General features: G+C 39.0%; 116 protein-coding genes and 3 riboswitches (1 of these 119 cut by a window edge). Of the genes, 84 read left to right on the plus strand and 32 right to left on the minus strand.

Features of this window, described 5'->3' with window-relative positions; translation table 11 throughout:
* Positions 1-702 precede the first annotated feature (702 nt).
* On the minus strand, positions 703-1,608 hold the full coding sequence (locus GH754_RS02020) for a LysR family transcriptional regulator (RefSeq protein WP_153727052.1): 906 nt from the start codon (positions 1,606-1,608) through the stop codon (positions 703-705).
* Between the two features lie 212 nt (positions 1,609-1,820).
* Between GH754_RS02020 and gltB the strand changes: the two genes are divergently transcribed.
* The 4 genes from gltB to GH754_RS02040 all read left to right on the plus strand — a co-directional run bounded on the left by gltB (position 1,821) and on the right by GH754_RS02040 (position 10,556).
* Entirely contained in the window at positions 1,821-6,335 is a 4,515-nt protein-coding gene (gltB, locus tag GH754_RS02025) for a glutamate synthase large subunit (RefSeq protein WP_153727053.1), read from the plus strand.
* 25 nt (positions 6,336-6,360) lie between these two features.
* Entirely contained in the window at positions 6,361-7,848 is a 1,488-nt protein-coding gene (locus GH754_RS02030; RefSeq protein ID WP_153727054.1) for a glutamate synthase subunit beta, read from the plus strand.
* Between the two features lie 133 nt (positions 7,849-7,981).
* The gene (locus GH754_RS02035) at positions 7,982-8,806 is read left to right on the plus strand and encodes an aldo/keto reductase (RefSeq protein WP_153727055.1); all 825 of its coding nucleotides are present in this window, start codon (positions 7,982-7,984) and stop codon (positions 8,804-8,806) included.
* 412 nt (positions 8,807-9,218) lie between these two features.
* Complete coding sequence (locus GH754_RS02040; RefSeq protein WP_153727056.1) at positions 9,219-10,556, plus strand: alkaline phosphatase; 1,338 nt, start codon at positions 9,219-9,221, stop codon at positions 10,554-10,556.
* Positions 10,557-10,637: 81 nt separating this feature from the next.
* Here GH754_RS02040 and GH754_RS02045 read toward each other — a convergent pair whose 3' ends face one another.
* Together GH754_RS02045 and GH754_RS02050 are read right to left on the minus strand one after the other, a co-directional pair.
* Positions 10,638-11,090: a YndM family protein gene (locus GH754_RS02045; protein ID WP_153727057.1), complete on the minus strand. Its 453-nt coding sequence runs from the start codon at positions 11,088-11,090 to the stop codon at positions 10,638-10,640.
* A 71-nt stretch (positions 11,091-11,161) separates the two neighbouring features.
* On the minus strand, positions 11,162-12,820 hold the full coding sequence (locus GH754_RS02050) for an FAD-binding dehydrogenase (RefSeq protein WP_153727058.1): 1,659 nt from the start codon (positions 12,818-12,820) through the stop codon (positions 11,162-11,164).
* A 198-nt stretch (positions 12,821-13,018) separates the two neighbouring features.
* Here GH754_RS02050 and GH754_RS02055 point away from each other — a divergent pair, with 198 nt between their 5' ends.
* Positions 13,019-14,026: an NADP-dependent oxidoreductase gene (locus tag GH754_RS02055; RefSeq protein ID WP_153727059.1), complete on the plus strand. Its 1,008-nt coding sequence runs from the start codon at positions 13,019-13,021 to the stop codon at positions 14,024-14,026.
* Positions 14,027-14,064: 38 nt separating this feature from the next.
* Here the strand turns inward: GH754_RS02055 and trhA are convergent, their stop codons facing one another.
* Positions 14,065-14,712 carry a PAQR family membrane homeostasis protein TrhA gene (gene trhA / locus GH754_RS02060; RefSeq protein WP_323741804.1) on the minus strand — a complete coding sequence of 216 codons (648 nt, stop codon included), beginning with the start codon at positions 14,710-14,712 and terminating at the stop codon, positions 14,065-14,067.
* Positions 14,713-14,853: 141 nt separating this feature from the next.
* On the opposite strand from trhA, the gene GH754_RS02065 reads away from it, so the two are divergent.
* From GH754_RS02065 to GH754_RS02085, 5 genes are all read left to right on the plus strand, one after another.
* Positions 14,854-15,435, plus strand: coding sequence for a DUF1836 domain-containing protein (locus tag GH754_RS02065; protein ID WP_153727060.1), 582 nt, complete (start codon positions 14,854-14,856; stop codon positions 15,433-15,435).
* 22 nt (positions 15,436-15,457) lie between these two features.
* Positions 15,458-16,411 carry an alpha/beta hydrolase gene (locus GH754_RS02070; protein WP_153727061.1) on the plus strand — a complete coding sequence of 318 codons (954 nt, stop codon included), beginning with the start codon at positions 15,458-15,460 and terminating at the stop codon, positions 16,409-16,411.
* A gap of 153 nt (positions 16,412-16,564) precedes the next feature.
* Positions 16,565-18,184: a long-chain fatty acid--CoA ligase gene (locus GH754_RS02075; protein WP_153727062.1), complete on the plus strand. Its 1,620-nt coding sequence runs from the start codon at positions 16,565-16,567 to the stop codon at positions 18,182-18,184.
* Positions 18,185-18,300: 116 nt separating this feature from the next.
* Positions 18,301-18,612 carry an iron-sulfur cluster assembly accessory protein gene (locus tag GH754_RS02080; protein WP_153727063.1) on the plus strand — a complete coding sequence of 104 codons (312 nt, stop codon included), beginning with the start codon at positions 18,301-18,303 and terminating at the stop codon, positions 18,610-18,612.
* A gap of 82 nt (positions 18,613-18,694) precedes the next feature.
* Positions 18,695-18,949: an alpha/beta-type small acid-soluble spore protein gene (locus tag GH754_RS02085; RefSeq protein WP_153727064.1), complete on the plus strand. Its 255-nt coding sequence runs from the start codon at positions 18,695-18,697 to the stop codon at positions 18,947-18,949.
* 91 nt (positions 18,950-19,040) lie between these two features.
* On the opposite strand, the gene GH754_RS02090 is transcribed toward GH754_RS02085, so the two are convergent.
* Entirely contained in the window at positions 19,041-20,180 is a 1,140-nt protein-coding gene (locus GH754_RS02090) for a conserved virulence factor C family protein (protein ID WP_153727065.1), read from the minus strand.
* A 276-nt stretch (positions 20,181-20,456) separates the two neighbouring features.
* Here GH754_RS02090 and GH754_RS02095 point away from each other — a divergent pair, with 276 nt between their 5' ends.
* From GH754_RS02095 to GH754_RS02120, 6 genes are all read left to right on the plus strand, one after another.
* Positions 20,457-21,410, plus strand: a complete 954-nt coding sequence (locus GH754_RS02095) for an ABC transporter permease (protein ID WP_153727066.1) — start codon at positions 20,457-20,459, stop codon at positions 21,408-21,410.
* Positions 21,400-22,350 (plus strand): iron chelate uptake ABC transporter family permease subunit, encoded by a 951-nt coding sequence (locus GH754_RS02100; RefSeq protein WP_153727067.1) that lies wholly within the window; start codon positions 21,400-21,402, stop codon positions 22,348-22,350. The genes GH754_RS02095 and GH754_RS02100 overlap by 11 nt, the downstream gene beginning before the upstream one ends.
* The gene (locus GH754_RS02105; protein WP_153727068.1) at positions 22,344-23,102 is read left to right on the plus strand and encodes an iron ABC transporter ATP-binding protein; all 759 of its coding nucleotides are present in this window, start codon (positions 22,344-22,346) and stop codon (positions 23,100-23,102) included. The genes GH754_RS02100 and GH754_RS02105 overlap by 7 nt, the downstream gene beginning before the upstream one ends.
* A gap of 21 nt (positions 23,103-23,123) precedes the next feature.
* Entirely contained in the window at positions 23,124-24,059 is a 936-nt protein-coding gene (locus GH754_RS02110; RefSeq protein ID WP_153727069.1) for a siderophore ABC transporter substrate-binding protein, read from the plus strand.
* A gap of 201 nt (positions 24,060-24,260) precedes the next feature.
* Positions 24,261-24,983 carry a SurA N-terminal domain-containing protein gene (locus GH754_RS02115; RefSeq protein ID WP_194841256.1) on the plus strand — a complete coding sequence of 241 codons (723 nt, stop codon included), beginning with the start codon at positions 24,261-24,263 and terminating at the stop codon, positions 24,981-24,983.
* 200 nt (positions 24,984-25,183) lie between these two features.
* Complete coding sequence (locus GH754_RS02120; RefSeq protein WP_194841257.1) at positions 25,184-26,167, plus strand: acyltransferase family protein; 984 nt, start codon at positions 25,184-25,186, stop codon at positions 26,165-26,167.
* Between the two features lie 35 nt (positions 26,168-26,202).
* Here GH754_RS02120 and GH754_RS02125 read toward each other — a convergent pair whose 3' ends face one another.
* A complete protein-coding gene (locus tag GH754_RS02125) occupies positions 26,203-27,093 on the minus strand; it encodes an SDR family oxidoreductase (protein ID WP_153727072.1) in 891 nt (296 codons plus the stop codon).
* 155 nt (positions 27,094-27,248) lie between these two features.
* On the opposite strand from GH754_RS02125, the gene GH754_RS02130 reads away from it, so the two are divergent.
* Together GH754_RS02130 and GH754_RS02135 are read left to right on the plus strand one after the other, a co-directional pair.
* On the plus strand, positions 27,249-28,331 hold the full coding sequence (locus GH754_RS02130) for a PQQ-dependent sugar dehydrogenase (protein WP_323741805.1): 1,083 nt from the start codon (positions 27,249-27,251) through the stop codon (positions 28,329-28,331).
* Between the two features lie 213 nt (positions 28,332-28,544).
* The gene (locus GH754_RS02135; RefSeq protein WP_153727073.1) at positions 28,545-29,699 is read left to right on the plus strand and encodes an acyl-CoA dehydrogenase family protein; all 1,155 of its coding nucleotides are present in this window, start codon (positions 28,545-28,547) and stop codon (positions 29,697-29,699) included.
* Positions 29,700-30,134: 435 nt separating this feature from the next.
* Here GH754_RS02135 and GH754_RS02140 read toward each other — a convergent pair whose 3' ends face one another.
* The 5 genes from GH754_RS02140 to GH754_RS02160 form a co-directional block, all read right to left on the minus strand.
* Entirely contained in the window at positions 30,135-31,343 is a 1,209-nt protein-coding gene (locus tag GH754_RS02140) for a M24 family metallopeptidase (RefSeq protein ID WP_153727074.1), read from the minus strand.
* A 72-nt stretch (positions 31,344-31,415) separates the two neighbouring features.
* A complete protein-coding gene (locus GH754_RS02145; RefSeq protein ID WP_153727075.1) occupies positions 31,416-32,852 on the minus strand; it encodes an aldehyde dehydrogenase family protein in 1,437 nt (478 codons plus the stop codon).
* 51 nt (positions 32,853-32,903) lie between these two features.
* Positions 32,904-33,947, minus strand: coding sequence for a homoserine dehydrogenase (locus tag GH754_RS02150; protein ID WP_153727076.1), 1,044 nt, complete (start codon positions 33,945-33,947; stop codon positions 32,904-32,906).
* Positions 33,948-34,044: 97 nt separating this feature from the next.
* On the minus strand, positions 34,045-35,253 hold the full coding sequence (locus GH754_RS02155; RefSeq protein WP_153727077.1) for a M20 metallopeptidase family protein: 1,209 nt from the start codon (positions 35,251-35,253) through the stop codon (positions 34,045-34,047).
* A gap of 36 nt (positions 35,254-35,289) precedes the next feature.
* Entirely contained in the window at positions 35,290-36,486 is a 1,197-nt protein-coding gene (locus tag GH754_RS02160) for a cystathionine gamma-synthase family protein (protein ID WP_153727078.1), read from the minus strand.
* A 208-nt stretch (positions 36,487-36,694) separates the two neighbouring features.
* On the opposite strand from GH754_RS02160, the gene GH754_RS02165 reads away from it, so the two are divergent.
* From GH754_RS02165 to GH754_RS20060, 5 genes are all read left to right on the plus strand, one after another.
* Positions 36,695-38,380 (plus strand): PucR family transcriptional regulator, encoded by a 1,686-nt coding sequence (locus tag GH754_RS02165; RefSeq protein WP_194841258.1) that lies wholly within the window; start codon positions 36,695-36,697, stop codon positions 38,378-38,380.
* A 40-nt stretch (positions 38,381-38,420) separates the two neighbouring features.
* A complete protein-coding gene (locus tag GH754_RS02170; protein ID WP_153727080.1) occupies positions 38,421-39,377 on the plus strand; it encodes an AAA family ATPase in 957 nt (318 codons plus the stop codon).
* Positions 39,377-40,561, plus strand: a complete 1,185-nt coding sequence (locus tag GH754_RS02175) for a DUF58 domain-containing protein (RefSeq protein WP_153727081.1) — start codon at positions 39,377-39,379, stop codon at positions 40,559-40,561. Before GH754_RS02170 ends, GH754_RS02175 begins: the two co-directional genes overlap by 1 nt.
* Before the next feature lie 143 nt (positions 40,562-40,704).
* Entirely contained in the window at positions 40,705-41,778 is a 1,074-nt protein-coding gene (locus tag GH754_RS02180; RefSeq protein WP_153727082.1) for a hypothetical protein, read from the plus strand.
* Between the two features lie 73 nt (positions 41,779-41,851).
* Entirely contained in the window at positions 41,852-42,052 is a 201-nt protein-coding gene (locus GH754_RS20060; RefSeq protein WP_407690645.1) for a DUF2197 domain-containing protein, read from the plus strand.
* Here GH754_RS20060 and crcB (GH754_RS02190) read toward each other — a convergent pair.
* The 4 genes from crcB (GH754_RS02190) to GH754_RS02205 are packed head-to-tail and all read right to left on the minus strand — an operon-like array spanning position 42,025 to position 44,396.
* Complete coding sequence (crcB, locus tag GH754_RS02190) at positions 42,025-42,372, minus strand: fluoride efflux transporter CrcB (RefSeq protein WP_153727084.1); 348 nt, start codon at positions 42,370-42,372, stop codon at positions 42,025-42,027. The genes GH754_RS20060 and crcB (GH754_RS02190) overlap by 28 nt on opposite strands.
* Entirely contained in the window at positions 42,369-42,746 is a 378-nt protein-coding gene (gene crcB / locus GH754_RS02195; RefSeq protein ID WP_153727085.1) for a fluoride efflux transporter CrcB, read from the minus strand. The genes crcB (GH754_RS02190) and crcB (GH754_RS02195) overlap by 4 nt, the downstream gene beginning before the upstream one ends.
* A 52-nt stretch (positions 42,747-42,798) precedes the next feature.
* Positions 42,799-43,620, minus strand: a complete 822-nt coding sequence (locus tag GH754_RS02200) for a metal ABC transporter permease (protein ID WP_153727086.1) — start codon at positions 43,618-43,620, stop codon at positions 42,799-42,801.
* Positions 43,621-43,634: 14 nt separating this feature from the next.
* Complete coding sequence (locus GH754_RS02205) at positions 43,635-44,396, minus strand: metal ABC transporter ATP-binding protein (protein WP_228550098.1); 762 nt, start codon at positions 44,394-44,396, stop codon at positions 43,635-43,637.
* Between the two features lie 349 nt (positions 44,397-44,745).
* On the opposite strand from GH754_RS02205, the gene GH754_RS02210 reads away from it, so the two are divergent.
* Both GH754_RS02210 and copZ read left to right on the plus strand, forming a co-directional pair.
* Positions 44,746-45,264 (plus strand): PCYCGC motif-containing (lipo)protein, encoded by a 519-nt coding sequence (locus tag GH754_RS02210; protein WP_323741806.1) that lies wholly within the window; start codon positions 44,746-44,748, stop codon positions 45,262-45,264.
* Positions 45,265-45,500: 236 nt separating this feature from the next.
* Positions 45,501-45,704, plus strand: coding sequence for a copper chaperone CopZ (copZ, locus tag GH754_RS02220; RefSeq protein WP_153727090.1), 204 nt, complete (start codon positions 45,501-45,503; stop codon positions 45,702-45,704).
* A gap of 558 nt (positions 45,705-46,262) precedes the next feature.
* On the opposite strand, the gene GH754_RS02225 is transcribed toward copZ, so the two are convergent.
* Together GH754_RS02225 and GH754_RS02230 are read right to left on the minus strand one after the other, a co-directional pair.
* Positions 46,263-46,598: a spore coat protein gene (locus GH754_RS02225; protein WP_228550114.1), complete on the minus strand. Its 336-nt coding sequence runs from the start codon at positions 46,596-46,598 to the stop codon at positions 46,263-46,265.
* Between the two features lie 130 nt (positions 46,599-46,728).
* Complete coding sequence (locus tag GH754_RS02230; RefSeq protein ID WP_153727092.1) at positions 46,729-46,998, minus strand: hypothetical protein; 270 nt, start codon at positions 46,996-46,998, stop codon at positions 46,729-46,731.
* Between the two features lie 178 nt (positions 46,999-47,176).
* Between GH754_RS02230 and GH754_RS02235 the strand changes: the two genes are divergently transcribed.
* From GH754_RS02235 to GH754_RS02345, 24 genes are all read left to right on the plus strand, one after another.
* Positions 47,177-49,576: a 3-hydroxyacyl-CoA dehydrogenase/enoyl-CoA hydratase family protein gene (locus GH754_RS02235; RefSeq protein WP_153727093.1), complete on the plus strand. Its 2,400-nt coding sequence runs from the start codon at positions 47,177-47,179 to the stop codon at positions 49,574-49,576.
* A gap of 39 nt (positions 49,577-49,615) precedes the next feature.
* Positions 49,616-50,791: an acetyl-CoA C-acetyltransferase gene (locus GH754_RS02240; protein WP_323741807.1), complete on the plus strand. Its 1,176-nt coding sequence runs from the start codon at positions 49,616-49,618 to the stop codon at positions 50,789-50,791.
* Between the two features lie 22 nt (positions 50,792-50,813).
* On the plus strand, positions 50,814-52,598 hold the full coding sequence (locus tag GH754_RS02245; protein ID WP_153727094.1) for an acyl-CoA dehydrogenase family protein: 1,785 nt from the start codon (positions 50,814-50,816) through the stop codon (positions 52,596-52,598).
* A 135-nt stretch (positions 52,599-52,733) separates the two neighbouring features.
* Complete coding sequence (locus GH754_RS02250) at positions 52,734-53,090, plus strand: arsenate reductase family protein (protein WP_323741808.1); 357 nt, start codon at positions 52,734-52,736, stop codon at positions 53,088-53,090.
* Between the two features lie 47 nt (positions 53,091-53,137).
* Complete coding sequence (gcvH, locus tag GH754_RS02255) at positions 53,138-53,521, plus strand: glycine cleavage system protein GcvH (protein WP_153727095.1); 384 nt, start codon at positions 53,138-53,140, stop codon at positions 53,519-53,521.
* 169 nt (positions 53,522-53,690) lie between these two features.
* Positions 53,691-54,062, plus strand: a complete 372-nt coding sequence (locus GH754_RS02260; protein WP_153727096.1) for a toprim domain-containing protein — start codon at positions 53,691-53,693, stop codon at positions 54,060-54,062.
* Positions 54,049-54,363, plus strand: coding sequence for a thioredoxin family protein (locus tag GH754_RS02265; protein WP_153727097.1), 315 nt, complete (start codon positions 54,049-54,051; stop codon positions 54,361-54,363). The genes GH754_RS02260 and GH754_RS02265 overlap by 14 nt, the downstream gene beginning before the upstream one ends.
* Positions 54,364-54,483: 120 nt before the next feature.
* Positions 54,484-54,598: riboswitch (SAM riboswitch) on the plus strand.
* 74 nt (positions 54,599-54,672) lie between these two features.
* Positions 54,673-54,781, plus strand: a riboswitch (SAM riboswitch).
* A gap of 119 nt (positions 54,782-54,900) precedes the next feature.
* Entirely contained in the window at positions 54,901-55,926 is a 1,026-nt protein-coding gene (locus GH754_RS02270) for a methionine ABC transporter ATP-binding protein (RefSeq protein WP_153727098.1), read from the plus strand.
* Positions 55,919-56,584, plus strand: coding sequence for a methionine ABC transporter permease (locus GH754_RS02275; protein ID WP_153727099.1), 666 nt, complete (start codon positions 55,919-55,921; stop codon positions 56,582-56,584). Before GH754_RS02270 ends, GH754_RS02275 begins: the two co-directional genes overlap by 8 nt.
* Positions 56,585-56,599: 15 nt before the next feature.
* Positions 56,600-57,478, plus strand: a complete 879-nt coding sequence (locus tag GH754_RS02280) for a MetQ/NlpA family ABC transporter substrate-binding protein (protein WP_153727100.1) — start codon at positions 56,600-56,602, stop codon at positions 57,476-57,478.
* A 244-nt stretch (positions 57,479-57,722) separates the two neighbouring features.
* Positions 57,723-57,863 (plus strand): hypothetical protein, encoded by a 141-nt coding sequence (locus GH754_RS19400; RefSeq protein WP_194841264.1) that lies wholly within the window; start codon positions 57,723-57,725, stop codon positions 57,861-57,863.
* A gap of 264 nt (positions 57,864-58,127) precedes the next feature.
* Entirely contained in the window at positions 58,128-58,913 is a 786-nt protein-coding gene (sufC, locus tag GH754_RS02285; RefSeq protein ID WP_153727101.1) for a Fe-S cluster assembly ATPase SufC, read from the plus strand.
* Positions 58,914-58,931: 18 nt separating this feature from the next.
* Positions 58,932-60,236, plus strand: a complete 1,305-nt coding sequence (gene sufD, locus GH754_RS02290) for a Fe-S cluster assembly protein SufD (protein WP_153727102.1) — start codon at positions 58,932-58,934, stop codon at positions 60,234-60,236.
* Positions 60,236-61,456 carry a cysteine desulfurase gene (locus tag GH754_RS02295; RefSeq protein WP_153727103.1) on the plus strand — a complete coding sequence of 407 codons (1,221 nt, stop codon included), beginning with the start codon at positions 60,236-60,238 and terminating at the stop codon, positions 61,454-61,456. Before sufD ends, GH754_RS02295 begins: the two co-directional genes overlap by 1 nt.
* Complete coding sequence (gene sufU / locus GH754_RS02300) at positions 61,446-61,889, plus strand: Fe-S cluster assembly sulfur transfer protein SufU (RefSeq protein WP_153727104.1); 444 nt, start codon at positions 61,446-61,448, stop codon at positions 61,887-61,889. Before GH754_RS02295 ends, sufU begins: the two co-directional genes overlap by 11 nt.
* A 51-nt stretch (positions 61,890-61,940) precedes the next feature.
* Positions 61,941-63,338 carry a Fe-S cluster assembly protein SufB gene (gene sufB / locus GH754_RS02305; protein ID WP_153727105.1) on the plus strand — a complete coding sequence of 466 codons (1,398 nt, stop codon included), beginning with the start codon at positions 61,941-61,943 and terminating at the stop codon, positions 63,336-63,338.
* 134 nt (positions 63,339-63,472) lie between these two features.
* On the plus strand, positions 63,473-64,303 hold the full coding sequence (locus GH754_RS02310; RefSeq protein WP_153727106.1) for a sulfite exporter TauE/SafE family protein: 831 nt from the start codon (positions 63,473-63,475) through the stop codon (positions 64,301-64,303).
* Positions 64,304-64,331: 28 nt separating this feature from the next.
* Positions 64,332-65,723 carry a bifunctional metallophosphatase/5'-nucleotidase gene (locus GH754_RS02315; RefSeq protein WP_153727107.1) on the plus strand — a complete coding sequence of 464 codons (1,392 nt, stop codon included), beginning with the start codon at positions 64,332-64,334 and terminating at the stop codon, positions 65,721-65,723.
* Between the two features lie 60 nt (positions 65,724-65,783).
* A complete protein-coding gene (locus tag GH754_RS02320; protein ID WP_153727108.1) occupies positions 65,784-66,086 on the plus strand; it encodes a YunC family protein in 303 nt (100 codons plus the stop codon).
* 129 nt (positions 66,087-66,215) lie between these two features.
* Positions 66,216-67,280, plus strand: a complete 1,065-nt coding sequence (locus tag GH754_RS02325; RefSeq protein WP_153727109.1) for an HD-GYP domain-containing protein — start codon at positions 66,216-66,218, stop codon at positions 67,278-67,280.
* Between the two features lie 68 nt (positions 67,281-67,348).
* Positions 67,349-68,134, plus strand: a complete 786-nt coding sequence (yunB, locus tag GH754_RS02330; RefSeq protein WP_323741809.1) for a sporulation protein YunB — start codon at positions 67,349-67,351, stop codon at positions 68,132-68,134.
* Positions 68,135-68,192: 58 nt separating this feature from the next.
* Positions 68,193-68,377: riboswitch (Lysine riboswitch) on the plus strand.
* A gap of 161 nt (positions 68,378-68,538) precedes the next feature.
* A complete protein-coding gene (locus GH754_RS02335) occupies positions 68,539-70,083 on the plus strand; it encodes a Na+/H+ antiporter NhaC family protein (RefSeq protein ID WP_153727110.1) in 1,545 nt (514 codons plus the stop codon).
* 213 nt (positions 70,084-70,296) lie between these two features.
* Positions 70,297-71,835, plus strand: a complete 1,539-nt coding sequence (locus GH754_RS02340; protein ID WP_153727111.1) for a sodium-dependent transporter — start codon at positions 70,297-70,299, stop codon at positions 71,833-71,835.
* Positions 71,835-71,945 carry a MetS family NSS transporter small subunit gene (locus GH754_RS02345; protein ID WP_153727112.1) on the plus strand — a complete coding sequence of 37 codons (111 nt, stop codon included), beginning with the start codon at positions 71,835-71,837 and terminating at the stop codon, positions 71,943-71,945. Before GH754_RS02340 ends, GH754_RS02345 begins: the two co-directional genes overlap by 1 nt.
* Before the next feature lie 60 nt (positions 71,946-72,005).
* Here GH754_RS02345 and GH754_RS02350 read toward each other — a convergent pair whose 3' ends face one another.
* Both GH754_RS02350 and GH754_RS02355 read right to left on the minus strand, forming a co-directional pair.
* Positions 72,006-72,986: a M23 family metallopeptidase gene (locus GH754_RS02350; protein WP_153727113.1), complete on the minus strand. Its 981-nt coding sequence runs from the start codon at positions 72,984-72,986 to the stop codon at positions 72,006-72,008.
* Between the two features lie 139 nt (positions 72,987-73,125).
* Positions 73,126-73,710, minus strand: a complete 585-nt coding sequence (locus GH754_RS02355) for a YhcN/YlaJ family sporulation lipoprotein (RefSeq protein WP_153727114.1) — start codon at positions 73,708-73,710, stop codon at positions 73,126-73,128.
* A 169-nt stretch (positions 73,711-73,879) separates the two neighbouring features.
* Between GH754_RS02355 and GH754_RS02360 the strand changes: the two genes are divergently transcribed.
* A complete protein-coding gene (locus GH754_RS02360) occupies positions 73,880-74,152 on the plus strand; it encodes a YutD family protein (RefSeq protein ID WP_153727115.1) in 273 nt (90 codons plus the stop codon).
* A gap of 76 nt (positions 74,153-74,228) precedes the next feature.
* Here the strand turns inward: GH754_RS02360 and GH754_RS02365 are convergent, their stop codons facing one another.
* Entirely contained in the window at positions 74,229-74,525 is a 297-nt protein-coding gene (locus GH754_RS02365; RefSeq protein ID WP_153727116.1) for a cytosolic protein, read from the minus strand.
* Between the two features lie 81 nt (positions 74,526-74,606).
* Complete coding sequence (locus tag GH754_RS02370; RefSeq protein ID WP_153727117.1) at positions 74,607-74,876, minus strand: DUF3055 domain-containing protein; 270 nt, start codon at positions 74,874-74,876, stop codon at positions 74,607-74,609.
* A gap of 394 nt (positions 74,877-75,270) precedes the next feature.
* On the opposite strand from GH754_RS02370, the gene hepT reads away from it, so the two are divergent.
* Both hepT and GH754_RS02380 read left to right on the plus strand, forming a co-directional pair.
* Positions 75,271-75,717, plus strand: a complete 447-nt coding sequence (hepT, locus tag GH754_RS02375; RefSeq protein ID WP_153727118.1) for a type VII toxin-antitoxin system HepT family RNase toxin — start codon at positions 75,271-75,273, stop codon at positions 75,715-75,717.
* Between the two features lie 26 nt (positions 75,718-75,743).
* Complete coding sequence (locus GH754_RS02380) at positions 75,744-76,517, plus strand: TIGR01457 family HAD-type hydrolase (RefSeq protein ID WP_153727119.1); 774 nt, start codon at positions 75,744-75,746, stop codon at positions 76,515-76,517.
* Positions 76,518-76,567: 50 nt separating this feature from the next.
* On the opposite strand, the gene GH754_RS02385 is transcribed toward GH754_RS02380, so the two are convergent.
* Positions 76,568-77,077, minus strand: a complete 510-nt coding sequence (locus GH754_RS02385; RefSeq protein WP_153727120.1) for a phosphatidylglycerophosphatase A family protein — start codon at positions 77,075-77,077, stop codon at positions 76,568-76,570.
* Positions 77,078-77,189: 112 nt separating this feature from the next.
* Here GH754_RS02385 and GH754_RS02390 point away from each other — a divergent pair, with 112 nt between their 5' ends.
* The 4 genes from GH754_RS02390 (at position 77,190) to thrB (ending at position 81,293) form a co-directional block, all read left to right on the plus strand.
* Positions 77,190-78,182, plus strand: coding sequence for a protein kinase family protein (locus GH754_RS02390; protein ID WP_153727121.1), 993 nt, complete (start codon positions 77,190-77,192; stop codon positions 78,180-78,182).
* Between the two features lie 35 nt (positions 78,183-78,217).
* Positions 78,218-79,180, plus strand: a complete 963-nt coding sequence (locus tag GH754_RS02395; protein ID WP_323741810.1) for a 2-hydroxyacid dehydrogenase — start codon at positions 78,218-78,220, stop codon at positions 79,178-79,180.
* Between the two features lie 146 nt (positions 79,181-79,326).
* Positions 79,327-80,391, plus strand: a complete 1,065-nt coding sequence (gene thrC, locus GH754_RS02400; RefSeq protein ID WP_153727122.1) for a threonine synthase — start codon at positions 79,327-79,329, stop codon at positions 80,389-80,391.
* Complete coding sequence (gene thrB / locus GH754_RS02405) at positions 80,388-81,293, plus strand: homoserine kinase (protein WP_153727123.1); 906 nt, start codon at positions 80,388-80,390, stop codon at positions 81,291-81,293. Before thrC ends, thrB begins: the two co-directional genes overlap by 4 nt.
* A 298-nt stretch (positions 81,294-81,591) precedes the next feature.
* Here the strand turns inward: thrB and GH754_RS02410 are convergent, their stop codons facing one another.
* Positions 81,592-81,813: a NifU family protein gene (locus GH754_RS02410; protein ID WP_153727124.1), complete on the minus strand. Its 222-nt coding sequence runs from the start codon at positions 81,811-81,813 to the stop codon at positions 81,592-81,594.
* A gap of 173 nt (positions 81,814-81,986) precedes the next feature.
* On the opposite strand from GH754_RS02410, the gene GH754_RS02415 reads away from it, so the two are divergent.
* The 4 genes from GH754_RS02415 to GH754_RS02430 all read left to right on the plus strand — a co-directional run bounded on the left by GH754_RS02415 (position 81,987) and on the right by GH754_RS02430 (position 83,963).
* Entirely contained in the window at positions 81,987-82,313 is a 327-nt protein-coding gene (locus tag GH754_RS02415) for a YuzD family protein (protein WP_153727125.1), read from the plus strand.
* Between the two features lie 52 nt (positions 82,314-82,365).
* Positions 82,366-82,647, plus strand: a complete 282-nt coding sequence (locus GH754_RS02420) for a YuzB family protein (protein ID WP_153727195.1) — start codon at positions 82,366-82,368, stop codon at positions 82,645-82,647.
* 59 nt (positions 82,648-82,706) lie between these two features.
* Entirely contained in the window at positions 82,707-83,537 is an 831-nt protein-coding gene (dapF, locus tag GH754_RS02425; protein WP_153727196.1) for a diaminopimelate epimerase, read from the plus strand.
* 69 nt (positions 83,538-83,606) lie between these two features.
* Entirely contained in the window at positions 83,607-83,963 is a 357-nt protein-coding gene (locus tag GH754_RS02430; RefSeq protein ID WP_153727126.1) for a HesB/IscA family protein, read from the plus strand.
* A 120-nt stretch (positions 83,964-84,083) separates the two neighbouring features.
* On the opposite strand, the gene GH754_RS02435 is transcribed toward GH754_RS02430, so the two are convergent.
* Positions 84,084-85,073 carry an NAD(P)/FAD-dependent oxidoreductase gene (locus GH754_RS02435; RefSeq protein ID WP_153727127.1) on the minus strand — a complete coding sequence of 330 codons (990 nt, stop codon included), beginning with the start codon at positions 85,071-85,073 and terminating at the stop codon, positions 84,084-84,086.
* Between the two features lie 387 nt (positions 85,074-85,460).
* On the opposite strand from GH754_RS02435, the gene GH754_RS02440 reads away from it, so the two are divergent.
* The 4 genes from GH754_RS02440 (at position 85,461) to GH754_RS02455 (ending at position 89,881) form a co-directional block, all read left to right on the plus strand.
* Positions 85,461-86,681, plus strand: coding sequence for an NAD(P)/FAD-dependent oxidoreductase (locus tag GH754_RS02440; RefSeq protein WP_194841261.1), 1,221 nt, complete (start codon positions 85,461-85,463; stop codon positions 86,679-86,681).
* Between the two features lie 112 nt (positions 86,682-86,793).
* Entirely contained in the window at positions 86,794-87,111 is a 318-nt protein-coding gene (locus GH754_RS02445; protein WP_153727129.1) for a YuiB family protein, read from the plus strand.
* Positions 87,112-87,595: 484 nt separating this feature from the next.
* Positions 87,596-88,288: a 3D domain-containing protein gene (locus tag GH754_RS02450; RefSeq protein WP_153727130.1), complete on the plus strand. Its 693-nt coding sequence runs from the start codon at positions 87,596-87,598 to the stop codon at positions 88,286-88,288.
* Positions 88,289-88,402: 114 nt separating this feature from the next.
* Positions 88,403-89,881 carry a leucyl aminopeptidase gene (locus tag GH754_RS02455; RefSeq protein ID WP_153727131.1) on the plus strand — a complete coding sequence of 493 codons (1,479 nt, stop codon included), beginning with the start codon at positions 88,403-88,405 and terminating at the stop codon, positions 89,879-89,881.
* Positions 89,882-89,927: 46 nt separating this feature from the next.
* Here the strand turns inward: GH754_RS02455 and GH754_RS02460 are convergent, their stop codons facing one another.
* The 3 genes from GH754_RS02460 to deoD form a co-directional block, all read right to left on the minus strand.
* Positions 89,928-90,533, minus strand: coding sequence for a biotin transporter BioY (locus GH754_RS02460; protein ID WP_228550099.1), 606 nt, complete (start codon positions 90,531-90,533; stop codon positions 89,928-89,930).
* A gap of 85 nt (positions 90,534-90,618) precedes the next feature.
* On the minus strand, positions 90,619-90,990 hold the full coding sequence (locus GH754_RS02465; protein WP_153727132.1) for a hypothetical protein: 372 nt from the start codon (positions 90,988-90,990) through the stop codon (positions 90,619-90,621).
* A gap of 116 nt (positions 90,991-91,106) precedes the next feature.
* Positions 91,107-91,814 carry a purine-nucleoside phosphorylase gene (deoD, locus tag GH754_RS02470; RefSeq protein ID WP_153727133.1) on the minus strand — a complete coding sequence of 236 codons (708 nt, stop codon included), beginning with the start codon at positions 91,812-91,814 and terminating at the stop codon, positions 91,107-91,109.
* Between the two features lie 198 nt (positions 91,815-92,012).
* On the opposite strand from deoD, the gene GH754_RS02475 reads away from it, so the two are divergent.
* The 5 genes from GH754_RS02475 (at position 92,013) to GH754_RS02495 (ending at position 95,178) form a co-directional block, all read left to right on the plus strand.
* Positions 92,013-92,501, plus strand: coding sequence for a cation:proton antiporter regulatory subunit (locus GH754_RS02475; protein ID WP_153727134.1), 489 nt, complete (start codon positions 92,013-92,015; stop codon positions 92,499-92,501).
* A gap of 5 nt (positions 92,502-92,506) precedes the next feature.
* On the plus strand, positions 92,507-93,682 hold the full coding sequence (locus GH754_RS02480; protein WP_323741812.1) for a cation:proton antiporter: 1,176 nt from the start codon (positions 92,507-92,509) through the stop codon (positions 93,680-93,682).
* Positions 93,683-93,709: 27 nt separating this feature from the next.
* On the plus strand, positions 93,710-93,916 hold the full coding sequence (locus GH754_RS02485) for a hypothetical protein (protein ID WP_323741813.1): 207 nt from the start codon (positions 93,710-93,712) through the stop codon (positions 93,914-93,916).
* A gap of 159 nt (positions 93,917-94,075) precedes the next feature.
* A complete protein-coding gene (locus GH754_RS02490; RefSeq protein ID WP_153727136.1) occupies positions 94,076-94,657 on the plus strand; it encodes a superoxide dismutase family protein in 582 nt (193 codons plus the stop codon).
* A gap of 347 nt (positions 94,658-95,004) precedes the next feature.
* Positions 95,005-95,178 (plus strand): hypothetical protein, encoded by a 174-nt coding sequence (locus GH754_RS02495; RefSeq protein WP_153727137.1) that lies wholly within the window; start codon positions 95,005-95,007, stop codon positions 95,176-95,178.
* Between the two features lie 27 nt (positions 95,179-95,205).
* Here the strand turns inward: GH754_RS02495 and GH754_RS02500 are convergent, their stop codons facing one another.
* A complete protein-coding gene (locus GH754_RS02500; protein ID WP_153727138.1) occupies positions 95,206-96,375 on the minus strand; it encodes a MalY/PatB family protein in 1,170 nt (389 codons plus the stop codon).
* Positions 96,376-96,751: 376 nt separating this feature from the next.
* Between GH754_RS02500 and yugI the strand changes: the two genes are divergently transcribed.
* The 4 genes from yugI to GH754_RS02520 all read left to right on the plus strand — a co-directional run bounded on the left by yugI (position 96,752) and on the right by GH754_RS02520 (position 100,659).
* A complete protein-coding gene (yugI, locus tag GH754_RS02505; RefSeq protein ID WP_153727139.1) occupies positions 96,752-97,147 on the plus strand; it encodes a S1 domain-containing post-transcriptional regulator GSP13 in 396 nt (131 codons plus the stop codon).
* 335 nt (positions 97,148-97,482) lie between these two features.
* The gene (locus GH754_RS02510; protein ID WP_153727140.1) at positions 97,483-98,646 is read left to right on the plus strand and encodes an iron-containing alcohol dehydrogenase; all 1,164 of its coding nucleotides are present in this window, start codon (positions 97,483-97,485) and stop codon (positions 98,644-98,646) included.
* Between the two features lie 106 nt (positions 98,647-98,752).
* Positions 98,753-100,102 carry a glucose-6-phosphate isomerase gene (locus GH754_RS02515; RefSeq protein ID WP_323741814.1) on the plus strand — a complete coding sequence of 450 codons (1,350 nt, stop codon included), beginning with the start codon at positions 98,753-98,755 and terminating at the stop codon, positions 100,100-100,102.
* A gap of 152 nt (positions 100,103-100,254) precedes the next feature.
* Positions 100,255-100,659, plus strand: coding sequence for a YugN-like family protein (locus tag GH754_RS02520; protein ID WP_153727141.1), 405 nt, complete (start codon positions 100,255-100,257; stop codon positions 100,657-100,659).
* Here the strand turns inward: GH754_RS02520 and GH754_RS02525 are convergent.
* On the minus strand, positions 100,648-101,646 hold the full coding sequence (locus GH754_RS02525) for a potassium channel family protein (RefSeq protein ID WP_153727142.1): 999 nt from the start codon (positions 101,644-101,646) through the stop codon (positions 100,648-100,650). The two genes, GH754_RS02520 and GH754_RS02525, sit on opposite strands and share 12 nt — an antisense overlap.
* 131 nt (positions 101,647-101,777) lie before the next feature.
* Here GH754_RS02525 and GH754_RS02530 point away from each other — a divergent pair, with 131 nt between their 5' ends.
* Complete coding sequence (locus tag GH754_RS02530; RefSeq protein WP_153727143.1) at positions 101,778-102,836, plus strand: M20/M25/M40 family metallo-hydrolase; 1,059 nt, start codon at positions 101,778-101,780, stop codon at positions 102,834-102,836.
* A 69-nt stretch (positions 102,837-102,905) separates the two neighbouring features.
* Here the strand turns inward: GH754_RS02530 and GH754_RS02535 are convergent, their stop codons facing one another.
* Complete coding sequence (locus GH754_RS02535) at positions 102,906-103,289, minus strand: hotdog fold thioesterase (protein ID WP_153727199.1); 384 nt, start codon at positions 103,287-103,289, stop codon at positions 102,906-102,908.
* 284 nt (positions 103,290-103,573) lie between these two features.
* On the opposite strand from GH754_RS02535, the gene GH754_RS02540 reads away from it, so the two are divergent.
* The 8 genes from GH754_RS02540 (at position 103,574) to GH754_RS02575 (ending at position 112,633) form a co-directional block, all read left to right on the plus strand.
* A complete protein-coding gene (locus GH754_RS02540) occupies positions 103,574-104,977 on the plus strand; it encodes an isochorismate synthase (protein WP_153727144.1) in 1,404 nt (467 codons plus the stop codon).
* Positions 104,974-106,722: a 2-succinyl-5-enolpyruvyl-6-hydroxy-3-cyclohexene-1-carboxylic-acid synthase gene (menD, locus tag GH754_RS02545; protein WP_153727145.1), complete on the plus strand. Its 1,749-nt coding sequence runs from the start codon at positions 104,974-104,976 to the stop codon at positions 106,720-106,722. The genes GH754_RS02540 and menD overlap by 4 nt, the downstream gene beginning before the upstream one ends.
* The gene (gene menH, locus GH754_RS02550; RefSeq protein WP_153727146.1) at positions 106,719-107,522 is read left to right on the plus strand and encodes a 2-succinyl-6-hydroxy-2,4-cyclohexadiene-1-carboxylate synthase; all 804 of its coding nucleotides are present in this window, start codon (positions 106,719-106,721) and stop codon (positions 107,520-107,522) included. Before menD ends, menH begins: the two co-directional genes overlap by 4 nt.
* A 28-nt stretch (positions 107,523-107,550) precedes the next feature.
* Positions 107,551-108,369, plus strand: coding sequence for a 1,4-dihydroxy-2-naphthoyl-CoA synthase (menB, locus tag GH754_RS02555; protein ID WP_153727147.1), 819 nt, complete (start codon positions 107,551-107,553; stop codon positions 108,367-108,369).
* 78 nt (positions 108,370-108,447) lie between these two features.
* Positions 108,448-109,944: an o-succinylbenzoate--CoA ligase gene (locus GH754_RS02560; protein WP_153727148.1), complete on the plus strand. Its 1,497-nt coding sequence runs from the start codon at positions 108,448-108,450 to the stop codon at positions 109,942-109,944.
* A 672-nt stretch (positions 109,945-110,616) separates the two neighbouring features.
* Positions 110,617-111,435: an ABC transporter ATP-binding protein gene (locus GH754_RS02565; RefSeq protein WP_153727149.1), complete on the plus strand. Its 819-nt coding sequence runs from the start codon at positions 110,617-110,619 to the stop codon at positions 111,433-111,435.
* Positions 111,436-111,454: 19 nt separating this feature from the next.
* On the plus strand, positions 111,455-112,219 hold the full coding sequence (locus GH754_RS02570; RefSeq protein ID WP_153727150.1) for an IucA/IucC family C-terminal-domain containing protein: 765 nt from the start codon (positions 111,455-111,457) through the stop codon (positions 112,217-112,219).
* A 93-nt stretch (positions 112,220-112,312) separates the two neighbouring features.
* Entirely contained in the window at positions 112,313-112,633 is a 321-nt protein-coding gene (locus GH754_RS02575; RefSeq protein ID WP_153727151.1) for a hydrolase, read from the plus strand.
* Positions 112,634-112,674: 41 nt separating this feature from the next.
* On the opposite strand, the gene GH754_RS02580 is transcribed toward GH754_RS02575, so the two are convergent.
* Positions 112,675-113,460: a DUF6612 family protein gene (locus tag GH754_RS02580; RefSeq protein ID WP_153727152.1), complete on the minus strand. Its 786-nt coding sequence runs from the start codon at positions 113,458-113,460 to the stop codon at positions 112,675-112,677.
* Positions 113,461-113,597: 137 nt separating this feature from the next.
* Here GH754_RS02580 and GH754_RS02585 point away from each other — a divergent pair, with 137 nt between their 5' ends.
* Positions 113,598-114,125: a hypothetical protein gene (locus GH754_RS02585; RefSeq protein ID WP_153727153.1), complete on the plus strand. Its 528-nt coding sequence runs from the start codon at positions 113,598-113,600 to the stop codon at positions 114,123-114,125.
* 36 nt (positions 114,126-114,161) lie between these two features.
* Positions 114,162-114,644 carry an RNA deprotection pyrophosphohydrolase gene (gene ytkD, locus GH754_RS02590; RefSeq protein WP_153727154.1) on the plus strand — a complete coding sequence of 161 codons (483 nt, stop codon included), beginning with the start codon at positions 114,162-114,164 and terminating at the stop codon, positions 114,642-114,644.
* A gap of 25 nt (positions 114,645-114,669) precedes the next feature.
* Here ytkD and GH754_RS02595 read toward each other — a convergent pair whose 3' ends face one another.
* Positions 114,670-115,343, minus strand: partial view of an ABC transporter permease gene (locus GH754_RS02595; protein WP_228550100.1) — the 3' portion only. Its footprint extends 133 nt past the window's final position; 674 of the gene's 807 nt are visible here — the last part of the coding sequence; its start codon lies off the right edge, out of view; it ends in the stop codon at positions 114,670-114,672.

The raw sequence follows: 115,343 nt of genomic DNA on the forward strand, positions 1-115,343 counted from the left end.
GAATTTTCTTTTTTTTTGTATTTTCAAGGTGAATCTAAAACATTAAATGGTTTAGCCCTTTAGTAACAACGGTTGGAAAGAATATGCTTTATTCTGTGGAAATTATATGGTTTACGTCACATTTTTTAACCTAAAATAGAAAAAATTGCTTCTCGAACTCTAATTTCTTATTTAGTAATGAGGATGAGTATTTGCCGTTCCTAGGTGTTACTATGTTATAGTTTTTTAAAATCCACTCTGCACGTTTCCTCTTCTGTTCAACTCTCAGGTATTTATAAACATGTTCCAAAGTTAAGAAAACGTCTTTTTTCTTTTTTATATTTAAAGTAAAGGAGTTATTGTGATTTTGAGGGTTATAATTCTTCTTTTCATAAATATTTCCATTAGTTAAACTTTGCATATAAATTAGAAGTTCTACATCCGTAGATGCAACTGTTATACTTGGCCTTCTATGTTTTTTTCATGCATCCTTGTTAAAGTGATACTTCCTTCTCCATCAACTGATACCCGCAAGATATACAGATTCCCAATCTTTCATATTATAAACCTCCCACTAATTTAATAATTTTATTATATAAAAATTCAGCCTAAAAGGGAACATTTGTTTTGGTTGGGTAGGTTTTAATTGTTGCGCCTAATACAAAAAAACTATAGAGGGTCATCTGCCAAAAATGACCTCTCTATAGGAGTGCCTAATCGTTCTCAATACCCAAAATTATTCAACCTCTCATAATAAGACTGTAAAAATTCAAAAAAGATCTGTTCTGAAGGAGCAACTTCTCGGTTCGATGGCAAGATAATTCCCACTGTACGGGAGACGTTTGGCTCTATGATTTTGATTGGTTTCGCATCTCGTATTGGAAGGTCAGTTAATGTAATTTCAGGAAGTAAACTAACCCCGAGGTTTGCTGAAACAAGTCCTTTGATGGTTTCAACATCTTCTCCTTCAAAGGCAATTCGTGGCTGGAATCCAACCTGTGAGCAAGCCTTCATAATGATATCGCGTATATTATAGCCTTGCCTAAAAATGACAAAAGGTTCATTTTTTAATTGTCCTAAACGTAGATGAGATTCATTAGCAAGTTCATGATTATTTGGTAATAGGGCCATCATTTTTTCAGTAAAGAAGATATGGCCTTCAACATCCTCATGGTTTGACGGCACAGGGGAGACAAAAGCTATATCGATTTGCCCTGTAATTACCGCATCTGTTAGCTCGCTGACGGTTCCTTGATGCAACTGAAATCCGATTTGTGGATGCTCTTTTCGAAATGCGGAGATCACATTCGGCAGTGTTTTAGCGGCTAGACTGGTTGGAAAACCGAGTCGAATGGTGCCACTCTCAGGATTTAAGAATTCATAAATCGCTCTTTCTGCTTTATTAAATTCAAGCATGGCCCTTTTTACATGTTCAAGGAATATTTCTCCAACCGGTGTTAGACTAATTTTCCGGCCCCCACGTAAAAATAGCTTGACTCCAAGTTCAATCTCTAGATTGGCAATTTGTCTACTTACAGCTGACTGGGCGACGTGTAATTCAGCAGCTGCCTCACTCACATGCTCTAATTCGGCCACTTTTATAAAATATTTAATTTGTCTAAGTTCCATCATATCACCCTTTATATACCCATTATATCATTTTGCGATTAGTAGTATCGAATATATATATTGAAAGCATAACAGAAAAATTATAAGATTAATATATCTCATTGTCGAACTTTTAACATTTTTTAAACAAATTGAAGTTGGTAAAGGAAAAGGGGGAACTCTGGCATTTAGCGAGTTTCTTTTTTCTTCTATAGAAAGGATGGGGTGAAACAATGATTCAAACAGGACTCCCAGTGAAGCAAGGATTGTATGATCCCAAGTTTGAAAGTGATGCGTGTGGCATTGGCGTTATTGCCAGTATCGATGGTGAACAATCCCATCAAATGATTCAAGATGCAATCACGATCCTCTGTCGACTTGAGCATCGTGGTGGTCGTGGGTCAGATAACCATACAGGTGACGGTGCAGGTATTATGATGCAAATCCCAGATGAGTTGTATCGTGAACAGTGGAATCAAAAGCTACCACAGCAAGGAGAATATGCAGTTGGTATGCTGTTTTTACCACAGGAGGAGCATGTAAGAAAAAAGGCTGAATCCGTGGTAGAACAGGTGATTAATGAGGAGGAGCACGAATTAATCGGCTGGCGAACGGTTCCGGTTGTTAAGTCCATTCTGTCCGAGACGGCCAAATCAACATTGCCCTACATTCGTCAGGTTTTTATTAAAAAGCCTCAAGAAGCGAATTCTGTTGAAAAATTTAAGCAATCTCTTTACTTAATTCGTCGTATTATTGAAAAGCGTATTCAAAAAATGGAAGAGCTTAAAAAGGGTCCATTTTATTTTGCAAGTCTTTCCCCAGAGACCATTGTGTATAAGGGAATGCTGACGCCTGAACAAATGGATCAATTTTATTTAGATTTAAATGATACAAGAGCTAAAACAGCATTTGGTATGGTGCACTCACGTTATAGTACCAATACGTTTCCATCGTGGGAGCGAGCACATCCAAACCGTATGTTAATGCATAATGGTGAGATTAATACGATTACAGGAAATGTCAACTGGATGAAGGCACGTGAAACAGCGGCGATTTCTCACATTTATGAGGATCGTCACAAGGAGCTACTACCTATTATTGATGAAGACTCCAGTGACTCGGGTATGCTTGATCAGGCATTTGAGTACTTAGTAACCAATGGCCGTTCCATGTCACAAACAGCGATGATGATGGTGCCAGAGGCTTGGGATTTAAATGAACAAATGAAGGATCCTGAGCGTGCATGCTTTGAATACTTAAGCACCATTATGGAGCCGTGGGATGGTCCAACAGCGATTGCTTATACTAATGGGAAGCAAATCGGAGCTTCACTTGATCGTAATGGGCTACGTCCAGCACGTTATTACATTACAGAGGACAATCGTATTGTGTTGTCTTCTGAGGTAGGCGTTGTGGATATCGAACAGGAGCAAGTGGTTCAAAAGGGACGACTTGCTCCGGGCGAGATGATTCTAGTTGATTTGGAAAAGCATAAGGTATTGTTTAATAAGGACATTAAACATGAAATCGCAACCCAATTTCCTTATCGTGAGTGGTTAAAGGATTCACAAGTTCAATTAAAAGGCTTTAAGGAAAAAGATTATTCCGAGGAATTAACAAAAAATGAGCTTCTTCAATTTCAACTAGCCAATGGGTATACGAAGGAAGAAGTCATGAAAAATATTTTGCCAATGGTCACCGAAAAAAAAGACCCAATCGGATCTATGGGAAATGACACACCACTGGCCGTTTTATCGGAACAACCTCAATTGTTGTTTAACTACTTTAAGCAATTGTTTGCCCAGGTGACGAACCCGCCGATTGATGCTATTCGTGAAAAAGGGGTGACCTCTACTACTTCCTATCTTGGTCCACGTCATAATTTCTTAGAGGATGGTCCAGAGCATTGTAAACGAATCCGGCTTTATACACCGATTTTGACAAAGCATGAATTTGATGCGGTGATTCATAATAGTCGAAGTGATTTCCGGTTTGAGAATTTTTCAACGACTTATCCGACCTCGCGTGGGGCTGCTGGCATGGAGTCCGCGTTAGAGTCTTTATTCCAACTGGTTGAGGCAGCGATTGAACAAGGTGTTTCCATGATCGTGCTAACGGACCGTGATACGTCAAGTGAACGTGTAGCGATGCCTTCATTATTAGTCGTAAGTGGCTTACACCATTATTTGGTTCGTAAAGGTCTTAGGACGAAAGCGAGTTTAATTTTAGAAACAGCTGAAGCTCGTGATGTTCATCAATTTTCCGTTTTAATTGGCTTTGGCGTTGATATGATTTATCCTTACCTAGCTTATCGGACGATTGAAAAGCTAGTGGAAGACCAATATGTAGAGGAATATCATTATGAACAAGCGATTAATCGCTACCGTGATGCAGCAACATCCGGAATTGTCAAAGTGATGTCGAAAATGGGAATTTCAACCATTCAAAGTTATCGTGGTGCGCAGACGTTTGAAGCGATTGGACTGAATCGGGATGTGGTGAACCGATATTTCTATGGTACGTCATCAAAGTTAGGTGGCATAGGTTTAGAAACCATTGCGGAAGAGTCATTAACTCGTCATCGTCTTGCTTATGATGAAAGTCGTTCGACATTACCATCTGGTGGCGATATGCAATGGCGTCATGATGGGGAGTATCACTCATTTAATCCGAGAACGATTCATACGCTTCAGCATGCTGCACGCATGAATAGTAAAACCATGTATCAAAAGTTTTCGGAGCTTGTCGAAGGTGAAAAAGTGACATTCTTACGCGACTTGTTAGATGTTAAGGCTGATGAATCTAAATCAATTCCTATTGAAGAGGTTGAGCCAGTAGAAAATATATGGAAGAGATTTAAAACAGGTGCGATGTCATATGGGGCACTCAGCCAAGAGGCACATGAGGTTTTGGCGATAGCGATGAATCGTATTGGTGGTAAAAGTAATAGCGGTGAGGGTGGGGAAGATCCAAATCGCTTTACACCGGATGAGAATGGTGACTTTAGAAGAAGTGCGATTAAACAGGTTGCCTCTGGTCGCTTTGGTGTTACGAGCTATTATTTAACGAATGCCGATGAAATTCAAATCAAAATGGCACAGGGGGCTAAGCCAGGTGAAGGTGGTCATCTTCCAGGCAAAAAAGTGCACCCTTGGATTGCTAAAGTTCGGAAATCGACACCGGGTGTTGGGTTAATCTCACCACCACCGCACCACGATATCTACTCGATTGAAGATTTAGCACAATTAATTTATGACTTAAAGCATGCGAACCCAGATGCTCGCTTAAATGTGAAGCTTGTTGCGAAATCAGGTGTTGGAACGATTGCAGCTGGTGTTGCGAAGGGGAAGGCTGATGTCATTTTAATCAGTGGTTATGAAGGCGGTACAGGTGCTTCACCAAAAACGAGTATACGTCATGCGGGTCTACCATGGGAGCTAGGTCTAGCTGAGGCCCACCAGACGTTAGTTTTAAATGGTTTACGTGAGCGTGTCCGGTTGGAGACAGATGGGAAACTCATGACAGGACGTGACGTGATTAAGGCAGCCTTACTTGGGGCAGAAGAATACGGTTTTTCAACCGCACCAATGGTTGTTCTAGGATGTATTCTAATGCGGGCCTGCCACTTAGACACGTGCCCTGTTGGCATTGCGACTCAAAATCCAGAGCTACGTGACAAGTTTGCAGGTCAGGCCGATCACGTTGTGAATTACATGCGTTTTGTCGCAGAGGAAATGCGTGAGATTATGGCACAACTAGGTGTGCGAACATTGGCTGAATTGATTGGGCGTACGGACTTATTAAAGGTGAGTCATAAGAAGGCAGACCATCCAAAGGCCAAACTGCTAGATTTAGAGCCGCTGTTGCATTCAACAGATGCAAGTTGGCTAGGAAATGAACGTCCAGAAATTAACGCTTTTGATGAACGCCATATGGATGAAGCTGAGCTAATTCCACAATTGGATCAGGCATTAGAAAATGGTAAAGCGATTCAGCTAGATTTACCGATTGAAAACACGAATCGAACCGTTGGAACAACACTTGGGTATGAGGTGTCTAAACGTTATGGTGAGGAAGGATTACCTGAGGATACAATTGACCTACGATTTACTGGTGCAGCCGGTCAAAGCTTCGGTGCCTTCGTTCCACGTGGTGTAACGATGCGTGTGAAAGGCGATGGAAACGACTATGTCGGAAAAGGATTATCCGGCGGAAAAATCATATTTCAACCTAATTTACCTGCCGCTTTACATCGTATGGAAGAGGTTATTATCGGTAACGTTGCTTTATTTGGAGCTACAGGCGGTGAAGCCTATATTAATGGTGGTGCAGGTGAACGTTTTGCTGTTCGGAACAGTGGCGCACGTGCTGTTGTTGAAGGTGTTGGCGACAATGGTTGTGAATATATGACAGGCGGTCGTGTTGTCGTACTCGGTGGTATTGGTAAAAATTTTGCCGCTGGAATGTCAGGTGGAATTGCCTACATTTGGGCTAACGATATCAAAGAAGTGAAAAAGAAATGTAATAAAGAGCTTGTTTTATTTGAAAAGCTTGATAACCAAGATGAACAAAATGAGGTTAAAGATCTGTTACTCAAGCATGTACAATATACAGGAAGTAAGCGTGCAGAATTTATCCTAAATCAATGGGAAACAGCGGTAGATCAGTTTGTGAAAATCATTCCTGAGGAGTATAAAGCGATTTCGACAAGTGACGAAAGCTCCAAACAGGAAAAAGTGGTGCAATAACAATGACAAAAGGAGGGGAACATCAATGGGTTATTTAACAGGGTTCATGGAATTTAACCGAAAAGACCAAGAAGTTCGTGACCCCATAGAGCGTATCAAGAACTTTCAAGAATATGTTCTTCGTTTTGACGACGATGAGCTGAAACGTCAAAGCTCACGCTGTATGGACTGCGGCACACCCTTTTGTCATACAGGTGCAGAGTGGGATGGTGCTTATGTCGGATGTCCGGTCAATAATTTTATCCCAGAATGGAATGAATTGGTGAGTGAAGAAAACTGGCAGGAGGCACTTGCGCGTTTGGAGGAAACCAATAACTTTCCGGAATTTACTGGGCGAGTATGTCCTGCTCCATGTGAGGGTTCTTGTACATTAGCGATTAATGATGATCCAGTTACGATAAAATCAATAGAAAACGAGATTATCGAACGAGGATTTGATCATGGTTGGGTTCAAGCCAAAGTTCCGGAACGTCGGACAGGAAAGCGTGTGGCTATTGTCGGCTCAGGTCCTGCGGGCTTAGCGGCTGCTGAGCAGCTTAATGTAATGGGGCATCACGTGACCGTTTTTGAACGTGACGACAGACCTGGTGGATTGTTGATGTACGGGATTCCAAATATGAAATTAGAAAAGGATACCGTCGATCGCCGGATACATGTAATGAAGGAAGCTGGGATTGCGTTTACGTGTAACACAGAGGTTGGCGTTGATATTACCCGCGAGGAATTGAATCATGAGTACGATGCGGTAATCATGTGTACCGGAGCTCAAGACCCACGAGATATTCCTTTGGAGAACCGTGATAGTAGCGGAATCCATTTTGCCATGGAATATTTAACAGCTGCTACAAAGGCGCTTAAAACTGATCCGAAAAATACACCTATTTCAGCTGAGGGTAAAAATGTGATTGTGATCGGTGGCGGTGACACAGGGGCTGACTGTGTAGCCACAGCTCTTCGTCAAAATTGTAAGCGTGTTGTTCAGTTTGGTAAGCATCCAGAAAGCCCAGGGGAACGGACAGACGACAATCCTTGGCCAGAGTATCCAATGACGTTTAAATTGGATTATGGGTATAAAGAGGGTTACGAAAGCCAAGGGGAAGACCCGCGAAAGTATGAGGTATTAACCCAACGCTTTGAACAAAATGAACAGGGTCATGTGAAAGCTTTGCATACGTTAAATGTGGAAAAAGTTTATGAAGATGGGAAGCTAGTGACAAAAGAAATACCAGGAACAGAACAAGTTTGGGAAGCTGATCTTGTTTTAGTTGCAATTGGGTTCTTAGGCCCGGAGCAAGAAGTATTAGAACACTTTGGTTTAAAAACCGATGAACGTGGTCGCATCTGGACTGTAGACGGAATGAAAGACTACCGTACAAGCGAAGAAGGTGTTTATGCGGCAGGTGATGCCCGCCGCGGCCAAAGTCTTGTGGTTTGGGCCATCCGCGAGGGACGTGAAGTGGCAGATCAGGTTCATGAATTTTTAACAGAAGGTGCGACGAAGAAGGTTGTATAGAAGAAAAATTCCGCCAATAGGGCGGAATTTTTTTGCGCTCCAACTGAGTTCATGAAAAATGACATTCCTACTTTTTTTATGGTATTTTTGTTAATGTTCTAGAAAAAATAGAATATGAAAGGAGAAATGTAGGATGAACTATATAACGCTAAACAATGGAGTGAAAATGCCTCAGCTGGGATTTGGGGTTTGGCAGGTTGAAAATGACCAAGCTACGACTGCCGTTTCAAAAGCGCTTGAAGTAGGCTATCGTTCGATCGATACGGCTATGATTTATCAAAATGAAAAAGGCGTTGGAAAAGCCATTCATGACGCATCTGTTCCACGTGAGGATTTGTTTATTACAACGAAGGTTTGGAACAGTGATCAAGGGTATGAAAATACTTTACGTGCTTTTGATGAAAGCTTGGAGCGCTTAGGGCTTGATTATGTTGATTTATATTTGATCCACTGGCCAACTCCAGAGTTTGATGACTACGTGGATACATATAAAGCCATGGAAAAACTGTATCACGATGGAAGGGTTAAAGCGATTGGGGTTTGCAACTTTGAAATCGAGCATTTAGAGCGCCTACTAAATGAATGTGAAGTAAAACCAGTACTCAACCAAATTGAATGCCATCCATTCTTAGCCCAAAATGAGATTAAAGAGTTTTGTGCAAAGCACGATATTTTCGTGGAAGCATGGAGTCCTCTTGATCAAGGAGGCGAAGCGTTACGTGATGAAGTGGTGAACAAGATTGCTGAGTCCCATCAAAAAACACCTGCTCAGGTAGTATTACGCTGGCATCTGCAAAATAATACGATCGTAATTCCGAAGTCTGTAACACCATCTAGAATAGAAGAGAACTTCAACGTATTTGATTTCGAGCTTACAGCAGAGGAAATGGAACAGATTAATCAACTCAATCGAGATAGACGAAATGGCCCCCATCCAAATGAGATGAATAAACGATAATAAATTTGGAGGTAGGTCGTACAATATAGAGACGTTTGGATTGGATTTTATTCCTTTCCAAACGTTTTTTCTGCTTTAACTGAAAAGCGGTGTCACGGACGGGACGCTCTCAATATAGGTAGCAGACGTCCTTGAGATTCAGTATCACGGACAAAACCGTCGCAAAAAATGAAGTAAATGTCCTTGGAAATCGGTATCACGGACAAGCCTCCCCTCAAAATACGAAGTAAACGTCCTTAAAACAGCATGAAAAACCATGAACCCATTAGTAAGCAATCCCAACCCCTTTAACGAAAAAAGTCATAGTTCTATCTAATTACATTTTTTTACAAACTTTCACCCTGACTTAACTCATTATTAATATCAATCTACTAAACTACCAGTGTAGTTATATTTTGAAAGGAGAGGTTGGATGTTTAAGAAATTTGGGGCTGTTGCACTAAGTACAGGACTCGTTTTTTCAGGAATTGGATTGAGTTCAGTAGATGCCGCTAAACCTGACCATTCAGGGAAAGGGAAGGGAAAGCTAGAAAATGGAAAAGTAGAAAATGTGATTTATATGATTCCAGATGGTTTTAGTTCAAATTATGCAGCAAACTACCGCGCTTACAAAGGAAATGATGCAGTTTGGGATGAGCATCTAAAAGGGATGTTTACAACAAATTCCGCGAATTCTGACATAACTGATTCTGCAGCCGCTGGTACAGCAATGGCAACAGGTCAAAAAACGAACAACGGTGTAATTGGACTAGATCCAGAAGGAAATAAACTAAAAACCATTCTTGAGGCATCGGAAGAAAAGGGTAAATCTTCTGGTCTTGTGGCAACATCGACTATTACCCATGCGACTCCAGCTTCATTCGCTACACATGTCAGCGACCGAAATAATGAAACCGAAATCGCAAGACAGCTAATAGATAGTGACGTGGATGTCATTTTAGGTGGAGGGAAAAATAATTTTCTTCCAAAGTCCCAAAATGGAAATCAAGAAGAATTGAATTTAATTAAAAAAGCAAAGGATAAAAATTTTGAATTTGTTGAAACTCGTGACCAATTGTTAAATTCTGAAGTGGAGAAAGGAGAAAAATTATTAGGTCTATTCGCTGGTGGAGCTCTTTCTCCTGAGTTACACCGTGGAGAAACGGATGAACCAAGTTTAGCAGAAATGACAGATCAAGCGATTGACGTTTTAGAAGAGGATAAAGATGGATTTTTCTTAGTGGTCGAAGGTAGCCAAATTGACTGGGCTGGACATGCTAATGACGCTGCATGGGCGATGTCAGACGTTGAAGCGTTTGAAGCAGCTGTTCAAGAAGCCATCCAATTTGCAGAACAAGATGGCAAAACTTTAGTGGTTGTGGCTGGGGATCATGACACGGGCGGAATCACAACGGGAGCGAATGATTTTCTTGAGGTAAATGCAGATTTACTGCACAATGTTACAGCTACTGGTGACTACATGGCTGCGCAACTAAATAAGGAGCGTTCAAACGTTAATGAAATAGTAGAAACATATACTGGATTAACTTTATCTGATGAAGAAATCGAAACGATTAAAGTTGCTGATGATGCAGCTCTAGCTATTAATACTGTGGTTAGCAATCATGCTCTTGTTGGTTGGACAAGCACAAACCATACTGGAGCAGATATTCCCGTTTATGCTTTTGGTCCACAATCCAACAATTTTGTTGGTTTTCATGATAATACGGATTTACCAAAGTTGATTGCAGATGCTTTAAAACTTAAATAAAACTTCGGCTCAGGAGATACCAACCCTAAATAAGTAACAAAGCCCCAGTAAAAATAAACTGGGGTTTTGTCCATCTTATGGTTATTTTTCATTTTCCTCTTCCGCTTTTCTCATCACATCTGTTAACTCATCAGAACTCTCTGTTTGATATCGTAGGTTACCTGCTGGTGAGTGGCTTCTTTTCTCGTCTTCATGAAGTACATGGTTTGCAATGTATTTGTGGTAAAAGTATTCAAATATGGTTACACCAATAGCTGACACTAGTGCAGGTGTGAACAAATTATCCTGAGGTGTCATGTTATCACTCATAATCCAAATTAACCCTAGAGCTAAACCAAAGTCAGCTAAGGATGCGATGAGATTATTCGTAAGTGGCAAAATAATCATGTCGCCAATAAAATAAGAGGCCACTCCTAAAACAAGTGAAATCATAAAAATATCGCCAAAATCGATACCATATATACCGCCAAGTATAAGCCACAATAGACCTAAACAAGCGATAAATTTTATGGCAATCGCTTTTACATGCTTCATCTTATTCATCTCCTTTTGGGGTATATTTTTACCCCCAAAAAAAGGATTTATTCAAAAATGTTATACCAATGTTACTGACTCAAATCTGTTACAATTCCTTGACCTGCTTGGCGACCTGAGAATAAGCATCCACCTAAAAATGTACCCTCCAATGAGCGATAACCATGGACACCACCACCGCCAAATCCAGATACTTCACCTGCTGCGTATAAACCTGGAACACGTTCACCGTTATCTTTCAATACTCTTCCAGATAGATCGGTTTGTAGTCCGCCTAATGTTTTTCGACTGAGAATATGTAAACGGACAGCAACGAGTGGACCATTCTTCTTATCTAAGATTTTATGTGGCTTTGCAACTCGAATTAAACGGTCGCCCCGATATTGTCGTGCACCTCTTAAAGCAGTAACTTGTACATCCTTCGTAAATTTATTTTCGAGTGCTCTGTCTCGTGCCTGTATTTGTCGTTCGATGTGGGAAGCATGAAGCAAGTTCTCCTCGGTTAAATCATTCATGCCCTTTACAAGGTCCTCCAAGTTGTTAGCTACAACAAAATCTTCTCCTTTATCCATAAAGGCTTGAACAGGCCCTGGGGCTCCAGGTAGAACACGGGACAGTATTTTCTTTATACTTTTTCCAGTTAAATCAGGATTTTGCTCCGATCCAGATAAAGCAAATTCTCGCTCAATAATTTTTTGAGTCAAAATAAACCAGGAATAATCATATCCTGTCGACATAATTGCTTTTAATGTACTTAATGTATCAAAGCCAGGGAGATTTGGAGCCTTAAAGCGATTGCCGCGGGCATCCAACCAGATTGACGATGGACCAGGAAGAATCCGGATCCCGTGTCTTGCCCATACGGAATTATAATTTTTGATGCCCTCTGTATAGTGCCACATACGATCGCGGTTTACTATTCGTCCGCCAACTTTTTCACTAATGGCTAACATTCGTCCATCCACGTGATCAGGCACACCAGATATCATATGTTTAGGTGGATTACCTAATCTCGATGGCCAATTTTTACGGATTAAATCGAAGTTAGCCCCAATTCCACCACTCGAAACAAGTACAGTTTCAGCCTGAAATTCAAACTGATCTACTACTTTACGTGAGCTCGCCTCTCCACGATCAACAGAGCTTTCCTCAAGTATAGAACCCTTTACTCCAATAACCGTACCATTATTAGTTAATAACTCATCAACTTGATGGCGCGGAAGATAATCAACTAGATCCTTTTGAATGGCCGCGCGTAGCTTTTTTTCAAATGGGGCAACAAGTCCAGGTCCAGTTCCCCATACAATATGGAATCGTGGAACAGAATTCCCATGTCCTTCTGCAAGCTGACCACCTCGCTCTGCCCATCCCACCACAGGAAAAAAGCGAACACCTAAGGAACGGAGCCATTCTCGTTTTTCACCTGCAGCAAAATCAACATAGGCCTCGGCCCACTTTATTGCCCAATAATCTTCATCCGCATCCCGATCAAAACCAGCTGTGCCAAGCCAGTCCTGCCATGCTAAATCCGTTGTATCTTTAATCCCCATTCGTCGCTGCTCAGGCGAATCAACAAGGAATAATCCTCCAAATGACCACCAGGCTTGTCCGCCAAGTGAGGATTCAGGCTCTTGATCTAACAACAATACTCTTTTACCCTGATCCGTTAATTCGGCTGTAGCGACAAGACCAGCAAGACCTGCACCTACAACAATGACATCAAATTTCATCATTTTTCCTCCTAAAATTATTTTGATATAAAACTGAAGTTTCTGATAATATCAGTATTCAACGCTATGACTTGATTAACCTGCTTTGTAAATCGGTTTAATTTTCTAAAGGACAAAGGAACATTTTGGAGAAGTAATAATAATGGAACCCTCAGAAATAGACATAGGTAATATATTAAGAAAGGATGGCGAGTTACGATGGAAAATGAACAAATTTTACTTAAGTCACGACCAACAGGAATGCCAACTGAAACTAATTTTGAATATAGGCAGGTGCCAATTAAAGAACCGAAACAAGGTGAGGTTGTGATTCGTACCCTGTATTTATCAGTTGACCCTTATATGAGAGGGAGAATGAGTACAGCTAAATCTTATGTGGCTCCCTTTGAAGTCAATGAAGTTATTTCTGGAGGAATTGTTGGAGAAGTGGTTCAATCCAAAAGTGATTCTTTACAGGTTGGAGATAAGGTGACAGGAATGCTTGGCTGGCAAAAATTCAACACAGTCGATGCATCCACGGTTCGAAAAGTCGATGACTCTCTTGCCCCTCTTTCTGCTTATTTAGGGATCCTTGGAACTACAGGGTTAACGGCCTACTTTGGCTTATTAGATATTGGCCAGCCTAAAGCAGGGGAAACCGTAGTTGTGTCTGGTGCAGCTGGGGCAGTTGGGATGGTCGTGGGCCAAATCGCTAAAATCAAAGGAGCTCGTGTCGTCGGAATTGCCGGTTCAGAGGAAAAGATTGCTTATCTCAAAAATGAACTCGGCTTTGATGAAGCGGTTAACTATAAAACGGATCACCTAAGGAAGTCCCTAATAGAGGCATGTCCTGATGGGGTCGATGTCTATTTTGATAATGTAGGAGGGCTTGTTTCAGATGCTGTATTGAGCCTCCTGAACGATTTTGCCCGAGTACCGGTCTGTGGAGCCATCTCGGCTTATAACATTACCAGTCTGAAAGAAGACATGGGACCTAGAGTTCAACCTATGCTCATCAAGTCACGCGCCTTAATGAAAGGCTTTATCGTTACAGATTATGCTAAGCAATTTAGAGAAGGGGCACAGGACTTAGCAAAATGGCTATCTGAAGGGAAATTGAAATATGAAGAAACAATTGTGGATGGATTTGAAAATGTGCCACAAGCCTTTTTAGATTTATTTAAAGGTAAAAATCTAGGGAAACAGCTTGTGAAAGTAAGTGATTGAATCTAAAAAACGAACCTCCATAACGAGGTTCGTTTTCTTTATAATACAAACAAATATACTGATAGAAAGTGAGCCAAACTTCCAAAAAGAATGAAAATGTGGAAAATCTCATGAAAGCCCATATGCTTAAACTCTAAAAACTTAGGCTTCGTTCCGTAGATGATTCCTCCAATGGTGTAGAAAATACCACCTAGGATAAGTAAAAACATTCCACCAGTTCCGACAACATCTGCTAGAGGAGAGCTGAAAAACACAACAAGCCACCCCATGGCAATGTATAGACTTGTTGATAACCAACGTGGACTATGGAACCATATTAATTTATAGCATACACCTAAAACAGCTAAGCCTTGGATAACAATAAACAGAACCCATCCCATAACACCTTCTAAACTGATTAAACAAAAAGGTGTGTAGGTTCCCGCAATCAACACAAAAATCATCGAGTGATCAATACGTCTTAAAAAGGCAATCACTCGGTCCTTAGCTACAACCATATGGTAAGTAGCAGAAGCTGAGTATAATAAAATCATACTCACGCCAAAAATAATGACGGCCATAATATCAACAGCTGAAAAAGAATTCATGGCTGCTTTAATCACTAACGCCAACAATCCTACAAACGACATAACAGCACCAAATAAATGGGTATACCCATTGATAGGTTCTCGTACATATACGCCCACTAAAAATTCCTCCTGAACAGTAAGTAGTTTTCAATACTACATGTAATCATATACCCATTATAACATATAGTCAAGCTTTACTATCTTTCGTCTTTCCCATATAATTTAGATAAATAAAACGACGGAAAACGAGGTCAAGATATGGAAGATATATATAAACTCATGGATGAATTACAATTAAATAATCATTTAACCTTAGAGGAAATACCTGATTTGGATTTATACATGGATCAGGTTATCCAATTATTTGAACGAAAATATGCTGGTGCAAAGAGAAACGAAAAAGAAAAAGTATTAACGAAGACAATGATCAATAATTATGCAAAAGGTAAATTATTTTTTCCTATCACGAATAAGAAATACTCACGCGATCATTTATTGTTAATCAGTTTGATCTATCAACTAAAGGGAGCTCTTTCGATTGGAGACATTAAAACGATGTTAGACGAATTAAATCGAAAAATTGTTGAGGAAGAGTTTGATTTAGATGCTTTTTATGAACGATATCTACATGTAACAGAAAAAAACGTGGAGAGAGTTCAGGATCATATACAGGAAAACACACGAGAAGTAAGGGAAGAGATTGAAAAGCTAGATGACCAGGATGATAAATATCTGGAGCAAGTGTTAGACATTGCTTCTTTTGTCCACATGAGTAATATGTACCGTCGTATGGCTGAAAGACTGGTCGACCAAATGTCTGCTGAAGATCAGGAGAAATAGAATTGGATGAGGGGATAGGGGAATGAAGAAAAAGCTTTTCGTTACACTGGGAGTTTTGTTGGGGATTGTACTCATTGGACTGGGTTTTGCCGGGAATTATTTTTATGGAGAGGCCGTGAAACGGGGTGTGCACGTTGAACTATATAAAGGTTCAGAGTCTGCCACAGCTAAAGTTGAGGCTGAAAATAACATTATCCAAACAGCTAAGAAATGGTATCAAGAACAAACCTTTGAAACAGTAACAATGGTCTCTTATGATGGCTTAACCTTAAAAGCAGATTATTTAGACCATGACTTCTCAGCAGGGAAAACGGTTATTTTGGCACATGGGTATAGAGGTCATAAAGAGCAAATGGATGATTATGTGAAGTTTTATTATGATCAAGGCTTCGATGTGCTCATGCCCGATGCACGTGGTCACGGTGAAAGTGAAGGCGATTATATTGGCTATGGCTGGCATGATCGAAAAGATTACCAAGGTTGGATTGACTTATTAATAGAGGACTATAACGCAAAGCAAATTTTCCTGCACGGAAATTCCATGGGTGCTGCCACTGTCCTGATGACAAGTGGAGAAATATTACCTGAAGAAGTAAAGGGACTTATCGCGGATAGTGGATATACGACAGTTGAAGAAGAATTGACCCATCAATTAAATCATTTGTATGGGTTACCTGCATTTCCTTTACTAGACATCACAAGCTTGATGACAAAAATACGGGCAGGCTATTCGTTCGAAGAAGCTTCCGCCATTGATCAAGTTCGTAAAAACACAAAACCTCTACTGATGATTCATGGTGATCAGGATGAACTAGTTCCTACTGAAATGGCTTATAAAATTTATGAAGCAGCCGGTGGAGAGAAGGATTTATGGATTGTAGCTGGTGCAGGTCATACAAAGGCCTATACGGTTGCGACTAAGGATTTCCAACAAACCGTCCAGTCCTTTTTAAATCGAACTTTGTCTAATGAGTAAGGAAGATGTTGAGTAAGAAATACTATATAGCTATTGTGTTTTTGGTTGAAAGCGCATACAATTAAACTTAGATAATAACTCGATGGATTATATTTTTTTACTCAAAATTTACTGAATATTAAGTTTATTCTATGGATGGAGGGAAAAACAGTAATGATGGACACACCTTTAACACTAGTACAAAAAATTGAACGCGCAGAAAAGTTTTTTTCTAAAAAACAAGTGGTCTCTAGAACAAGTTCAAAGATTCATCGTTTAACGTATAAGGATGTTGGAGAGCGTGCAAGGGCATTATCAAGCTCATTAGAGAAGCTCGGGGTTAAAAAGGGAGATTGTATTGCTACATTAGCATGGAATCATCATCGACATTTAGAGGCGTATTTTGCTGTGCCATGTATGGGAGCAGTTTTGCACATGGCCAATTTTCGATTGTCAGAGGAGCATTTAAGTTACATTCTGAACCATGCAGAGGATCAAGTCATTTTGGTTGATGAAGACATTGTTCCCATTGTGGAAAAGGTTCAAGACCAATTAAAAACAGTTAAAGCGTTTGTCATCATGACTGATAAAGATTCCCTACCGTCTACGACTCTGTCCCCTGCTTATTCCTATGAGGATTTAATTGCTGACGGTGACCCAACTTTTGAATATACCGTGGACATAGATGAAAATGACCCAGCAGCGATGTGCTATACATCCGCAACCACAGGAAAGCCAAAAGGGGTTGTGTACTCACACCGCGGCCTTGTACTCCACAGTATGGCCTTAGGCTTAAGTGATACGTTAGGGTTGTCTGAGTCTGATGTTCTAATGCCTGTAGTTCCGATGTTTCATGTAAATGCGTGGGGATTACCATTTGCCTCCACATGGTTTGGTACGACACAGGTTTTACCTGGCCCAATGTTCACACCAAAATTGTTAGCTGAACTGATTGAATCTGAACAAGTGACATTAACAGCCGGGGTCCCTACTGTCTGGCTTGGATTGTTAAATGAATTAGAAATAAATGATTATGATATGAGTAGCTTACGCGCGGTTGTTTGTGGAGGGTCTGCTGCTCCAAGAGGAATCATCCGTGCCTTCGAGTCCAAGCATGGCATTCCATTCTTACACGCTTATGGCTTAACCGAGACCACGCCGGTTGTAACGGCTGCACGACTAAAAAGCTATCAGCAGGATTTACCAGAAGAGGAGAAGCTTGATATTCGTTCCAAACAAGGGCTTATTGTGCCTGGTTTGGAAGCAAAGGTTGTCAATGACCGTGGTGAGGTGAAAAGAGACGGAAAAGAAATGGGAGAGCTGCTAGTTCGCGGACCATGGATTGCCAACGAATATTATAAAGATGACCGAAGTGAGGAGGCATTCCGTGATGGCTGGCTACACACAGGCGACATTGCCACCATTGATGAAGAAGGAAATATTAAATTAGTGGACCGGACGAAGGATTTAATCAAAAGTGGTGGAGAATGGATCTCATCGGTAGATTTAGAAAATACTTTAATGGCCCATGAGAGTGTATTTGAGGCAGCGGTAGTTGCTGTTCCACATCCTAAGTGGATAGAAAGACCAATTGCCTGCGTGGTGCTCAAGGACCAATATAAAGAAAGTGTTACAAAGGAAGTATTATTTGAGCATTTAAAAGCACAATTTGCCAAATGGTGGATTCCAGATGATATTGTCTTTATAGAACAAATTCCCAAAACATCGGTCGGGAAATTTTTGAAACGTACATTACGGGAGCAGTTAAAGGATCATTTAGTGGAAAAGGCGTAGTTAGCATTGCGGATACTGTCCTTACTCAGTAACTAGACAAAACGAAGTCGTTACGATTTTAAAATTATCGTAAAAAAGGCATAATAGAGCTAGATGCTGAAGTAGGAGGATATGACATGAAAGTTAAAATGAATAAAAATGCTGGTAAAGAACTGAAAAGAATGCTAGCCACTGATGAGGCGAAAGGAAAAATGATTCGGGTATCGGTTACCCATATTCATGGAGATCACGCTCATTATGAGATTGATTATGATACACCAACAGAACACGACGAAATCGTCAAAACCGATAAAGATGTAGATGTATTATTGGACACTAGAGAGGCAGAGTGGCTTGACGGTATTTGGGTACAGTTTTTCCATGTACCTAAACCGGAATTTGTAGTGACCAATCCGACCATTGATAAAGGACATCATCACCATCATTAATTCATAACATTCCTATCTCTTGTTAATCCTAAGCACGGGGAGAGTATCCCCTGAGGTCATCAAGGAGAAAGAGGGATGTAATATGGCCAGAAACAACAAAATTCTCGTGCCAGAAGCACGTCAAGGATTAGACCAGTTGAAAGCAAAGGTCACCAATTCAAATAATTCTGGTTCTGCTAAATATGAAATTGCCCAAGAACAGGGTATACCTTTAAATAAAGGGTATAACGGCAATATTAAAGCCAAGGATGCCGGGAAAATCGGCGGACAGATTGGTGGGAATATGGTACGAGAAATGATTAAGATGGCAGAGGAACAGTATAGTAAAAAGGTTTAAGGTAAATAAAGCTGTCTCATCTAGTGATGAGGCAGCTTTTTGTGTGGGACACGAGGCCCAGCCCAATTCGTGACATAGGGGTTCAACCTTATTATTCCTTCTTCGTTGCCTGTGTCATCTGATGCCAAACAGAACCTTTTGCTTCTTCTCCACCTTCAATTCGCTCAATCGCCATTTTCACCTGCATTCGAACTTCAAATTCAGGGTCATTCATAGCCTCACGTAAGGCTGGTAGGGCCGATTCATCACCAACCTCATACAAAAACATCGCCGTTCTCCAACGCACAAGCTTACTAGAATCCGACAAGGACTTAATCATCTCTGGTATGGCTTCCTTGAAACCAAGGTCAGAAAGACAATCCCCAGCAGTGCGGCGAACGGTAACCACTTTATCGTGTAAAGCTTTGTATAGGTATGGAAGCACTTCCGGTTCCTCTATCATCCCTAAATAAGCAGTGGCTAGTCTACGAATGGACATTTTTTCATCATCTAATGCTTTGTCGAGGATTGGTAAATCTTCAAACGTAGGATCATCCATGCGGTCTAGAGCTGCATAGCGCACCTTCCAATCCGGATAATCAAGTGTTTCTAAGGTCACTTTATTTTTCGCTTTTGACTCTGTTACTGGATCTGGTGGTCCATCAGCTAAAGCCGCCTGAACTAAACTCTCCAGCCTTTCTTCATCATAGCTCGCTGTTAATTCCTCTACAATATCCTGTCCAATCTCATCAGTGGAGCCATAGCGTGGATTTTGCTCTACCCATTTTCTTTCCATCACAAAGCTAGGTGTCTCAGCTGAAGCCTTCATAACGGCATTCATAAAGTGTTCTGGTAAACCGAAACGTTTTTCATCTTCTCCATCCTCGAGTTTAACTTGCATCGGAATATCTTTGAACTTTTGAATAAATACTTTTACTTCACCAAATGATTCTTGATTGCCTTCAACAGAAGTTCCCATATCTTCAACACTTACCTCACCAAAAACTTTACGTACAGGAGGCAAAATGTCTTCCCAGGCAAATTTAGGATTCCGATCGAGAGCAATAAAATCGGCTACATGGTAAATATTTTTCACACCCTCAATTTTAAATAATTGTTTGATAAAGTCTGGGGCGTTATCAAAAGTGTCCTCGGGTTTGTAATTATGGGTTTCTCCATCAGGTAGTGCTTCATTTAAAATGATTTTCATAGAATTTGGACTTGGAGTCGGTTCAATGGATACAATCTTCATGCTAATACCACCTTCTTATCTTACTTATTTGTGATTTTATCAAACTCCTCATCGTTAATCCATTTAAACAGATTACTAGAACAGGTAAACCGAACTATTTTCAAAATTAACCAGAAAATGATATTGACAATCATTCTCAACGATATATAATATAAGTGACCGAAATTAAATGATAATGAATCTCATTATCATTATTAAGAATTATTCTAAATTAGGTTTTACATATTGGCTCTAGACTAGAATTATTATAATCAGCTTGCAAAAGAGGAATGGCCTATGAAAAAAAGATATTTGCTGCTCATTCTCATTGTTTTATCCATAGCTTCTTTATTTATCGGGGTAACCAATATTACCCCAATGGATTTACTCAACTTAAAGAGTGAAGAGGTTCAAATTTTATATCTTAGTCGAGTACCACGATTAATTAGTATTTTAATAGCGGGAATGAGCTTGAGTATTGCTGGTCTGATTATGATGCAGCTGACGCGAAATCGGTTTGTCTCTCCAACGACAGCAGGTACGATGGATTCTGCCCGTTTTGGTATTTTGGTAGCTCTTATGCTGTTTACATCAGCTACTCCCATCCAGAAAATGCTCGTAGCCTTTGTGTTCGCTCTACTTGGAACCTTTATTTTTATGAAAATATTGGAAAAAGTAAAGTTTAAGGATACGATTTTTATTCCATTGGTTGGGTTAATGTTTGGGAACATTGTAAACTCTATATCTACTTTTTTTGCTTACAAATATGATCTCATTCAAAACATGTCGTCATGGCTGCAAGGAAATTTTTCGTTGATGATCAAAGGGCGATATGAATTGCTCTACCTAAGTATCCCGTTACTGATCATAGCGTATTTGTTTGCGAATCGATTTACGATTGCCGGGATGGGGGAGGAATTTTCCAAGAATCTTGGTTTGAATTATCGACAGGTTGTAAATATTGGGCTGGCAATTGTCGCTATGATTACAGCTGTCGTTGTGTTAACGGTAGGAATGATTCCATTTCTAGGTCTTGTGATTCCGAATATTGTAACGATTTATCGGGGAGATCACCTGAAAAATAATCTGCCACATACCGCATTATTAGGGGCCGTATTTGTGCTCGCATGTGATATTTTAAGTCGAGTCATAATTTATCCGTATGAAATTGCAATTAGTCTTACTGTCGGTGTGATTGGTAGCACCATCTTTGTGTATTTGCTGTTAAGGAGAAAAGCGTATGGGCTATAAAACAAAACTCTCCATTTTAACCATTATTTCAGTCATATTAATCGGGATTTTTCTCTTTATGGATATCGGGAGTAACTGGGATTACATTCTGCCTAGAAGAGCAACGAAGCTACTGGCTATGCTGTTAACTGGTGCGGCCATCGCGTTTTCAACTGTGGTGTTTCAAACAATCACCAATAACCGAATTTTAACGCCAAGTATTCTAGGACTTGATTCTCTGTATATGTTGATTCAGACCTTCTTAATTTTTGCTTTTGGATCTATGAATCTCACATTACTCAACAAAAATGTGAATTTCTTGCTATCAGTTGGACTTATGGTGGTATTTGCTGGTTTACTTTATAAGCTACTTTTCAAGCGTGAACAACAAAACATATATTTTCTATTATTAATCGGACTAGTGATTGGGACCTTATTCGAAAGCATGTCGACCTTTATGCAGGTGTTACTTGATCCTAACGAGTTCTTAGTGGTACAGGATCGTATGTTTGCAAGCTTTAACAACGTAAACACAGATATTCTAGTCATAGCTCTAGTAGGTTTGATGACCATTTCACTTTATGCATTCAAATTTTTGAAATACTTAGATGTGCTCTCATTAGGCAGAGAGCAAGCCATTAATCTAGGTGTTGACTATGATTATGTCATCAAGCGGCTACTTGTCGTTATTGCCATTATGGTTTCCATATCGACAGCCTTAGTTGGGCCAATTACCTTCCTAGGCCTGTTAGTAGCAAATGTGGCCCATGAATTCGTCCGCACCTATCGTCATCACTATTTAATTTTAGGGGCCATTTTGATTAGCTTTATTGCCTTAGTGGGTGGACAAATGATTGTGGAACGGGTGTTTACCTTTTCCACAACCTTAAGTGTTATTGTCAATTTTATTGGTGGCGTTTACTTTATTTATCTTTTATTAAAGGAGAGTAAAGCATGGTAGAGATTAAAAATGTGCTTAAGGAATACGGAGATAAGCAGGTCGTGGATCATGTCTCATTAACGATTGAAAAAGGAAAAATAACCTCCTTTATTGGACCAAATGGGGCTGGAAAAAGTACCTTAGTATCTATGGTTGCTCGCTTACTTGCTAAGGACGCAGGAGAGGTGTTTATAGATGGCATTGAAATCAGTCGGTGTAAAAGTAATGATTTAGCCAAAAAAATTGCCATTTTAAAGCAATCCAATCATATTAATATTCGTTTATCTGTTGAGGAGCTGGTTTGCTTTGGACGCTTTCCTTACTCACAAGGAAGATTGACTAAAGAAGATTGGAAGTATGTGAACGAGGCTATTTCCTACATGGGGCTTGAAGAGATAAAAGATAAATATTTAGATCAGCTTAGTGGAGGACAACGGCAAAGAGCCTACATCGCGATGGTGATTGCCCAAGATACCGAGTACATTATTCTCGATGAGCCGTTAAACAACCTAGACATGAAGCATTCTGTCTCTATCATGAAAACGTTACGTAAATTAGTGGACGATTTAGGGAAAACGATTGTCATCGTCATTCATGATATTAACTTTGCGTCAGTGTATTCGGATTATATTGTTGCGCTGAAAGATGGCCAACTAGTCAAGCAAGGAAAAACGGAGGAAATCATTGACCCTGGTGTGTTAAAGGATGTATACGGCATGGATTTTAACATTGAAAATATTGATGGGAATAAAATTTGTATATATTTTTCATGAAAAAAAATGAGGTGAAAAAACATGAATAAAAAACTTTTGACACTTGTGATGGTTGGATTAATGGCTATGTTTATGGCCGCATGTGGAACAGATGAGTCGAAGGAAACATCAGCATCAAGCAGTGAAACGATTTCAATCGAACATAAACTAGATACCACAGATGTTCCGAAAAATCCTGAAAAAGTGGTCGTCTTTGATTTTGGGATTTTAGATTCCCTAGATAAAATGGGAATTGAAGTAGCAGGTGTTCCACAGGCAACGATCCCTTCTTATCTATCAAAATATGAAAGCTCAGATTATGAAAATGTTGGTAGCTTAAAGGAACCTGATTTTGAAAAGATTGCAGAAATTGACCCTGACTTAATCATCATTTCTAGTCGACAACAGGAGCTATATGAAGAGTTCACTAAAATCTCACCGACCATATTCTTAGGAGTAGATACCACAAGATACATGGAGTCGTTTAAAGAGAACATGCACGTACTAGGGAAAATTTTTGAGCAGGATGAATTTATTGAAGAAGAATTGAATTCCATAGATAAATCAATAGAAAGCATTAAGGATTCAGCTGAAAATGTTGAGAATTCACTTGTAGTGTTAGCAAATGAAGGAAGCTTAAGTGCCTATGGACCTAAATCACGCTTTGGACTAATACATGACGTCTTTGGTCTTACACCAGTTGCCAAAGATATAGAGGTGTCTACACATGGGCAAGGAATTAGCTTTGAATACTTAGTTGAAAAGGATCCTGAATACCTATATGTTATCGATCGAACAGCAGCAATTGGTGGAGATGTAACAGCTGATGAAGCCCTTAAAAATGAACTCGTGCAAAAGACGAGAGCATATCAAAACGATAAGGTGATTTACCTAAATCCAGATTACTGGTACTTATCTGGTGGTGGGTTAATATCGGTTAATGAAATGATTAGTGAAATTGAAAATAGTATAAAATAATAAAAAGCGATCTTGATTAGGCTTTCCACTATCAAGATCGCTTTACCATTATTTGATAACAAAATGTAAATTATTTGTAAAATACGTTTGCAAAGCTGTTATGACACCACTTAGGCCATTTACGATTTTTCTTAGCGCTTGAATCAAAGCCGAAAAAATGATTGAATGGGATAAGCATATTTTTTGAGGAGTGAATGTATTTTGCTAAAGAAATTAATCACACTAAGCTTGTTATCTCTTCTTTTATTCTCTCTAGCTGCATGTTCAGATGACAAAAAAGAAGAAACTCAAGAATCAGAAACTGAAAAGACAGAAGAACAAGGTCAACAAGAAGAAGCGAAAAAACAGCAGGTTGAACCTGACAAAACTGTTGCAAAGGTGAATGGTGAGGAATTAAAGGGTTCCGAATATAATATGTGGTATCAACAGGTTCAAATGACTTTCATGCAGCAGGGAATGGACCCTTCAAGTGAAGAGTCAGCTAAAAAATTGAAACAAGCTACATTAGATCAGTTGGTTGGCCAAGAACTTCTTGTACAAGAAGCAAAAGAAAAGGGCTATGAAGCTGATGAAGAGAAAGTTAATGAGCAATTGAAAAAGCAAAAAGAGCAGTTTGATAGTGAAGAGAAGTTTAAAGAAGCATTAAAGAAACAAGGATTAACAGTGGAAAAACTTAAGGCTGATTTTGCTGATCAGATGGCAACAGATGAGTATATTAAAAAAGAAGTTGAAATAGAAGAGCCAACGGATAAAGAAATTCAAGACTTCTTTGATCAATATAAGGAAATGTCAAAAAAAGAAGTAAAGCTTGCAGATGTGAAAGAACAAATTGTCTCCACACTGAAAAGACAAAAACGTAATGAAGCGCTAGGCAAACTAATTGAGCAGCTTAAAAAAGATAATGAAGTTGAGATTTTAATATAAAAAAGTACAAAAGCATGGGAATTGTCCCATGCTTTTGTTGTATCATAAGGGCTTTTTTCTCATTTTTAATGAATTAGGTTTGTTTAGAAAAGGAACCGGGTAATTCCTACATACATTTGGTCATCTCAAGACCCCTTCATCATCCAAGGTCTTATCGAATAGATGTGATGTGGAAACTCTTTGATTTTGAGGTGAAGCTTATGGCTACAAACGAAAAACGTGACCAGTATTTTGACAATGCACGTTTTATGCTTATTTTATTAGTTGTGGTAGGGCATATGATTAGCCCCTATCGCCATGACCAAGAGATACTAAATGCAGCCTATAAATTTATATACACGTTTCATATGCCTGCATTTATTTTAATATCTGGATTTTTTGCAAAAGGGATATTTAAACCAGGCTACCTGACCAAATTAACGAAAAAGCTGCTGTTACCTTATTTTATTTTTCAAATCATCTTTTCTATTTTCTTTTCCGTAACGAATAATGAAATTCAATTTTCCATCTTTGATCCACATTGGACATTGTGGTTTTTACTAAGTTTAATTGGGTGGAATTTACTTTTGTTTGTTTTCTCAAAAATTCCTTACTCTTTCACAATAGCTGTAGCAATCGGGGTTTTAATTGGGCTTGTGCCTGTTATTGGTACTTATTTAAGTTTATCGCGTACCTTCGTGTTTTTCCCATTGTTTCTACTAGGCTATAAATTAGATAAAACTCACTTTCAGCTATTAACGAAGAAGAAATATAAGGTTTCAGGTGCAGCATTCTTGGTTTTACTGTTTAGCGGGTATTATTTTCTTTTAAATGACATGACGAGAGACTGGCTGTTAGCATCATCCTCCTATGCTGAATTAGGGGTGGATGAAAGCTATGGGGTTATGATTCGCTTGATTTTATATGGAGTTGTCTTTTGGGCAACCTTTAGTGTTTTAGCGCTCATTCCACGTAGACAATTTGTATTTACTAAAATTGGTGAACGAACCCTTTATGTTTATTTATTACATGGCTTAACCATTAAATCGTTGGAAATGACGCCATTTTATCAAACCATTGTTGATTCAGGGTACTATTTCTTACTTGTTGGATTGGCCCTGATGTTAACCTTTGTTTTGGCATCTCGACCAGTCATTCGAATAGCGAAGCCTTTAATTGAACCGCAAAAGGTCATCGCAAAATAAAGTGTGGGCAGACAACTTGTGTCTGCCCACATTTATTAGGAGCTTACCATTTTTCCGCCATTCACATGAATGACTTGCCCAGATACATAGGATGAATCATCCGATGCTAAATATACATAGGCTGGTGCAAGTTCATATGGCTGACCTGCACGGCTCATGGGAACGTTTTGTCCAAAGGTTGTAACATCCTGAGCGCTAAAACTAGCTGGTATAAGTGGTGTCCATATTGGTCCAGGGGCGACAGCGTTGACGCGGATGCCTATGCTTGCAACGTTTTGAGATAGAGCCCTTGTAAATCCAACAATGGCACCTTTTGTTGAGGAATAGTCGATAAGCTTCTCATTTCCCTCATAAGCTACGACTGATGCCGTGTTAATGATTTTGCTGCCCTTTTGTAGATGGGGAAGAGCTGCTTTTGATAAATAGAAAAACGGATAGATATTCGTTTTAAAGGTTAAATCCCACTGCTCTGAGCTTATATTTAATAAACTTTGCTGCGGAAATTGAACAGCGTGGTTATTAACTAAAATATCTATTTTTCCAAATTGGTTCATGGTTTGATTGATAACGTTTTGACAATGAAGCTCATCCTTCAAATCTCCTGTTATGAGAAGACATTTCCTTCCGAGCTCTTCAATTCTAGTCTTCGTACGATAAGCATCCTGATTTTCATAATCAGAATAATAAGGAATCATAAGGTCGGCTCCTTCTTTCGCAAAGGCTATGGCCGCAGCTGCCCCAATACCACTATCTCCTCCGGTAATGATGGCCACTTTATTTTGTAGCTTTCCAGACCCCTGATAATCAAAGTCCTCTACAACTGGCATGGGCTTCATTAGGGACTCAATTCCTGGCTGTTGTGGCTGGTGTTGGGGTGGAAAAGAAGGCTGTTTGTTTTGTCCTTGTGAAGATGAATTTGAATTCATAATGACTCCAATCCTTTCTGAAATGAGTGATGTCGTAATTAATTTATTTCCGATGGGCAATCATGTTACTAATATACGAAAAATAGTCCTCTTAAAGGATTTTTTGGATTTATCCATAAAGATATACATATATGTGGATGGAAAGGAAGGATACCGTGAAAAGTAAAGTACTGTTATTGCTTATCATTGTACTAGTCGGTTGTAAAGAAGCTAACGAGCAAAATAAGGAGGAGGCTACGGTAGATAAAGACAAGCCAGTTATTCAAACTAATGGAAATCTAAGCATCAATGTCGTAGCCCAAAACCTATCCATTCCTTGGACCATTAATAAGCATGAAAAAATATTTTACCTCAGTCAGCGTGGAGGGACGGTGATTCGTATTGACAAAGAGACCGAATCTATTGAGATACAAGAGGTTGATGTCGATAAGCCAATAGCACACGTTGGGGAAGGCGGGTTGTTAGGGTTTATATTAGCACCTAATTTTGAAACATCGAATCTAGCATTTGCCTATCACACGTATGAGGAGAATGAACGCTTGTTTAATCGTGTCATCGTGTTAGAAATGGAAGGGAATCGCTGGGTTGAAAAGGATGTGCTATTAGAAGGAATTCCTGGCGGTCGAATCCATAATGGAGGTAGAATTAAAATTGGCCCTGACCAAAAGCTCTATGTAACAGCTGGTGATGCCGGACAGGCTGATCTTGCACAGAATGAAGATAGTTTAGCTGGGAAAATATTGCGAATGGAACTAGATGGAGGTATACCAACAGACAACCCATTCACAGACTCCTATGTTTACTCATTTGGGCATCGAAATCCACAGGGTCTTGCCTGGGATTCAAATGGCACTCTATATAGTACTGAGCATGGGCAGAGTGCACATGATGAAATCAATCGAGTGGAACCAGGTCAAAATTATGGATGGCCGATAATCGAGGGAGATCAGGAGGCGCCTAATATGGAAACACCACTTTATCATACTGGGGAGGAAACGTGGGCACCTTCTGGAATAGCTATTCATGATGGAAAGCTTTATATTGCGACATTAAGAGGGAACAAACTGATTGAATTTGATTTAGCAACACAGGAACAGTCCTTGCTATATGATGAAGGGGGAAGACTTCGGGATGTAATGGTGGAGAACAGTACGTTATACACCATCACCAACAACCGAGATGGCCGCGGCACACCTCAAGAAGGGGATGACAAGCTAATTGTGATTCCATTAGAGTAGATACGGTACAAAAGTCGTTGCATTACATTCTGTTATACATATCATTAGCATTGTAAGTTTTTTTCTGATACTTCAACCTTTGAATTTTTCCATATCAAAATATTATTACTTTGCTAAAAAACTATGATATCCTATTGTATAAATTAGATATAGCTTATTAAACGTATAAGATTGGTAGGATAAAGTGAAGAAAAACCTGTTGGAGGGAACATAATGACCGATCTATTTAGCCCATTTATTCAAAACGAACGGCAAAAAGCATTATATGATAAAGTTGCAGAATTATCTTTGAAGGTAAAAGAGCGTGCTAAGGAGATGGATGAGCAAGCCACATTTTCAAAGGATAATTTACTGGACTTAAAGGAATCTGATTATGTAACCTTGACTTTACCTGAAGAATATGGTGGAAAAGGCCTTTCTTTATATGAATTCGTCCTCATTCAAGAAAAGCTAGCTGAGGGAGACGGTGCTACTGCTTTATCCATTGGCTGGCACCTAGGTGTTGTCAAGGAGCTTAGTGAGGAGCAGCCTTGGTCATATGAAGCTTTTGACCAGTTTGCAAAAGAGGTTGCTGAAAAGAAAAAAGTGGTGAATCGTATTGCATCAGAGCCGGCAACAGGAAGCCCTTCACGCGGTGGCATTCCGGAAACGCGAGCCGTTCGTGACGGGGATTATTATATTGTAAATGGTAGGAAAAACTTTGCTACCATGGCTAGTGTCCTAGACTATCTTTTAGTGACAGCCTACGTTGAAGACAAGGAAGCAATTGGTGTCTTTCTCATCGATAAAGATACGCCCGGGTTAGAAGTAGAGCACACATGGAATACACTTGGCATGCGCGGAACTGGAAGTGATGACCTTGTCTTAAAGAATGTTAGACTTCACGAGGACCAGCTTGTCGAAATGGCTAGTAAAAAGAAAATGCCAAAGGGGTGGCTTTTACACATACCAGCTTGCTATCTAGGGGTTGCGTTAGCAGCTCGTAATGACGCGATTGAATTTGCTAAGAACTATCAACCTAACAGCTTAAAAACACCAATATCTGAAGTACCACATATTCAACAAAAAATTGGGGAAATGGATTTTGAGCTGCTAAGAGCTAGGAACTTTATGTATACCATTGCCAATCAATGGGATCAGCATCCAGAACGTCGTGCTCAATTAGGTCCAGAGCTTGCAGCAGTTAAAGTAGATGCGACAAATACAGCAAGCAAAGTTGTGGATCTGGCTATGCGTATTGTGGGTGGCAGAGGTTTATCAAAGGACTACTCATTTGAGCGTTATTACCGTGATGTGAGAGCAGGGCTCCATAACCCGCCGATGGAGGATGCTGTGATTCAGATGCTAGCTGGGCGTGCTTTAGAATAGCGTGGATACATACGAAGGGTTTAGCATTTGTAAGAGGCACTTTAGCGATTATTCTTGAATGTTTAGCTAGATTCAATGGGGGTTAGTTAATGGATAGCAATCTTTAGTTTAGTGAAGGAACTTTAACTTTGTCGAAGGGGACTTCAGCAAATTGGTATGGTACTTTAGCTAAGTTGGAGGCTTTAGCATTTAACTGTGCATCTATAGCATAGTCAACTAAATCTTTAGCAACAGAGGGGCGACGTTTAGGATGACGCCTCTCATCTTCAGCATTTAACCACTACTTCAGCAAAATCAAAGAAATCTTTAGCAAATTCACCATTAACTTTAGCCTCAACGCCGCACCGCACCAACGGCCAGCCACCCTCATTCAGTCGCCCTACATCAACCACAAAATAGCCAGCCCCAAAAACTGAGGCTGGCCCTTAAATAAACCTACTTCGGCAATGTAGTACCATTAATATAAAGAGGTGGAGTTGGATTTTTAATATATAAGTCCCGAGGAAAATCAGCTAACGTTTCACAGCCTTGATCCGTTATTCGAATGGCCTCGCTAATCTCCACCCCGTAATTTTTAAACCATAAGCCTGGAATTAGATGTAGTGTCATATTTGGCTGGATGACAGTTTTGTCTCCTGGCCGGATACTGATGGTATGTTCACCCCAATCAGGTGGATAGCTTAGGCCGACTGAATAGCCGAGGCGGGATGATTTATGGTAACCATATTTGGCGATTTCACGTTGCCAAACGTCTTCGATTTCTTCGCTCGTTACACCTGGCTTAATAAAATCTAATGTTTTATTTAAACCCTCCACGACAATCTTTGAGGTATCTGCCATCTCCTCCGTTGGCTCGCCAATGACCATTGTTCGAGCTAAAGGAGAATGGTAACGATTATAGCAGCCTGCAAGTTCAATGATGACAGGATCATTCACATCATAACATTCATCTGTCCATGTGAAATGAGGAGCTGATGTTTTTCTTCCTGATGGAATCATAGGAACAATTGCAGGATAATCACCGCCAAATTCGGCCGTACCGCTAACCTGTGCATGATAAATATTTGCCGCTACATCACATTCACGTACCCCCTGATTAATCGTTTCATATGCTCGCTGCATAGCGGACTCAGCAATTTTACCTGCTTTTTTCATATAGGCAATTTCCTGAGGTGATTTAATAATTCTTACCCAGTTCACAAGCTGGCCTGCATCTTTAAATTTGGCATTCGGTAGGCTACTGACCAATTTTCGGTACGAAAGAGCACTAAAATAGTGCGTTTCCATTTCAAGGCCAATGACCCGGTTTGCCTGCCCAATTTCTTTTAGAATATCAGCAGCAAACTCCATAGGATGCTTTTCATCTGATTGTATATAGTCGTCTGGGTATGAAATGATATAGTCATTGTTCATCCATGTGGATATCCGTGCACTATTGGCATCCATTTCCCTTCCGATCCAAATCGGCTGTTCTTCATCGACCATCACGATAATCATTTGATGGACGTAAAATGACCAGGCGTTATAGCCACTTAAATAATTCATGTTGGAAGGATTAACGAGTATTAAGACTTCAATTCCTTCTTCGTTCATCTTCTGTTTCGTTTTTTTCATTCGTTCTTTATATTCTCCTAACGCAAACATCCCTTTCACTCCTTTCTTGGTGCTAAGCACTCGAATTTGCTGCCGCATTGGCGAGCACAGTCCCAACCTTAGTTAGGCTAAGTTAAAGCAGACAACTTTTGGTTCGGTCATTTCATTGATCGCATATTCGATACCCTCACGACCAATTCCGGATTTTTTCACCCCACCAAATGGCATGGCATCAATTCGATAATCACTGCTGTCGTTAATCATAATTCCTCCTACCTTTATCTTATGAATCGCCTTAAATGCGTGTTCTAGATTTTGCGTAAAAATACCAGCCTGTAAGCCATAATCTACATCGTTGGATTTTTGAATGGCTTCATCAAAATCATCGACAGCATAAAGAATGACGACAGGGCCAAATACTTCTTCAGATGCTAAAATGGAATGTTCAGGGAGTTGCTCAATTACGGTTGGCGCATAAAACGCCCCCTTACGCTTTCCGCCACATAGGAGATGTGCACCTTTATCAAGGGCATCGTCTACCCAGTTTTCTACTCGAATGGCTTCTTTTTCTGTAATTAAAGGTCCCATATCGGTAACAGGAGAAAGCTTATCACCTGTCACATATTGTTCTGTACGTTTGATGAATTCGGTTTTAAATTCATCGTAAACTTCTCGCTCTACATAGATTCTTTGAACCCCAATACAGTTTTGGCCAGCAGCGGCAAATGCTCCGGATACTGTAGAGCTGACTGCCTTTTCAAGATTCGCGTCCTTTAAAATAATGGCCGGTGAATTAGAGCCTAATTCCATGCCTAGTTTCTTCACTCCAGTTTTGGTGCTAATTTCATGTCCGGTTTCATAGCCGCCTGTAAAGGAAATCATTTGAATATCCTCATGTTCAATTAAAAGGTCACCAATTTCACTGCCACGCCCAGTAATAACACTGAGCACTTTCTTTGGAAGTCCTGCTTCCTCCATCAAACCAGCAAGCTTTAATGCACTTAGTGGTGTTACGGAGGCTGGTTTGACAATTAAAGCATTTCCACTTGCAACAGCTGGACCGACTTTATGAGCGACTAAATTAAGTGGATCATTAAAAGGAGTTATGGCTGCGATTAGGCCAATTGGAAAGCGATAATAATAGCCAACTCGATTTTCACTTCCAAGTCTTTGGTCGAAGGAGATGGTTTCCCCTTTAATTCTTCTCGCTTCCTCAGCGCTGATGCGAAGCGTTTCAATAGCTCGTGTGACTTCACCAGCTGCTTCACGAATAGTTTTACTTCCTTCCTGAGCAATTGTTTGGGCAAATTCTTCCTTTCGTTCCGCTAATAAATTGGCAGCTCGATTTAAAATGGATATACGTTCGTGAACAGGCATTTCGGCTGCAATTTCAACGCCTTCCTTTGCTTCTTCAATAGCCCTCAGCATATCCTCTTTGCTTGCGGCAGGTACACTTGCAATCAGCTCATTATTTTGGGGATTGTAGACATCAATTTTATTCTTACGATTGACCCATTCTCCTCCTACACACATTTTTACTTGCTCTACTTGGGCTTTCATCATCTAACACTCCTTTCGAATTAAATCCAGACTTAAGAACCAAGCTATGATTTACTCTACGATGTTGCGATCGATATTGATTAGGTCAATTAAAAGAGAATAACCGGTTTCTGTAATTCCTGCCCCCGCGCCCATTAACGTTATAGGGCCAGAGAGATCACACTCATAGGTAATGGCATTGGTTGCTCCTTGCACACCAGCAAGTGGGTCGGTCACGTCAATTTTTTCAGGTTTGACAGAAGCGTAAACTTGATTTCCTTCCTTATAAATTTTTCCGAGCATTTTCCACCGTTTGTTCTCAGCCTTTGCTTCCTGAATGTCAGCAGGTGTGAGACTTGAGATTCCTTCACAGGCCACATCCTTTTTTGTTAGTGGAAGGCCCATGACCACATTCGCTAAGATGACTACTTTATAAAGGGCATCATAGCCTTCTACATCACTAGTTGGATCTGCTTCGGCGTAGCCCAACTCCTGTGCTTGTGCTAGGGCATCCTCATAAGCCATGCCGGTTTCCATTTGGGTCAAAATGTAGTTTGTTGTGCCATTAAGAATGCCGCGTATTTCAGTGATTTCATTTCCAGTTAGGGATACAAGCGGCATACGTAAAGCAGGAGTTCCACTCATCACAGTTCCTTCAAATCCCCAGCGTACGCCATTTTCCTTTGCAAGCTCTGATAATTCTTCATAGGCAACCGCAATCGGCCCTTTATTGCTCATGACAACATTTTTTCCATTATCAAAGGCTGCTTTACAATGGTCGATAGCGGGCTGACCCGTGTTGACGTCTGTGAATGTAATTTCAACAATAGTATCGGCATTCGTTTTTTCGATTGTCGTTAAACTATCCCAGCCTCGAACTAACCCTTCATCGTCAGGATAATCTGCTAGATTGCCAGAATTGTTCATTACATTTGCTACTTGATCCAAATCAAGCCCGTTAGGATTGTGAATCGATCCTTTCATTAAGTCAGAGATGGAGACGACTTCAATGTCTAAGCTGAGATCATCTGCAAGGTGATGTCCCTTTCTTCGTAATATATCCATCAGTCCCTGACCGACACCACCGAACCCAATAAATGCAATTTTGTGTGTCATACTCATTTCCCTCCTTTGTAGAATCAACTAACCTATCTTGATAGGTCAATGTATGGAATCAACTGACCTATCTAGTAAGGTCAATTTATGGAATCAATCAACCTATCTTATATATTCCTTTTAAAAAGCGGCTTGCGGTTTCTGCAAAGATAGTAATTCCGTAAATGATTGCATCCTCGTTAATATCAAATTCAGGCATGTGCAACCCCCTATTCGGCTGCTGATCCTTTTGGGCTCCGAGAAAAAACATGGCTCCAGGTACTCGCTCTGTCATATGGCTAAAATCCTCTCCGCCGAGACCAAATGGTTTGTGCTCAATTGTAAATTCTGGGAGGATGTCCTGAACGGTTTGTTCATACCACCTTGTTACAGATGGATTATTATAAAGAACAGGTTCTCCGTGATTCACCGATAATGTGTAATCACCACCCATAAACCGAGTAAGCTCTAATGCCTTATTTAATTCTTCCTCTAATTGAAATCTTGTGCTCGGATGGTAGCTGCGAATGGTACCTTGGAGTTTTACTTCATTAGGTATGACGTTATAGGATGGAGTGGTTTCGATATGGGTGACACTGATGACAGAAGGCTCTAAGGGAGAAACTTTTCGAGCAACAATGCCCTGAATATGCTGCAATATAGTACCCAACATCCAAATGGGGTCTGAGGCGTGATGTGGATAGGCGGCATGCCCACCTGAGCCATGGAGCGTAGCCTCAAAGGTATCGACACTAGCCATGCTGTATCCTTCATTAATCAGGACATTTCCTACCGGTTCTTCTGGATTTACATGAAGGGCCATGACCGCATCCACTTTTTCTAACACTCCACCCTTAATCAGGTGTGGTGCACCGGTTAGCCCATTTTCATCGGTATCCTCTTCAGCAGGCTGAAAAATAAAGACTAGTTTACCCGTTAATTTTCCTTTATTCATTTCAGTGGCAAGTAATTGAGCTGTTCCAAGTCCGATGGTAGTGTGAGCATCATGGCCACATGCGTGCATCACACCTTTGTGCTGTGATTTATAATTATGTTTATTTTCTTCAGCTATAGGGAGGGCATCAATGTCTGCTCGAATGGCGATCGTCGGACCCTCTCCATTAGAGAGGATCCCGACAACACCAGTATCTAACCCAATATTTTCTTTCCCTGTTAGAACCACCATGTTATCAATGCTATTCAAATAATTTTTTATTTTTTTGGTCGTTTTATATTCCAAAAAGCTCAACTCAGGAAACTGATGTAGTTGCCGCCGAATGGCCCGAAGTTCCGCTTTCATAGAGAGCGCTTTTTTTAGGAAAGTCATTGGTTTTTAACACCCCCAGTTACCCTTCATGAACGCTTAATTCTTAACTGGAACATAGGATAAAGCATGCTCTAAATCCGTAATTAAATCGTTTACATCTTCAATGCCAACCGAGTAACGGACTAAACCTTCAGGAATACCAAGGGCTTTTCGTTCCTCAGGTGTACATTCCACATGACTTGTCGTTCTTGCAGGACCAACAACTGTTTCTACTGATCCTAAGTTAGCGGCCCGGTTTGCATATTGTAATCTTGGTAAAAATTCACGAACCCCATCAAGGCCCTCTTTTAACGAAAAGCTTAGCATTCCACCAAAGTTCTTCATTTGTTTCTTGGCAATTTCATGGTTTGGGTGGGTTTCTAGGCCTGGATAAAATACATCTTCAACCGCTTCATGCTGCTTCAAATAGTTCGCTATTTTCATAGCACTTGCACATTGACGTTCGTTCCGTAAATCTAATGTTTTCATGCCACGAAGCAGTAGGTAAGCTGCCATTGGATCAAGTGTAGCACCGTTAATTTCACGGTAATGGTAGATTTTTTCGACTAAATCTTCCTTTCCACATACGACTCCCCCAAGAGCATCAGCGTGACCGCCTAAGAATTTTGTTGCACTGTGAATCACTAGGTCTGCTCCTAAGGAAAGTGGATTTTGGTTCATTGGAGTAGCAAATGTATTATCAACAAAAACGAGAGCGCCTACTTTTTTGGCTGCGGTTGCCATTCGTTTAATGTCGGTAATTTTCACGGTTGGATTTGTTGGGCTTTCCAAATATAAAATGTCACAACCCTTGGCGACTTCTTTTTCCATTTCCTCATGATTGGCCGTTTCACATAAAACAACATCAATATTTAACCGTGGCAAAAACTCGGAGAATATTTTGTTTGTACCGCCATAAGTATCTTTAATGGTAACAACACGATCACCTGGTTTTAGAAAGGTAGCTAATGAGTTACTTATGGCCGCCATTCCAGTTGAAAAACTTGTTGCACTCTCAGCACCTTCTAAAATCTTCACTTTGTCCTCAAAGGATTGTACGGTTGGGTTTGTGTTTCGTCCGTAGATATGACCTTCTTTGTTCCCAATGGCAACTTCGAACCACTCATCAATGTCGTCATACCCAAAAGAAACACTGTGTACAACAGGGACCTGCGTAGCACCATGTACAAGATAGTCTTTTTCACCAGCCCAAACGGTTTTAGTTGCGTTTGTTACTTCGTTAAACTTAGTCATGACAATCATTCCCCTTTCATAATTGTGAAATAGTAAGACCAATCATTCCCCAAACATCTACCCTATTCCACTTCAGCTCACAATTTTATTGTGATTTTGTTCTAATTCTATGGTATGCTACAAACAATAAATTGAATATTCGCAAAGTTGTATGAAATTATATGGTTATCTTTTAGTCAATTTGGATAGCGGCGGGGAGGGAGTAGGCATGCGGCTTACGATGGATGAAGTGCTAGAGCTTAATTTGCTTAATCAAGGCAGGTTAGCAACGCATCCGGATACGGTGAGTGAATCCATTGTCGAATGGGTTTCTGTCATTGAGATGCCTGTGGAGAACTTTGTGCGTAAAAATGAATTTGTGTTAACGACTGGGTTAGGATGTGGGGAAGACGAAAAGCTGTTGTTCCAGTTTGTTAAAGAAGTTATAGAATCTGAAGCGTCTGGACTGGCGATTGCCATCGGTCGATATATTGATCAACTTCCTTCAAGGATTATTGAATTTGCGAATCAGCATCATTTTCCAATTGTCTTACTGCCCTGGAACATACGCTTTGCAGAAGTGATACAGGTGATATTGAATGCCTTAAAACAGGAAGAGGAGCGTCTAGTTGAGCGGAATAAACTTATTCAGCAAGAGTTGTTAAATTTGATTTTAAACAATGGTGGTCTAGCGGATGTTGCCAATTACATTGAAAAAAAGCTTAACAAAGGCGTGATGATAACTGACAAAAGAGGGCGAATCAAAGGAAAAAGTAAGGGAGCTAAAAAAATTGAAAAGACCTGGAAGGAATATCTACGGTTGGAAGAGTACAGCTATATGGTGACCTCCTTTGAATCCAACCAATATAGCACATCTCCCAATGCAAGGGTTATTTCGATGGAAGAGCAAAACGTCCTGCAGTTTTTAGTTCAGTCAGCAAGTGAACTACAGGGCTTTGTCATTGTTGAAGGACTAAGTGATCATGAAGTTGATGATCTGCTTGATCAACAAACAGTTCACCTGTTAGAGCATGCTGTTACCGCAATTGCTCTTTGTTTTTTAAAGGAAAACACAATCATTGAAACAGAAATGAAACTAAGAGATGATTTCGTATGGAGTCTTGCTAAGGAAAAGATTACCTCGTGGGACCATGTCCTATCAAGAGCAAAATCGTTAAAATATAACGTGAATTTACCTTATGTTTGCTTAATTGGCTTTCCTGAAAACTTCCAGGATGTGTTCCAGAAAAACCTGGACCACTCCACCTATGAGCATTGGGAGCAAACCATCACGCGTCGAATAGAGGATGAAATCTATTACTCTGGTAAGTCAATTGCATGCCAAACGATGATTACCTATCAGCGTGATCATTTTATTATTTTCCTCGAGGTGAAAAATCAACACATCAATGAAACGGTTCATGAGTTTTTTCAGTACCTAGATAAACGCCTACAGCAAGTGATGCCTGAGCTCGTTCTATCATGGGGAATTAGTAAAACAGCAGGACTTCGTTGCTTTTATGAAAGCTATCAGGAAGCACAAAAGGCATTAGAAATTGGTCGCCGGCAACGAGGACCAGGTCACCAAAATCGATACTCTGATACGAGAGTAGACCGGGCACTTATGAGTCTTGTATATCATGATGAGCTGAAAATTATAACTGATCAGACGATTGGCTCGCTATTAAAATATGATCAAGAGCGAGGCATTGACCTTGTTAATACATTTGTGGTCTATAGTCGAAATCGAGGGAATGTCAGCCAAACCGCTAGAGAATTAAACCTGCACCGCCAGTCCCTTGTCTATCGACTACGAAAAATTGAAACATTAACCGATTGCTCCCTAGATAATCCAGATGAAGTTTTCCTAATAGACTTATGCATCCGTTTATGGACCCTAGGAAACTTAGAATAAACTGGGTCGGGGGGACAGGTCCCAGCTAGGAGGAAAGACGATGGAATCGAAATATAGCAAAATTACTCAAGGAGTTGAAGCTATTCAAAAAGTGATTATGGGGCAGAGGCCTGTAATTGAAAAGTTATTTATTGCGCTTCTTGCTGAGGGGCATGTCCTTTTAGAAAGCGTCCCAGGTTCAGGGAAGACACAGCTTGCTAAAAGCTTTGCTAAGGTAGTGGATGGCCAATTTAGGCGAGTTCAGTTTACACCTGATGTACTGCCAAGTGATGTAACGGGAATTCAATTTTTCAACCCCAAAACCGAGGATTTTCAACTAAGAATGGGCCCTGTGATGAGTAATATTTTATTAGCCGATGAAATTAATCGTGCCACACCGAAAACACAGTCTAGCTTGCTCGAGGTAATGGAAGAGAAACAAACGACCATAGATGGGGATACAATTCCAATTGAAAAACCGTTTATCGTCATTGCTACCCAAAATTCAATTGAATCTAATCAGGGTACATTTCCACTACCAGAGGCTCAATTAGATCGCTTTTTAATGAAAATAACGATGGACTATCCAACCCTTCAGGTAGAAAAGGAGATTTTACGAAATTATCGTGTGAATGAACCTCTAGAGGAACTCTCTTCCGCCATTTTATTTAAGGAGGACATCCTATCGTTGCAAGCAGAGGTGAAGCATGTACAGGTGGGGGAGGTTGTCACCGATTATTTACTTCAGGTTGTAAGGAAAACGCGAGAACACCCGGATGTAGAGCTTGGTATCAGTACAAGAGGAGCCCTTGCCTTAATGAGAGCAAGTCAAGCTAAAGCACTAATTCATGGGAGAAATTATGTATCTCCGAGTGACATTAAGGATCTTGTCCCATATATTTTCTCACATCGTATTCAATTAACGATGGAGGCTTCTATTCAAAAAACAGCAACTAGCGTCATTGAAAACATTTTACAGCACGTAGAGGTGCCTGTTGAAGTAGGAGAACGAGATTGATGCAATGGAAGAAAAGGGTAGCGGGAAATCGTAAATATGAATGGATGGCTATCTTCGGAACGTTCATTTTACTCATCGGTGCCACTTTTAACCGACCTATTTTGTTTCTGTTAGTAGGGATTTTACTCGTATATATCGTCCTAGGTATTTTTTATGATCGAAAGGCAGGAGAAAAACTAACGTTAGAGAATCCAAAACAAAAGATTCGATTATTTCCTGATCAACAGGAAGAGATTGAGTTGTCTCTTGTAAATAAATCCAACTTACCAATTATAAATGGTAAATTGGCATTCCAGGTCAAGGAAGTGCTAGCAGTAAAACATTATGCTAAGGGTCAGCATATAAATATGATTCAAAGTGAAGTTCCTTTATCCATTATGTCTCGTGGGAAAACGAAATTAAGTCTAGCTGTAGAGGCCAAAAAAAGAGGAACCACAAGAATCTCACACATAAACTATAGATTTCCTCACTTAACAAGCTTTCGCTGGATATTTATGAGGTTTCAACCTGTTTTCCAGACTGAGGTAATCATTTTTCCGAAGTCATTACCTGTTTACGGCTTGGAGGAAAAATTCTACCAAGTAAATGGGGATCAGCGGACAAATTTTTCCCCTTTTGAGGATGTGATGAGTCCAATTGGAACGAGAGACTATGTGCCTTCAGATCCCTTTCATCGTGTGCACTGGAAGGCTTCAGCACGGAAGCAAGCACTTCAAACCAAGGTGCTAGAGAAAAACAATGACCAAACCTGGCACCTAGTTATAAATGTATCTTCCCGTAGTCCATTAGGAAATCCTTACTGGTCAGATGAGGTTGAAAATCTATTATCCTATGTGACATATGTCTGTCAGGTTCTAACGAAAAGAAGGCTTCCATTTGCTTTACATTTGAATACGATAAGAGGTGGAAAACTAGATAAGGGTGAAGGAAAAGAACAGCTTCGTCACGCCTTGGATCTGCTCGCTTATGTCAATGAAGGCAATGGACTATTGAATACTACTCGTTTCCTACACCAGATTGAACACTCTCAGCCCCAAAACATTCTTTATTTTGGTGATGTAGTGGAGGATGATATTCCGATTTTGTTGAAATGGAAACAGTTAGGGATGACAGTGTATCACGTGGTAGGAAATGATGGTGGGGCTACGTTAAGGTCAAGGGTACAAGTTGGTGACGTTAAATGAATAGTAGTAAGACTATGTTTGCCTTTCTAAATGAATCGATCCTGATTTATTTATGCCTGTTCCCAATTCTGATTTGGTCTAATTATACTTTTGTTTTCTGGCCATATCTACTGGTTGTATTGATAATGGGGGCATTCTACTTATTGGCTCGAAAATGGACAAGGACGTATGCTCCATTTATCATCTTCACACCTATAATTGGAATAGCATTTTATACAATGCTACATTATCCATTTACACTATCTATTCTTTTGGCCATTTTCCTGTCATTACGATTTATCCATTTAGTAAAAGAAGGACCCAAAGAAAATGAAAAAACTTTAATTCTAATTACGTTTTATATTGCCATAATAGAGGCACTCATTTTTTCAACGAATTCAGTCATATGGATCGCCATGCTTCAATTCTTTCTTGTCCTGATTAGCTATTATGCAAAGCATTACTCTTCTCTCAAGCAACAATCATCTGAAAATCATTTTTCTTATATTGGTGTCCCTGTCCCTGTTATTGTGACTAGTATATTTTTGTTTTTAAGCGGAGCAATGTATATGTTTTTTGAGGAAATTCAAAGTCTGCTTCATGGATTATGGGGAATTATGGTCATTGTATTATCGGCTGTATTTAAAGTAATAGGGGTAGGTGTTGAATTAACGGGTATTACAGAGTTTAAACTCGATTCATCTCAGTCCTCAACCGAAAAATTACAGATTAAAAACGTCCCTAAGGGTGATTACAACTTTTTAGGCGATAGTACAGTTTCAGCCATTAATAATTCAATGAATGTATTAGCCTGGGTTGGTTATGGGTTTATTGCTTTAGTTATGATATGGATTGTCGTTAAATACTTCAAAAAAAATATTCATGAGGTGGATCAAAAGCAAGCATCAAAACATATAACCTTTCAAAAAATACACAACAATGATGTTGAACGAAAAAAATCCATCACTCAGTGGTTCTCTCGTCACCCTAAACATGTAGCTCGTAAATTAATCTTTCAATTTGAGGAATTTTCCATAAAAAAGGGACATGGCAGAAAATATTATGAGACTATTGAAGAATGGTTTAATCGTTTGAATTTAGAGTTAGGTGACATTACCCTATACCAAAAAGTTAGGTATGGTGAAGAAGAGATAACAAAGGAAGAATTGGCTAGATTAAGGCTTGAGTTATCACAATTACGTAAGGAGATACAAAATAGGCAAAAAAATGAAGGCTAAATGGCCTTCATTTTCCATATTAAAATGCTTTCATGGTAAAATAAAAGTATCAAAACGAGAAAGGGGTTTTGTTATGGAAGTTACCTGTATGACATGTCAAAAGGACTTTGAGATTGACGCAAAGGATCCCCAGTATTCCAAGCTAAAGCGCGGAATATCCAAGATGTACGTTTGTAAAAACTGTAATCAAAGCATCCAAGGCCAGGCAACCAACCTCACGAACATTCACCTAGATGATCTTGACCCTCACAACAAAGCGTTAAAGTATAAATAAGTGATATAAACCACCAGGAAGCTTATGCTTAGTGATGTAAGGATATAAATAAATGCAACCTTCCATGCCCTTTGCTCTAGCAATTTTACAATCTCGAGGCTAAAGGTAGAAAAGGTTGTAAAAGCTCCACAAAACCCAATGCCCAGAAGATGTTGCCATTCATCACCTATGCGGTTTGCGATGAGTAAACCAAGCAAAAAAGAGCCGAGGATGTTTGCTATCCATGTGCCCCACGTATATTGTTTGGTATTCAATACATGACTTAAATAGGCACGAGATAAGGCACCTAAGCTTCCTCCTAGAAAAACATAGAAAATCATCCTTGAACACCTCGGTTTCTCATGACCATCCATCTATAGCTTAAAGCACTCAAACCTATACCACCTAAAAGACTAATCATGAAATAAGTGAAAAAGAAAAAGATTTGGCCACTCTGTAAGAGTTCAATACTTTCAACTGAAAAGGTAGAAAAGGTTGTAAAAGAACCAATCACTCCAGTTCCAATCATTTTTTTTACATCTGGATCTACGTTAGGTAAGAGAAGAATATAGGGTAATAGAAAACATCCAATCAGATTAGCGGTAAGAGATGCAAATGGGAAACCTTCGCTAACAATCAAAACGATGATTATGTAACGCAAACTAGCTCCTATACCACCGCCGACTGCGATCCCAATCCATAATTTTGCAGGCATAAGTAACCCACCTTTTAAAAGAAATAAGACATCCTGTTCAGGGATGTCTTTTCTAGCGTGATTTTCTAAACAAGGTGATCCCTAGTATGAGGGCTAATGACACCACTATAGTACCCCCTGGAGGAATTTCAAAGTAATAGCCACTGACAAGACCAGCAAGTACTGCTAACTCCCCAAAAACAATACTTAAAAAGATTGCTTTTTTAAAGCTTTTGGCAATTCGGATACTAGCTGCTACCGGTAAAGTCATTAACGCAGATACGAGTAATACCCCGACAATGCGGATGGATGCAGATATTGCAAGTGCAGTTAGAATGATGAATAGTAGGTGAATAGCTTTCGCATGAATACCTGATACCTTTGCATACTCATCATCAAAGGAAATAGCAAATAGCTCTTTATAAAAGAAAATAACGGCGAGTACTATAAAAATAGAAATCATGAAGATGAAATAGAAATCACCACGTCCAACTGCAGCAACAGAACCGAATAAATACGCATATAAATCAGTATTAAATCCATCTGCTAAGGAAATAAAAATGACGCTGAGCCCTACACCTACAGAAAGAATAATTGGAATAGCAATTTCCTGAAATGATTGATATACACTACGTAGGTACTCAATAATAATGGCACCGATGATCGAAAAGCCAATTCCCATGTAGTAAGGTGAAATGGCGATTAGAGCTATCTTTTTTTCTAAAAAAAGTCCGAAAGCTATGCCAGATAACGTCACATGAGACAAGCCATCTGCAATCAATGAAAGGCGTCTAACGACAATAAATGTCCCTAAAAGAGGAGCAATCAGACCAACCAACAAGCCGGTATATAAGGTGTTTCGTAAAAACTCAAATTCTAAAAAAGTCTCAATCATGTTCGTGCCTCCTGTTAATGATCATGCGAAATGGAATGCATTGGATGTCCGTAAAATGTGGAAAGCTCTTGGTCTGATTTTTGATAGAAGTCTCCCGGGTTGCCATGATAATGTAACGTTTTGTTTAAACATAACAAATCAGTGACATAAGAAGTAATGGTTCCTATATCATGGGAAACGAGTAAAAGAGTTATGCCTTTTTCTTGGTTCAGATCAGAAAGCATATGGTAAAAGCGCTCCACATTTTCCGTATCCACTCCCACTGTTGGCTCATCAAGGATTAATAACTCTGGCTCGCTAACAAGTGATCGAGCAATAAAAACGCGTTGCTGCTGCCCACCGGATAAATCCCCTATATTTCGATTTGCATAATCCTCCATGCCTACACTCTGAAGTGCTTCATGAATTTTGTTTTTATGCTGCTTATTTAAAAAGCGCAGGTAACCAATTTTACCAGTTAACCCCATGGAAACGACCTCAAATACAGTAGCAGGAAATCCACGATTAAAGGTATTGGCTTTTTGGGATACAAAGCTAATTTGGTTCCACGCCTTAAATTTCTGTATGGGTTTACCAAACAGGTGAATATCACCTGCTTGGGGGCGAAGGAGTCCTAAAATCAGCTTAATCAAGGTGGTTTTACCTGAGCCATTCGGACCTACTAACCCGACAAATGCCCCTTTTTGTATATCAAAATGGACATCTTCAAGCACATATTGCTGTTCATATTTATAATGTAAATCTTTAACTGACAAAATAGGGGATAAGTTGTTCAAATCGATCCCTCCATAAAAAGTTGAGTCTATCTCTATCATAATCGTGATGACGGTATATCATTCAATGAAAAACTGAATTTATAAGTCAAGTCGGTAGATATTATAACCTGGAAGTTGCCGACGTCTTACGGCTTGCACTAAAGCATAAGGGGTTCTAGGAAAATAAAAAACATTTTCTAATAATCCCTTTAACGCTAGCCAAGTATTTTTTATTTTAACGGAATCCGTTTTGTTTGTAAATCATAATGATTACGATTTAGCGGTGTGGCTTTCACAAAATCGCCACACTATCACTCCTTTTCTTGTGTTAAGCTTGGTTTACGAACAATACGAAGGCAGAGGTGTAGTTATGATTAAGAGGTATTTTCTAATACTAGCCCTTTTGCTTATTGCACTGGCCGCTTGCTCTGAGGAGGAATCCAAACCGAATCACGATGATTCAGCCAACCTTAGTTCAAACGGAGATGTTCAAATAAACGATGAACTAGAAGAACTTCAATATGATAGGGCACAGCAGGCTTGGTCATCTGAAGTAGGTGCTATATTCGCAAAAGAGGAAGCAAAAGAAATAAAGGAAGCGTATGAAATCGCTATTCATCACCCAGAGGTAATAGAGCATATGCCTTGTTATTGTGGGTGTGGAGAAGACGGCCATACAAGTAACCGTGACTGTTTTGTCGATCACGTCGACGGTGCCACGGTACAGTTAGATACCATGGGCTTTGGCTGAGGTATTTGTGTAAATATAGCCCGTGAGGCTATGCAAATGTATGAACAAGGCAAAGACCTATTAACAATCAGAAACACAATTGATTCGAAATATGAAAGTCTTGGAGTAGAACCAACACCAACTCCAATGCCGCAATAAGCAGGTAAGCAGCCGTCATTGGGATGGCTGCTTTTTTACATATTTGATAATTGTTAGCATTTCATTTGACTGGTGATACGATAGGGGGGTATAGTGAAAGTGGAATCTATTTTGGGCATTAGCTTACCACGCTGAAGGAATCCCAAGAGTAGAAGAAGGCATACTATTATTAAGCTTTTCCAGTGCGGTTATAGCTTAAAAATATAAAACTTAATTTAAGAAAGGAAGTTTTAGATATGAGTATTACATTAAATGTACAAGGAATGTCATGTGGACATTGTGAAAGTGCAGTTAAAGGAGCCCTAGGTGAACTAGAAGGCGTTAACGGTGTTGACGTTGATTTAGGCAGTGGGAAAGTAGAAGTTCAATATGAAGAAGGCAAAGTAACAGAAGCTCAAATGAAGGAAGCGATTGAAGAGCAAGGTTATGATGTAGCTTAAATATGTGGGTGCCAGCAGGGGTTGCTGGCACTTTTTCTTTGGGATTTTGTTCAGTTAGTGGTAGCTGTAGTGTGAACAAAGCGATTTTATTAGAGGCTCTGAGATTGTGGGTGCGTTCGGCTTTAGTATATAAAGTGCTATATTCAGCAAAACCAACCTGAACTTCAGCAACTAGGGTCCGAGAATGTGGCTACAGCATATTGAGAGGCAACATCAGCATATTCCCCCTGGACTTTAGCACAACTGAAGTCAACTTTAGTTAACAGCGCTCATACTTCAGCATAAAAGCCCATGTTTAGCAAAATCCGCTCCATGTTCAGTAAACCAGAGAAGAACTTCAGCATCTAGGGCCCGTGAATGTGGCTTCAGCATATCGAGAGCCAACACCAGCGAATCAACCCTGGTCATCAGCATAACAGAAGTGAACTCTAGCCAAACTCGCTCATACTTCAGCATAAAAGCCATCTTCAGCAAAATCAGCTCCATGTTTATCAAAACAAAGAAGAAGAACTTCAGCACCCAGGGCCGTAATTGTACTCGCTCAACTTAGCAAACCACCTACTGCAAAAACGGCAGCTGATTCGAATATCCCGCAAACTGCTGATACGATTGCTGCATTTTCTGCTGATCAGCAACCTCTAATGAATACCAGCCTTTTTTAAACATCATATCAAATAGATTACGCTGGCAGTCTTGTGTTTCCTTGAAAATTGTGGCTAAATCAGAGTAGAGTGTCTGATTGCTAACCTCGTTCATTGCTGTACTGTAGGCAGCTGTCATATATTTTTCAGTAGTCAGGATATCATTGATAAAATCACGTTCATTCATCTGTGGTGTTTTCGGAACCTGTGTTTCTTGATTCGATATCTTTTGACTTTGTTGAAGGTTTTGCATTTGCATATTTCGTTCTGCCTGCTGTTGCAATTGATCTTGATTTGTCATAAATGATTCTCCTTTCCTGACGTCAAGTCATTCCATAAGTATTAGCAATGTATCTCGCACTGCATGGCAAACTGCTCCCACCTTAATTACTTACCTGTGGGCTAGGATTCTTATTAAGATGCTGTAAAATTTTTTGATAATGATTTTGATGCATTTGCCCTGCACCCTCAAGTGCCGCCTTTACCTCCTGATCACTACACTGCTGGGCAAAAAAATAAGCTTTTTTACTAGCATTTAAATTCCAGGAGAGCATGTCGGTTAAGTATAAGTGATCCTTAGTACTAATCATATTTGGTGGAGCGGGCATAGGATTTGATTGTTGAAACTGGTTATTTTGTTGTTGTTGTGCCATTCATAAATCCTCCTTATATAACTTTAGTTTTAGCATGCCTCAAATTTCGTCAAAAAAACGTTGCGAAAAGTCAGAATATATTTTATAGTAAAGATATAGATTAGATAGGGGACTATCTAAATTTTTTTCGTAGCAAAAATGAATGAGTATTCATTCAAAGGAGATAGGGGGAACTAGAATGGAGCGAAAAATCAAGCGCGCAGCCGTGTTGGGCTCTGGTGTAATGGGCTCTGGAATCGCTGCACACTTGGCGAATGTAGGAATTCCAACATTGATGCTTGACATTGTACCTCGAGAATTAACAGATGCGGAAAAGAAGAAGGGATTAACTTTAGATGATTCTGTAGTTCGAAACAGAATTAGTGAATTAAGTAAAAAACAATTGCTAAAACAAAAGCCATCGCCAATTACGAGCAAAAAGAGTCTCGATTTAATTGAAGTCGGTAATATGGAAGATGACATGGAAAAGCTTAAGGATGTTGACTGGATTATTGAGGTAGTTGTAGAGAGGCTAGATATTAAACAAAAGGTTTTTACTCAGGTCGATCAATATCGTAAGGAAGGATCGATTGTGAGTTCTAATACATCAGGAATTTCCATTGAAGCGATGGCAGAAGGGCGCTCTGAGGATTTCAGAAAGCATTTCCTCGGAACCCATTTCTTTAACCCACCTCGCTACTTAAAACTGTTAGAAGTGATTCCAACAAAGGATACTGATGATGAAGTTTTGTCCTTTATGAAAACCTTTAGTGAAGATGTTTTAGGTAAGGGTGTTGTGGAAGCAAAGGATACGCCAAACTTTATCGCTAACCGTATTGGAACATATGGATTGCTGGTCACCGTTCGTGAAATGTTGAATGGTGGGTACAGTGTTGGAGAAGTGGATTCGGTTACAGGTCCATTAATTGGCCGACCGAAGAGTGCTACTTTCCGGACACTGGATGTTGTTGGTTTGGATACATTCGCTCATGTAGCTAAAAACGTTTATGACCAAGTTGATGGGGAAGAAAAGAAGGTCTTTGAAGTTCCTGACTTTATGAAGAAAATGCTTGATAAAGGCTGGTTAGGAGCAAAGTCAGGTCAAGGCTTTTTCGTAAAGAAAAAAGGCGAAAAGGGTAGCGTCATTTATGAATTAGACCCTGAAACCTTAGAATATGGCGAGCGCAAAAAGCTTAAGACAGGAGCTGTGCAGGCAGCTAAGCAGGAAAAAGGCCCTAAGCGAAAATTGAAAGCGCTTGTATCAACTAAAGGCGATCGAGCTAGTGATTTAATTTGGTCGATTTCCAAGCCTACATTGGTATATTCAGCCGAATTATTAGGTGAAATTGCTGATGATATCACAGCTATTGATGATGCCATGAAATGGGGATTCGGTTGGGAGCTAGGTCCATTTGAAATGTGGGATGCGATTGGCTTGAAAAAGTCAGTTGATCGAATGAAGGAAGAAGGAACTCAAGTCCCTGCATGGATTGAAGACATGCTAGCCAATGGACATGAAACCTTCTACAAAAAACAAAATGGAAAGGTCTATTACTATGACCAAGGGGAATATAAGGAAAAGTCCTTTAACCCTAAAGAAATTCACTTAAAGCTACACAAGGAATCAGCTGGTGTCATTAAAAAGAATAGTGGTGCTAGTTTAATAGATATTGGGGATGATGTAGCTTTACTAGAATTTCATTCTCAAAGTAATGCGATCGGGCTAGACATCATCCAAATGGTAAACAAGTCCCTTGAGGAAGTGAATAAAAATTACAAAGGACTTGTCATCGGTAACCAAGGTAAAAACTTCTGTGTCGGTGCTAACCTTGGCATGATGCTTATGGAAGCACAGGATTTTAACTTTATGGAACTAGGCATGATTGTGAATCAGTTCCAACAAGCAATGATGAATATTAAATACAATGAAAAACCAGTTGTAGCAGCGCCATTTGGCATGACGCTTGGTGGAGGAACAGAAATTTGCCTACCAGCAAGCTCTATCCAACCTTCACAAGAATCCTATATGGGACTTGTTGAATTCGGTGTAGGCCTAATCCCTGGTGGAGGCGGAAACAAAGAATACTATATTAAGCGTTTGAAGGGTCTTCCTGAAGGTGTGGATCTTGACCTGCAAAAGATTTCAAATGATGTGTTTGAAAAAATTGCTATGGCAAAGGTATCTACCTCAGCTGCCGAGGCCCGTGAAAATGGTATTTTAGATCAAAATGACTCCATTAGCGTGAACCAAGACCATTTAATTCATGACGCGAAACAAAAAGTGTTATCTCTTGATCAAGCAGGCTATCAAGCACCTAAGCGTGAAAAGGTGCCTGTTGTTGGAGAAGCGGGCTATGCCACTATGCTACTTGGTGCGAAACAGCTTAATATAGGTGGTTACGCATCCGAGCATGACTTAAAAATTGCGGAAAAGCTTGCCTTTGTTTTAGCAGGCGGCAAATTAAAAGAAGGAACATTAGTCGATGAAGATTATTTACTAGATTTAGAGCGTGAAGCATTCCTAAGCCTTATCGGAGAACCAAAAACTCAAGCAAGAATGCAGCACATGCTCGTAAAAGGCAAGCCATTACGTAACTAATGGACTTTAAATACTCCAATTAGAATAGGGGGAAAAAATGTGAAGGAAGCGGTTATCGTCTCAGGTGCACGTACACCTGTAGGAAAAGCAAAAAAAGGGACACTCGCCAATACACGTCCTGATGATTTAGCTGCAATTACGGTAAAAGAAACGTTAAAACGCGCCAATAATTATGATGGCAATATTGATGACGTTATTTTCGGTTGTGCAATGCCAGAAGCAGAACAAGGAATGAACATGGCAAGAAATATCGCTGGTTTAGCTGGCCTTTCGATTGATACGCCAGGAATTACCATCAATCGTTATTGTTCATCAGGACTACAAAGTATTGCTTATGCGGCAGAAAGAATTATGTTAGGTCATAGTGACACCATCATCGCCGGTGGTGCTGAATCTATGAGTCTTATTCCAATGGGAGGCCATGTAATCAAGCCGAATTTAGAATTAGTAGAAAATGCTCCAGGCTATTACATGTCGATGGGTCACACAGCAGAAGAGGTAGCGAAACGCTTTGAAATATCTCGTGAGGACCAAGATGCCTTCGCGGCTAGAAGTCATGAAAGAGCAGCTAAAGCACTTCAAGAAGGAAAGTTTAAAGATGAAACGGTCCCTGTTGAGGTGACCGTGAGAGAGCTTGGGGACGATCGAAAGGTTCAAGAAAAGACTATTACCCTTACACAGGATGAAGGGGTACGCGAGGGTACAACACCCGATATTCTTGGAAAATTAAAGCCAGCTTTTTCCGTAAATGGTTCTGTTACGGCCGGTAATTCGTCACAGATGAGTGATGGAGCTGCGTCTGTATTGGTCATGGAACATGAAAAGGCCAAATCACAAGGTTTACAGCCACTGGCTAAATTCCGCTCCTTTGCGGTAGCTGGTGTAGAGCCAGAAATCATGGGAGTAGGTCCAGTGAAAGCTGTTCCAAAGGCATTGGAAATTGCCGGACTAAGTCTCTCAGATATCGGCTTATTTGAACTAAATGAAGCCTTTGCTTCACAATCCCTACGAGTGATTCGTGAGCTAGGCTTGGATGAAGATAAAGTCAATGTAAATGGTGGAGCCATTGCTTTAGGTCACCCATTAGGCTGCACAGGGTCCAAGTTAACTTTATCGTTAATCCATGAAATGAAACGCAGAAATGAGCAATTTGGAGTTGTTACGATGTGTATCGGTGGCGGCATGGGAGCTGCTGGTGTATTCGAACTTCTATAACTCTTAAAAGGGGGAAATCGGAATGAGTGAAACTAAGGAAAAGTTATTTAAAGGTGGGGCATTTTTAGTTGAAGATCTTCAGGGAGAAGACATTATTACACCTGAGGATTTTACCGAAGAACATAAAATGATTGCTAAGACTACAGAGGATTTCGTGGAAGGGGAAGTTGTTCCAAACATTGATCGCCTAGAAAATCATGAATTTGATGTTTCTGTTAAGCTTTTAAAACAAGCTGGTGAGCTAGGACTACTTGGGGCGGATGTTCCTGAAGAATATGGAGGGCTGGGCTTAGATAAAATTAGCTCTTCTTTAATTACCGAAAAAATGTCTCGTGCAGGTGGATTTTCCATCTCACATGGTGGACACGTTGGAATCGGTTCCTTGCCAATTGTTTTCTTCGGGAATGAAGAGCAAAAGAAAAAGTATTTGCCTAAGCTTGCAACTGGTGAATTATTAGCTGCCTATGCCTTAACAGAGCCGGGATCTGGTTCAGATGCGTTAGGAGCGAAAACAACAGCGAAGTTAAATGAAGCGGGTACTCATTATGTGTTAAATGGCGAAAAACAATGGATTACAAACTCTGCATTTGCTGATGTCTTTGTTGTGTATGCTAAGGTAGATGGAGAAAAGTTTACAGCCTTTATAGTAGAAAGAGAATTCCCAGGTGTTTCAACAGGTCCTGAGGAAAAGAAAATGGGTATCAAATCTTCTTCTACTCGTACATTAATTTTAGAGGATGCTGAAGTACCCGTTGAAAATGTTTTAGGTGAAATTGGTCGTGGTCATGTGATTGCCTTTAACATCCTGAATGTAGGTCGTTATAAGCTTGCAATTGGAGGCGTTGGTGGTTCAAAGCGTGCCCTTCAAGTTGCTGTTTCCTATGCGAATGAACGTAAGCAGTTCAAAACGCCAATTTCAAGTTTTACCTTAACACAAGAAAAAATCGGAAAAATGGCTGCAGATATTTATGCGAATGAAAGCTCGGTTTATCGTACTGTTGGGCTTTTTGAACAACGCTTAGGAAACCTCAGCCAAGAGGAATTAAATAATGGAAGTGAAGTGGCAAAAGGAATCGCAGAATATGCTATTGAGTGTTCCATGAACAAATACAGCGCAACAGAACTGTTAGATTATGTAGTGGATGAAGCAGTACAAATTCATGGTGGTTACGGATTTATGCAGGAATATGAGGTTGAGCGTGCCTATCGTGATTCCCGTATTAACCGTATTTTTGAAGGAACGAACGAAATTAACCGTTTAATTGTTCCAGGTACATTACTGAAGAAGGCCATGAAAGGTGAACTACCACTTTTACAAAAGGCGATGGAGCTTCAAGAGGAAATCATGATGATGATGCCGGAACAAGTTGGTGATGAAACTCTTGAGCAAGAAAAATATTTATTGAAAAATGCGAAGAAAATTGGCCTGCTAGCAGCTGGCTTGGCTGCACAGAAATACGGAGAAAAGCTAGAAAATGAACAAGAAATTTTAGCCAACATTGCTGATATGGCATCTGAGATTTATAACATGGAATCAGCCGTTCTTCGTACAGAAAAAGCCATTAACAAAGATGGTGAAGAGAACAGTAAACAAAAGCTTCTTTATACTCAAGTATTCTGTCAAGAAGCATTCAACCGTATCGAAGCACATGCCAAGGAGACATTAGTGGCTAGTGAGACTGGTGATTCTCTACGCATGATGATGTCAGCATTACGTAAGCTTACTCGTCACGACCCAACGAACGTGATTGCTAAAAAGCGTGAAATTGCTGCAGCGATTATTAAAGAAGAAAAATATGTAGTTTAATAAAAATAAATAAACTAAACTGGCCTTCGCTAACAGTAGTGAAGGCCAGATTTATGTTCCTAAGTCGTTATTAGTGATATGTCGATAAATGTTGTGTTAAAATACCATTGAAACTCGTACAGAGGAGGATTAATTGTGCCATTAAAAGTCTACCAATATCCGAAATGCGGAACATGTAAAAAGGCTCTAAAATGGTTAGATGAACATAATATTGCGTATGAATCGATACATATTGTCGAGAACCCACCATCTAAACAGGAGCTTGCTTCATTAATTGAAAAAAGTGGGTTACCTACGAAAAAATTCTTTAATACGAGTGGGAAAAAGTACCGGGAACTTGGCTTAAAGGATAAAATTAAAGAGGCCACAGATAACGAAATGGTCGAATGGTTAGCTTCAGATGGTATGTTAATCAAAAGACCAATTGTTACCGATGGTGAACAAGTGACCGTAGGGTTTAGGGAAGAATTATTTGGACAAACATGGAAATAATGAGTTAGTATATCAATGTGGATAGAAAATCTTTGGAGGGATTATATATGAGTTTACCAAAAGAACTAAAGTACTCAGAGGAGCATGAATGGGTCAAAGAGGAAGGCGAAAAGATTCGCATCGGAATTACTGACTTTGCTCAATCCGAACTAGGGGATATCGTATTTGTTGAGCTTCCTGAGGTTGGTGATGAAGTAGAGGCAGACGAACCGTTTGGAAGTGTTGAATCTGTTAAAACAGTTTCAGAATTATATGCTCCACTTAGCGGTAAGGTTGTCGAAATTAATGAAGAATTAGACGATAGTCCAGAATTCGTAAATGAATCTCCATATGAGAAGGCGTGGATGATTGTCATCGAACCTTCAGATAAATCGCAATTAGATGATCTTATGAGTGCTGAAGAGTATGAAGAAATGATTAACGAAGAATAATAAATTGTTTTTAGAGTAAATTGGTAAAGAAGCGTTTTACTCTACATAAGATAGAAAATGGCAGTGAAAATCGCTGCCATTTTTGATTATACTGTTACAAGGATTTTTGAATGCCAAATACGCATGACTTCATACGTTTTATAACATCTATACAAAGGTGATGGCGATAATGGATACAGAAAAAGTGATTATTGTCGAAGGGCGTACAGATTTAAAGAAAGTACAGCCAATTTTGGATGATGATGTCTTAATTATTTGTACAAACGGAACGATTGGAATCGACAAAGTAGAGGAAATCGTTGATAATTATCTTCTTGATGAAAAGGATGTTTATATACTTGTCGATGAGGATGACTCTGGTCATAAACTACGTAAGCAGCTAAATAAGGAGCTACCACATGCAATAAATTTATATGTAGACCGATCTTATCGTGAGGTAGCTACAACCCCAGATCGGGAAAATGCCTCTATTTTGGTAAATGCCAACATCAATATACACCCTCAATATTTGAAAGGATTCAATGAAGATGGAAGAAATTAAAAAAGAGGACTTATCGATTATATTAAATAGTCATTATCAACAATTTATTTTTATTTATACTCCGTTTTGTGGTACGTGTAAGCTTGCAAGAAGGATGCTTGAAACCATTGAAAACATCGAAGGGTTTCCTACTTTTCACACATTAAATGCATCGTTATTCCCTGAGTTCATGCAGGATTACCAGGTTGAAAGTGTACCTTGTTTAGTAATGATGAAGAAAAATCAAATACAGGAAAAAGTTTATGCATTTCAATCGGTGCCAGATATGTACCGAAAAATAGAATCATATTTAAATAGATGAATCTTGCTTTGTAACATATTTCCTGGGAAATATGAATAAATCGACAAAATTCTGTTTCGTTCTAAACTTTTGTTGACTTTATTAAAATCACTATGGTATGATTTCAATTAGTCAAATTAAATCTTATCTAGAGAGGTGGAGGGAATGGCCCTGTGAAGCCCGGCAACCATCTGACCACAAGTCTGAACGGTGCCAATTCCTACAAAGCTATGAATATAGCCTTGTAAGATAAGAAGAGTGGAATTTAAATTTTATCCCTCTTCGTTAATGAAGTGGGATTTTTCGATTTTATAAAAAGAATAATAGAATCTCTTATCATGAGAGGTGGAGGGACTGGCCCGATGAAACCCGGCAACCATCAAACAATCGTTTGACCTGGTGCCAATTCCTGCAAAGCGAATGCTTTGACAGATGAGAGAGCAGAATAAAAGAAAAGCCTTTCTGTTCTCTTGTTGACAGAAAGGCTTTTCTTTTACTCTGGCTGTAAGCTAAACAAAACAGCCTTTAACTATTTTAAATAAAAGGTGGTCAGCAACATTGATTTCGATTAAAAACCTTTCCAAAATATATCAAAGTAAGCAAAACGAAGTCACAGCCGTTGATAATATGAACTTAACTATAAATAAGGGTGAAATTTATGGTGTGATTGGTTTCAGCGGTGCAGGGAAAAGTACCTTTGTTCGTCTACTAAATAGACTCGAAGAACCAACTGAAGGTCAAATTGTGATGAATGAAAAGGACATCACAAAATTGAAGTCTCGTTCTTTACGCCAAGAAAGACAAAAGATTGGAATGATATTCCAACACTTTAATCTTCTTTGGTCAAGAACTGTATTTGAAAATATTGCATTTCCACTTGAAATTGCTGGAGTTCCAAAGGATGAACGTAAAGCTAAAGTATCAGAATTAATCGAACTAGTTGGATTGGCAGGTAGAGAAAATTATTATCCCTCACAGTTAAGTGGAGGACAAAAACAACGTGTTGGCATTGCTAGAGCGCTGGCTAATGATCCGAAAGTCTTACTATGTGATGAAGCAACATCTGCACTCGACCCTCAAACAACGGATGATATTTTAGACCTGCTTGTCAGTATCAATGAAAGATTAGGCTTGACCATAATCCTAATTACCCACGAAATGCACGTCATTAAAAAGGTGTGTCACCGTGTGGCAGTTATGGAAGGTGGAAAGGTGATTGAACAGGGCGAAGTGTTGGATGTATTTATGCGTCCCAAGGAAAAAACAACACGCCGATTTGTTCAACAGGTTATGGGAACAGAGCAGGAGGAAGATCCAATAAGTACGTATGTGAAAGCCTATAAAACTGGAAAAGTTGCTAAGCTTCACTTTGTAGGTGATACAGCAAATCAGCCAATTATTAGTCAAATAGCCAAAAAGTTTAATTTAGATATCAACATTCTTCAGGGGAATATAACACAAACAAAAGATGGAACTTATGGTTCATTATATGTTCATATTGATGGCGATGAGGAACAAATTAACCAAGCCATTCAATTCGTTTCCGAAACCTCTGTTGAAGTGGAGGTGAATGGTGATGCTTAGGGAATTATTTCCTAATGTAGTTATAGAGGATTTGGTTACTGCTACAAAAGAGACCTTTTATATGACGGGAATCTCTGTTTTGGGGACATTAATTTTAGGAATTATTTTAGGGTTATTACTGTTTTTAACGGATCAAAAAGGAAAAACGTACAAAACGATGAACTTTATCGTCGCCACTGTTGTTAACGTATTCCGTGCGATTCCGTTTATCATACTAATACTTCTTTTATTCCCATTTACGGATTGGTTAATGGGGACAATTCGAGGTCCAAAAGCAGCTTTACCAGCCTTAATTATCGGGGCTGCGCCATTCTATGCTCGAATGGTCGAAATAGCTTTAAAGGAGGTGGACAAGGGGGTCATAGAGGCAGCAAAAGCTATGGGGGCCAAAACCTCACATGTTGTTTACAAGGTCCTGCTTCCTGAATCAATGCCAGCTCTGATCTCTGGAATTACGGTAACAGCCATTTCGTTAATTAGTTATACCGCAATGGCTGGTGCAATCGGTGCTGGAGGATTAGGTGACTTGGCCTATCGAAAAGGATTCCAAAAGTGGGATTTTGATGTCGTATTAGCTTGTACAATTCTTATTGTTATTATTGTATTTATTTTTCAATTTATTGGTGATTTCTTATCGAAAAAAATAGATAAAAGATAAAGGAGCGAACAAAACATGAAAAAACTATTTACATTATTTATTTCTATTTTATTTGTTGTTACATTAACTGCATGTGGCACAGGTGATGAACCAGACGAGAGTGATGGTTCCAATGGAGAGAGTCAAACTGATGATAGTACTGAAGAAACGAATGAAACGACTTCTATTACTGTAGGAGCTACGGCAGTTCCTCATGCTGAAGTTTTAGAGCAAGCTAAACCAATCCTTGCTGAACAAGGTATTGACTTGAAGATTGAGACTTATGATGATTATGTACTTCCAAACAGAGACTTATATGAAGGTCGACTTGATGCAAACTATTATCAACATACACCATACCTAAACCAACAGCTAAAAGAGTTTGAGGAGTATGATTTCGTTAGTTTAGGTGGTATCCATATTGAACCTATTGGAATTTACTCCTCTAATATTTCTAGTGTGGATGAGATTCCTGAGAATACTCCTGTACTATTAAGTAGTTCTGTTGCAGATCACGGACGTATCTTAGCGTTGTTTGAACGTGAAGGACTCATCACCTTTAAGGATGGAGTAGATCCGCAAAGTGCTAGCATTGATGACATTGATGAAAATCCAAAAAACTTAGAATTTGATGCAACCTATGACCCTGCACTCCTTCCTCAATTTTATGAGCGCGAAGAAGATGCACTTGTTGCCATTAACACCAACTATGCGATTGAAGCAGATTTACACCCGGCAGAAGATGCTCTTATCCTAGAGGGATCTGAATCACCATATGCAAACCTTGTGGTGACAAACAGTGAAAATGAAAATGACGAAGCACTTCAAACACTAGTTGAAGTTTTACGATCCGAAGAAATTCAAAACTTTATGGAAGAGGAATATAAAGGTGCGATTGTACCTGTTAGTGAATAAAACTTTCTGACAATTCAAAGCATCTATAAGCTACTGAAAGTATGTAACGCAATTTATAAAGATGAGGGATGTATTAACCGCTGAGGACTATACATCCCTCATTTTATGTTCATACATATTTATTTGGATTTTGTGTAAGATAATCTTCCAGTGCTATAATCGTTGGTGTACAAAATAAGAAAGGGATGATTTAGTTATTTCTGATCATTTAGATTTAACGTACACAGGTGAAATGGAGAAGGCTATGCAACAATCTCATGGTATTGGGTTTAAGGAGTATAGCCGCAAATTAGATAATCGATTGGAAGTTGAAAAACGAAGAGAAGAAGATTATAAAAAAGGTCGACAAGTATACGCAGAGGTTGATCGACAGTTATTTAGATAAAAGAATATATACGTAATTAAGAAGGGACTGCTCAAATTTTGAGTAGTCCCTTTGTCTTGTGTAATGTTTAAAATTTGGTGTTTCGTATATTAAGGCTTATAATGGAGGAATAGTGATGAAATTTATACTTATTTTAATTCATATCTGAGCAATGGTGCTCCCTCTTTTATTCTTGAATATAATTTCGAAATGTTATAAGATTGTAATGAGAATAGATTGAGAATGAGACCAAAAATTTATAAATACAATATTGGAGGTATCTTTATGGCAGCTTCAACTTTAGAAATTAAAGATCTTCATGTCGAAATTGAAGGAAAAGAGATCTTAAAAGGGGTAAACCTTACGATAAATGGTGGGGAATTCCACGCAGTAATGGGACCAAATGGAACAGGTAAATCTACTCTTGCTTCTGCAATTATGGGTCATCCCAAATATGAAGTTACTCAAGGTAAGGTCCTATTAGATGGTGAAGACGTATTAGAGATGGAAGTAGACGAACGTGCAAAAGCTGGTCTTTTCCTAGCTATGCAATATCCAAGTGAAATTAGTGGGGTAACAAACTCTGATTTCTTGCGTTCTTCTATTAATGCTCTACGTGGAGAAGGAAACGAAATCCCGCTAATGAAGTTCATTAAGGAAATGGACGAGGCGATGGACTACTTAGAGATTGATAAAAATATGGCACAACGTTACTTAAATGAAGGATTTTCTGGCGGTGAAAAGAAACGTAACGAAATCCTCCAGCTAATGCTTCTTAAACCTGCTATTGCAGTCTTGGATGAAATTGACTCTGGGTTAGATATTGACGCATTAAAGGTTGTTTCCAAAGGAATTAACAAGCTAAGAGGCGAGGATTTTGGTTGCTTGATCATCACTCACTATCAGCGTTTACTTGATTACATCACACCTGACAAAGTACATGTAATGATGCAAGGTCGTGTTGTGAAATCAGGTGGTCCTGAGCTTGCGAAACGTCTTGAAGAAGAAGGCTATGACTGGATTAAAGAAGAACTAGGAATCGAAGACGAAACTGTTGAGCAAGAAGCGTAATACGTTAGGAGGGATATCATGGCCGTAGAAACTAAATTACCATACGATAAGCAGTATGTGACCCAATTTTCTGAAGGACGTGGAGAGCCGGACTGGATGAAAAATTTCAGACTTGAGGCCTTAGAACAAGCTGAAAATCTTCCAATGCCAAAGCCTGAGAAAACTAAAATTGATAAATGGAATTTCACAAACTTTACTCACCATGTTTCTGGAGATAAAGTAGACTCAATTGATGAATTACCAGATGAGATTAAAGCTTTCTTCAATGAAGATAAAAGTAAAAATGTCATTATTCAACGTAACCATAGTGTTGCTTTTTCATCCGTATCAGAAACCTTAACAGATAAAGGTGTTATTTTCACGGATATTCAAACTGCATTACATGAACATCCAGATCTTGTTAAAAAATACTACATGAGAGATGCTATTAAAGTTGACGACAACCGTTTAACAGCTCTACACGCTGCTTTATTAAATGGCGGAGTATTTGTTTATGTACCGAAAAATGTCGTGATTGAAGATCCATTACAAGTCGTTTTCTGGCAAGAGGACGATGAAGCCGCATTGTATAACCATGTATTACTTGTAGCTGACCAAGGTAGTGAAGTCACTTACGTTGAGAATTATATTTCTCAAAATACGGAAAAACAATCAGTAGCAAATATTGTTACCGAAGTAGTAGCACTTGATCAAGCTCGAGTTTCTTATGGAGCAGTAGATAACTTTGCTACAGGAACTACAACCTATGTTAACCGTCGTGGAGTTGCGTATCGCGACGCAAAAATCGAATGGGCAATTGGCCAAATGAATGATGGAAATACCATTTCAGAAAACGTAACGAACCTAATGGGTGACAACTCATACGCTGAAGCAAAGGCTGTATCAGTTGGACGTGGAGACCAAAAGCAAAACTTCGTTGCCAACATCACACACTTCGGAAAGTTTTCTGAAGGTTATATCCTACAGCATGGGGTAATGAAAGATGATGCAAATTCCATCTTTAGTGGAATCGGCAAAATTGAACATGGTGCTATGAAATCAGATGCACAACAGGAATCTAGAGTTCTCATGCTTAGCCAAGGGGCTCGTGGTGATGCAAACCCAATCCTTCTAATCGATGAAGATGATGTAACGGCAGGGCACGCTGCTTCTGTTGGCCGTGTAGACCCAGTCCAACTTTACTACTTAATGAGTCGGGGAATCTCAAAAGCAGAGGCTGAGAGATTAATTATCCACGGATTCTTAAATCCAGTAGTTGAACAAATTCCAATCGAAGCGGTAAGAAAACAGCTTACACAAGTAATTGAAAGGAAAGTAAACTAATGGACATCCAAGCGATTCGCAAAGATTTTCCCATTCTGAATCAGGAAGTCAATGGTCATCCTTTAGTTTATTTAGATAGTGCGGCAACATCCCAAAAGCCGTTACCTGTAATTGAAAAGGTTAATGAATACTATTCTATGCACAACTCCAATGTGCATAGAGGTGTTCATACATTGGGAAACAGAGCGACTGAAGGATACGAAGGTGCCCGGGAGAAGGTTCGTAATTTTATTAATGCGAAAAGCACGAAGGAAATTATTTTCACAAGAGGAACCACTACATCCATTAATAAAATCGCTTATAGCTATGCTAGGACTAATTTAAAGGAAGGGGACGAAATTGTCCTCACACCTATGGAGCATCATAGTAACATTATTCCATGGCAACAAGCTGCAAAAGCTGTTGGTGCGAAACTTCAGTATCTTCCACTACAGCCTGATGGAACGATTCTATTAGAAGATGTAGAGAAGGCGGTTAATGAACGGACGAAAATTGTTGCAATGGTACACGTGTCCAATGTTTTGGGTACAATTAATCCGATTAAAGAAGTTACAGAAATTGCCCATAAAAATGGAGCAATTATGGTAGTAGATGGAGCGCAAAGTACTCCACATATGAGAATTGATGTTCAAGACTTAGATTGCGATTTCTTCGCATTTTCAGGGCACAAAATGTGTGGACCAAGTGGTGTTGGTGTGCTTTATGGGAAGAAAAAATTATTAGAAAACATGGAGCCCGTTGAATTTGGTGGAGAAATGATTGATTTTGTAGATTTACATGAATCCACATGGAAGGAACTACCTTGGAAGTTTGAGGGAGGTACTCCAATCATAGCAGGTGCTGTTGGCTTAGGAGCTGCCATTGACTACCTCGAAGAAATAGGGCTTGAGAACATCAATCAACATGAGAAAGAGTTAGCGGCCTATGCTTTAGAACAACTGCGAACTTTAGCTGGCATTGACATTTATGGCCCAGAAAAACGAGCTGGACTTGTTACCTTTAATTTAGATGATGTTCATCCTCATGATGTTGCAACCGTATTGGATTCCTTAGGGATCGCTGTGCGTGCGGGACACCATTGTGCACAACCGTTAATGAAGTGGTTAGATGTCACAGCTACAGCAAGAGCAAGTTTTTACCTTTACAACACCAAGGAAGAAATTGATATACTAGTATCAGGACTTCAGAAATCAAAGGAGTTTTTTGGGGATGTCTTTTGATAACCTAGACACATTATACCGACAAGTGATCATGGATCATTACAAGAATCCTCGAAACAGGGGCACTCTATCTGGTGAAGACCATTTGAGTGTGGATATGAATAATCCAACTTGTGGTGACCGGATTCAACTGCAAATGCAGGTGGAAGATGGTAAGGTCACAGATGCGAAGTTTGAAGGAGAAGGCTGTTCAATAAGTATGTCATCAGCTTCCATGATGACACAAGTAATCAAAGAGAAAACAGTAGATGAAGCCTTAAAGCTTTCGAAAATCTTTTCAGAAATGATTCAAGGAAAAGATGTAGATACAGACGAATTAGATTTAGGAGATGCTCAGGCGCTACAAGGAGTATCAAAATTTCCTGCACGTGTAAAATGTGCGACATTAGCATGGAAAGCTATGGAGAAAGGTGTAGGCGTAGAGGAAGAGTAATGTGATCCTCATGATGTCAATCACTTTTCTATTCTTAAAGGAGGTATTAACATGGCAAAGAAAGCACCTGAAGTTGGTGAGTACAAATATGGGTTTTCTGACCGTGATGTTTCCATTTTCCGTACTGAACGTGGTTTGACGGAGAATGTAGTTCGTGAAATATCTAAAATGAAAGAAGAACCTGAGTGGATGCTTGAGTACCGTCTAAAAGCATTAAAATTCTTTTATAGCAAACCAATGCCTCAATGGGGTGGAGATTTAGCTGAGCTTGATTTTGATGAAATTACCTATTATGTAAAACCATCCGAAAAATCAGAGCGTTCTTGGGATGAAGTACCTGATGAAATTAAACAGACGTTTGACAAATTAGGTATTCCAGAAGCAGAACAAAAGTATTTAGCTGGTGTTTCTGCACAGTACGAATCTGAAGTGGTTTATCACAATATGAAAGAAGACCTAGAAAAGTTAGGTATTGTCTTTAAAGATACAGATACAGCCTTAAAAGAGAATGAGGACTTATTTAAAGAATACTTTGGAAAAATTATTCCTTACTCAGATAACAAGTTTGCTGCATTAAACTCAGCTGTTTGGTCTGGTGGTTCATTCATCTATGTTCCAAAAGGCGTAAAGACTGATACACCATTACAGGCTTATTTCCGTATTAACTCAGAAAACATGGGTCAATTCGAACGTACCTTGATTATTGTAGATGAGGGAGCCTCTGTACACTATGTTGAAGGCTGTACAGCTCCGGTTTATACAACCAACTCTCTTCACAGTGCCGTTGTAGAGATCTACGTGAAAAAAGATGCGTATTGCCGTTACACAACCATTCAAAACTGGGCAAACAACGTTTATAACTTAGTTACAAAGCGTGCTGAAGCTCATGAAAATGCGACAATGGAATGGGTTGATGGTAACATTGGCTCTAAGCTAACTATGAAATATCCAGCAGTTTTCCTAAAAGGTGAAGGTGCTCGCGGTATGACACTTTCTATCGCATTAGCTGGTAAAGGTCAGCATCAAGATGCGGGTGCGAAAATGATGCACTTAGCACCAAATACTTCATCAACAATCGTATCGAAGTCTATTTCTAAGCACGGCGGTAAAGTAACCTATCGTGGTATTGTTCACTTCGGTAAGAAGGCAGATGGTGCACGTTCTAATGTTGAATGTGATACGTTGATTATGGACAATAAATCAACCTCAGACACCATTCCTTACAACGAGATTATGAATGAAAATATCTCACTTGAGCACGAAGCGAAGGTCTCTAAAGTATCAGAGGAGCAACTCTTCTACTTGATGAGCCGCGGTATTTCCGAAGAAGAAGCTACTGAAATGATTGTAATGGGCTTCATTGAACCATTTACAAAAGAGCTACCAATGGAATATGCAGTAGAAATGAACCGTCTCATTAAGTTCGAAATGGAAGGTTCTATTGGTTAATTTCCACAAATAATAATGAAATGAAGAACCCGTTTCTGGTTTAAAATAATCAAAACGGGTTCTTTTTTCATTTTGCTTTTTAAGCAATATGTGGAATAATAAGAAGAAACTACAAACAGAAGTAGGGATTATGTTTGGTATACATCATATTTATTTTAATCGGTTTTTTATCAGCCTTTGTGGGGAGTATTGCTGGTCTTGGTGGCGGAGTAATATTTGTACCAAGTATCCTATTGTTAGCTCAGTTTTTTCCTGAGTTCTTTGATTGGGTTTCTCCACAGGCTCTGGTCGGAATGTCATTATTAGTTATGATCTTTACGGGGCTATCCTCTACCTATACATACTTAAAATATAAACGAGTCGATTTGAAAAGTGGATCGATCTTTTTATTAGCAAGTGTACCGGGCTCTCTATTTGGTGTATGGTTAAATCGTTATGTGGAGGGCGATTCGTTTCAATTATATTTTGGTTTATTAATGCTATTCATAACGGTGATGTTTTTTCTCCGTAAAAAAGAAGCTACTAAGCCGCTCATTCAAACTCAGAGAGGTGTTAAACGTACGTTTGAAATAAAGGATAAAACCTTTACCTATTCATATCCGATAACATTAGCACTTCTTATCGCTTTTGTAGTTGGTTTATGCTCAGGATTATTTGGTATTGGTGGAGGATCTCTCATGGTTCCGACTATGATTTTATTATTTGGATTCCCTCCCCAAATCGCAGCTCCAACATCCATGTTTATGATATTTATCTCGAGCTCTGTTAGCTCTATTGCGCACATCAGTCTAGGTCATATTATTTGGGAATATGTGATATTCTTTATTCCTGGTTCTTGGATTGGAGGTATCGTAGGGGCTAAAGTAAGCCAGCGTATGAAAGGAAATACCATAGAGTGGATTTTGCGGATATTGATTGTTCTCATCGGTATTAGACTTATTTGGAAAGGTCTAGCAGGCATGTAGATCTAGTATTAAGTTAGGAGAATGTTGGATGAGAGAGCCTATCTATCTTTATTTTACAAGTGACTTGCATAGTCATTTTGAAAACTGGCCTAAAATAATGGATTATTTACATAGACGTATTGAACAGCATCAAAAAAAAGGAGAAGCGTATTTTTTATTGGACAATGGAGACCATTTAGATCGGGTACATCCTATTACAGAAGCTTTTTTAGGGAAGAAAAATGTGGAACTATTAAATGTAGCTAACTATGATGTAGCTACCATTGGAAATAATGAGGGAATTACACTACCAGAGGAGAACGTGTACACCCTATATGACCACGCTCAGTTTGAAGTAGTGTGCGCAAATATACGACCTACCAACCAAGCAAAGCCTTCTTGGTTAAAGCCTTATACAATTTTAACAACAGAAGCGGGAACGCGTATCGGTGTGATAGGCTTAACTGCACCGTTCAACTTATTTTATGAGGGAATAAATTGGTATGCTGACTCCCCATATGAAATTCTCAATGAACGATTACCAGAGGTGAAAAGCCAAAGTGACATAGTCATTCTGCTTTCACATTTGGGTGTTAACGAGGATGAGCAAATTAGTAAAAAATATCATGACATTGATGTCATCATTGGCGGTCACACCCACCATTTATTTAAAAATGGTGAACAGATTGATAATACTTTACTAGGAGCGGTCGGTAAGTTTGGGCGATATGTTGGACAAAATTATTTGCTATGGGATCAAGAACAAAATGCTATAGTAAAAAAAGAAAGCCATGCCATTGATGTTAATCCCTTTGACTGCCACCTTGAGACAGAAAAGCTTATACAGGATTTACAACTGCAGGCCTATAAGCAGCTTAATGATCCGGTTGCAAAGATGAATAAAACGTATAAGATCGACTGGTTTTGTGAATCAGAGCTTATGAAAGAGTTAGTCAGTACTTTAAAGACGTGGACAAAGGCGGATTGTGCCATGCTAAATGCTGGGATTTTGTTAGAGGGGATTGCTGAAGGGGTTGTCACACGAGGTGATATTCATCGCATATGTCCTCATCCAATCAATCCGTGTAAAGTGCGAATAACTGGTGAGCTAATGCTAGAAATGATTCGTATGGTTCGATCCCAAAGGTTTGTAGAATTTCCCTTAAAGGGATTTGGATTTCGTGGAGAGGTTATTGGTCACATGGTGTTTTCAGGTGTGGACATCATTTCAAATACAGATCATGAAGAAAGCCCGTATATTACAAATGTATTGATTAACGGAAATCCAATCGAAAAGAAGAAGGTATATGAATTAGCTACGGCCGACACGTTTACCTTTGGTAAGCTTTTGCCTGAAGTAGCTGCTTCAAAGGATAAGGAGTATTACATACCTGAATTTATGAGAGACCTTTTGTTAGAAACCGTTAAAAAAATTCACTAATTTAGGTTCACGTTTGCTTACCTCCCTCATACATTGTAGCAGAAGGGAGCGTGAGGTAAGTTGGTAACGGTTGAACCATTATGGATTAAGGATAAACCTTTTACTGCTGTTCAAGTGAAATTACCTAAAACCAATCTTATGGTCATCTCAAATGAGGTTGGATACATTATGTGCGGTGCTTTAGATGTCGACTTATTAAGTGATAAGCTGTATGAAAGACAAATTGTAGCCGGAAGAGCAGTAGGGGTCAAAACCATTAGTGAACTACTTGAAGCGCCTCTTGATAAGGTAACATTAGCTTCAAAGGAGCAATATGGTTGGGAAGAGGGCATGAATTGCAAGGAAGCCCTTCTACGATTATAAGTACAAAGAGATCAAAACTAAGGCTTAGAAATAGCCTTAGTTTTTTTATTTCATTAATAAATATTTTGAAAATTAAATACATTTAATGTAAAATTACAAGTAATCCATAACAAAATAAAGGTGAAAAGAATGAAACCAAAACAAATAGAGCAGTTAAAGCCAGGAAACAAACTAGCTAAGCCCCTGTTTGATCAAAAAGGAAATCTCCTGCTTCACCAACAAACCGTACTAAATGAACACCTAATTGAACGTCTAAAAAAGTATGAAATTGATCAAGTGTATGTCACATCACCGACGATAGACAGCCCCTTAAACTTAATTACTAAAAGTAAAAAGGAAAAATGGGGTAAGGAACTAAAAAAGTCTTTTTATATATTAGATGATACCAACTTTGTAGAACAAACTTATGTTATAGAAGCAGCTGCTCAGGATTTGAAGAAAATTGTCTGTGAAATCCATAAACTGGTTTATAGTAATTCTGATATCGTTTCGTTAATTTCAGATGTAGTAGAGTTTGACGACTATCTCTACCATCATTCGTTAAATGTGGCTACCTATTCTTTAGCCATTGCAAGAGAACTGAATTTTTCTCAGGCTAGCCTAGAGGATTTAGGGTTAGCAGCTCTTTTGCATGATATCGGAAAAATGAAGGTGCCTGAAGATATAGTATTTAAATCTGGAAGGTTAACAGAACAAGAGTTTCAAGAAATTCAAAAGCATACATATTTGGGTTATGAAATTGTGAAGCAAATACCTAATATACCACAATCTGTGCTAAGAACGATTTACGAACACCATGAACGTTTAGATGGTTCCGGTTATCCGCAAAAACTAGCAGGAAATCAAATTCATCCATTTGCAAAAATTATAGCAGTTGCAGATGTCTTTGATGCGATTACGACTGAAAGAGTATATAAGGATAAGCAATTACCACATGAAGCCTTAGAGGTTCTTTATGCAGGAAGTGGTACACTCTTTGAACCAAAATTCATTGAGCTATTTCGAAATAATGTTGCGGTATATCCCAATGGAATGCGCGTTACATTAAGCGATGGGCGAAAAGGCGTGATTAAAAGGCAAAATAAAGATTTATCAGATCGCCCTGTAGTGGAAATATCCTCAAACAAGCATGAGTCATATGAATTAAATTTAGCCAAACATTTCAATATCGTGGTTACAGCGATACAATCATAAAAAAATTTATAGATTGGTCAACCCTCCTCGAAAATGTGCATATACATTCTTCTGAGGGGGTTATTTTTGTGAGAAGAAGATTTCGATTACAGCGTAAGATGGGACCGCCTCGTGTGGGTCAGGTATTTATTTTAACCTTAATTATTTTTTTTGCTACCATTATTTTTAGTTTATGGATTATTGATGAGGGAATCGAACCAACATTAATGGATATTGCCGAAACGAAAACGAGACAGGTAGCGAGATGGGCAATTAATGAAGCTGTTAACAAAAAGACAGCAGAAGAAATGGAAGAAAATGAGAGTGCATTGAATTTCGAATCAGATGAGGCGGGAAATGTTGTGAGTGGGGATTGGAATGAAGAATTAATCAATGAAGTCCATCGCAACACTACCTTTAGGGTTCAGAATTTCTTGAAGAAGGTTGAGAATGGTGAAATCTTACCCGAATCGTCATTAGATATAGAGTCAAATGCAGAAAATAATGGCGTTGCTTCAGATAATGTGGATCAACTCCCTACCATTGCAGAAATTCCATTAGGTCAAGCGACAAGAAATACATTACTGGCGAACTTAGGACCAAAAATACCTGTTCATTTCTCTATCCTGGGTGATGTACAGGGGGACCTCGTTGATGTAGTGGAACCTTATGGTATTAATGCAGCCCTATTTAATTTATATGTTGAACTGAAAGTAACGGTACGCATTGTAGTTCCTTTTTCAACGGATACTGCTGTGGTCAAGCAAAGAGTTTTAGTGGATCGAAAAGTTATACATGGTGAAGTTCCGAATTTCTATGGTGGCCAAGGCGGTAGTATGCCAGATGTTACCATTCCGGATGAATCCTTGCAATAGCCTCGTAACCATGCTAAAATTCTTAAGGATAACTTAATAGAGTTCGACCTTATCAGTACGATGAGGTAGAGGTGCAACTTTCATGAGTAGCCAATTGTGAGAATGAAAACGATGACCGTTGGTGAAAGGGGAAGCTGCCGAAGTATAAAATGGGGTCACCTGTTTTATGCTGGTATATAGGCTGAATAAGCCATATACTGTCATGCAAAATGAGTGTGATTTGCATGAAGAGCTACTGATCGTGATTAGGATAACATATTATTACTAGGTAATGATGGTTTCTAATCATTGCCTAGTTTTTTTGTTTAATAACTAAGTATACCTCTTAGTCATTTCTAATCTAACTTCCTCAAGTAGCTTCCTTCATGTGTTTCAGCTTGAATATTGAAGGGAGAGTATATATTATGACGGGAACCATTTATTCTTTAATTCCCCCACTTATTATGATCATCTTGGTATTACTTACGCGCAAGGTTACATTATCTCTAGGCGTTGGGATTATTATTGGCGCTTTATTTATTCACGAGTTTAATGTAATGGACTCTATTCAACAGATTTGGAGCGCGTTCTACGGCATTTTTGTCGCAGAGGGTGGCCCTAACATGGGAACCTTTTATCTATTATTCTTTTTGATTTTCTTGGGTATGCTGACAGCCTTCATGTCAGCATCTGGAGGAACGAGGGCTTTTGGCGAGTGGGCCATTACGAAGATTCAAACGAAAAAAGGTGCCCAGCTATTACCCTTCTTTTTAGGAATTATTATCTTTATTGATGACTACTTTAATAGTCTTGCAATTGGACAAGTGGCAAGACCGCTAACGGACCGACATAAAATATCTCGTGCGAAGCTTGCTTATTTAATTGATTCCACGTCTGCACCAGTAGCTGTGCTTTCCCCTATTTCAAGTTGGGGAGCGTTTATTATCGGTACTATCGGGGCAATTATTGCAGAGCATAATTTAAGCAACTTTCAACCATTGGAATCCTTTGTCAGAATGATTCCTATGAATATTTATGCTATTATTGCAATTTTCCTTGTTTTCTTAGTCGTTATCTTTAAGCTTAATCTTGGTGCAATGAGGAAACATGAACAACGTGCTGAGGAAACTGGAGAACTAGTTGATCCGAATCGAAATGACATTCCTGGTGAGTTGAAGGAAGAGTTTGTTCAGACAAATTCTGGTCGCATTTATCATTTAACTATTCCAATTGTTGTCTTAATTATAAGTACGATAGCAGCAATGGTCATAACCGGCAGAAATAATGTAGAAGAAAATGCAACATTACTAACCATTTTTGAAAATACAAATGTTAACTTATCTCTTTTTATTGGCGGACTTATTGCTGTATATCATTCTGCTATCTTTTACTTGATTCAAATGCAGCCAAAAACATCCACTTTCCTTGTTTTGAGGGAAGGGATAAAATCCATGCTACCTGCAATCTATATTTTAATATTAGCTTGGGTAATTGGTACGATTATCGAAAACCTTGGGACAGGTGATTATTTAGCCCTAGTTGTTGAGCGATCACAGCTTAGTCCATCCTATTTACCAGTTATTGTGTTTATTGTTTGTGGAATCATGGCTTTTGCTACAGGTACTTCATGGGGAACTTTTGGCATCATGCTTCCAATTGTTGGTCAAATAGCAGTTAACTCAGATGTTAACATGCTTCTTGCTTCTTTAGCAGCAGTTTTAGCAGGATCTGTCTTTGGGGACCATTGTTCACCGATATCAGATACTTCTATCCTGTCATCCACAGGAGCAGGCTCAAACCATATCGATCACGTTCTGACTCAAATCCCATATGCAGTAATCGCAGCGATCATTACGATTATTGGATATGTTGTATTGGGAATAACAGGAATGGTTTGGATAACATTAATTCTTTCTTTAGTCCTATTATTTGCTACAGCCTTAATTCTTAATAAATTGACACAATCCTAATTTTTAAGAGCAAAGTCATTGATATTGGCTTTGCTCTTTTTATTTTAAAATAAATTTTGACATTTTTCACAATAAGCCTTTGACACTAGGACAATATATTGTATAATACAAACAAGTTTAAATTATCTGAAAAAATATTACTTTAGAAACATTCTTTTTGTAGCATCTTAGTAATATACTTGTACAAAGGGAAGAAAAAAGGAGGAAAATTTCATGGAAAATCGTTCACAGTGGGGAACACGCTTAGGATTTTTACTTGCAGCTATGGGTTCAGCGATTGGACTAGGAAACATTTGGCGTTTTCCTGCAACTGCCTATGAAAATGGTGGTGGAGCATTCTTTATTCCGTACTTATTTGCACTATTAACCGCTGGTATCCCATTCCTTATTATGGAATACACTATAGGCCATAAGTATCGCAGTTCTGCACCAAGGTCTTTGGGACGAATCAGTAAAGGATTTGAATGGGTTGGTTGGTGGCAAGTACTTGTATCATTTGTTATTTCCACTTACTACGCTGTTATTATTGCTTGGGCAATTATGTATGCTTATTTTTCTTTTGGGCAACAGTGGGGAGACGATACAACTGGATTCTACGTAGGGGAGTTCCTACAAGTAGCAGATGCAGGGGTCCTAGGTGGATTAGTACCAATGATTGCAATCCCATTAGTTGTGGTTTGGTTAGTTGTTCTTGGAATTCTATTTAAAGGTGTTAAGAAAGGGATTGAAGTTGCCAATAAAATTTTCATCCCATTACTTGCGGTCTTATTTGTTATTATTGTTATTCGCGCACTTACACTACCAGGTGCAGTAGATGGATTAAATGCATTTTTTGAGCCTAACTGGGATCAAATTTGGAACGGTTCCGTTTGGGTAGCGGCATATGGACAGATATTCTTCAGTTTATCCATTGCCTTTGCGATTATGATCACGTACTCATCTTATTTACCAAAGAAATCGGATATTACGAATAATGCCTTTATTACTGGTTTTGCTAACTCTTCATTTGAGTTATTAGCTGGTATTGGAGTATTCGCCGCATTAGGTTTTATGGCACAAGCTAGTGGTCAGGGTGTTACAGATGTTGTACAAGGCGGAGTTATGTTGGCCTTCTCAGTATTCCCTGAGATTGTAAACCAAATGCCTTTCATGTCTGACATATTTGGTTTTCTATTCTTTGCGTCATTAACTTTGGCTGGTTTGTCATCACTAATTTCAATTTCCGAGACATATGTTGCTGGTGTTTCTGAGAAATTTAATATCTCAAGAACGAAATCTGTGTTACTAGGTGGCGGACTTGCTGCAATTATTTCATTCTTGTATGCAACAAAAGGTGGCTTGAATTATCTAGATACTGTAGACTACTTCATTAATAATTACGGGGTTGCCTTAGCTGGGCTATTTGAAGTTGTTGCTATTGCATGGTTCGCTCGAGAGCTTAAAGGCCTTCAAAGCCACGCTAATTCAGTTTCAGATATTAAACTTGGAACATGGTGGAGAATATGCTTAGGGTTTATTACACCAGTAGTTCTCGGATATATGATGCTACAAAATCTCAAAAATGAAATTGTTGGAGAGGCATATGGTGGCTATCCAAAAGAATTCCTATTCAATTTCGGTTGGTTAGTAGCTATTGGAGCTATGCTGCTTGGTGCTGTATTCGCCATGAAGAAATGGCCGAACAAAAATGACTTAGACTATAAATATGATGCGTCAACTGATTCATCAGACAACAAGGAGGTGGCGCAATAATGACAGGGAGCGCCATAGCAATGTTCGTTATCGGTGGAGTAATCATTTGGGGCGGCTTAATTGCAAGTATTGTTTATGCAAGAAAGGTTGCCAAGTCAAAAACACAATAATATCAAAAATACCGAAGAGATGCTTTCTCTTCGGTATTTTTATGAATTCACTAAAAAGAACTATTTTGAACGTGATACTTTTTCCCATTTTCTTAAATAAGGATAGGGGTCAAAGGACCATTCTTTCTCACCATTGTCCTTATACATGCCATAATGTAAGTGTGGGGGGAATTTTCCTGATGTGCCCTTTGGTCCATAGCCTGATGCTCCAACATAACCTACTGTATCTCCAGGCTTTACTACTTGTCCTACCTTCAAATTATCTTCAAATCCATTAAGGTGTGCGTAATAATGGTAAATGTTATGGGTATCTCGAATACCGATTCGCCAGCCACCAAACCGATTCCAGCCTTTCATTTCAATAACCCCATAAGTAGTGGAGCGTACGGGTACACCATAATTTGCGAAAATATCGGTTCCTTCGTGAATTCTTCTACCTCCAAAACCTCGAGGATCTCCCCACGTATTTCGATAGCTATAGTTAGAGGTAGTAGGAACCGGGAAGACATTTGCCTCCAAGTCCAATGTTTGATACTTTTGGAATACTTTAGCCATATTCATAATACTGTGTACAGTTAATTCTCGATGATAATATTTCCAAAGAGCAATTTTAATATCTTGCTTTGTTTTCCCTTCCTTTAAGATCATGTTAGCCATGGTATATAATATATCTTCATCATTTGTTCGGTCAGCAATTTTGTCTCCGTCGCCGTCGTCACCTATCCCATTGAAGATTTCGATAATCCCAGTATGTTGTTGATCCTTTTCAATAGGGTTTGCGTTCCCATTCCACATTTCTTTCGGAAAGGTAATGCCTATAAGACCAGAGCTAGAAGCAGTTTCTTTATGAATATTATGCTCGTATTGGTCGATGGCAGCAAAATAGTACCATGGTATTTGCGAAAGACCTTCTGTTTTTTCATATAACGCCAAACGCATTTTTAGCTTATTCTCTTCGCTATCTTCTTCTGCAACTGATGTTAAGGGTAAACAGAGAAATAGGCATACTGCGACAGCTATTCCCTTCGTAATGGCTTTCATAATTTCACCCCCGAATCGAAACTTGATAACACTATTGTTTGAAAACTGACCTAAATCATAAATGGAAATATTTTCGGAATCATATACATTTGAAAAAATCCCCCGTCTAAAACAAGACAAGGGGAACTGAATGGGAAATCTACATGTTATTCATTCTGTCGTTTTCTGATTCATACACTCCTCCTTGTGGGGCTTCCTCTTTAAATTGTTTGATTAATCGTTGGATTGCAGGGTCATCTTCCTGCTCAGTAGTCGAATTATTACTTAAGCTTTGCAGTTCATCAAAGGATCTAGATTGGTCTGTTACATAAACATCATACCAGCGAGGTAGAAACGATAGTGTCGTCTGCTTAACGGTGTCCGCGGTTCTTGCTCGGTCTGCATCATCTTTTTTGGTATAGGCTACAAAGGTTTGGCTGTCTGTTACCAATGTCGCTGCTTCTTCAATATTTTCTAGCTTTAAAATGGTCTTTGTTATCATATCAGCCATTTTTTCGCGATCGATTTTTGGTGTGAAGTTAGCCTCTTTTTCCATATCCAATTGTTTTTCGTTGTATCGTACATAGCCAAATTGTGTATCTTGTTTTTCCTGTGACATGCGAGTGTTCATATTGTCGGGAGTTTTTCCTCTAAGGGTATCTTCTCCCATACCTTCCTGTTGTGTACATGCTGAAAGAAGCGTTAACATTATACTTAATCCGATTACCCCGAATATATTTTTCATGTCTAATCCCTCCTGCTGTTCCTTTTGGATATTTGAACAAATCTATAAACCCGATTCTATGCCCTTAGACATCCTACTTATAGCATGTATCAAAAATAGGAGTTCATGCTAAAAAAATATGGTCTACTGTAAAATGTAAAATATGGTACACTATAATAAGGTGATGAAGATGATTGAGATATACGGAAAGAATTACGAAATATTAGATAATTATCGGGACGGGTTTCAAGAGGAATCGGTCAAAGAACGTTTTAGTGATATCTTAACGAAATATGATTTTATTGTAGGAGATTGGGGCTATGGTCAATTAAGGATGAAGGGATTTTATGATGATCAAAATCCAAAGGCCTCTTTTGATACAAAAGTTTCGACAGTAGATGATTATTTGTATGAATACTGCAACTTTGGCTGTGCGTATTTTGTTATGAAAAAAATTGATTAAAAATGAAAGTTTATATTGCAAAAGAACCCCGAGGGAATCGTTGTCCCTCGGGGTTGATGTATTTCAGCAAGTCTATTCACTGATTGTCTTCTGGTGGTTTTATATCTTTATCTGGTTCGTCATGAGGAGGATGAGCGCCAGGATATTGTCGTGGTAAGTCTTCATGTAACCCCTTATTCTCATAATTAAAGGGTGTGTAATGTCTTTGGCCTTCAACTGCCTCTTTGTTTTGTACAATTTCATCAGAGGCGATGGGGGAACCATAAGGACCATCCGGCATCTCTTCAGGAAAGGCGTATTTTTGTTGAACCTCTACTGTTGCAAAATCATCGTAATTTGCTTTTACGTGTTCTCGTTTATTGTTTTTTGCCAAGGATAAACCCTCCTTTATTCGGTTAGTATGACCGCAGGAGGGGTTTTTCATTATGGTCTTTAGTTAGATACCCAATGATACTTAAATAACCTCTGTTAAAAAATCACGCAATTCTTCTGCTTCGATTTCTGAAAGGCTAAAGACGTGTTCTAAGTAGCCTTCTTCCTGTAAATCATCGTCTCCAATGATCGCAAATCGACTGCCTTGAAGGTCCATGACGATTTTTTTGCCGTAATAACGATTGGTCGTAATAATTCCTAAGTCATATCTTGTGTCCCTGCCCATGAAGCTTACATAACGAATATCGGTTTGTTCTTTTTCATCGTATAAAAAGAATCTTTCCTCCGCCATTCTGTTCCTCCTTATTCAATACATAGTAGTTTTATCATAGCAAACTTTGGTAATATTTAAAATATGGTTATTTCCGCATTCATTTGTTTACCGTTGATTATATAAACTGCCATATAGCTCACCGCTCGCCCGCGGCAAAGAAGACACTACGAAAACAACCAAAGGGAGTTTGAGTAGATGTCGCACTTGTCCCCTTGGGTGAAAGCGAAGTGTATTTCTGGAGCGATGGGTTTGCAATCATCATATTGCAAACGAATTAAGCTAAAGTTATGTCGCATTTTATATCTATTTAGAAAACACCCTAAAATATAAGACAAGATTCTACATGATTAGCGGAATTATGATAAGATGAAATCGAAATGAACTTCAACAAACAGATGTGGAGGATTGAGTCATGTACTTTGTTGATCGAAATAAAATTGAAAGAACGTTATTATATGCAGAGGCATTACTACAGCAGTTTCAGCAACATACATATGAGTCATTTTTTGAGAAAATGGCGTTAGAACGAATGGTGCAATCGTTAATTGAATCAATGATTGATGTGGGCAATATGATGATTGATGGATTTATTATGCGTGACCCTGGAAGCTACGAGGATATTATTGATATTTTAGTCGATGAAAAAGTACTTCCAAAAGAAGAAAGCGACCAATATAAAAAGGTTTTTGGGTTAAGAAAGATGCTTGTTCGAGATTATTTAAATGTTGACCATGATGAATTACAACAAACGATTACAGATAGCCTGACATCCCTTAATGCGTTTAGTCAGCGAGTAAGGGTTTACCTGGACCAAGAATTAGGCCCTGTATCTGCTTTTTCAAATTCATCTAATGATTAAATTAACCTTAAAAGAAGGAGATATGAATGGAACAGTATAAAGGATATTTAATTGACCTCGATGGAACAATGTATTTAGGTAGTGAACAAATACAATATGCGAAAGAATTTATTGATGTGTTGAATGACAAACGGATTCCTCACCTATTTGTAACGAATAACTCATCAAAGAGACCAGAGCAGGTAGCGGAAAAATTACAACAGATGGGAATTCAAGCCGAAACCGATCAAGTGTTTACGACTAGTATGGCAACCGCTGCTTTTATTGCAAATAAGAAAAAGGACGTAACAGCATATGCGATAGGCGAAATCGGCTTAATTGATGCCTTGAGCGATGAGGAAGTGGAGTTAGTGGATGAAAATGCTGATTTTGTTGTAATTGGCATTGACCGAGATATCACATACGAAAAATTAGCGAAAGGCTGTCTAAATATCCGCGATGGTGCTGAGTTTGTTTCCACTAATGCCGATGTGGCGCTCCCAACAGAGAGAGGCTTTTTACCTGGAAATGGTTCTCTTACATCTGTTCTTGAGGTTTCAACAGGTCAAAGCCCTACGTATATTGGAAAGCCGGAACCAATCATTATGGAACAGGCTTTAAATAAACTTGGTTTACCCAAAGAGGAAACCTTAATGGTAGGAGATAATTACCATACAGATATTTTGGCCGGTATGAGAGCTGGAATGGATACTTTGCTTGTCTTTACGGGAGTTACGAGTAAAGAGGAATTAAAACAGTATGATCAACAGCCAACCTATGTAGTTGATACATTAAATGATTGGATTAATCCAATAAAATAAACAACGTGCCAGCATCCCAAAAAAGGATTGCTGGCACGTTGACGTTAAGGCTAATCTTCCTCAATATATTCATCTTCATAGCTATGTGCGAGTCGACTTGATGCGGCTGCTGCAATAGCCCCCACTATGTCATCTAAGAAGGTATGACATTCCCCGGATGATTTATCATTTAATTTTTTCAGTATACCCGGTTTTTGTTTATCGATATAGCCATAGTTTGTAAACCCAATCGAACCATACACATTAATAATAGAAAAAGCAATAATTTCATCCACACCATATAAACCTTCATCACGGGCAATAATGTCCTGTAATGGTTCTTCTAGCTGCTTTTTTTCAGCTAGGATATCTAATTGAATACCAGTCAATATGGCGTTTTGTATTTCTCGTTTTTGTAGTACGCGATTAATGTGATGTTCACACGCTTCTAAGGTCAATTCGTCATGGTATGGTGATTGAAGATAGTAAACTAATTCCCCAATATCCTTGATGGTTACGCCACGTTCTTCTAGCCATTCTCTTGCTTTTTGTTCTAAAGGTTTAACTGATTTTTTCTTCATTATTTTTTACCCACCTTACACATTGATAAAAATCTTCCCGCATATAGTTAGTATAGTCCTGTACATGAAAAAACTTGTTATTTTTTATAGATTTTCTTAAAGGAGAATGCAAATGAAGGACATATTAAAACGGAATTATTCCTTTCATTGTCAATATGAAACGACTATTGCGGGGTTAGAGGCATTCCGTGGAACAGATGGATATGCCATGGTATTCCCTGCCGATTATATTGACGAACACCTGATTACCGAGCAATATGTCATTGCGGATTATTTGAACCAAAATGGTTTTCATCACGTTGCCAAACCCCTTTATTCAAATGAGGGCCACTTTATTGTACCTTTAAATGAGGAATCTTCAGTTTATGCCTGTCATGTCTCTTCTATTCCAGAGAGACGTGATGTTCTTGATCTTGCTGAGTTCTTGCCGTCCTTTCATCAAGCGGGTCATGGCTTTCCCTATACTCCATTACATCTAAACCGTTATGGACAATGGAAAACAAATTGGGAGCAAATTGTTGACCAGCTTGAGGTGATTCGAAGCTCATTAATCGAAAAAAGATTTATTTCAGATTGGGAGCGACTTTGGATTGAAAGCTGTTTTTATTTTATCGGACTTGGAGAAAATGCTATTCAATTTTTACAGGAGAGTGAAAGGGAGAATTTGTATAACCAATTTGATCAGCCTGTCTTCACTCTAGAAAGAATTAATCCTTTTCCTCATGAGGAGATTATACTACCAAATCGAATTGTCCACGACCATCCATCTCGAGATTTAGCCGAACTGATTCGACATTTAATCGTAACGAAGGGTCGAAACGCATTTGAAGTCATTCCAAGAATTTTAGAAAGGTACCAAAATCAGCGCCCATTAAGTCTTTTTGGCTGGAGATTATTATTCTCTAGACTCGTCTTTCCCATACATTTTATTGATTATACGGAAGACATTTTAAGTAAGGAACGAATAACAGAAGATGATTACCATATCTTTAACAAAATGCTATCAGACCAAGCTGAGTATGAGTATGGACTACAGCTTTTTTCAAAGGAAATGGAAAGACATTTTGACATGAATCTTGAGGTTATTGGTTGGATATATGATTAAAGCCTGTGCTACTATTGGTAGCGGGAGGTGTTTCTGTGAAACCAAAAATATTTATTACAAGAAAAATAGCAGAGGAATTTGTTAAACCTTATCGAGAGCATTGGGACGTAGAAATGTGGCACGAGGAAGGAACGACAGTAGATCGTCAAGTCCTCCTGGAAAAGGCTAGTCAAGCAGATGCATTGATTACCATGCTATCGGATGCAATTGATCAGGAAGTCATTGATGCTGGGGTAAATCTTAATGTGATATCAAACTTGGCGGTGGGTTATGACAATATTGATGTTGACTATGCCAAGGAAAAAGGAATTACAGTTACGAACACACCAGATGTTTTAACAGAAACGACTGCAGACTTAACCTTTTCCTTATTAATGGCAACGGCTAGAAGAATTATTGAAGCAAACCAGTACGTTAAAGAAGGAAAATGGACAAACTGGGCACCTTTCCTAATGGCTGGAACCGATATCCATCACAAAACAATTGGAATTGTGGGAATGGGACGAATTGGCGAGGCAATTGCTGAAAGGGCACGTGGCTTTAACATGAATATTCTTTATCACAACCGTAGCCGTAAAGAGCGAGCAGAAAAGGAAATCGGCGCTACATACACCTCATTCGATGAATTAATTGAAACTTCTGATTACGTAGTTTGTATGACTCCTTTGACAGAGGATACAGTTGATATGTTTAATGAATCTGTTTTTAAACGTATGAAGAATTCAGCAATCTTCATCAACACTTCCAGAGGTGGTGTCGTAAATGAAAACGATTTATACACTGCATTAGAGACAAAGGAAATCCGGGCAGCTGGATTAGATGTATTTCAGAATGAACCAATTGGCCAAGACCATCCTTTATTGCAATTAGAAAATGTAACGGCACTACCACATATTGGTTCTGCAAGTTATGAGACGAGATCGACCATGATTGAGTTATGTTTACAAAATATTCAACAGGTACTTGCTGGAAAAGAGCCGGCAACACCTGTTTTATAAAGTGGATAAAAGGTGTAGGAGAATAAACTCCTGCACCTTTTTTGCTTTCTTATATTGATAGAAGTGAAAAATCGCGTTATAATGTCTATCATATATAAACAAATGTATTTCCAAGGTGAATACATCACGTATAGGGGGAGTTTTCATTGACGTTGTGGAGAGGTTTGCTTGAAGAATATAAGGAGTTATTACCCATTGGTGAACAAACGCCGATGAACACCCTACAGGAGGGGAACACTCCCCTAGTAGAGTTAAAGGCTTTATCGAAAAAAGTAAACGCTGAAGTATATGCAAAAGTGGAAGGGCTTAACCCGACAGGCTCTTTTAAAGACCGTGGAATGGTGCTTGCTATTGCAAAAGCGTTGGAAGAAGGCTCTAAAGCTGTCATTTGTGCTTCCACTGGGAACACATCGGCATCAGCGGCGGCATATGCCTCTAGAGTCGGATTGAAATGTATTATCGTCATCCCAGATGGAAAAATTGCTCAGGGAAAGTTAGCGCAGGCTGTTATGCATGGAGCGGAGATTTTTTCAATTAAAGGCAATTTTGATGAGGCTCTTTCCATTGTTAAAGAAATTAGTGAAACTGAACCGATTACATTGGTAAATTCCATTAATCCTTATCGAATAGAGGGTCAAAAAACAGCTGCATTTGAAGTGTGTGAACAGCTAGGAAAGGCTCCGGATTACTTGTGTATTCCAGTCGGAAATGCTGGGAATATCTCAGCCTATTGGAAAGGATTTACGGAATTTAATGATAAGTATCAATATGGTGTGCCGCAAATGCATGGGTTTGAAGCTAGTGGTTCAGCTGCAATTGTGCGAAATGAAGTCATTGAACAGCCTGAAACAGTTGCGACTGCAATTCGTATAGGTAATCCAGCGAGCTGGAATATGGCTGTAAGTGCTGCAAAAGAGTCGAATGGAGCAATTGATGAAGTAAGCGATGAGGAAATTTTATCAGCCTATCACTGGTTGGCCAAAAATGAGGGAGTTTTTGCTGAACCAGCTTCATGTGCGTCCATTGCAGGGTTAATGAAGCTAAGTGAGCAAGGAAAGATTAAAGAAGGAAAAGTAGTTACTTGTGTCCTAACAGGAAATGGGCTCAAGGATCCAGTAGTAGCCGTCGAAACAAACGATATTCAACCAACTGTTTTACCTAATAACCCTAAAGTCATCTATGAAACGATAAGAGAGAGTGTATCTAAATGAGAGGCAATTCATTTCGTATAAAAGTTCCAGGTAGTACGTCGAATATAGGTCCAGGGTTCGACTCTATCGGCATTGCGCTTGACCTGTATTTAACCATTGAATGCACGCCGAGTGATGAATGGGTATTTACGCAAAAAGATATTGATAAACAGCATCTACCTACTGGGAAGGATAATTTGTTATATCAATGCGCTAGTGAGGTGGCTTCAAAATATGGATACCATTCATTGCCACCTTATCACGTATCTATTGACAGTGATATTCCAATAGCCCGTGGATTAGGCAGTAGTGGAGCCATTACAGTAGCTGGGGTCGAATTAGCCAATCAGGTTTTAAACTTACAGTTGCCAATTGAAGAAAAAATGCTGCGAGCAACTGAAATGGAAGGCCATCCTGACAATGTTTGTCCATCCTTTGTGGGTGGATGTGTGGTGGGTTATTATAATCAGAATCAAACATCTCTCCACTTCACGCAAAAAACGGATATGGAGAAGGTTGATTTTGTTGCCATCATTCCCCCCTTTGAATTACGAACCAAGACAGCGCGTGAAATCTTGCCACAGGAACTCCCCTTTGTTCAGAGTATAGAAGGAAGTGCAATTGGCAATGTATGTACGGCTGCTATTTTTCAAGAAAACTACACACTACTGGGAGAATTAATGGAAAAGGATCGCTTCCATCAATCATACCGGAAGAAATTAATTCCACATTACAACAGAGTATTGGACTTGATGAAGAGTGTCGGAGCCTATGGAACATTTTTAAGTGGTGCAGGCCCTACAATGATAAGTATTTGTGAAAAAGGCTTATTTGAGTTTGAAGAGCACCAATGGCATAATGAATTTCCCGAATTCGAATGGCGGATTTTAAAGGCTGCCGAAACCGGTGTTGTGGTAGAATAAATATGTAATTTTGTCGGGGAGGTTTGCTCTTTGAAAGAAGGTGCTGGTGGTTAGAGAAGGGATTGGTTGGTTTGTTACAGGAATGGGAGTTTTTATTAGTAGACTATGGATTTTCTTACTCATTCTGTTGATGGGACTGACACTGGAATTTTCCTCAATTTTCATTTTGGAAAGTTGAGAAAAACAGGTTAAAAAAGTAATAATGCTTAGATCAATTTCTAAGCATTTTTTTAGTGCTGTATCATATGGCTAAAAAAATACCACGCTTAGCAAAAGCTAACGTGGTAGGTTCGATAATTTAAAATACCTGTTCTACTTCTTGGATTCCTGGTACTTCTGCAACTAAAGCTCGCTCAATACCAGCTTTCAATGTAATGGTTGAACTTGGACAGCTTCCGCAAGCTCCCATTAAGCGTAAGCGTACGATTCCATCTTCTACATCTACTAATTCAACATCCCCACCGTCGCGCAGTAAGAATGGACGGAGTTTGCCAATTACTTCGTTTACTTGTTCAAACATCGACCATCTTCTCCTTTCTTACTATATATCTTATTATAAAACCTTTTCCATAAAAAATCTATTCTTGAAGACTGATTTTGCAAATTTATTGAGAACGTTTATCATTTTATCTTTTCTAAAACATTTTGTAAAATGTAATATATAGACACATCAAACTTAGGGAGTGCTTGCTAATGGGGAAACCAATTGATATTACGGTTTATGGTGCAGATCAGATTTGTGCTAGCTGTGTAAATTTACCAAGCTCTAAGGATACGTATGAATGGTTACAGGCGGCCATTACACGAAAATATGGGCAAGACCATATTAATTATGTCTACGTCGATATTTTTTCACCTCCAGAAAAAGAAAAGCATCAGCAATTTGCTCAAAGGGTTGTTGATGAAGAATTCTTTTACCCAGTTGTATTAGTGGATAATGAGGTAGCAGGGGAAGGGAACCCTAAATTAAAAACTATTTATCGTATGCTTGAAGCAAGAGGGTTAAACACATTAGAATAGATTAAGCTTTATCTTTGGTGGAATATAACAATTATGATACTATTCATGCTTGATGGGAAGATTCCTCAAGAGCAACGTACTACTAGGAGTGAATACGGTGAATCCAATAGTTGAATTTTGTGTAAATAACCTAGCAAGTGGATCCCAAAAAGCATTGGAAGAGTTAGAAAAGGATCCGGATCTTGATGTGATAGAATATGGGTGTACAAGTCACTGTGGCATTTGTGCGATGTCACTGTTTGCAATCGTAAATGGAGAATGTGTGACAGCCGAAACGCCCGGAGAACTTGTCGAAAATGTGTATAAACATTTAGAAGAAAATCCTTTATTTTAAGGTGAAGATTGAAGTGCAGATGATGGGGGCGTGGCAGGGTGAACATCGAATTTACCAAAATGCATGGTTTAGGTAACAATTATATTTATGTGAATACTTTTGAGGTAAACCTACCAGAAGAGGACTTAGCCAAAATTGCAATTGATGTTTCAAATGTATATACCGGCATTGGTTCGGATGGTTTAATATTAATTACACCATCCGATCAAGCTGATGTAGGGATGAGAATTTTTAATAAGGACGGTTCAGAGGGCAAAAATTGCGGCAATGGATTAAGATGTGTGGCTAAATACGCTTATGAACATCAAATCGTGAATGAAACGAGCTTCAAGATAGAAACCAAAGCTGGACTTGTGGAAGCGCATGTAGAGGTTAAGAGTGACATTGTTCAATCCATTACTGTTGATATGGGTATGCCTGAATTGGTTCGAAGTAAAATTCCAATGAAAGGCCCAGAACAACAGAAAGTAGTGGCGGAACCCTTTTCCGTTGAAGGAGTGGACCTTCGCCTAACAGCTGTTTCGATGGGCAATCCGCATGCTGTATTTATGGTGGATGATATCGAAAAGAGTCCACTGTATGAGTTAGGCCCTAAGATTTCGACAGATGAACGTTTTCCGGAGGGTGTCAACTGTGAATTTATTGAGGTCCTGAATCCAAATGAACTGAATTTCCGTGTTTGGGAAAGAGGTTCCGGGGTGACACAGGCGTGTGGTACTGGAGCTTGTGCAGCTGTTGTAGCGTCTATTTTAAATGGATATAGTCCCAAAACTGAAGATGTTTGTGTCCACTTAAGTGGCGGTGATCTCTGGATCAAATGGGCTGATGACGGGCATGTCTGGATGACTGGACCTGCAGTGACAGTTGCAAAGGGAAGATATTATTTGTGAAATCGCAGTTTGGAAAATTGAACTCATGATTAAATCTTAGTATACTGTTATGAAAGGAGGTTGGGTAAGATGTCTTTAACAATCACTGAAAATGCAAAACTACAAATCCATGAGATGATGAAGGATGAGGATCAAGAGAGCGTACATCTTCGTTTTGGCGTAAAAGGTGGAGGCTGTAGTGGATTATCCTATGCATTAGGATTTGATTATGACGTATCTGATTCAGATGAAACTATGGATGTAAATGGTATTCCGGTAGCCATACGGAAGGAAGACCTACCGATTGTAGAAGGGACTACCATTGATTTTAAACAAAATATGATGGGTGGCGGATTTACAATCGATAATCCGAACGCAATTGTTTCCTGTGGCTGTGGTTCATCATTTAAAACAGCAACGAATGCAGGAAAACCGGAAAATTGTTAATGAATAAAGTAATAGGGTGCCAGGCAATGATCGAATGAATAGCTTATTCGATGACTACCTAGCACCCTATTTTTGTTATAAAAAAGAGCTGCCTCTTCCCTGAGAACAGCTCTTTCCATTTTATTGTGGAAACATGCTTGTAGAATGCTTTGGTTGTGTTTTAGCTTCTGGATCAATATATGTTTTTGCATTGTTAACAGCTGTTGGACCTTCACCAAATCCGGATGCAATCAGTTTAACCTTACCTGGATAGGTACAAATGTCCCCAGCAGCATAAATTCCGGGAATATTGGTTTCCATTTTGGAATTAACTACTATGCTATTTTTTTCAATTTCTAGGTTCCAATCTTTGATGGGACCTAGTGAAGAGACAAAACCGTAGTTGACAATCAAATCATCAACTGGGACTTCTGTAGTTTCTTCTTCTTTTACTTTTTGTAAGACAACCTTCTCAATTTTCTCATCCCCGATTAATTCAGTTGGAACATATGGTGTCTTTATGTCAACAGAAGAATTCATTAATTGTTCTACACTATGTTCATGAGCACGGAACTTATCACGGCGGTGAACAAGGGTTACTTTTTTCGCAATTGGTTCTAGCATTAATGACCAGTCTACTGCAGAGTCCCCACCACCTAAAATCATGACTTCTTTGTCCTTGAAGGCATTCATATTTGAAACATGGTAGTGAAGGTTAGTGTCTTCGTATTTTTCCGTATCCTCTATGCGTAAACGGCGTGGTTGGAATGCGCCATTACCAGCTGTAATAATGATGGTTTTGGTGTAGTGCTCACCTTTATCCGTTTTGATTTTAAAGGATTCATCCTCTAATCTTTCAACCTCTTTAACAGATTGACTTAAAACAATTTCAGGATCAAACTGACCAGCCTGTTCCATTAAGTCATCGACCAACTTTTGGGCACGTACTTTAGGAAAACCGGCAACATCATAAATATATTTTTCTGGATATAAAGCGGATAATTGACCACCTACATGGGGTAAACTTTCGATTATCTTCACGCTAGCTTGACGCATACCTCCGTAAAATGCTGTGAAAAGTCCAACTGGACCAGCACCAATGATTGTAATATCATATACTTTTTCTGACATAATTAAATCCCCCAATCTGTATTTCTATATATCAAATAAAACTGTAAGTTCATAAGTCATTTATAATAGTTACATACTACCATTACATAAAGATACACCTTATTTATTGTAGCATATAGTTCAATATTATGAAGTGATATGAATCAATATTAAAGTATTCATAGATAAATCCAAAAAAGTCATAATAGTCTAAAAAGTGCAAAAAATAGTATTGGGGTTGAAAATACAAAGGAAAAGTTCTATCATTGTCAGTGGTATGATTATAATAATCTTGTGACATTTTACCACTGCAATTATCCATTATATTATCTACATAAGTGAATTTAGTCACAAACTCTGTATTAAACTAATTGTATACGTCAAAAATCTCAAATGGAAGTGATAAAGATGAAAAAACCTAGAATTGTCATTTTGGGGGCAGGTTATGGTGGAATCATGACCACTGTTAAATTGCAAAAAATGGTGGGTACAAATGAGGTAGACATTACCCTTGTTAATAAACATGATTATCATTACCAAACTACTTGGCTACATGAGAATTCTGCTGGAACCATACATCAAGATCAAACAAGAATTCCGATTAAAGATGTAGTGGATTTTAATAAAGTAAATTTTGTACAAGATACAGTTGTTTCTATTGATCCAAAAGCCCAAAAGGTGCAGCTAGAAGACGGAGAGCTAGAATATGACTATTTAGTCGTAGCACTAGGATTCGAAACGGCTACTTTTGGAATTAAGGGTCTTGAAGAACATGCTTTCAATATCACTAATATTAACAATGCTCGTTTAATTCGTGATCATATTGAATACAATTTTGCTCGTTTTAATAATGAACCAGGAGATCGTGAAGACTTAATTACAATTGTCATTGGTGGCGCTGGTTTTACCGGGATCGAGTTTGCTGGTGAAATCGCAAACCGTGTACCTGAGCTATGCAAGGAATATGATGTTGACCGTGATAAAGTTCGCATCATTACGGTAGAAGCGGGTCCAAGTGCGCTACCCGGATTCGATCCAGAATTAGTCGAATATGCCATGAACCGTCTTGAAGCAAAAGGCGTTGAATTTATGGTTGGAACGCCAATTAAGGAAGCAACAGTAGATGGTGTTGTTGTTGAGCGTGATGGTCAAGAGGAAGAAATTAAAACGAAGAACTTTATTTGGGCAGCAGGTGTAAAAGCTAATTCCATTGTTGAACAATCCGGCTTCGAAGTAAACCGTGGTAAAGTTGAAGTACGTGATGATCTACGCGCACCTGATTATGATAATGTGATTGTTGTTGGGGATTGTTCCTTAATTATGAATGAGGAAACAGGTCGCCCGTACCCACCAACAGCACAAAATGCTATCCAACAATCAGCTGTAGCAGCTCATAACATAAAGGAACTTGCACGTGGTGGCAATGACCTACAAACTTATGAGTTTAACAACATGGGTACAGTAGCTTCTCTAGGTCATGATGATGCTATGGGTGTTGTGTTCGGCGATAAAAAACTATTTGGTTGGTCAGCATCCGTGATGAAAAAGGTCATTGATAACCGCTATCTGTTAAAGCTAGGCGGAATCGGATTACTACTTAAAAAAGGTAAATTTAACATTTTTCACTAAGTGACAACTAATAAGGTTATTAGAGAATAGCAAAGGCTATAAGGTGCCTTTGCTATTTTTCTGTGATATCTTAATACTATAATTAGGTTCGAATTACTGATGGGGGATTTTCATGAATATTTTACACTTGTTTGTCGGATCACTCTTGTTTTTCGTTTTATTTTTTGGCATTTCCTTTATTCTAAATATGTTATTACGAAAAACTTGGGTAATGTCTTTCGTCTACCCAATTATTGTTATTTTAATCGTAGATAATTTTCCTTTTAGCCGCTATTTTACCGATACAGGTGAGGCATTCCAGCAATTAGGCACAAATTTAATTCACCTCAAAATGGTGGATATTGTTTTTCTATCGATGGGCTTAGTGGGAACCATTGTCTCAGGGATTGTAATCAAAACCCTTAGATCTAAGGGCTATCAAATGTTTTAAAAAGGCTTAGTAAACATTGTATTTTATACTTTGCATTAGATAGTAGATAGAAAATGCGACATACCACTGCTGCGCTGAGGTTCTTTAGCTCGACATTAATACACGCGTAATGAGATATCCAATACGTACAATGTAAAAAGAGTGAAATACGCGTTATAGGTACTAATGACAAGCGAAATATCAGCGGAAACAGAAATACGGTCGTTATGAATCGCTCATGACACCCGTTTTTGGCTACTTGTTGTTTTTTCGGTCGTCATGACTCACTCATGAAAATCGAAAAAATACTGCTGAAACGTTAAACATGCACTCATCATCTGAACTTTGCGAGTCTTAAAGCTTTTTAATTACGTCGCATTTTATATCTTTTTAGTCAAAAACAAGCGTTTAAAACCAACAAGAATACCGCTTTTCTCCATTTTTATATACCTTTTTGTATAAAAATCTTATAACTGGCAATGATGACATCGAGAGAGGTGTTATCATGAAAAGTAAGATTTTAAGAGGAACATTGATGGGGATCTTGATTTTAGGTGCTTTGTTTACCACCTATACAGCAATCTCAAATGTGACAGCAAAGGACTTAAAGTCTTGGTTTCAAAACGGGGAAACAAATGAAGTCTCAGCTTCGTTAAAACAAGAAGAACATAAGGTGAAAGAATCAGAGCTCGAAAAAAAAGATTTAAAAGAGTTAAAGCCAAGTAAAAGATATGTATCAAGTCAGGAAGTCAATGCGCCAGAAAGCTTAGAGGATGCGATAGATTTATCCCAATATCCTACTGAAACGGTTGTAGCTACTGGTTATACAGCAGGCCCTGAATCAACTGGAAAAAATCCTGATCATCATCTATATGGTGTCACCTATTCGGGTGTAAAGGTTCGACGAGATTTATATTCTACAATTGCCGCCGATTTAAATAAGTTTCCGATTGGAACGATACTCTATATTCCTGACTATGGTTATGGTGTGGTCGCTGATAAGGGTGGGGCAATTAAAGGAAATAAAATTGACTTGTACTATGAAACCGTAGATGATGTGTATAAAAATTGGGGTAAAAAAGAAGTAGAGGTTTATATAGTTGAAAAAGGTGATGGAACATTAACTACTGAACAACTAATGAAATTAAATGAAAACGAAGCGTTACAGGTGTTTCGAGAAAAAATATTAGCAAATTAAGTAGGCCTTAAGAAAGGGCCTCTTTTTTTTTGGTTTAATAGAGCCTAAAGTTAACAAAAATAATATCTAATTATTTCGAAATTCGTTATAATTAACATGGAGGTGTACATAATTATGTTTACAATCAGTCAAGCTAACATCACAGATGTTCAGACGAAAGCGTTGATTCTCGGTCTATATCAAGACCATCAAGAGTCATCTGAGCTTTTTAAGCAACTAAACAATGTACTAGGACAAAGCTTAAAGGAGTATGAGAAGGCAGGAGATTTGTCTCTACAAAAGTGGAAGATAACGAAGATTTTCACCTTTAATCAAATGAAGCCTGAACGCCTATACATAGTAGGTCTAGGAAAAGCTGCCAAAATGACCAAGAATGAACTGAAAAATATATTAGGTAAAAACTTTAAAACCTTGCAGCAGGACCAAATTAGAGAAGCTTCTATCCATCTAGATAGCTTTCAAATGAAGGAGATAAACGTAAAAACAGTAGCAGAGGTAGCTGCTGAGTCTATGGTGATGGCTCAACATAAGCAATTGTCCTATAAAACAAAAGCAGCGAAGGAAAGCTCTATTACATCTTTAACAGTGTTAACAGAAAATAAGAATATTCAACCTTCCTTAGAAAAGGGGTATGCTTTAGGAAAGGGTGTCACAATAGCAAGGAATTTAACCCAATTGCCTGGGAACATTTTGACGGCTACGAAATTAGCTGAAAAAGCAAAGGAAATTGCTGAAACCTATGATATGGAATACGAGATTTTAGATCGAGAGGATATGGAGAACCTAGGTATGGGTGCTTTACTAGCTGTAAACCAAGGCTCCGTTGAACCACCCAAAATGATCGTCCTTAGTTATCAGGGCCTGGATGAGTGGAAGGATGCAACTGCTCTCATAGGTAAAGGTATTACCTTTGATACTGGGGGATATTCCATTAAATCTAAGGACGGAATTGTAGGAATGAAAACCGATATGGGTGGAGCTGCGGCAGTACTTGGTGCAATGGAGACCATTGGAAGAATGAAACCGAAGAAGAACGTACTAGCTGTCATTCCTTCTACTGATAATATGATTAGTGGTGGAGCATTTAAGCCTGATGATGTTATTACATCTCTTAGTGGAAAAACGATTGAGGTTCGAAATACGGATGCTGAAGGTAGACTAGCGTTGGCTGATGCTGTCACTTACGCAAAACGGTTTGAGGTTAGTGAAATTGTAGATGTGGCGACCTTAACCGGTGGGGTTATTGTTGCCTTAGGAGATAAAGTAACAGGTGCTATGACCAATAATGATGAGTTCTTTAGTGAAGTGGAACAGGCAGCTCAATATGTAGGTGAGCCAATTTGGCAACTCCCATATACTGATCTATACAAAGAAGGCGTTAGAAAGAGTGATATTGCCGATTTAAATAACTCTCCAGGTCGAAAAGCGCATGCGGTCATGGCAGGAAGCTTTATTGGTGATTTTGCTGAGGATACGCCATGGGTGCACTTAGATATCGCAGGAACGGCAACAACCGATTCTAATTATGAACTAGGTTCTAAGGGACCAACAGGTGTCATGTCGCGTACTTTAGCCCAGTTAATCTTACAATAATCTAAAAGAGCGGTAGTCTAAGAAAATGGCTCCCGCTCTTTTAGGTCTAGGCTGTAAATGGTTTTATGGAAAACTGAACACGCTTGACTAAAACTCGCGCTAATGTGGCGACTAAGAAGGTTAATCCGATATCTTTGATGAGGAATGGTAACATCATAGCCCATGCCGTTGTGTAAGATATGGATCCGCCTATCCATAAATTCAGGGCAAAATACATGTAGGTTGTACCAATCATATAATTACAAAACAGCCCTCCAAAGCTAGCTGTTACATATGTAGCAAATGTACTGGAATTGCGTTTTTCTAAAATCCAGCCTGAAACCCATGCAACAAAAATAAATGATAAAATAAATCCGCCAGTTGGAGTAACAAGCTGAGCGACTCCGGCTTGCATTCCAGCAAATACAGGAACACCTATGATTCCAACAAGAGCATAAACTATCATTGAAAATGCTCCAAGTCTCTTACCTAACATCAAACCTGCCAATGTTGCAAAAAATGTTTGCAAAGTAATTTCAACTGTGGCCCCTGCAAATGTTACCTTCAAAAAAGGCAACCATACAACGATGTTGGCTCCGATGGCCATTAATCCTACAAATAATGCTCCGAGGGTCAAATCAATTGTACGGAAGCCTTTTTTTTGCTTTGTCAATTCCATCACGCTCCTTTAAATACTATCATAAGGTGGGAGCGGTTTTATTGTCAACTTGTAATTTTTCGTGGTTAACAATGAAGTGTTACCAATGTAAAGCCATAACTAGTTTACAGCAATCAATGTCCTTCGTTTTCGCAATCAGTGTAATGTCAATACCATCAGGATTGAATTTTATTTCAACAGGATGGGCTAAATCTTCTTTTTCGATTAATTTTTTCACTGTTTCATGATCGGATTTTTGAGCGGCATCCATGACTTGATAAGCAAATTCCTTGGAATTGGCAAAACGATCAATAATTTTATGAGCACTTTTCATTAAGGACTGAAACTCCGTTGCTGATTCTGTGAATTGGGTAGTGTCTACATTGGGATAAGGGTTTTGTCTTGGTAATGGATTAGGTAAATTGAAATGGGCTGGGATATAATATTGTGGTGGTAGAACATATATAGTCATCATATCAACCTCCTTGTCATTACTATATGAAGAAGAAAAATAGTTGTGTGACGACGGTTGAAAAAAATTACCAAAAAAAACACTGAGTAAACGAAGTACCCAGTGTGAAAGTTGGCTTATTTTAAGATGGCCTCAAGTGCTACCTCCATCATATCGTTAAAGGTAGTTTGTCTCTCTTGAGCTGTTGTTTCCTCACCCGTAATAATATGGTCACTGACCGTTAAAATGGACAATGCCTCACGATTGAATTTAGCAGCTAAGGTGTATAATGCTGTCGTTTCCATTTCAACGGCTAAGACATTATATTTCGCTAATAAATTAAATAGTTCCATTGCATTATCTCGGTAAAAGCTATCACTTGTAAATACATTTCCAACTAAGGGCTTCAGATCCTTTTCCATACTCACATCATAAGCATCTTTTAAAAGGTTAAAGTTTGCAGTAGGAGAATAATCAATACCACCAAATGTCATGCGATTCATTTGGGAATCTGTTGTGGACGTAGAAGCTAAAATCACATCTCGAACTTTAACATCCTCTTGAAGAGCTCCGCATGATCCTACTCGAATTAACTTTTGAACATCGTATTCCTGAATTAGTTCATTAACATAAATCGATATTGATGGAACACCCATGCCGGTCCCCTGTACAGAAATCCGTTCCCCTTTGTATGTACCAGTAAAGCCATACATGCCACGAACCTCATTGTAGCAAGTAACATCTTCTAAGTAAGTTTCAGCTATGTATTTAGCTCGGAGTGGATCCCCTGGCAGCAAAATCTTGTCTGCGATTTCTCCTTTTTTAGCACCTATATGAACACTCATGTCATTTTTACCTCCTAAGTTCATTTAAGTTAAAATTATCATAATCAAATAATAAACTCAATAAACCCCTATTTATCGGGAGTTTTTCGGAAATAGATGATGTGATAAGCTGTGTTTTAGGTTACAATGTAGAACAGAATGATTCAAGGCAAAATAGACTATTATAAAACATATAATAAGTGAAGGGAGATTTAACTGATGAACGTTTCAGTTTCACAATTACCAGGAATCGGTCAAAAGATAGAATTTAAGACGGCAGAAGATAGCATGCTCGTCTTAATTGTCCATCATACAGGGAAAAGGGAATTATACTTTTTTGAGGATGCCGATAGTGATGAAGCGGATTTTGTTATGGATTTAACAGGGGATGAAACAAGGGAGTTAGGGGCGCAATTACTAGGTGCTACGTATCAACCAGTGGATGCAGATAAATTAAAAATGTTTAAAAATCAAATTGTGATTGATTGGGTAAAATTAAAGCCTGATTCCCCATTAATTGGTAAAACATTGGAAGAATCGGAAATTCGAAATAAAACTGGAGCCACTGTTATGGGGATTATTCAAAATGATGAAATCATAGCAGCTCCTGGACCTGATAACCTATTGACTGCGAATGATGTTCTAATGATTGTAGGAAAAAAAGATCAAGTTAACTATTTAGAGGCCTTTTGTAAAGGAGAGGACTGATTATTGTGGACCTACCAAGCTTATTAGTTGCAGGATTAATCCTACTAGGTATCTTTTGGCTAGGTTATTTAAGTTTAAAAATAAAATTTCCGAATGTCATTTTATATATATTGTTTGGCGTTTTGGTGGCAGACTACTTAACACATAATGAAATTTTACACTTTGCCAGTGAGATTGGGATCGTTTTATTATTTTTCTTATTAGGCTTGGAGTTTAATGTGCGTCGTCTTGCTGGAATTGCCACGAAAATCTGGCCTGCTGGCTTGATGGATGTGGTTTTAAACATTGGGGTTGTCATGCTCATTTGCTCTTTTTTTGGACTAGATTTGTTAACTTCATTCTTAATTGGCGGTGTGGCCTATGCCACTAGTTCATCCATTACGGCGAAGCTATTGGATGACACAGGGCGCATGGCAAACAGAGAAACAGAATATATTTTAGCGTTATTGATTTTTGAGGATTTAGTTGCCCCCATTGTGGTCGCTGTCCTGATGGGAATTACGAGCGGTGACAGCTTTACAACCATGGATTTCTTAATTCTAATTGGAAAAATAATTGCCCTGACAGCTGGAGCTATTGTGCTCAGTAAAACACTATTTAAGCATTTTGAAAGGTTTTTACATAAGATTGACGATGAAGACTTTAAAATAGCTTTACTGATTGGATTAGCTTTATCTTATGGGGGATTAGCCTTATTACTAGGACTTTCTGAAGTTCTAGGTGCATTCTTAGCTGGTATGATGCTAGCAGAAATGCACAAAATTGAAAAGGTTGAACAAACGGTACATCCAATTAAAGATTTGATGTTACCCACCTTTTTTATTTATTTCGGTACAACGATACAACTAGGCGATGGCGTTCCGATGCTAGGATTTTTAATTATTTTACTTGTATGGTCCATTATTGCTAAAATGTTAGTAGGTATATTAGGTGGACGACTATATGGTCTGTCGAAACGTTTAGCCTTTAAAGCTGGCTTATCCATTTGTGCTAGAGGTGAATTTTCGGTTGTTATTGCAAGCTTGGCAACAGGGGTCATGAAGATTTTTGCTGGGGTTTATATTATTATTGCAGCGTTTATCGGAATGCTACTGTTCGGGCAGGCGTCCAAGCTAACTACTATGGTGTATGGGAAACCACCTAAGAAAAAGAAACAAGATTTAAGAGTACCTGGTACGTGAGGAAATACAGTTTATTAGGAAAAGGTAGTGATTAAGGGAATGGGTTTTTTATATTTCCCTGAAGATGGGGTGGAATATCTTCCTGCTATCATCGTGCTTTTATTATTTTCGATAGCAGCAATTATCATCACAAGGATGTTTTTTCGAATTTCCAAAAAGGAAGAAGAGAAGTTTAACCAACAATATGGTGACCGAATAAATCTTGATCCAGATCAAGGTAAGTCAAAAAAATAATTTATATTGTGAAATACACCTCTATTTTATTAAAAGGGGTGTATTTTTTCATTTTAGTACTTTTCGTTTATTTTCAAGTTAGTATGGAAAAACTAGCTTTGAGAACTTTAACAAGTGAGAACCATTAGTATAAAAGCAAAGAAAGGTAGTTGTTTGTTCATGAGAGCTATTTCTGTAACCCTAATGCTTTCAGTTGTCATCATTTTAGCAGCTTGTAATGAACAAAGCCGTTCTCCTATTGAGGTTGATATGTACAACCCTGATGGTGACTCGTTAGGTACGGCCACGTTTTCAGAGCAGCCAGATGGGGTTCAAATTAAATTAAAACTTTCCGGTTTTGAATCAGGATTACATGGTATTCATGTACATGAATACCCGAAATGTGAAGGACCAGATTTTAAAACAGCCGGGAACCATTTTAATCCAGAATCAAAGCTTCACGGGCTGATGCATCCTGAAGGCCCACATTTAGGGGATATGCCTAATTTGGAGGTAGCTGAAGACGGAAAGATTGATACAGAAGTAATGGTACAGGGTGCGACCTTGAAAGATGATAAAAACTCTCTATTAGTAGGAGAAGGAACGTCATTAATTATTCACGAAAAGCAAGATGATGGAATAACACAGCCAGCTGGTGAGTCAGGAGCAAGAATCGCATGTGGCAAAATTACGTTAAATGAAAGTAACGAAACAGAATCACCTTCAAACCCAGCGGATGACGGTCCGCAGAAAGAAGAATAAGGACAGGGTTTGAATTATTTTGTTGCCTTGTATTCGTAATTGATAGAAAATGCGACGTAAATATAGCATAACTTGTTTCCAAATATCAATTTGATGAGTGCGGAACCATCGCTACGGAAATACACTTCGCTTTCCGCGGGCGAGCGGTGAGCCTCCTCACTACGTTGCGGGGTCTCACCTGTCTCTTTGATCCCACAGGAGTCTCCGTGTATTTCCTCCGCTTTAGACTGTGTCTCATTCGTTTATTTAGAGCTGACTATTGGAAAACAAAAGCTTTTAACCACGCATTCATCAAAACACTCCAATAGTGGAGGCAGAATACGGAGACTCCTATGGGAGGAAGCGTGGTGAAGACCCCGCAGGAAGCGGTCTTTGCTTCCGAGGAGGCTGAGGCCGTGCCCATGGAAAGCGGAGAATTCTGCCGGAACGGTTTGCATGCACTCATCAGAATGACTTGGGAGCCACTTTTTTTACGTCGCAGTTTATATCTATTTTCAAATAAGAACGAAAAAAAGGGATGAAACCGTAGTAACGGTTCATCCCACTTTTTATCCGTTAAGAGCTTGTATAATACGGTTTACTCCTTCGACTACAATCTCGTTTGGACAGGCGATATTCATTCGCATAAATCCATCACCTTCACGTCCAAAGGAAAGGCCATCATTTAATCCAACCTTTGCGTTTGAAACGAAAAATTGCTTTAGTTCACTCGAGCTTAGACCCATTTGTCTACAGTCAAGCCATAGTAAGTAAGTCCCCTCTGCATCAAGCACTTTGATTTGGTCTGTGTGTTCATGAATTTTCTCTTGAACATACTTCTTGTTTTCATCTAATACTTGAATTAATTGATCAAGCCACTCTTCACCATGTAAATAAGCAGCTTCCATGGCAACAATACCAAACGTATTTAACATACCTAGTCCTTGACTAGAAAATTGTTTTTCAATGCTTTTCCTTTTTTTTTCATTTGGAACAATTAAATATGAAGCCTGTAGGCCCGCGAGATTAAAGGTTTTGGATGGAGCCATACAAGTTATCACTTGTTCTCGAATTTCATCTGAAAAAGATGCCATTGGGATATGGGTATGTTCAGGATAAGTCAAATCCCCATGAATTTCATCAGAAATAATGGTTACATTATGTTTTAAGCATAAGTCAGCCATTTTGTGAAGCTCATCCTCTGTCCACACTCTTCCTAAAGGGTTATGTGGGCTACACAATATAAACAGTGTAACCTGATCATCTGTAACCTTTTGTTCGAAGTCCTCAAAGTCAATTTCATATCTTCCATCTTTTAATTGGAGGCTATTTTTGACAATCTTTCGTCCATGTTTTTCAACAGCACCATAAAAGGGTGGGTATACAGGAGTTTGTATGAGTATATGGTCGTTCTCATTGGATAAGGCTTGCACCGCCATATGTAGCGAAGTGACCACACCAGGACTAAATAATAACCATTTTTCATCAATGTCCCATTGATGTCTCTTTTTTACCCATTGTTGGATCGCCCCTTTTACAGGCTGATCGGTAATCGTATAGCCATATATGTTATGTTGAGCTCTCTCGACAATTGCATCTTTTACTGCATCTGTGGAAGGGAAATCCATATCCGCAACCCACATAGGTAGAACATCTTTGTTTTGAAAGATCGATTCTCTTAAGTCCCATTTCACAGATCTTGTGCCGGTTCTTGTAACGGTGTTTCGAAACTTTTCCATTCTAAAACCCCTCTCTTATGTAAACAGGATTACTATTCATATCATACAAAACTCTTTATAAAAAGGACAATATTTTACTTTGAAGATATTAAGGCAAAAAAAAAGCAAAGCGTTATAACGCTTTGCTACACAGGGGGAATACGAGAAAGTCTTACATTAGTTACTATTACCGTTATTTCCAAAATCTAAACATAAAATTTTAATTTTTTCTTAGGGCAAAAGAACTATTTTGAATTACTTTAATTTGAACCTGATAACTAGCCCTTCAAGCAATTACTCTCATAGAGGCCAGTAAGTATTTTTGATTGTCCCCTTTGTTTATGATAAAATCATTAAATGCGTAAGAAAGAGAAAAAATAGTCGGGAGTTGTTCGTCATGGCAGAAAAGTTTGAAGTAGGTCAAGTTTTAGAAGGTAAAGTAACAGGTATTCAACCATATGGAGCATTCGTTGCACTTGATGAGGAAGTTCAAGGACTTGTTCATATATCCGAAGTTACACACGGATTTGTTAAAGATATTAATGAGCATTTAAACGTAGGGGATACAGTTAACGTAAAAGTGCTAAATATCGATGAGGAGAAAGGAAAGTATTCCTTGTCCATTCGTGCAACAGAGGAGCCGCCGAAAAAGGTGGAGAAACCAAAGAAACAAAACAAACGTCAACAACCACAAGAAGAATCTAATGCGGCAGTTGGCTTTAACACTCTTAAAGACAAGTTGGAGGATTGGATTCAACAATCTAAAGAACGTGAAGAAACATACCGTAACTAAGAAAAGCGCAAGCACCTTCGAAACAAGAAAAAACACTTGTTTCTGCGAAGATTATTCTAAGAAGCATTCCTTAGTGCTCAGCCCCGATAGGCATAAGTCAAGCCTTGGCGTGGCGTTTTTTGCTACATAGGGGATTGACTTATGACCCGAGGGGCTAGGCGCTGGAGCTAGACATTTTTGAATTATATATTTCCTTTAATCAAAAGGCATCGACAGATCGGATTCGATCTCAAGTCGATGTCTTTTTTTGTTTTTAAAAATGAAATTTTTGATTTTATCCTGTAAATAGAACATAATAAAAATGTGTGCTTAAAAGAAGGAAAGGGGTTTTTTTGATGGAAAACTTTATGTTTTATAATCCGACTAAGCTTGTATTTGGAAATGGACAATTAGAAAAACTACCAAAATTGGTTCCAAATGATGCCCAAAACGTTTTGATTGTTTATGGTGGCGGTAGCATTAAGCGAAACGGACTATATGATCGAGTAATACAACAACTAAAAACTATAAATGTGAATGTCCATGAATTAGCTGGGGTTGAACCGAATCCTCGCCTGTCAACAGTGAAAAAGGGACAGGAAATTTGTAAACAAGAACAAATTGATTTTATTCTAGCTGTTGGTGGCGGAAGTGTAATTGATTGTACGAAGACTATTTCTGCGGCAGCCAAGTATGATGGAGATCCGTGGGATTTAGTGACAAAAAAAGTTAAACCAGAAGACGCCGTGCCATTTGGTACCGTATTAACCATTGCTGCTACTGGTTCTGAAATGAATTCAGGAGCCGTTATTACAAATTGGGAAACCAATGAAAAATATGGCTGGGGAAGCCCACTCTTATTCCCGCAATTTTCCATTTTAGAACCGAAAAATACATATACCGTACCAAAGGATCAAACCATCTATGGAATGGTTGACATGATGACGCACATTTTAGAGCAATATTTCCATCAGCCAACTAATGCACCCGTTCAGGATAGAATGTGTGAAGGAGTTCTCAAGACGGTAATAGAGACTGCACCTAAGCTCCTTGAAGATTTGGAGTCCCCACAGCACCGGGAGACGATTCTTTATGCAGGTACCATTGCTCTAAATGGAATGCTCCAAATGGGTTACCGTGGAGACTGGGCAACTCATAACATTGAACATGCCGTATCTGCCGTATACGATATTCCTCATGCTGGTGGATTAGCTATTCTATTTCCAAACTGGATGAAACATAACATCGACACGAATACCGAGCGTTTTAAACAATTAGCGGTTCGTGTATTTGACGTAGATCCAAGCGGAAAATCTGACAAGGAAGTGGCCCTAGAGGGAGTTGAAAAGCTTAGAAGCTTCTGGGATTCCCTGGGAGCACCAAACCGACTAGCTGATTATGATATTGATGATTCACAGCTTGACTTAATGACCAATCGAGCTATGGCAAACGGTGCATTCGGGAACTTTCGTAAATTAGAAAAAGAAGATGTACTAAGTATATTAAGAGAATCATTATAAAATCAATTGCATCCGTTTAGAGGTAATGGTATCTTTATATTTCGATTAAAATACTAATTTTACCTTATACTAACTAGAAGAGAACATAGGAAAAGGAGCGTTACATGTGACTCACATTCAATTTCGCTATGATTATGCAGAACAGTTTATACAAGAACATGAATTAGGCTTAATGGATGATGCAACTAAAGCTGCCCATGTTTCCCTACATAATAAAACAGGGGCAGGAAATGACTTTTTAGGCTGGTTAGATTTACCGAATGCATATGACAAAGAGGAGTTTGCTCGGGTTAAAAATGCAGCTAATAAAATTCAACAAAACTCCGATGTGCTTATCGTGATTGGAATTGGCGGTTCCTATTTAGGCGCTAAAGCAGCTATTGAGGCATTGAATCATTCTTTCTATAACATGCTAGACCAAGAAAAACGTCAAACTCCACAAGTACTATTTGTAGGAAATAATATTAGTGGACCATATGTAAAAGAATTATTTGATGTCTTAGAAGGCAAAGATGTATCTGTGAACGTCATTTCAAAGAGTGGTACGACAACAGAGCCTGCCATGGCCTTCCGTGTATTCCGCAAGTTTTTAGAAGACAAATATGGAAAAGAAGAAGCAAAACAACGCATTTTTGCTACAACTGACAAGGAAAAGGGTGCTTTGAAAACTTTAGCTACCGATGAAGGCTATGAAACCTTTGTCATCCCTGATGATGTAGGGGGGCGTTTTTCAGTCTTAACTGCTGTTGGCCTTTTACCTATTGCGGTTACAGGTGTGGATATTGATGAGATGATGAAAGGTGCACAGCTGGCTACCCAAGAGTTAAACGAAAACAATGTGAGTTCAAACATTGCTTATCAATATGCAGCCATTCGCAATATTTTATATCAAAAAGGGAAATCAGTAGAATTACTCATAAACTACGAGCCTTCTCTACAATATTTTTCTGAATGGTGGAAGCAATTGTTTGGAGAAAGTGAAGGGAAAGACCAAAAAGGAATTTACCCGTCCTCTGCTAATTTTACGACCGATTTACATTCACTTGGGCAGTATATTCAAGATGGCCGTAAGCAAATGTTTGAAACGGTAATCCAAGTCAATCAACCACGTCAAGATGTAGACATTCCAAATGATGAGCAAAATCTAGACGGACTTAATTACTTGCTAGGGAAGACCTTTGATGATGTGAATAAAAAAGCATTTGAAGGAACTGTCCTTGCGCATACTGACGGACAGGTACCAAACTTAGTCATTGAAATTCCTCAATTAGATGCCTTTACGTTTGGATATCTTGTTTATTTCTTTGAAAAGGCTTGTGCGATAAGTGGCTATTTACTAGGAGTAAATCCTTTTGATCAGCCTGGTGTAGAGGATTATAAGAAAAATATGTTTGCGTTGTTAGGAAAACCAGGTTTTGAAGAAGAAAAAGAAAAACTGGAGAAAAGAACGAAATAATCAAAAGGCTTTGTCAAATGACAAAGCCTTTTTTAACTGTTTCCGAAGAGTCCCCAAGATTCATATCTGTCAAATAGCCAAGTATTTCTAAAATCAAAATGTATGTGCCGGGCATACTATGCGTAAACACGACTTAGAAAAGGTGAGTTTACATGTACAAGTTAGATTCAGGCATTGAAAATCAAGTCTTTAGCTTAATTGACTTAGAAAATAAACTAAAACCAATCGGATTTACCATTGGAAGTAGCTGGGAGTATGACCATGGTTCTTTTGATTATCAAATGACTAATGAAGGGCGCTACTACTTTGTTCGCATTCCCTTTACAGCTGAAATTGGTCAACTCGATGAACCGGGTGTTCAGGTTCGAGTTGGTAAACCATTTATATTAGGGCATCAGTATACCGATGGAATCGATGAAGATGTCATGATTGGGAATATAACAGCTGGTATTAATCAGTTTCAGTCACCAACAGACCCTGACACAGAGGTGCCAGATGAGTATATCCATCAAGGGAATGAAATTATAAAAAACGTTGAGAAAGCCTTAATCTCTTAAGGAAGCGAGTACAATTAAACGATCATTTATTTCTAGTTTCATCTGGAAAGGAGGGTTTATAATGACCTCTCCTTTTCGGATGATTCCAAGTAACAACCCATCTTTTTTTACATAATCATTGGAACATTCTAGGAAGGTTTGATTTATATGTTCATCTGCTACGTCGTGCTCGATATATTGCTGACTAGCCAGTTGTTCCAACATAATATCAAATGGTTTAACCGATTGAATACGATATAACTCATGAAAAAATAAGGTACTCATAAAATCATTTGATCGAATGACAGTATTCGCTCCAGCACGTTCAGCATTCATTACATGCTCTTTCATTAAAACTTCAGCCACTATAGGAGCTTCGGGATTAATGCCTCTAACAGCAATCGTACATAATATAGTTAATTGATCCGCCTGTTTTTCTGGTTTTGATTGATCAGAGGTAATCACAATCTGTTTTGCATACTGCATATTGGCTTTATGTAGGGTGTCATCTAGTGAAGCATCACCTTGTATAAAGTGTAAATGATAAAACTTTTTCGGTGACTTTTTTAACGAATGATCAATCAGAACAATATCCTCCGCTGGTTTATTATCCTTAATCATTTGAAGGAGCTGTCTAGATCTTTCATTCCAGCCAATAATAACGACATGCCCTCGTCCTTTAAAGGCGACCTCTCCTTGGTCAATTTCTTTTTCTCGTTTCACTACTCCCGTAGAGACCGTAACCATGTAATAAGTAACAATTCCCCCACCAGCTAAAATCATCATGATCCCCACAATTTTTCCAGCAATAGTAATTGGGACAAAATCACCATAGCCAACAGTCGACCCTGTAACAAAAGCCCACCACAATCCATCAAATAAGCTCGGGAAATGCTCAGGCTCGATTAAGTGGATAATCCATCCAAATACAATCATGAAGAATAGGACGGTTAACAATAAACGAAAATAAATAGGTATTTGAAAATACCAACGCCACAACATTTGCATAGGAGTTCCCCTCAACTTTCATAACGTATCTTTTTCTACTATACTTATCTTTACAAAAAGGGTAGAATTTTCATTAGTCACTTATATAGTTTGAGAAGATTTTATCTATTCCATACATGGAGGAGATTAAGATGGAACTAACGAACAAGCAATTTTTATTAGATCTACTAACAACCCCATCTCCATCAAGCATGGAGATGACAATTCAAAAGAAATGGATGAATTACATTAAGCCGTATGCAGATGAAATACGAACCGATCATGCTGGGAATGTAATTGGTATTCTCAATCCCGATGCCGATTTTAAGGTCTTATTAGCGGGGCATTGTGATGAGATTGCTTTTGTGATTACCAAAATTGAAAAGGACGGGTTTCTTAGGTTCAGTAAAATGGGAGGCATAAGTCCCAAGGTTGCCGTCGGTATGAAGGTTGAAATTTTAGGTGCTAACAAAACGTTAACAGGTGTGATTGGGGCTAACGCTGAACATCATGGAGGAGTAAAGGAAAAACTGGAGTTTGAAGATTTATATATTGACTGTGGGGCTAAATCAAAAGATGAAATTGAGCCATACATACAAATTGGAGACCTCGCTATATATAAACGGGAGCCAGAAATATTAATGGATCGGTATATATCAGGCAGAGGGCTAGACAATCGAACAGGTGCATTTATTGTGGCCGAGGTGCTAAGGAAATTATCGGAAAAGAATGTTCATGCAGGCGTTTATGCTGCTAGTACTGTCAATGAAGAAACGAACTTGGGGGGAGCATACTTTGCAGCAGCTGGCATTCAACCTTCATTTGCCATTGCTTGCGATGTAACATTTGCTACTGATTATCCTGGAGTGGATACTGCAAAATACGGTGATATTCAGTTAGAAAAAGGGCCAGTTTTAGCCAAAGGGGCTCCGATTAATCGAAAGGTAAATCAGTTTTTACAAAAGGCAGCACAGGATTTATATATGGATGTGCAATACGAATTGACACCTCGAAACACAGGAACAGATGCTGATAAAATGCGGTACACAGGTGTAGGGGTACCGGTTGGACTCGTTTCCTTACCACTTCGTTATATGCACTCACCTGTAGAAACGGCAAGTATGAAGGATATTCAAGAAGAAATTGATTTGCTTGTTAAAATGATTGAAGATCTTTCTGGATCAGAGTCGTTAAATCCGTTAGATGACTAAAGGGAGATTTTCATTTCTATAAAAAAGTAGCAAAGGAATTCATTAAATTCCTTTGCTACTTTTTCCTTGCTATTTTTTTGTTACAACCCCTAAAGTACATCTTGAAATGGATATTAGATGTTCATCCTCATCTACAATTTTTACCTCCCATACCATCGTGGTTTTTCCAATATGTATTGGTGTTGCCGTTCCTGTTACGGTACCTGAGCGTTTACTTTTAATATGATTGGCATTGATTTCAATTCCAAATACATTTTGAGTATTCGCATCTACATTTAGAAATCCGCCAATACTGGCTGCGCTTTCGGCTAGTGCAACACTGGCTCCACCATGTAAAAATCCTAGTGGCTGGTGTGTTTTCGGACCTACAGGCATGGATAAGACAACTCGCTCTGGCTGTACTTCTACAATTTCTATGTCTAATGCTTCTAATAAGGTATCGGACACATCCATTTGCATAACTTCCATCTCCCTTAGCAGATACTTTTTCTATACACGTGTCATCATGCTGTTCTTAAATATAATTTAAGCATATGGAAACTTTTTCAAACTGTCAATCATGAAGATAAAATCTTGAGCATGAGTAAAAAAGAGAATAAAATTAGGTTGAATTATGTATTTCGTGTTAAAATGAAAGATGGTGTTTATGCATATTAAGGATTTATATATATATGATGGATGGGTCAAGGTCAGGACGTTTAGATCTGTTCATACCCAATCTTTTGGAGGTAATTTGAATGATTGAAACCAAGCAGCAATGGTTTTTGGAATCCATTTCAAAGGCGATGAGTAAATGGACTACTCATCAAGAGCATCAGCTGTTTAGCTATACAGAAAAAATACATTTACAAGACCCTCTTGCTGTCTTTCAGATGACTGAATCTTTTAAGGGGTCTCGTATCTTCTGGACTAGCCCTGAGGAGGATGTGACTTTTATTGGTTTTGGTTCCGCTCTAACTATAGATACAGAGAGTGATATGAACCAAGATCGCTTTGAACGTGTGGAAAGAAAATGGAAAACAATCGTTGAATCATCCTATATTGATAACCCTTATAAGCTTCCGGGAACAGGGCCAGTGTTAATGGGAGGATTCTCTTTTGACTTAACGAAAAACAAGCCTCTCTGGAAGAACTTCCCGAATACGTTGATGTGGGTCCCGGAATTTTTAGTTGTCATTCAGGGTGAGGAAGCCTACCTTACTTTTAATGTCATGCTAAAATCTGAGGAACAAGTGGAATCGAAAATAAAGCATTTTGAAAACACGAAAGAAACGATTTCTAAGCCTGGTACCTTTTATTATCATAAAGAGTTTTCCTATCAGGAGAAATGGGATATTTCACCTGAGGAGTGGAAAAATACTGTCTTAAAAGCTACTGAACAAATTAGTCAGGGAAAAATGGACAAGGTTGTTCTGGCCCGGGAATTGCGAGCAAGGTTTAATGAGGATATTCCAGTTTCTGCTGTATTAGCCAATTTGTTAGAGCAACAGGGACAGAGCTATGTTTTTGCCATTGAAAGTGGAGAGGATTGTTTTATTGGTGCAACACCTGAACGATTAGTTAAAGTAGAAGATGACCAATTGCTTTCCACTTGTCTCGCTGGGACCGCGCCTAGAGGAGATACTCCAAGTGAGGATGAAAACTTAGGGGCGGAGCTAATTAATGATGAGAAGAATTTAATGGAGCATCAGTTTGTTGTTAATATGATTAAAGAGGCGGTTGAGGCATCATGTGATGATGTGGAAGTTCCTTCAGCACCGGTCTTATACCGTTTGCGGAATTTGCAGCACTTATATACACCGGTTCAGGGAAAACTCAAGGCTGGACATACATTATTGGAAGTGGTCAAAAGACTTCATCCCACACCGGCAATGGGAGGCGTTCCACGTGATAAGGCTCTTCAATTTATCTATGAGGAAGAGAGGTTAACTAGAGGGTGGTATTCTGCTCCAATTGGATGGATGGATGCCATGCGGAATGGGGAATTTGCAGTGGCGATCCGTTCTGGTCTGATTCAAAAGGATGAGGTATCACTTTTTGCTGGATGTGGAATTGTTAAGGATTCTGACCCAGAAAAGGAATTTATTGAAACAAAAATAAAATACAAGCCGATGTTAATGGCGCTAGGAGGGACGTCATGAGCCATCAAGAAAACCTAACCTATTACGTAGCACAATTTGTAGATGAGCTTTACCAAAGTGGGATTAAGGATGTGGTCATTTCTCCAGGCTCTAGATCAACCCCACTTGCCTTAACCTTTGCTGAGCATGAACATATCAATCATTGGGTAAACCTTGATGAGCGTTCCTCAGCCTTTTTTGCGTTGGGAATGGCGAAGGAGCAACAACGTCCTGTTGCTCTCCTTTGTACATCTGGTACTGCAACGGCCAATTATTTTCCTGCAATTATTGAGGCGTTTTATAGTCGAGTCCCTTTAGTTGTCTTAACGGCTGATCGTCCTCACGAGTTACGAGATGTGGGAGCACCACAGTCTATTAATCAACTGAAAATGTATGGTGATTATGTGAAATGGTTTCATGAAATGACCATTCCAGAGGCCACAATCCAAGCCTTAAGCTATGCTAGAAGTATTGCTTCAAGAGCGGTTGCCAAGGCTGAAAGTGAAAACTCAGGTCCTGTTCATTTGAATTTCCCTTTACGAGAACCATTAACCCCAGATTTCTCCTTGCCAAATATCTGGGGGCGCTCGAGTGCGGACACTTATCATCATCATATTGCAGGTGAACGTAAATTAGACTCGAACCAGGTAAATCAAATCCTTACACAGATAAAAGATGGAAAGCGGGGACTATTAATATGTGGTCCTCAAACAGATTTAGACGTAAAACAGTCTATTTTCACCTTAGCTAAGCATTGGAACATTCCTGTATTAGCAGACCCTCTATCCCAGCTTAGAGCAGGTAAACATAATAAAGGACTTTTGATTGAATGCTATGATTCCATTCTAAAGAGTGAACAAATTAGAAACCAGTTAAAACCTGACTTTATTATTCGCTTCGGTGCCATGCCGGTTTCAAAGCCGTATATGTTTTTCATCAAAGAAAACCCAGATGTTCCTCATTTTGTAGTGGAAAGCTATGAAGGCTATCGGGAGCCGACCTTACACCAAACAAAATACGTGTATTCAGATCCGAGCCATTTTTGTGCACAGTGTGTGGAGCACAATCAGGGAATGGAAATGGATCCTGTTTGGACAAATATGTGGGTACGTATGAATGATTTGGTTAAGGCTCAGTGGCTGGAAGAAGAGTCAGAAAAGGTTACAGAAGGCCATGCTGTGACTGAGATTAAGGATGCCATGAAGGATCAACACATTTTATTTACAGGTAATAGTATGCCTGTGCGAGATGTGGACACTTTTTTCACGTCAACTGAGCATGATGTTCAAATCATGGGAAATCGTGGCGCGAATGGCATTGATGGCATTGTTTCTTCTGCTATTGGTGCGGCCTCACACGGGAAAAAGGTTACACTGTTAATTGGAGATTTATCCTTTTACCATGATTTAAATGGACTCTTGGTCGCGAAGCAGTATGGAATAGATCTAACAGTTGTGTTAATTAATAATAACGGCGGTGGGATTTTCTCTTTCCTCCCTCAGGCAAAAGAACCAAAGCATTTTGAAGTGTTATTTGGTACCCCACTTGATTTGGAATTTTCAAAGGTTGTTGATATGTATGGAGGACATCATGTTCAAGTAGAATCTAGACAGCACTTGCGACAGAAATTGGAACATGCATATGAACAAGGCGGGATACATGTGCTTGAAGTGCAAACCAATCGGGAAGAGAATGCAAGCTGGCATCGAAATGAATGGCAGCAAATAGAAACCAAACTACTACAGATTATTGGTGAAGAATCATGATGATTTCCATTCATCAACATCAGTATTGGGTAGAGCGAGCAGGACAGGGGGAACCACTTGTCCTGCTTCATGGTTTTACAGGGTCTACCTCGACTTGGGCACCCTTTGTAGATAACTGGTCCGAGCATTTTGAGGTCATTTGCATCGATCTTCCAGGACATGGCAAAACCAACGTAAATGGCGAATTTTCGATGGAATCTACCTGTGAAGACCTTCATGTATTGCTTAAGCAATTAGGTTATAGGAAAGTACATTTGCTAGGATATTCCTTGGGCGGAAGAGCTGCCTTATCCTTTGCGTGCTTGTATCCGAATGATGTGAGTTCCCTAATTTTAGAAAGTTCATCACCCGGTTTATGGACAAAGGAGGAAAGGGTTTCACGAATACAACATGATGAAGCTCTTGCTCGCCGGATTGAGAACGAGGGTATAGAATCATTTGTTGATTTTTGGGCAAATATACCAATGTTTGAAACACAAAAAAGGCTCTCTCTTAAAGTCCAAGAGCAAGTGCGCCAAGAGCGTCTCAATCAAACGGCAAAAGGCTTAGCCAGTTCACTTCGCTATATGGGAACAGGTGCCCAACCGTCGTGGTGGGATGATTTAAAGCAATTGCATATGCCAACCTTATTACTAAGCGGAGAACTCGATCAAAAATTTACGAAACTGAATCAGGCAATGGTAGATGTAATCCCGAATGCATCCCATAAAGTTGTAAAAGATGCGGGTCATGCGATTCATGTGGAAAAACTGCAGATTTTTGATAAAATAGTGTGTGACTTCATTTTACATAATGAATGAAAGCGATTGAAAAAAGGAGGATATTTGAATGGCTGTTGATTGGGTAACAGAACGTGAATACGAAGAAATTAAGTATGAAACGTATAATGGCATTGCGAAAATCACAATTAACCGCCCAGAAGTGCATAACGCCTTTACTCCACTTACTGTTCAAGAAATGATCGATGCATTTTCTCGTGCTAGAGATAATTCTGATGTTGGAGTCATTGTGCTCGCAGGTGAAGGTGAGAAGGCCTTCTGTTCTGGAGGAGATCAATCAGTACGTGGTCACGGTGGATACGTAGGTAATGATCAAATTCCACGTTTAAATGTACTAGACCTTCAACGTCTAATTCGTATGATTCCAAAGCCTGTAGTAGCTATGGTAAGTGGTTATGCGATTGGTGGAGGCCACGTGTTACATGTTGTTTGTGACTTAACAATTGCAGCAGACAATGCCGTCTTTGGGCAAACAGGTCCGAAAGTTGGTAGCTTTGATGCTGGTTATGGTGCAGGTTTGCTTGCGCGAATGGTTGGCCATAAGCGTGCACGTGAGATTTGGTATTTATGCCGTCAATACTCTGCAGACGAAGCCTATGAAATGGGGCTTGTGAACACAGTAGTACCAGTGGACAAGCTTGAAGAGGAAACGGTGCAATGGTGTAACGAAATGCTTGAAAAATCACCAACTGCTCTACGTTTCTTGAAAGCATCCTTCAATGCGGACACAGATGGTCTTGCAGGTCTTCAGCAAATGGGTGGAGACGCAACTCTTCTTTATTACACAACAGATGAAGCCAAGGAAGGCCGCGACGCATTTAAAGAGAAAAGAAAACCAGACTTTAAGCAGTTCCCACGTTTCCCATAAGAATACCGGAAATTATGAAATACGGAAATCCTTGTCGTATAATAGACGACAAGGGTTTTTATTTATGTTAAAGAGAGGATGTTTTTCGTGGAAGTAATCCCGCACTGGCTTGAAAAAAGAGCATACATATCACCAAACCAAACTGCCATTCAATTAAAGGATAAAACACAAATATCGTTTCGACAATTACGCCAGGATGTGAAGCAGCTAGCAGAAAAATTAAATACGCTAGGTATTCAGCCAGGTGTTCACGTTTCTTTATTAGCTAATAACTCCTATGACATGGTCAAAATGATTCATGCCCTTACCTATTTGCAGGCAACTATCGTTTTGTTAAATGCTCGTTTAACACCAGATGAACTACATTTTCAGTACGAGGATTCCAAAAGTCAGTTCCTTCTTTTCCAGGAGGGTCTTGAGGAAAAAGTACAGACTATACAAGCGCGATATCATAATCAAGTAGTAAGCTTTCAGGAGGCTTTTCAGTCTGAAGGAAGTTCTTTTGACGTTCCAGAAGAAATGAATCTGAATGATATTTTTACAATCATTTATACATCAGGAACCACAGGATTCCCAAAGGGTGTCCAGCTCACCTATGGCAATCACTTTTGGAGTGCCACCTCTTCTGCTTTAAATTTAGGAATAAGGGAAGAAGACCGCTGGCTGGCCATGCTTCCATTATTTCATGTAAGTGGACTTTCGATACTAGTGAAGAGTTTGGTCTATGGCATGCCCGTTCATTTACACGAAAAATTTAGTGTAAATGATGTTCATAGAGAAATTATGGAGGAAGGGGTTACGATTGTTTCTGTGGTTACCGTCATGGTAGAGCAGTTACTTGAAAGACTTCAAAACGAGAGTTATCCAGATTCCTTACGCTGTTTGCTGTTAGGTGGAGGACCTGCTCCAAAGCCTTTATTAGAAAAGTGTAAGGATGAGGGGATTCCCATATTTCAAAGCTATGGGATGACAGAAACCTCTTCTCAAATAGTAACCCTAAGTGCACAAGATGCCTTAACAAAAATAGGATCAGCAGGTAAGCCGCTATTCCCAGCCCAGTTAAAGATTCAACAAGAATCTGGTTATGATGTTCCTAATGTAGTCGGAGAAATCGTTGTTAAAGGTCCCATGGTCACGCAGGGGTATTTTGAGCGTGAGGAGGCAAACCAGGATACATTTCATGATGATGGCTGGCTTAAAACGGGTGATTTAGGCTATATAGATGAACAAGGCTATTTGTATGTGGTGGATCGTCGCAAGGACTTAATTATCTCGGGTGGCGAGAATGTTTATCCTGCAGAGGTTGAATCAGCTTTAAAGGGAATTCAGGGCGTAAAGGATGCAGGGGTTACTGGAATAGAAGATCATAAATGGGGACAGGTTCCCGTGGGGTTTATTGTGCGTCAACTTGATTCTAAATTAGATGAGGCAGAGATTATGGAAGAACTACAGAATAAGCTAGCTAAGTATAAAATTCCGAAGGCCATTTATTTTGTTGATGACCTACCACGTAATGCTTCGAAAAAGTTGTTGAGGAGAACGCTGGCTGAGTGGGCTGAGGAGAGGCGAGGGTAGATGGAGGAGCCTTGGCCATGGTGGTGCTGGAAAGCTGGGGCGGATGCTGGAGATGTGAGTGCAAATGCTGGAGATTGCGTGCGGTAAGCTAAAGATTCGGATGAAAAGCTGAAGTACGTGGTAAATGCTAAAGCCGTGCAGTAACTTGCTAAACGAAAATGAATGTGTGCTAAAGGTGAGTTGGGTTATGCTGAAGATTACCGTTGAAAAGCTGAAGCCCGGAGGATGCTGAAGATGCGAGCATAAATGCTAGAAATTGAGTTCAGTAAACTAAAGTTTTGGATGAAAAGTTGAAGAACATGGTAAATGCTAAAGGCAAGCTTTAACCTGCTAAAAAAAGGGAACTTAATGCTAAAGTTGAGAGTCAATTTGCTAAAGATTGTCATAAAAAGCTGAACCCCCTGGTTACGCATCCCAAATCCCGGGCGCTGGCACCCGCGCCCCCCTAACCCACGCACCCGCGAGCCCCCAATCCCCACAATCATTCAAAAAAACTCTTGAAACGATAATCATTTTCAATTAAAGTATATATTGAGAACAGTTATCATAAATTGATAATAAATGTGTCGATATTGAGAATGATTTTCAGAATCGTTGACAGAGGAAAGTCCCACAATCTACACTCTATTATAGAGGGATATTTTTTCTCCCCATGTAAAGGAGAGATTTTTTATGGAATCACTAGCAGCCAACAATTTAACGCTTGGGTATGGTGAGGATATTATTATAGATGAACTAGATATTTCGATTCCTAAAGGGAAAATGACCGTATTTATTGGTAGTAATGGGTGTGGTAAATCCACCTTACTTCGATCACTTGCTCGTTTACTTCAGCCGAAGACAGGTGAAGTGATTTTGGATGGTACGGATATTGCGAAGCTGAGGACGAAGGAAGTGGCGAAGGAATTGGCCATTTTACCACAAAGTCCTACAACACCTGAGGGATTAACGGTTTACCAACTAGTAAAACTGGGACGTTATCCATACCAAGGTTGGATGAAAAAATGGGGAAATGATGATGAGAAGGCTGTTGAAGAGGCTCTTCAATCAACGAATATGCTTGATTTGAAGGATCGCTTAGTTGATTCGCTTTCTGGTGGTCAGCGTCAACGTGCTTGGATTGCCATGACACTTGCTCAGGATACCGATATTATTTTCTTAGATGAACCTACAACCTACTTAGATATGACCCATCAAATTGAAATTTTAGATTTATTATTTGAGCTGAATGAAAACGATAACCGTACGATTGTGATGGTGTTACATGATCTAAACCTTGCTTGTCGTTATGCCGATCATATTGTGGCTTTGAAGGACAAAAAGGTTTGGGAACAAGGGAAGCCGGAAGACATTATTACGTGTGACCTCGTTCAAAGTGTATTTAGAATGAATTGTGATGTCACATATGATCCATTATTTGGGACACCAATGTGTATTCCACATGGTAAAGGACGTTGTTTAATCAAACAGGAAATACAGAAGGCTAGATAAAGTAGTGAGGAAGGGACATATGGATACATTAAAGCCTCATGAAGAACAGCTGATGGCTACACACTTTCGATATGATTATGAGAGATCATTTCAAGCGGTTCACAAGTTTGAGCATATGTCAGCCAGTCAGCTTGTGAATCCAGAATTTATGAGTACATTGTTTTCTCATTTAAAGCAATACTTACACTCAGATTCCTTACTAGCTGTGGCTTCCACTTTTGTAAAACGATATAGTTATTTAGTTGTGACAACCGGCTTTTGTTCATTGTCTGTTTTCAATAAGCAGTTGGATTTTTCTTTAAATAATATTCATTTAGTTTTAACAGATGATGATTCGCGCTGGTTTCCCAGCTTACGAATAGACGATATTTCTACTATAACAAATGCTGATCCAAATAACCGTTATGAATGGTTGCAGGCTGCGAGTCAAGAGCTTGTTCATAATCATTTATTAAAGGTGTTTGAAACCGTTCACCAGGTAACTAAGCTACCATTCCCCGTTATGTGGGAAAGCTTTGCCACGTATTTCTTTTGGTTTTATGAGCGGTATGCGACAAAGCTTGTGCAGGAGGATTCTATCCTTACGACTATGGAGAATGATTTTCATATGATTGTGCATGAATTTCATGGAAAAATGTTTGGAGAGAAGGAAAATCCGCTTCACAAGTTTTCCTATCAGCTAGTCCTACCTACGAAAGCTCGTGTAAGGAAAACGTGTTGTCTAACACATATGCTCAATAATGAAAGCACATATTGTAAGGTATGCCCCCATGTCTGTAAATGATATTGGGGGCTTTTTGCTTGCAAGAATTTAGGAAAGTTCTCCTAGGCATAAAAACCATGACAAGGAGAAAGATAGTAGTAGGAGGGTTGGAGCATGGATAAGGAAAAATTTTATGTTAGCTTAGGAACCCAAGAAATTTCGCGATTAAAAGCAGGTAATAACGAGGATTTTATTATATACGCAACACCTGAGGATGTTATTAAATTAAGAGAACTATTCGATGAAATGTATGATGCTGATTTTGGTTCTTTTTGGCGTGCACATGTCCCAATCAAGGAATACCACAATGATCAAGAGAATGATGATTTTGACCAGGGTCTAATCAATGTGTTGCAAATGCTTTATAGACTAGGTGATGACCAAACGAGAGAACACATTCACTCCATGAATGTGTTAGATAATCCTGATGATTAACAAACAACCCTTGTCGATCATAATGACAAGGGTTGAAATGTTTATTCTGCTGATTTTTTCACTTCATCTGGTACAGTAATTTCTCCTACTTCGTTAAAATTACTATAAGTCGAGTGGATGGAAACCTTCACGTTGGAGGTTTCTTCATTCTGTTGTTCTTCAATTTCCATATCTAGATTGTACACGAGCGGATAAAAGGTATCCTTTTCAACATGGAATTCAATGTTTACGTTTTTAATATTTACGTTTTCAAGCATTTCTTCATTTATCTCATTTCCGGAAATATTATTTTGACTGATTTGTTCAACAATCAATTTTTTTAAGTTGTCCCCAGAGGAAGTAATCGTAATTTCATAATGATCCTCTTTTTCCGCCATGGACATGTCATCTACATAATCTTCTAGTTGTTTTAATTGCTCACGAGGTGATGATTGGCTTTGACTAAATTGATTTAGTTGCTTTAACATCTCCTCGGATGCTTTTTTCCAGTTTTGATCCCCTTCCTTCATATAGAGGCCTTCGTCAGTATAATACATCTCAACCTCTTGTTTTCCTGCCATCAATCCTTGGAGTGTCATTTCTTGATAAATGGCTTGTGGTTCAACCTGTACTTTACCAGAAGACTTCATGTTCATTGTAAGGGGTTGGTCCATTTGTGCGATCCCAATTTCCTGGTTCATCTCCATTTCCATTTCAAAGTTTTCTAATTCTGAGCTTGCTTCCATAGCTTGCTCATAGACATCCTGTGGGTTATCTGTACCATTTCCACATGCAACGAAAAGGGTCATGAACACCAATAATCCCAGTCCTACGATTGCTTTTTTCATTTTCAATCCTCCTGAACTGTCTAATAAATTTCAATAAATAAAGAAAATCAACTGATTTGTATGCAATTTTTTAGGGAATAGTTTATATACATGAATGGAAAGGCCTTATAAAAAACGTACTGGGGAGGAATGTAACGATGGACTTCCTCAACATGAAATCGATAGCCATTTGTGTAGCCCTTGTCCATACGATTAGTTTACCTGTTAGTATACCACACGTAAATCAATTTACTTCATTTTCTGACACTTTTACTTACGAAGATGATAGCAAACAGCAAGAGTTAACACACGAAACCATCAACTCTATTTCACAAAAATTTATGGATACGCTTGTCCAGAAAACGGATGAGCAATATCGTGTAACGAATTTTCAGTCGAAGGAGGAGTTGGTACAGGAATTTCGGGACTTTGCTAGCCTATCACTTGCAAAAGAGTATGTAGATTTATATTATAAAGAACGAAACAATCAATTATATATCATCCCAACGGAAACACCACCTTGGCTTGTTAAGGATCATGAATATGAAATTAGTGAGAGTCAAGATGGACAAGCAACAGTAACTCAGGTTAATAGCAGTGAGCTTTATGGGGATTATATTATTGAAATGGAATTTAGATTCAATGAGCAAAATGGTTGGGTGCTTCATAAGGTGTATTATAACTAAATCCCAGCAATAGCTAAAAGGTAGTGAAAATGCAATATGATTACATTTAGGGACTATTATCAGAATGAAGTAAAACTCTCTTTTACGAAAAATCCTTTTTCTCCTAGCCCAAAGCATGTTTGGGTCATAACTAAATATCAAGACCAATGGTTGTTAACGAAACATAAAGACCGTGGAATGGAGTTTCCAGGTGGAAAAGTAGAAATTGGCGAAACAGCAGAGGAAGCGGCAAAGCGAGAGGTCTTTGAAGAAACAGGTGGCATTGTTTCAGACTTAACTTATATTGGGCAATATTTTGTCGATGGAAAAGGGGGAGAAGTGATTAAAAATGTCTACTTCGGTGAGGTAGACGAGTTACGTGAACAAACCTCCTACCATGAAACGTTAGGTCCTGTATTACTTGATCAGTTACCGAAAAATATACGTGAAAGCTCCATGTTTAGTTTTATGATGAAGGACGGCGTTTTGCCTAACAGCTTAAAAGTCATTAAAGAAATAGAGGCTAATTCCTTAGGCTGAGAACAAAAAGGAATAGCCTCTTACTTTAGCTTTTATGGTGAATTAATTTATTTTCGATTGCCTCCACAACCTTATACATCACACCTGCAAAAACGGCAATAACAAGCAGACTTAATAGAACTAGGTTGAAGTCAAAAACCTGGAACCCATAAACAATCATATATCCTAGTCCTCGTTCAGAAACTAAGAATTCACCAACAATAACCCCAACCCATGCCAAACCGACATTTACTTTTAACGTGGAAATCATGGTTGGGAATGATGCCGGCAAAATGGCTTCAATAAAAATTTGCTTCCGACTTGCATTAAAGCTCCTGAGTACCTTTATATAATTTTCATCAACCTCACGAAAGGCTGAATAAATGTGTATGGTGGTGATGACAACGGCAATGATAATCCCCATTGAAATAATGGACACATATCCAGGACCTAAAGCAACAATTAATATTGGCCCCAGTGCAACTTTGGGCATTGCATTTAATACTACTAGGTAAGGATCAAGAATTTTGGACAATCTAGGTGACCACCATAATAGTGTGGCTATTAGTATCCCAAGTAGTGTACCAAGGATAAAACCTGCAATTGTTTCAAAGCCAGTCACCTGTAAGTGCATCAACAAAGAGCCATCAGCAATTTTCTCTTGAAATAAGCTCCAAACTCGAGATGGGGAACTAAAAATTAACGGATCAATCCAATGTA

The organism is Salinibacillus xinjiangensis (assembly GCF_009649735.1).
In the GTDB taxonomy this organism is placed as follows: Bacteria; Bacillota; Bacilli; order Bacillales; family Alkalibacillaceae; genus Salinibacillus; species Salinibacillus xinjiangensis.

Excerpts from the sequence above, each read along its gene's own strand:
- GH754_RS02020 (WP_153727052.1), bottom strand. The coding sequence starts at position 1,608 with ATGGAACTTAGACAAATTAAATATTTTATAAAAGTGGCCGAATTAGAG.
- gltB (WP_153727053.1), top strand. The coding sequence starts at position 1,821 with ATGATTCAAACAGGACTCCCAGTGAAGCAAGGATTGTATGATCCCAAG.
- GH754_RS02030 (WP_153727054.1), top strand. The coding sequence starts at position 6,361 with ATGGGTTATTTAACAGGGTTCATGGAATTTAACCGAAAAGACCAAGAA.
- GH754_RS02035 (WP_153727055.1), top strand. The coding sequence starts at position 7,982 with ATGAACTATATAACGCTAAACAATGGAGTGAAAATGCCTCAGCTGGGA.
- GH754_RS02040 (WP_153727056.1), top strand. The coding sequence starts at position 9,219 with ATGTTTAAGAAATTTGGGGCTGTTGCACTAAGTACAGGACTCGTTTTT.
- GH754_RS02045 (WP_153727057.1), bottom strand. The coding sequence starts at position 11,090 with ATGAAGCATGTAAAAGCGATTGCCATAAAATTTATCGCTTGTTTAGGT.
- GH754_RS02050 (WP_153727058.1), bottom strand. The coding sequence starts at position 12,820 with ATGAAATTTGATGTCATTGTTGTAGGTGCAGGTCTTGCTGGTCTTGTC.
- GH754_RS02055 (WP_153727059.1), top strand. The coding sequence starts at position 13,019 with ATGGAAAATGAACAAATTTTACTTAAGTCACGACCAACAGGAATGCCA.
- GH754_RS02065 (WP_153727060.1), top strand. The coding sequence starts at position 14,854 with ATGGAAGATATATATAAACTCATGGATGAATTACAATTAAATAATCAT.
- GH754_RS02070 (WP_153727061.1), top strand. The coding sequence starts at position 15,458 with ATGAAGAAAAAGCTTTTCGTTACACTGGGAGTTTTGTTGGGGATTGTA.
- GH754_RS02075 (WP_153727062.1), top strand. The coding sequence starts at position 16,565 with ATGATGGACACACCTTTAACACTAGTACAAAAAATTGAACGCGCAGAA.
- GH754_RS02080 (WP_153727063.1), top strand. The coding sequence starts at position 18,301 with ATGAAAGTTAAAATGAATAAAAATGCTGGTAAAGAACTGAAAAGAATG.
- GH754_RS02085 (WP_153727064.1), top strand. The coding sequence starts at position 18,695 with ATGGCCAGAAACAACAAAATTCTCGTGCCAGAAGCACGTCAAGGATTA.
- GH754_RS02090 (WP_153727065.1), bottom strand. The coding sequence starts at position 20,180 with ATGAAGATTGTATCCATTGAACCGACTCCAAGTCCAAATTCTATGAAA.
- GH754_RS02095 (WP_153727066.1), top strand. The coding sequence starts at position 20,457 with ATGAAAAAAAGATATTTGCTGCTCATTCTCATTGTTTTATCCATAGCT.
- GH754_RS02100 (WP_153727067.1), top strand. The coding sequence starts at position 21,400 with ATGGGCTATAAAACAAAACTCTCCATTTTAACCATTATTTCAGTCATA.
- GH754_RS02105 (WP_153727068.1), top strand. The coding sequence starts at position 22,344 with ATGGTAGAGATTAAAAATGTGCTTAAGGAATACGGAGATAAGCAGGTC.
- GH754_RS02110 (WP_153727069.1), top strand. The coding sequence starts at position 23,124 with ATGAATAAAAAACTTTTGACACTTGTGATGGTTGGATTAATGGCTATG.
- GH754_RS02120 (WP_194841257.1), top strand. The coding sequence starts at position 25,184 with ATGGCTACAAACGAAAAACGTGACCAGTATTTTGACAATGCACGTTTT.
- GH754_RS02125 (WP_153727072.1), bottom strand. The coding sequence starts at position 27,093 with ATGAATTCAAATTCATCTTCACAAGGACAAAACAAACAGCCTTCTTTT.
- GH754_RS02135 (WP_153727073.1), top strand. The coding sequence starts at position 28,545 with ATGACCGATCTATTTAGCCCATTTATTCAAAACGAACGGCAAAAAGCA.
- GH754_RS02140 (WP_153727074.1), bottom strand. The coding sequence starts at position 31,343 with ATGTTTGCGTTAGGAGAATATAAAGAACGAATGAAAAAAACGAAACAG.
- GH754_RS02145 (WP_153727075.1), bottom strand. The coding sequence starts at position 32,852 with ATGAAAGCCCAAGTAGAGCAAGTAAAAATGTGTGTAGGAGGAGAATGG.
- GH754_RS02150 (WP_153727076.1), bottom strand. The coding sequence starts at position 33,947 with ATGACACACAAAATTGCATTTATTGGGTTCGGTGGTGTCGGTCAGGGA.
- GH754_RS02155 (WP_153727077.1), bottom strand. The coding sequence starts at position 35,253 with ATGACTTTCCTAAAAAAAGCGCTCTCTATGAAAGCGGAACTTCGGGCC.
- GH754_RS02160 (WP_153727078.1), bottom strand. The coding sequence starts at position 36,486 with ATGACTAAGTTTAACGAAGTAACAAACGCAACTAAAACCGTTTGGGCT.
- GH754_RS02165 (WP_194841258.1), top strand. The coding sequence starts at position 36,695 with ATGCGGCTTACGATGGATGAAGTGCTAGAGCTTAATTTGCTTAATCAA.
- GH754_RS02170 (WP_153727080.1), top strand. The coding sequence starts at position 38,421 with ATGGAATCGAAATATAGCAAAATTACTCAAGGAGTTGAAGCTATTCAA.
- GH754_RS02175 (WP_153727081.1), top strand. The coding sequence starts at position 39,377 with ATGCAATGGAAGAAAAGGGTAGCGGGAAATCGTAAATATGAATGGATG.
- GH754_RS20060 (WP_407690645.1), top strand. The coding sequence starts at position 41,852 with ATGGAAGTTACCTGTATGACATGTCAAAAGGACTTTGAGATTGACGCA.
- crcB (WP_153727084.1), bottom strand. The coding sequence starts at position 42,372 with ATGATTTTCTATGTTTTTCTAGGAGGAAGCTTAGGTGCCTTATCTCGT.
- crcB (WP_153727085.1), bottom strand. The coding sequence starts at position 42,746 with ATGCCTGCAAAATTATGGATTGGGATCGCAGTCGGCGGTGGTATAGGA.
- GH754_RS02200 (WP_153727086.1), bottom strand. The coding sequence starts at position 43,620 with ATGATTGAGACTTTTTTAGAATTTGAGTTTTTACGAAACACCTTATAT.
- copZ (WP_153727090.1), top strand. The coding sequence starts at position 45,501 with ATGAGTATTACATTAAATGTACAAGGAATGTCATGTGGACATTGTGAA.
- GH754_RS02225 (WP_228550114.1), bottom strand. The coding sequence starts at position 46,598 with ATGCAAAACCTTCAACAAAGTCAAAAGATATCGAATCAAGAAACACAG.
- GH754_RS02230 (WP_153727092.1), bottom strand. The coding sequence starts at position 46,998 with ATGGCACAACAACAACAAAATAACCAGTTTCAACAATCAAATCCTATG.
- GH754_RS02235 (WP_153727093.1), top strand. The coding sequence starts at position 47,177 with ATGGAGCGAAAAATCAAGCGCGCAGCCGTGTTGGGCTCTGGTGTAATG.
- GH754_RS02245 (WP_153727094.1), top strand. The coding sequence starts at position 50,814 with ATGAGTGAAACTAAGGAAAAGTTATTTAAAGGTGGGGCATTTTTAGTT.
- gcvH (WP_153727095.1), top strand. The coding sequence starts at position 53,138 with ATGAGTTTACCAAAAGAACTAAAGTACTCAGAGGAGCATGAATGGGTC.
- GH754_RS02260 (WP_153727096.1), top strand. The coding sequence starts at position 53,691 with ATGGATACAGAAAAAGTGATTATTGTCGAAGGGCGTACAGATTTAAAG.
- GH754_RS02265 (WP_153727097.1), top strand. The coding sequence starts at position 54,049 with ATGGAAGAAATTAAAAAAGAGGACTTATCGATTATATTAAATAGTCAT.
- GH754_RS02275 (WP_153727099.1), top strand. The coding sequence starts at position 55,919 with ATGCTTAGGGAATTATTTCCTAATGTAGTTATAGAGGATTTGGTTACT.
- GH754_RS02280 (WP_153727100.1), top strand. The coding sequence starts at position 56,600 with ATGAAAAAACTATTTACATTATTTATTTCTATTTTATTTGTTGTTACA.
- GH754_RS19400 (WP_194841264.1), top strand. The coding sequence starts at position 57,723 with ATGCAACAATCTCATGGTATTGGGTTTAAGGAGTATAGCCGCAAATTA.
- sufC (WP_153727101.1), top strand. The coding sequence starts at position 58,128 with ATGGCAGCTTCAACTTTAGAAATTAAAGATCTTCATGTCGAAATTGAA.
- sufD (WP_153727102.1), top strand. The coding sequence starts at position 58,932 with ATGGCCGTAGAAACTAAATTACCATACGATAAGCAGTATGTGACCCAA.
- GH754_RS02295 (WP_153727103.1), top strand. The coding sequence starts at position 60,236 with ATGGACATCCAAGCGATTCGCAAAGATTTTCCCATTCTGAATCAGGAA.
- sufU (WP_153727104.1), top strand. The coding sequence starts at position 61,446 with ATGTCTTTTGATAACCTAGACACATTATACCGACAAGTGATCATGGAT.
- sufB (WP_153727105.1), top strand. The coding sequence starts at position 61,941 with ATGGCAAAGAAAGCACCTGAAGTTGGTGAGTACAAATATGGGTTTTCT.
- GH754_RS02315 (WP_153727107.1), top strand. The coding sequence starts at position 64,332 with ATGAGAGAGCCTATCTATCTTTATTTTACAAGTGACTTGCATAGTCAT.
- GH754_RS02325 (WP_153727109.1), top strand. The coding sequence starts at position 66,216 with ATGAAACCAAAACAAATAGAGCAGTTAAAGCCAGGAAACAAACTAGCT.
- GH754_RS02335 (WP_153727110.1), top strand. The coding sequence starts at position 68,539 with ATGACGGGAACCATTTATTCTTTAATTCCCCCACTTATTATGATCATC.
- GH754_RS02340 (WP_153727111.1), top strand. The coding sequence starts at position 70,297 with ATGGAAAATCGTTCACAGTGGGGAACACGCTTAGGATTTTTACTTGCA.
- GH754_RS02345 (WP_153727112.1), top strand. The coding sequence starts at position 71,835 with ATGACAGGGAGCGCCATAGCAATGTTCGTTATCGGTGGAGTAATCATT.
- GH754_RS02350 (WP_153727113.1), bottom strand. The coding sequence starts at position 72,986 with ATGAAAGCCATTACGAAGGGAATAGCTGTCGCAGTATGCCTATTTCTC.
- GH754_RS02355 (WP_153727114.1), bottom strand. The coding sequence starts at position 73,710 with ATGAAAAATATATTCGGGGTAATCGGATTAAGTATAATGTTAACGCTT.
- GH754_RS02360 (WP_153727115.1), top strand. The coding sequence starts at position 73,880 with ATGATTGAGATATACGGAAAGAATTACGAAATATTAGATAATTATCGG.
- GH754_RS02370 (WP_153727117.1), bottom strand. The coding sequence starts at position 74,876 with ATGGCGGAGGAAAGATTCTTTTTATACGATGAAAAAGAACAAACCGAT.
- hepT (WP_153727118.1), top strand. The coding sequence starts at position 75,271 with ATGTACTTTGTTGATCGAAATAAAATTGAAAGAACGTTATTATATGCA.
- GH754_RS02380 (WP_153727119.1), top strand. The coding sequence starts at position 75,744 with ATGGAACAGTATAAAGGATATTTAATTGACCTCGATGGAACAATGTAT.
- GH754_RS02385 (WP_153727120.1), bottom strand. The coding sequence starts at position 77,077 with ATGAAGAAAAAATCAGTTAAACCTTTAGAACAAAAAGCAAGAGAATGG.
- GH754_RS02390 (WP_153727121.1), top strand. The coding sequence starts at position 77,190 with ATGAAGGACATATTAAAACGGAATTATTCCTTTCATTGTCAATATGAA.
- thrB (WP_153727123.1), top strand. The coding sequence starts at position 80,388 with ATGAGAGGCAATTCATTTCGTATAAAAGTTCCAGGTAGTACGTCGAAT.
- GH754_RS02410 (WP_153727124.1), bottom strand. The coding sequence starts at position 81,813 with ATGTTTGAACAAGTAAACGAAGTAATTGGCAAACTCCGTCCATTCTTA.
- GH754_RS02415 (WP_153727125.1), top strand. The coding sequence starts at position 81,987 with ATGGGGAAACCAATTGATATTACGGTTTATGGTGCAGATCAGATTTGT.
- GH754_RS02420 (WP_153727195.1), top strand. The coding sequence starts at position 82,366 with ATGGGAAGATTCCTCAAGAGCAACGTACTACTAGGAGTGAATACGGTG.
- dapF (WP_153727196.1), top strand. The coding sequence starts at position 82,707 with ATGCATGGTTTAGGTAACAATTATATTTATGTGAATACTTTTGAGGTA.
- GH754_RS02430 (WP_153727126.1), top strand. The coding sequence starts at position 83,607 with ATGTCTTTAACAATCACTGAAAATGCAAAACTACAAATCCATGAGATG.
- GH754_RS02435 (WP_153727127.1), bottom strand. The coding sequence starts at position 85,073 with ATGTCAGAAAAAGTATATGATATTACAATCATTGGTGCTGGTCCAGTT.
- GH754_RS02440 (WP_194841261.1), top strand. The coding sequence starts at position 85,461 with ATGAAAAAACCTAGAATTGTCATTTTGGGGGCAGGTTATGGTGGAATC.
- GH754_RS02445 (WP_153727129.1), top strand. The coding sequence starts at position 86,794 with ATGAATATTTTACACTTGTTTGTCGGATCACTCTTGTTTTTCGTTTTA.
- GH754_RS02450 (WP_153727130.1), top strand. The coding sequence starts at position 87,596 with ATGAAAAGTAAGATTTTAAGAGGAACATTGATGGGGATCTTGATTTTA.
- GH754_RS02455 (WP_153727131.1), top strand. The coding sequence starts at position 88,403 with ATGTTTACAATCAGTCAAGCTAACATCACAGATGTTCAGACGAAAGCG.
- GH754_RS02465 (WP_153727132.1), bottom strand. The coding sequence starts at position 90,990 with ATGACTATATATGTTCTACCACCACAATATTATATCCCAGCCCATTTC.
- deoD (WP_153727133.1), bottom strand. The coding sequence starts at position 91,814 with ATGAGTGTTCATATAGGTGCTAAAAAAGGAGAAATCGCAGACAAGATT.
- GH754_RS02475 (WP_153727134.1), top strand. The coding sequence starts at position 92,013 with ATGAACGTTTCAGTTTCACAATTACCAGGAATCGGTCAAAAGATAGAA.
- GH754_RS02490 (WP_153727136.1), top strand. The coding sequence starts at position 94,076 with ATGAGAGCTATTTCTGTAACCCTAATGCTTTCAGTTGTCATCATTTTA.
- GH754_RS02500 (WP_153727138.1), bottom strand. The coding sequence starts at position 96,375 with ATGGAAAAGTTTCGAAACACCGTTACAAGAACCGGCACAAGATCTGTG.
- yugI (WP_153727139.1), top strand. The coding sequence starts at position 96,752 with ATGGCAGAAAAGTTTGAAGTAGGTCAAGTTTTAGAAGGTAAAGTAACA.
- GH754_RS02510 (WP_153727140.1), top strand. The coding sequence starts at position 97,483 with ATGGAAAACTTTATGTTTTATAATCCGACTAAGCTTGTATTTGGAAAT.
- GH754_RS02520 (WP_153727141.1), top strand. The coding sequence starts at position 100,255 with ATGTACAAGTTAGATTCAGGCATTGAAAATCAAGTCTTTAGCTTAATT.
- GH754_RS02525 (WP_153727142.1), bottom strand. The coding sequence starts at position 101,646 with ATGCAAATGTTGTGGCGTTGGTATTTTCAAATACCTATTTATTTTCGT.
- GH754_RS02530 (WP_153727143.1), top strand. The coding sequence starts at position 101,778 with ATGGAACTAACGAACAAGCAATTTTTATTAGATCTACTAACAACCCCA.
- GH754_RS02535 (WP_153727199.1), bottom strand. The coding sequence starts at position 103,289 with ATGGATGTGTCCGATACCTTATTAGAAGCATTAGACATAGAAATTGTA.
- GH754_RS02540 (WP_153727144.1), top strand. The coding sequence starts at position 103,574 with ATGATTGAAACCAAGCAGCAATGGTTTTTGGAATCCATTTCAAAGGCG.
- menD (WP_153727145.1), top strand. The coding sequence starts at position 104,974 with ATGAGCCATCAAGAAAACCTAACCTATTACGTAGCACAATTTGTAGAT.
- menH (WP_153727146.1), top strand. The coding sequence starts at position 106,719 with ATGATGATTTCCATTCATCAACATCAGTATTGGGTAGAGCGAGCAGGA.
- menB (WP_153727147.1), top strand. The coding sequence starts at position 107,551 with ATGGCTGTTGATTGGGTAACAGAACGTGAATACGAAGAAATTAAGTAT.
- GH754_RS02560 (WP_153727148.1), top strand. The coding sequence starts at position 108,448 with ATGTTTTTCGTGGAAGTAATCCCGCACTGGCTTGAAAAAAGAGCATAC.
- GH754_RS02565 (WP_153727149.1), top strand. The coding sequence starts at position 110,617 with ATGGAATCACTAGCAGCCAACAATTTAACGCTTGGGTATGGTGAGGAT.
- GH754_RS02570 (WP_153727150.1), top strand. The coding sequence starts at position 111,455 with ATGGATACATTAAAGCCTCATGAAGAACAGCTGATGGCTACACACTTT.
- GH754_RS02575 (WP_153727151.1), top strand. The coding sequence starts at position 112,313 with ATGGATAAGGAAAAATTTTATGTTAGCTTAGGAACCCAAGAAATTTCG.
- GH754_RS02580 (WP_153727152.1), bottom strand. The coding sequence starts at position 113,460 with ATGAAAAAAGCAATCGTAGGACTGGGATTATTGGTGTTCATGACCCTT.
- GH754_RS02585 (WP_153727153.1), top strand. The coding sequence starts at position 113,598 with ATGGACTTCCTCAACATGAAATCGATAGCCATTTGTGTAGCCCTTGTC.
- ytkD (WP_153727154.1), top strand. The coding sequence starts at position 114,162 with ATGATTACATTTAGGGACTATTATCAGAATGAAGTAAAACTCTCTTTT.